The 115343-nt window shown below is 71.6% G+C and carries 106 protein-coding genes, 3 tRNA genes and 2 pseudogenes (2 of these 111 running past the window's edge); 33 read left to right on the top strand and 78 right to left on the bottom strand.

The features are described 5' to 3' along the window. From pyrH to VAB18032_RS07125, 4 genes are all read right to left on the bottom strand, one after another. Window positions 1-448, bottom strand: partial view of a UMP kinase gene (gene pyrH, locus VAB18032_RS07140; protein WP_013732118.1) — the 5' portion only. Its footprint begins 320 nt before the window's first position; only the first 448 of its 768 coding nucleotides appear in the window; its start codon is at window positions 446-448; its stop codon lies beyond the left edge, outside the window. A 150-nt stretch (window positions 449-598) separates the two neighbouring features. Then, entirely contained in the window at window positions 599-1426 is an 828-nt protein-coding gene (gene tsf / locus VAB18032_RS07135; protein WP_013732117.1) for a translation elongation factor Ts, read from the bottom strand. A 132-nt stretch (window positions 1427-1558) separates the two neighbouring features. After that, entirely contained in the window at window positions 1559-2428 is an 870-nt protein-coding gene (rpsB, locus tag VAB18032_RS07130) for a 30S ribosomal protein S2 (RefSeq protein WP_013732116.1), read from the bottom strand. A gap of 284 nt (window positions 2429-2712) precedes the next feature. Next, complete coding sequence (locus VAB18032_RS07125) at window positions 2713-3717, bottom strand: hypothetical protein (RefSeq protein ID WP_043719937.1); 1005 nt, start codon at window positions 3715-3717, stop codon at window positions 2713-2715. A 222-nt stretch (window positions 3718-3939) separates the two neighbouring features. On the opposite strand from VAB18032_RS07125, the gene VAB18032_RS07120 reads away from it, so the two are divergent. The 5 genes from VAB18032_RS07120 (at window position 3940) to VAB18032_RS07100 (ending at window position 9415) form a co-directional block, all read left to right on the top strand. Beyond that, window positions 3940-4299 (top strand): YraN family protein, encoded by a 360-nt coding sequence (locus tag VAB18032_RS07120; protein WP_013732114.1) that lies wholly within the window; start codon window positions 3940-3942, stop codon window positions 4297-4299. Beyond that, complete coding sequence (locus VAB18032_RS07115) at window positions 4299-5816, top strand: YifB family Mg chelatase-like AAA ATPase (RefSeq protein WP_013732113.1); 1518 nt, start codon at window positions 4299-4301, stop codon at window positions 5814-5816. The genes VAB18032_RS07120 and VAB18032_RS07115 overlap by 1 nt, the downstream gene beginning before the upstream one ends. After that, window positions 5813-6988: a DNA-processing protein DprA gene (locus VAB18032_RS07110; protein WP_013732112.1), complete on the top strand. Its 1176-nt coding sequence runs from the start codon at window positions 5813-5815 to the stop codon at window positions 6986-6988. Before VAB18032_RS07115 ends, VAB18032_RS07110 begins: the two co-directional genes overlap by 4 nt. Window positions 6989-7050: 62 nt before the next feature. Further along, window positions 7051-8181: a tyrosine recombinase XerC gene (locus VAB18032_RS07105; protein ID WP_013732111.1), complete on the top strand. Its 1131-nt coding sequence runs from the start codon at window positions 7051-7053 to the stop codon at window positions 8179-8181. 52 nt (window positions 8182-8233) lie between these two features. Further along, window positions 8234-9415 carry an aminotransferase class V-fold PLP-dependent enzyme gene (locus VAB18032_RS07100; protein ID WP_013732110.1) on the top strand — a complete coding sequence of 394 codons (1182 nt, stop codon included), beginning with the start codon at window positions 8234-8236 and terminating at the stop codon, window positions 9413-9415. Here the strand turns inward: VAB18032_RS07100 and VAB18032_RS07095 are convergent. The 20 genes and pseudogenes from VAB18032_RS07095 to ftsY form a co-directional block, all read right to left on the bottom strand. Beyond that, window positions 9303-10010: a M23 family metallopeptidase gene (locus tag VAB18032_RS07095; protein ID WP_043719933.1), complete on the bottom strand. Its 708-nt coding sequence runs from the start codon at window positions 10008-10010 to the stop codon at window positions 9303-9305. The genes VAB18032_RS07100 and VAB18032_RS07095 overlap by 113 nt on opposite strands. A gap of 236 nt (window positions 10011-10246) precedes the next feature. Then, the gene (locus tag VAB18032_RS07090) at window positions 10247-10570 is read right to left on the bottom strand and encodes a DUF2469 domain-containing protein (protein ID WP_007075222.1); all 324 of its coding nucleotides are present in this window, start codon (window positions 10568-10570) and stop codon (window positions 10247-10249) included. Then, the gene (locus VAB18032_RS07085) at window positions 10567-11379 is read right to left on the bottom strand and encodes a ribonuclease HII (protein WP_013732108.1); all 813 of its coding nucleotides are present in this window, start codon (window positions 11377-11379) and stop codon (window positions 10567-10569) included. Before VAB18032_RS07085 ends, VAB18032_RS07090 begins: the two co-directional genes overlap by 4 nt. Then, window positions 11373-11861, bottom strand: a complete 489-nt coding sequence (locus VAB18032_RS07080; RefSeq protein WP_043723325.1) for an NUDIX hydrolase — start codon at window positions 11859-11861, stop codon at window positions 11373-11375. The genes VAB18032_RS07085 and VAB18032_RS07080 overlap by 7 nt, the downstream gene beginning before the upstream one ends. A gap of 66 nt (window positions 11862-11927) precedes the next feature. Further along, window positions 11928-12563 carry a signal peptidase I gene (lepB, locus tag VAB18032_RS07075; protein WP_013732106.1) on the bottom strand — a complete coding sequence of 212 codons (636 nt, stop codon included), beginning with the start codon at window positions 12561-12563 and terminating at the stop codon, window positions 11928-11930. Window positions 12564-12572: 9 nt separating this feature from the next. Then, window positions 12573-13447, bottom strand: a pseudogene (gene lepB, locus VAB18032_RS07070) (signal peptidase I). Window positions 13448-13630: 183 nt separating this feature from the next. Further along, a complete protein-coding gene (rplS, locus tag VAB18032_RS07065) occupies window positions 13631-13987 on the bottom strand; it encodes a 50S ribosomal protein L19 (protein ID WP_013732104.1) in 357 nt (118 codons plus the stop codon). A gap of 144 nt (window positions 13988-14131) precedes the next feature. After that, window positions 14132-14905, bottom strand: a complete 774-nt coding sequence (trmD, locus tag VAB18032_RS07060; protein ID WP_013732103.1) for a tRNA (guanosine(37)-N1)-methyltransferase TrmD — start codon at window positions 14903-14905, stop codon at window positions 14132-14134. Window positions 14906-14923: 18 nt separating this feature from the next. Further along, entirely contained in the window at window positions 14924-15484 is a 561-nt protein-coding gene (gene rimM, locus VAB18032_RS07055; protein WP_193386311.1) for a ribosome maturation factor RimM, read from the bottom strand. Window positions 15485-15486: 2 nt separating this feature from the next. Next, window positions 15487-15747: an RNA-binding protein gene (locus VAB18032_RS07050; RefSeq protein ID WP_175440282.1), complete on the bottom strand. Its 261-nt coding sequence runs from the start codon at window positions 15745-15747 to the stop codon at window positions 15487-15489. Continuing rightward, a complete protein-coding gene (gene rpsP, locus VAB18032_RS07045; protein ID WP_013732100.1) occupies window positions 15722-16183 on the bottom strand; it encodes a 30S ribosomal protein S16 in 462 nt (153 codons plus the stop codon). Before rpsP ends, VAB18032_RS07050 begins: the two co-directional genes overlap by 26 nt. A gap of 271 nt (window positions 16184-16454) precedes the next feature. Further along, window positions 16455-17102 carry a ribonuclease FAU-1 family protein gene (locus VAB18032_RS07040; protein ID WP_043719924.1) on the bottom strand — a complete coding sequence of 216 codons (648 nt, stop codon included), beginning with the start codon at window positions 17100-17102 and terminating at the stop codon, window positions 16455-16457. A gap of 155 nt (window positions 17103-17257) precedes the next feature. Beyond that, complete coding sequence (proS, locus tag VAB18032_RS07035) at window positions 17258-18664, bottom strand: proline--tRNA ligase (RefSeq protein ID WP_013732098.1); 1407 nt, start codon at window positions 18662-18664, stop codon at window positions 17258-17260. A gap of 69 nt (window positions 18665-18733) precedes the next feature. Then, window positions 18734-19813: an amidohydrolase family protein gene (locus tag VAB18032_RS07030; protein ID WP_013732097.1), complete on the bottom strand. Its 1080-nt coding sequence runs from the start codon at window positions 19811-19813 to the stop codon at window positions 18734-18736. Between the two features lie 59 nt (window positions 19814-19872). Then, window positions 19873-21420 carry a signal recognition particle protein gene (gene ffh, locus VAB18032_RS07025; RefSeq protein ID WP_013732096.1) on the bottom strand — a complete coding sequence of 516 codons (1548 nt, stop codon included), beginning with the start codon at window positions 21418-21420 and terminating at the stop codon, window positions 19873-19875. A 300-nt stretch (window positions 21421-21720) separates the two neighbouring features. Further along, entirely contained in the window at window positions 21721-24051 is a 2331-nt protein-coding gene (locus VAB18032_RS07020; RefSeq protein WP_013732095.1) for a [protein-PII] uridylyltransferase, read from the bottom strand. 13 nt (window positions 24052-24064) lie between these two features. Then, entirely contained in the window at window positions 24065-24403 is a 339-nt protein-coding gene (locus VAB18032_RS07015) for a P-II family nitrogen regulator (protein ID WP_165521895.1), read from the bottom strand. A 25-nt stretch (window positions 24404-24428) separates the two neighbouring features. Beyond that, window positions 24429-25691 carry an ammonium transporter gene (locus tag VAB18032_RS07010; RefSeq protein ID WP_013732093.1) on the bottom strand — a complete coding sequence of 421 codons (1263 nt, stop codon included), beginning with the start codon at window positions 25689-25691 and terminating at the stop codon, window positions 24429-24431. A gap of 282 nt (window positions 25692-25973) precedes the next feature. Beyond that, entirely contained in the window at window positions 25974-26837 is an 864-nt protein-coding gene (locus tag VAB18032_RS07005) for an aminoglycoside phosphotransferase family protein (RefSeq protein WP_169804609.1), read from the bottom strand. Between the two features lie 6 nt (window positions 26838-26843). Next, complete coding sequence (ftsY, locus tag VAB18032_RS07000; RefSeq protein WP_013732091.1) at window positions 26844-28034, bottom strand: signal recognition particle-docking protein FtsY; 1191 nt, start codon at window positions 28032-28034, stop codon at window positions 26844-26846. Between the two features lie 150 nt (window positions 28035-28184). Here ftsY and VAB18032_RS06995 point away from each other — a divergent pair, with 150 nt between their 5' ends. The 5 genes from VAB18032_RS06995 (at window position 28185) to VAB18032_RS06975 (ending at window position 33495) form a co-directional block, all read left to right on the top strand. Beyond that, window positions 28185-29888 carry an alkaline phosphatase D family protein gene (locus VAB18032_RS06995; protein ID WP_013732090.1) on the top strand — a complete coding sequence of 568 codons (1704 nt, stop codon included), beginning with the start codon at window positions 28185-28187 and terminating at the stop codon, window positions 29886-29888. Window positions 29889-30034: 146 nt separating this feature from the next. Next, window positions 30035-30475, top strand: a complete 441-nt coding sequence (locus tag VAB18032_RS06990) for a MarR family winged helix-turn-helix transcriptional regulator (RefSeq protein WP_013732089.1) — start codon at window positions 30035-30037, stop codon at window positions 30473-30475. Between the two features lie 273 nt (window positions 30476-30748). Further along, complete coding sequence (locus VAB18032_RS06985) at window positions 30749-32365, top strand: MDR family MFS transporter (RefSeq protein WP_043719916.1); 1617 nt, start codon at window positions 30749-30751, stop codon at window positions 32363-32365. Window positions 32366-32371: 6 nt separating this feature from the next. After that, entirely contained in the window at window positions 32372-32860 is a 489-nt protein-coding gene (locus tag VAB18032_RS06980; protein WP_013732087.1) for a universal stress protein, read from the top strand. 107 nt (window positions 32861-32967) lie between these two features. Next, window positions 32968-33495, top strand: coding sequence for a DinB family protein (locus VAB18032_RS06975; protein ID WP_013732086.1), 528 nt, complete (start codon window positions 32968-32970; stop codon window positions 33493-33495). Between the two features lie 10 nt (window positions 33496-33505). Here VAB18032_RS06975 and VAB18032_RS06970 read toward each other — a convergent pair whose 3' ends face one another. The 3 genes from VAB18032_RS06970 to VAB18032_RS06960 form a co-directional block, all read right to left on the bottom strand. Beyond that, window positions 33506-34126, bottom strand: a complete 621-nt coding sequence (locus VAB18032_RS06970; protein WP_013732085.1) for an HAD family hydrolase — start codon at window positions 34124-34126, stop codon at window positions 33506-33508. Continuing rightward, entirely contained in the window at window positions 34126-37740 is a 3615-nt protein-coding gene (gene smc, locus VAB18032_RS06965) for a chromosome segregation protein SMC (RefSeq protein WP_013732084.1), read from the bottom strand. The genes VAB18032_RS06970 and smc overlap by 1 nt, the downstream gene beginning before the upstream one ends. Window positions 37741-38027: 287 nt before the next feature. Beyond that, window positions 38028-38222 carry a hypothetical protein gene (locus tag VAB18032_RS06960; protein ID WP_013732083.1) on the bottom strand — a complete coding sequence of 65 codons (195 nt, stop codon included), beginning with the start codon at window positions 38220-38222 and terminating at the stop codon, window positions 38028-38030. Window positions 38223-38593: 371 nt separating this feature from the next. Between VAB18032_RS06960 and VAB18032_RS06955 the strand changes: the two genes are divergently transcribed. Both VAB18032_RS06955 and VAB18032_RS06950 read left to right on the top strand, forming a co-directional pair. Further along, a complete protein-coding gene (locus VAB18032_RS06955) occupies window positions 38594-40051 on the top strand; it encodes a CAP domain-containing protein (protein ID WP_013732082.1) in 1458 nt (485 codons plus the stop codon). 89 nt (window positions 40052-40140) lie between these two features. Continuing rightward, a complete protein-coding gene (locus VAB18032_RS06950; RefSeq protein ID WP_232510698.1) occupies window positions 40141-41043 on the top strand; it encodes an endo alpha-1,4 polygalactosaminidase in 903 nt (300 codons plus the stop codon). Between the two features lie 6 nt (window positions 41044-41049). Here VAB18032_RS06950 and mutM read toward each other — a convergent pair whose 3' ends face one another. From mutM to rsmD, 8 genes are all read right to left on the bottom strand, one after another. Continuing rightward, window positions 41050-41907, bottom strand: a complete 858-nt coding sequence (gene mutM / locus VAB18032_RS06945) for a bifunctional DNA-formamidopyrimidine glycosylase/DNA-(apurinic or apyrimidinic site) lyase (RefSeq protein WP_013732080.1) — start codon at window positions 41905-41907, stop codon at window positions 41050-41052. Then, a complete protein-coding gene (gene rnc, locus VAB18032_RS06940; RefSeq protein ID WP_013732079.1) occupies window positions 41900-42763 on the bottom strand; it encodes a ribonuclease III in 864 nt (287 codons plus the stop codon). Before rnc ends, mutM begins: the two co-directional genes overlap by 8 nt. Then, window positions 42760-43713 (bottom strand): fatty acid synthesis plsX protein, encoded by a 954-nt coding sequence (locus VAB18032_RS06935; protein WP_043723305.1) that lies wholly within the window; start codon window positions 43711-43713, stop codon window positions 42760-42762. The genes rnc and VAB18032_RS06935 overlap by 4 nt, the downstream gene beginning before the upstream one ends. Window positions 43714-43842: 129 nt before the next feature. After that, window positions 43843-44016 carry a 50S ribosomal protein L32 gene (gene rpmF, locus VAB18032_RS06930; protein ID WP_013732077.1) on the bottom strand — a complete coding sequence of 58 codons (174 nt, stop codon included), beginning with the start codon at window positions 44014-44016 and terminating at the stop codon, window positions 43843-43845. A gap of 5 nt (window positions 44017-44021) precedes the next feature. Further along, a complete protein-coding gene (locus tag VAB18032_RS06925; protein WP_043719909.1) occupies window positions 44022-44585 on the bottom strand; it encodes a YceD family protein in 564 nt (187 codons plus the stop codon). Between the two features lie 243 nt (window positions 44586-44828). Beyond that, a complete protein-coding gene (locus tag VAB18032_RS06920; RefSeq protein ID WP_043723302.1) occupies window positions 44829-45326 on the bottom strand; it encodes an SPFH domain-containing protein in 498 nt (165 codons plus the stop codon). Between the two features lie 254 nt (window positions 45327-45580). Next, complete coding sequence (gene coaD, locus VAB18032_RS06915; protein WP_043719906.1) at window positions 45581-46069, bottom strand: pantetheine-phosphate adenylyltransferase; 489 nt, start codon at window positions 46067-46069, stop codon at window positions 45581-45583. Then, on the bottom strand, window positions 46066-46629 hold the full coding sequence (gene rsmD, locus VAB18032_RS06910; RefSeq protein ID WP_013732073.1) for a 16S rRNA (guanine(966)-N(2))-methyltransferase RsmD: 564 nt from the start codon (window positions 46627-46629) through the stop codon (window positions 46066-46068). Before rsmD ends, coaD begins: the two co-directional genes overlap by 4 nt. A gap of 391 nt (window positions 46630-47020) precedes the next feature. Between rsmD and VAB18032_RS06905 the strand changes: the two genes are divergently transcribed. Then, window positions 47021-48553 carry a hypothetical protein gene (locus VAB18032_RS06905; RefSeq protein ID WP_013732072.1) on the top strand — a complete coding sequence of 511 codons (1533 nt, stop codon included), beginning with the start codon at window positions 47021-47023 and terminating at the stop codon, window positions 48551-48553. Between the two features lie 216 nt (window positions 48554-48769). Here the strand turns inward: VAB18032_RS06905 and recG are convergent, their stop codons facing one another. Both recG and VAB18032_RS06895 read right to left on the bottom strand, forming a co-directional pair. After that, window positions 48770-50974, bottom strand: a complete 2205-nt coding sequence (recG, locus tag VAB18032_RS06900; protein ID WP_013732071.1) for an ATP-dependent DNA helicase RecG — start codon at window positions 50972-50974, stop codon at window positions 48770-48772. Continuing rightward, window positions 50971-52582: pseudogene (locus VAB18032_RS06895) on the bottom strand (DAK2 domain-containing protein). Before VAB18032_RS06895 ends, recG begins: the two are co-directional and overlap by 4 nt. A 236-nt stretch (window positions 52583-52818) precedes the next feature. On the opposite strand from VAB18032_RS06895, the gene rpmB reads away from it, so the two are divergent. Further along, window positions 52819-53010: a 50S ribosomal protein L28 gene (rpmB, locus tag VAB18032_RS06890; RefSeq protein ID WP_007075181.1), complete on the top strand. Its 192-nt coding sequence runs from the start codon at window positions 52819-52821 to the stop codon at window positions 53008-53010. A 152-nt stretch (window positions 53011-53162) separates the two neighbouring features. Here rpmB and VAB18032_RS06885 read toward each other — a convergent pair whose 3' ends face one another. Both VAB18032_RS06885 and VAB18032_RS06880 read right to left on the bottom strand, forming a co-directional pair. Then, window positions 53163-53630 carry a GNAT family N-acetyltransferase gene (locus tag VAB18032_RS06885; RefSeq protein WP_043723278.1) on the bottom strand — a complete coding sequence of 156 codons (468 nt, stop codon included), beginning with the start codon at window positions 53628-53630 and terminating at the stop codon, window positions 53163-53165. 92 nt (window positions 53631-53722) lie between these two features. Continuing rightward, window positions 53723-54688 (bottom strand): thiamine-phosphate kinase, encoded by a 966-nt coding sequence (locus VAB18032_RS06880; RefSeq protein ID WP_013732069.1) that lies wholly within the window; start codon window positions 54686-54688, stop codon window positions 53723-53725. 97 nt (window positions 54689-54785) lie between these two features. Here VAB18032_RS06880 and VAB18032_RS06875 point away from each other — a divergent pair, with 97 nt between their 5' ends. Together VAB18032_RS06875 and VAB18032_RS06870 are read left to right on the top strand one after the other, a co-directional pair. Beyond that, entirely contained in the window at window positions 54786-55019 is a 234-nt protein-coding gene (locus VAB18032_RS06875) for an Lrp/AsnC ligand binding domain-containing protein (RefSeq protein ID WP_013732068.1), read from the top strand. Window positions 55020-55028: 9 nt separating this feature from the next. Continuing rightward, the gene (locus VAB18032_RS06870; RefSeq protein ID WP_232510753.1) at window positions 55029-55643 is read left to right on the top strand and encodes a DUF3515 family protein; all 615 of its coding nucleotides are present in this window, start codon (window positions 55029-55031) and stop codon (window positions 55641-55643) included. A gap of 39 nt (window positions 55644-55682) precedes the next feature. Here VAB18032_RS06870 and VAB18032_RS06865 read toward each other — a convergent pair whose 3' ends face one another. Both VAB18032_RS06865 and VAB18032_RS06860 read right to left on the bottom strand, forming a co-directional pair. Then, entirely contained in the window at window positions 55683-56789 is a 1107-nt protein-coding gene (locus tag VAB18032_RS06865) for a D-alanine--D-alanine ligase family protein (RefSeq protein ID WP_013732066.1), read from the bottom strand. A 147-nt stretch (window positions 56790-56936) separates the two neighbouring features. Beyond that, complete coding sequence (locus tag VAB18032_RS06860) at window positions 56937-57173, bottom strand: hypothetical protein (protein ID WP_013732065.1); 237 nt, start codon at window positions 57171-57173, stop codon at window positions 56937-56939. 306 nt (window positions 57174-57479) lie between these two features. Between VAB18032_RS06860 and VAB18032_RS06855 the strand changes: the two genes are divergently transcribed. Together VAB18032_RS06855 and VAB18032_RS06850 are read left to right on the top strand one after the other, a co-directional pair. Beyond that, window positions 57480-58325, top strand: coding sequence for a helix-turn-helix domain-containing protein (locus tag VAB18032_RS06855; protein WP_013732064.1), 846 nt, complete (start codon window positions 57480-57482; stop codon window positions 58323-58325). A gap of 3 nt (window positions 58326-58328) precedes the next feature. Next, window positions 58329-58529 carry a DUF397 domain-containing protein gene (locus VAB18032_RS06850; RefSeq protein WP_013732063.1) on the top strand — a complete coding sequence of 67 codons (201 nt, stop codon included), beginning with the start codon at window positions 58329-58331 and terminating at the stop codon, window positions 58527-58529. A gap of 72 nt (window positions 58530-58601) precedes the next feature. Here VAB18032_RS06850 and VAB18032_RS06845 read toward each other — a convergent pair whose 3' ends face one another. Genes VAB18032_RS06845 through VAB18032_RS06825 form a run of 5 tightly spaced genes read right to left on the bottom strand, consistent with a single transcriptional unit; the run spans window position 58602 to window position 63383 of the window. Next, window positions 58602-59648 (bottom strand): ROK family protein, encoded by a 1047-nt coding sequence (locus VAB18032_RS06845; protein WP_043719897.1) that lies wholly within the window; start codon window positions 59646-59648, stop codon window positions 58602-58604. Window positions 59649-59687: 39 nt separating this feature from the next. Then, complete coding sequence (locus VAB18032_RS06840) at window positions 59688-60506, bottom strand: putative protein N(5)-glutamine methyltransferase (protein WP_013732061.1); 819 nt, start codon at window positions 60504-60506, stop codon at window positions 59688-59690. Continuing rightward, window positions 60507-61646: a cystathionine gamma-lyase gene (locus VAB18032_RS06835; RefSeq protein WP_013732060.1), complete on the bottom strand. Its 1140-nt coding sequence runs from the start codon at window positions 61644-61646 to the stop codon at window positions 60507-60509. A 4-nt stretch (window positions 61647-61650) separates the two neighbouring features. Continuing rightward, the gene (locus VAB18032_RS06830; protein WP_013732059.1) at window positions 61651-62649 is read right to left on the bottom strand and encodes an NAD(P)H-dependent glycerol-3-phosphate dehydrogenase; all 999 of its coding nucleotides are present in this window, start codon (window positions 62647-62649) and stop codon (window positions 61651-61653) included. Then, window positions 62646-63383 (bottom strand): lysophospholipid acyltransferase family protein, encoded by a 738-nt coding sequence (locus VAB18032_RS06825; protein WP_013732058.1) that lies wholly within the window; start codon window positions 63381-63383, stop codon window positions 62646-62648. Before VAB18032_RS06825 ends, VAB18032_RS06830 begins: the two co-directional genes overlap by 4 nt. Before the next feature lie 122 nt (window positions 63384-63505). Here VAB18032_RS06825 and cofC point away from each other — a divergent pair, with 122 nt between their 5' ends. The 4 genes from cofC to VAB18032_RS06805 all read left to right on the top strand — a co-directional run bounded on the left by cofC (window position 63506) and on the right by VAB18032_RS06805 (window position 67617). Further along, window positions 63506-64135, top strand: coding sequence for a 2-phospho-L-lactate guanylyltransferase (gene cofC / locus VAB18032_RS06820; RefSeq protein WP_043719893.1), 630 nt, complete (start codon window positions 63506-63508; stop codon window positions 64133-64135). Window positions 64136-64204: 69 nt separating this feature from the next. Further along, window positions 64205-64402 (top strand): cold-shock protein, encoded by a 198-nt coding sequence (locus tag VAB18032_RS06815; protein ID WP_043723268.1) that lies wholly within the window; start codon window positions 64205-64207, stop codon window positions 64400-64402. 53 nt (window positions 64403-64455) lie between these two features. Next, a complete protein-coding gene (locus VAB18032_RS06810) occupies window positions 64456-66660 on the top strand; it encodes an RNA degradosome polyphosphate kinase (protein ID WP_013732057.1) in 2205 nt (734 codons plus the stop codon). A 24-nt stretch (window positions 66661-66684) separates the two neighbouring features. Next, a complete protein-coding gene (locus VAB18032_RS06805; RefSeq protein WP_013732056.1) occupies window positions 66685-67617 on the top strand; it encodes an NUDIX hydrolase in 933 nt (310 codons plus the stop codon). Between the two features lie 111 nt (window positions 67618-67728). Here VAB18032_RS06805 and VAB18032_RS06800 read toward each other — a convergent pair whose 3' ends face one another. The 4 genes from VAB18032_RS06800 to leuC form a co-directional block, all read right to left on the bottom strand. Further along, complete coding sequence (locus VAB18032_RS06800) at window positions 67729-69690, bottom strand: endonuclease/exonuclease/phosphatase family protein (protein WP_232510697.1); 1962 nt, start codon at window positions 69688-69690, stop codon at window positions 67729-67731. Between the two features lie 126 nt (window positions 69691-69816). Then, a complete protein-coding gene (locus VAB18032_RS06795; protein ID WP_013732054.1) occupies window positions 69817-70476 on the bottom strand; it encodes an HU family DNA-binding protein in 660 nt (219 codons plus the stop codon). Window positions 70477-70648: 172 nt separating this feature from the next. Further along, window positions 70649-71236: a 3-isopropylmalate dehydratase small subunit gene (gene leuD / locus VAB18032_RS06790; protein ID WP_013732053.1), complete on the bottom strand. Its 588-nt coding sequence runs from the start codon at window positions 71234-71236 to the stop codon at window positions 70649-70651. Window positions 71237-71251: 15 nt separating this feature from the next. Next, entirely contained in the window at window positions 71252-72697 is a 1446-nt protein-coding gene (gene leuC / locus VAB18032_RS06785) for a 3-isopropylmalate dehydratase large subunit (RefSeq protein ID WP_043719887.1), read from the bottom strand. Window positions 72698-72746: 49 nt separating this feature from the next. Here leuC and VAB18032_RS06780 point away from each other — a divergent pair, with 49 nt between their 5' ends. Beyond that, on the top strand, window positions 72747-73433 hold the full coding sequence (locus tag VAB18032_RS06780; protein ID WP_013732051.1) for an IclR family transcriptional regulator: 687 nt from the start codon (window positions 72747-72749) through the stop codon (window positions 73431-73433). Between the two features lie 171 nt (window positions 73434-73604). Here VAB18032_RS06780 and VAB18032_RS06775 read toward each other — a convergent pair. From VAB18032_RS06775 to VAB18032_RS06760, 4 genes are all read right to left on the bottom strand, one after another. Then, window positions 73605-73680 (bottom strand) — tRNA-Glu (locus VAB18032_RS06775). Window positions 73681-73964: 284 nt separating this feature from the next. Continuing rightward, a tRNA-Glu gene (locus tag VAB18032_RS06770) sits at window positions 73965-74037 on the bottom strand. Between the two features lie 134 nt (window positions 74038-74171). Then, window positions 74172-74243: transfer RNA gene (locus tag VAB18032_RS06765), tRNA-Gln, on the bottom strand. A 98-nt stretch (window positions 74244-74341) separates the two neighbouring features. After that, window positions 74342-75145 (bottom strand): fumarylacetoacetate hydrolase family protein, encoded by an 804-nt coding sequence (locus tag VAB18032_RS06760; protein ID WP_081476045.1) that lies wholly within the window; start codon window positions 75143-75145, stop codon window positions 74342-74344. 134 nt (window positions 75146-75279) lie between these two features. Between VAB18032_RS06760 and VAB18032_RS06755 the strand changes: the two genes are divergently transcribed. Both VAB18032_RS06755 and VAB18032_RS06750 read left to right on the top strand, forming a co-directional pair. Then, window positions 75280-76572, top strand: coding sequence for a hypothetical protein (locus VAB18032_RS06755; RefSeq protein WP_043719882.1), 1293 nt, complete (start codon window positions 75280-75282; stop codon window positions 76570-76572). Between the two features lie 33 nt (window positions 76573-76605). Then, a complete protein-coding gene (locus VAB18032_RS06750; RefSeq protein WP_013732048.1) occupies window positions 76606-77520 on the top strand; it encodes a hypothetical protein in 915 nt (304 codons plus the stop codon). Window positions 77521-77609: 89 nt separating this feature from the next. On the opposite strand, the gene VAB18032_RS06745 is transcribed toward VAB18032_RS06750, so the two are convergent. The 8 genes from VAB18032_RS06745 to VAB18032_RS06710 form a co-directional block, all read right to left on the bottom strand. Continuing rightward, on the bottom strand, window positions 77610-78764 hold the full coding sequence (locus VAB18032_RS06745) for a cellulose binding domain-containing protein (protein WP_013732047.1): 1155 nt from the start codon (window positions 78762-78764) through the stop codon (window positions 77610-77612). A 115-nt stretch (window positions 78765-78879) separates the two neighbouring features. Continuing rightward, entirely contained in the window at window positions 78880-79305 is a 426-nt protein-coding gene (gene arfB / locus VAB18032_RS06740) for an alternative ribosome rescue aminoacyl-tRNA hydrolase ArfB (protein ID WP_013732046.1), read from the bottom strand. A 9-nt stretch (window positions 79306-79314) separates the two neighbouring features. Then, a complete protein-coding gene (locus VAB18032_RS06735) occupies window positions 79315-79611 on the bottom strand; it encodes a hypothetical protein (RefSeq protein WP_013732045.1) in 297 nt (98 codons plus the stop codon). Between the two features lie 110 nt (window positions 79612-79721). After that, complete coding sequence (locus VAB18032_RS06730) at window positions 79722-80567, bottom strand: S1C family serine protease (protein WP_013732044.1); 846 nt, start codon at window positions 80565-80567, stop codon at window positions 79722-79724. A gap of 78 nt (window positions 80568-80645) precedes the next feature. Beyond that, window positions 80646-81605, bottom strand: a complete 960-nt coding sequence (locus VAB18032_RS06725) for a VWA domain-containing protein (RefSeq protein WP_013732043.1) — start codon at window positions 81603-81605, stop codon at window positions 80646-80648. Beyond that, window positions 81602-82588 (bottom strand): DUF58 domain-containing protein, encoded by a 987-nt coding sequence (locus tag VAB18032_RS06720; RefSeq protein ID WP_193386310.1) that lies wholly within the window; start codon window positions 82586-82588, stop codon window positions 81602-81604. The genes VAB18032_RS06725 and VAB18032_RS06720 overlap by 4 nt, the downstream gene beginning before the upstream one ends. A gap of 26 nt (window positions 82589-82614) precedes the next feature. Continuing rightward, entirely contained in the window at window positions 82615-83664 is a 1050-nt protein-coding gene (locus VAB18032_RS06715) for an AAA family ATPase (RefSeq protein ID WP_013732041.1), read from the bottom strand. A gap of 211 nt (window positions 83665-83875) precedes the next feature. Continuing rightward, window positions 83876-84370 (bottom strand): hypothetical protein, encoded by a 495-nt coding sequence (locus VAB18032_RS06710; protein ID WP_013732040.1) that lies wholly within the window; start codon window positions 84368-84370, stop codon window positions 83876-83878. 377 nt (window positions 84371-84747) lie between these two features. On the opposite strand from VAB18032_RS06710, the gene VAB18032_RS06705 reads away from it, so the two are divergent. Continuing rightward, on the top strand, window positions 84748-85737 hold the full coding sequence (locus VAB18032_RS06705) for an endonuclease/exonuclease/phosphatase family protein (protein WP_013732039.1): 990 nt from the start codon (window positions 84748-84750) through the stop codon (window positions 85735-85737). On the opposite strand, the gene cimA is transcribed toward VAB18032_RS06705, so the two are convergent. Continuing rightward, window positions 85716-87293, bottom strand: coding sequence for a citramalate synthase (cimA, locus tag VAB18032_RS06700; RefSeq protein ID WP_013732038.1), 1578 nt, complete (start codon window positions 87291-87293; stop codon window positions 85716-85718). The two genes, VAB18032_RS06705 and cimA, sit on opposite strands and share 22 nt — an antisense overlap. A 303-nt stretch (window positions 87294-87596) precedes the next feature. Here cimA and VAB18032_RS06695 point away from each other — a divergent pair, with 303 nt between their 5' ends. Then, window positions 87597-88055 (top strand): PRC-barrel domain-containing protein, encoded by a 459-nt coding sequence (locus VAB18032_RS06695; protein ID WP_013732037.1) that lies wholly within the window; start codon window positions 87597-87599, stop codon window positions 88053-88055. 40 nt (window positions 88056-88095) lie between these two features. Next, window positions 88096-88866, top strand: coding sequence for a tyrosine-protein phosphatase (locus tag VAB18032_RS06690; RefSeq protein WP_013732036.1), 771 nt, complete (start codon window positions 88096-88098; stop codon window positions 88864-88866). A gap of 95 nt (window positions 88867-88961) precedes the next feature. On the opposite strand, the gene VAB18032_RS06685 is transcribed toward VAB18032_RS06690, so the two are convergent. Continuing rightward, the gene (locus tag VAB18032_RS06685) at window positions 88962-90059 is read right to left on the bottom strand and encodes a branched-chain amino acid aminotransferase (protein WP_013732035.1); all 1098 of its coding nucleotides are present in this window, start codon (window positions 90057-90059) and stop codon (window positions 88962-88964) included. Between the two features lie 189 nt (window positions 90060-90248). Next, on the bottom strand, window positions 90249-91280 hold the full coding sequence (locus tag VAB18032_RS06680) for a 3-isopropylmalate dehydrogenase (RefSeq protein WP_013732034.1): 1032 nt from the start codon (window positions 91278-91280) through the stop codon (window positions 90249-90251). 220 nt (window positions 91281-91500) lie between these two features. Here VAB18032_RS06680 and VAB18032_RS06675 point away from each other — a divergent pair, with 220 nt between their 5' ends. Continuing rightward, window positions 91501-92346: an FAD:protein FMN transferase gene (locus tag VAB18032_RS06675; RefSeq protein WP_013732033.1), complete on the top strand. Its 846-nt coding sequence runs from the start codon at window positions 91501-91503 to the stop codon at window positions 92344-92346. Between the two features lie 350 nt (window positions 92347-92696). Then, complete coding sequence (locus tag VAB18032_RS06670; protein ID WP_013732032.1) at window positions 92697-93056, top strand: hypothetical protein; 360 nt, start codon at window positions 92697-92699, stop codon at window positions 93054-93056. 83 nt (window positions 93057-93139) lie between these two features. Here VAB18032_RS06670 and serA read toward each other — a convergent pair whose 3' ends face one another. From serA to VAB18032_RS06645, 5 genes are all read right to left on the bottom strand, one after another. Next, window positions 93140-94738 carry a phosphoglycerate dehydrogenase gene (gene serA, locus VAB18032_RS06665; protein ID WP_013732031.1) on the bottom strand — a complete coding sequence of 533 codons (1599 nt, stop codon included), beginning with the start codon at window positions 94736-94738 and terminating at the stop codon, window positions 93140-93142. 299 nt (window positions 94739-95037) lie between these two features. Further along, entirely contained in the window at window positions 95038-96051 is a 1014-nt protein-coding gene (gene ilvC / locus VAB18032_RS06660) for a ketol-acid reductoisomerase (protein WP_013732030.1), read from the bottom strand. Window positions 96052-96129: 78 nt separating this feature from the next. Further along, complete coding sequence (ilvN, locus tag VAB18032_RS06655) at window positions 96130-96645, bottom strand: acetolactate synthase small subunit (protein ID WP_013732029.1); 516 nt, start codon at window positions 96643-96645, stop codon at window positions 96130-96132. Then, entirely contained in the window at window positions 96645-98507 is a 1863-nt protein-coding gene (locus VAB18032_RS06650) for an acetolactate synthase large subunit (protein WP_013732028.1), read from the bottom strand. Before VAB18032_RS06650 ends, ilvN begins: the two co-directional genes overlap by 1 nt. Before the next feature lie 226 nt (window positions 98508-98733). Further along, a complete protein-coding gene (locus VAB18032_RS06645; protein WP_081476044.1) occupies window positions 98734-101079 on the bottom strand; it encodes a putative bifunctional diguanylate cyclase/phosphodiesterase in 2346 nt (781 codons plus the stop codon). Window positions 101080-101189: 110 nt separating this feature from the next. Here VAB18032_RS06645 and ilvD point away from each other — a divergent pair, with 110 nt between their 5' ends. Together ilvD and VAB18032_RS06635 are read left to right on the top strand one after the other, a co-directional pair. Then, window positions 101190-103037 carry a dihydroxy-acid dehydratase gene (gene ilvD, locus VAB18032_RS06640; RefSeq protein WP_013732026.1) on the top strand — a complete coding sequence of 616 codons (1848 nt, stop codon included), beginning with the start codon at window positions 101190-101192 and terminating at the stop codon, window positions 103035-103037. 215 nt (window positions 103038-103252) lie between these two features. Then, window positions 103253-104494: an endonuclease/exonuclease/phosphatase family protein gene (locus tag VAB18032_RS06635; protein ID WP_013732025.1), complete on the top strand. Its 1242-nt coding sequence runs from the start codon at window positions 103253-103255 to the stop codon at window positions 104492-104494. 43 nt (window positions 104495-104537) lie between these two features. Here the strand turns inward: VAB18032_RS06635 and VAB18032_RS06630 are convergent, their stop codons facing one another. The 7 genes from VAB18032_RS06630 to VAB18032_RS06600 all read right to left on the bottom strand — a co-directional run bounded on the left by VAB18032_RS06630 (window position 104538) and on the right by VAB18032_RS06600 (window position 113357). Beyond that, window positions 104538-106238, bottom strand: coding sequence for a SulP family inorganic anion transporter (locus VAB18032_RS06630; protein ID WP_013732024.1), 1701 nt, complete (start codon window positions 106236-106238; stop codon window positions 104538-104540). Further along, window positions 106235-106573, bottom strand: a complete 339-nt coding sequence (locus tag VAB18032_RS06625; RefSeq protein WP_013732023.1) for an ArsR/SmtB family transcription factor — start codon at window positions 106571-106573, stop codon at window positions 106235-106237. Before VAB18032_RS06625 ends, VAB18032_RS06630 begins: the two co-directional genes overlap by 4 nt. Before the next feature lie 106 nt (window positions 106574-106679). Next, a complete protein-coding gene (locus tag VAB18032_RS06620) occupies window positions 106680-107411 on the bottom strand; it encodes a dienelactone hydrolase family protein (RefSeq protein ID WP_013732022.1) in 732 nt (243 codons plus the stop codon). Between the two features lie 252 nt (window positions 107412-107663). Beyond that, window positions 107664-110147, bottom strand: a complete 2484-nt coding sequence (locus VAB18032_RS06615) for a glycoside hydrolase family 2 protein (protein ID WP_050814706.1) — start codon at window positions 110145-110147, stop codon at window positions 107664-107666. Between the two features lie 62 nt (window positions 110148-110209). Further along, complete coding sequence (locus VAB18032_RS06610; RefSeq protein WP_013732020.1) at window positions 110210-111103, bottom strand: carbohydrate ABC transporter permease; 894 nt, start codon at window positions 111101-111103, stop codon at window positions 110210-110212. Further along, a complete protein-coding gene (locus VAB18032_RS06605; RefSeq protein WP_013732019.1) occupies window positions 111100-112083 on the bottom strand; it encodes a carbohydrate ABC transporter permease in 984 nt (327 codons plus the stop codon). The genes VAB18032_RS06610 and VAB18032_RS06605 overlap by 4 nt, the downstream gene beginning before the upstream one ends. Further along, window positions 112080-113357, bottom strand: a complete 1278-nt coding sequence (locus tag VAB18032_RS06600) for an ABC transporter substrate-binding protein (protein WP_013732018.1) — start codon at window positions 113355-113357, stop codon at window positions 112080-112082. The genes VAB18032_RS06605 and VAB18032_RS06600 overlap by 4 nt, the downstream gene beginning before the upstream one ends. A 324-nt stretch (window positions 113358-113681) precedes the next feature. On the opposite strand from VAB18032_RS06600, the gene VAB18032_RS06595 reads away from it, so the two are divergent. Further along, window positions 113682-114704: a LacI family DNA-binding transcriptional regulator gene (locus VAB18032_RS06595; protein WP_043719858.1), complete on the top strand. Its 1023-nt coding sequence runs from the start codon at window positions 113682-113684 to the stop codon at window positions 114702-114704. Between the two features lie 13 nt (window positions 114705-114717). Here VAB18032_RS06595 and VAB18032_RS06590 read toward each other — a convergent pair whose 3' ends face one another. After that, window positions 114718-115343, bottom strand: partial view of a bifunctional diguanylate cyclase/phosphodiesterase gene (locus VAB18032_RS06590; RefSeq protein ID WP_013732016.1) — the final stretch only. The gene runs 1660 nt beyond the window's last position; 626 of the gene's 2286 nt are visible here — the last part of the coding sequence; its start codon lies off the right edge, out of view; it ends in the stop codon at window positions 114718-114720.

Below are 115343 nucleotides of genomic sequence, written 5' to 3'. Positions count from 1 at the left end.
CGGCGCCGAAGATGACCACGCGGCCCTTCTCCAGGTGCCGGATCGCGCGCAGCGGGATGTACGGCTCGGCGACCTGGGCCATCGTGATGGCGCTCTGCACCCGGGTCTCGATGCCTTCCTTCTCCAGGAAGTCCTGCAACGCGAGGCAGTTCATCACGGTGCCGAGCATGCCCATGTAGTCCGCCCGGGCCCGGTCCATGCCCCGCTTCTGCAGTTCCGCGCCCCGGAAGAAGTTGCCACCGCCGACCACCACAGAGACCTGCACCCCGCGTCGTACCACGGTGGCGATCTGCCGGGCGATGGCCTGTACGACGTCCGGGTCGACGCCGATCGCACCGCCGCCGAACACCTCGCCGGAAAGCTTCAACACCACCCGCCGGGACCGGCCGGGCGGTGGCGCCGTCGGGTCGTCCGCCGCCAGCGTCCGGTCACTCACAACCTGCGTCATCCGCCCGTCCTTCCCCCACCGGTGCACCGGGTGCGTATCTGCCGCTGCCGACCTTATGGGACGAGGAGGCCGCGGTGCTTGTCGCGTACACCGGCGGCCTCCTCGTCGTGTCGTTGCTCAGCCCACGGGCGCGGCGCGCCCGACGGCGGCTCAGGCCTGGCCGACCTCGAACCGCACGAATCGGGTGACCTCGATGCCGGCCTCGGCCAGCACCTGCTTCACCGTCTTCTTGTTGTCGGTGACCGACGACTGCTCCAGCAGGACGAAATCCTTGAAGAAGGAGTTCACCCGGCCCTCGACGATCTTCGGCAGCGCCGCCTCGGGCTTGTTCTCCTCGCGGGCGGTCTGCTCGGCGATACGCCGCTCGGACTCGACGACCTCGGCCGGCACCTCGTCACGGGTGAGGTACTGCGGACGCATCGCGGCGATCTGCATGGCCGCACCACGGGCGTCGGCGTCGGCGGCCTCGTCGGCCTTGCCGGTGTACTGCACCATCACGCCGACCGCCGGGGGCAGGTCCTGGGCCTTGCGGTGCAGGTAGACCGCGACCGTGCCGTCGAGCTTGGCGAAGCGGTTCAGCACCAGCTTCTCGCCGATCTTGGCGGACTGCTCCTGGACCAGATCGGCGACCGGACGGCCGTCGATCTCGCTGGCCAGCAGCTCCTCGGCGTTGCTCACGCCGGAACGCTCACCGTGCTCGACCAGCTGCTGGGCCAGGGCGATGAAGGCGTCGTTCTTGGCGACGAAGTCGGTCTCGCAGTTGAGCTCGAGCATGGCCTGGCCGGCGTGGGCGATCAGCCCGTTGGCGGCGGTACGACCGGCCCGCTTGCCGACATCCTTGGCGCCCTTGACGCGCAGGATCTCGACGGCCTTGTCGAAGTCGCCCTCGGCCTCGGTCAGGGCCTTCTTGCTGTCCATCATGCCGGCGCCGGTCAGGTCGCGGAGCTTCTTGACGTCCGCGGCGGTGATCTGGGACATGGCTCTCTCTTCGGTGTTGAGATTGCGATGGGATGGTCTGAGGTGCCGGTTACCCGGATTCGGGAAGTTCGTGCCGACCTGGTCGCCGCCGGTCACCATCGGCGAACCGACGGTGACCGGACGGCGGCGGAATCACTGGCCGGAAACGGCCGCCGGCTGCTCGGCGGGAGCCTGCTCGGCCGGGGCCTGCTCGGCGGCGGGCTCCTCGTCGGCCTTCTTGGGCTCCTCGAGCAGCTCGCGCTCCCACTCGGCCAGCGGCTCGTCGGTGGCGACACCCGCCTCCGGCTTCTCGTCGCCACCACGGCGACGACCGGAACGGGCGATCAGGCCGTCGGCGACGGCGGCGGCCACGACCCTGGTCAGCAGCTCGGCCGAGCGGATCGCGTCGTCGTTACCCGGGATCGGGAAGTCGACCTCGTCCGGGTCGCAGTTGGTGTCGAGCACCGCGATCACCGGGATGCCCAGCTTGCGGGCCTCGTCGACGGCGATGTGCTCCTTCTTGGTGTCGACGATCCAGACCGCGGCCGGGAGCTTCTGCATGTCCCGCAGACCACCGAGGGTCTTGGTGAGCTTGATCTTCTCGCGGGAGAGCTGCAGGGTCTCCTTCTTGGTGTAGCCGGCGGCGGTGCCGCTGAGGTCACCGAGGGCCTCCAGCTCCTTCATCCGCTGCAGCCGCTTGTACACCGTCTGGAAGTTGGTAAGCATGCCGCCGAGCCAGCGGTGGTTGACGTACGGCTGGCCGACCCGGGTCGCCTGCTCGGCGATGGCCTCCTGGGCCTGCTTCTTGGTGCCGACGAACAGAATGCTGCCGCCCTCGGCCACCGTGTTGCGCACGAACTCGTACGCCTTCTCGATGTAGTCGAGGGTCTGGCGCAGGTCGATGATGTAGATGCCATTGCGCTCGGTGAAGATGAAGCGCTTCATCTTCGGGTTCCAGCGCCGGGTCTGGTGCCCGAAGTGAACACCACTTTCCAGCAGCTGACGCATGGTCACGACGGCCATGGTTCGTACTCCTTGGGGTCCCTGGTTCGTCCGCTCGGCCGGCGGCCGAGTGGCCTGGTGCCCGGTCGTCGGCCAGGATGGGCCCGACAGGGTCGGGACCAGGGAGGCCGCCGCCGCACGACGACTTCGTGAGGAGGGCACGCGAGGTCGACCGCGCGAGGCGGTCGCCAGTCGACCAGTGTACGCGCCCGCCCCGCCGCCCGACCCCCGGGTGCAAGGAAGGGGCCCTTGTTAACGCCTGCGGTAGAGGAAGGGCCCCTTGTTAACAACCGCCGAACGCGAGGTCAGCCGGCGGCGAGCGCCGCAGCGAGGAAGAGCGCCAGCCCGACCGTCAGGTAGGCCGTCGGCGGCCGCAGCCAGCCACGCGCCCCGTCGGCGAGCGAGAACCCGGTCGTCCGCAGCCCGTACAGGCCGACCGCGAAGATCGGCAGACCGGCCACCAGGAAGGTGCCCACGAGCACGTCGGCGGCGGAGACCGGGTCCGCGGTCGCCCCGTGCAGCAACACCCGCAACGCCGGCACCTCGAAGATCACCACCAGGACGGCGAAGAGTACGGCCAGCACCGGCCGGCGGGTCCGGTAGACGCCGTCGCCGCTGGGCGGCCCGGCCGGTACGCCCGGCACCTGGTAGCCGCCCTCCCCGGTCGTCGGCCGGAATCCGGTGTCCCCGGCGGCCTGCTGGTCGCCGGTGTTTCCCGCCGCCAGGTCGCCCCGGGGCGCCACCGGCGGCATCGGCCCGGTCGGCTGCTCCAGCGGATTCATCGCCTCCGTGCCCCGCTTCGCCTCCACGATCGGGTACCCGGTCAGCGGCACGGACCGGGCCGGGTCACCCACCACCGACGCCAGCGGGGCCGGCTCGTCCACCGCCGACGCGAACGGCGCCGGATCGCTCACCACCGGAGCGAACGGGGCCGGATCGTTCAGCAACGGGTCTGCGCCGACCGGCGCGGTGGTCTCCCGGGCGGCACGCCTACCCGGACGTTCGGTGGGCAACTCGCCCGAAACGTCCGGATCGGTCGACCCGGCTCGTCGGGCGCGTGAGGCCCGATAGCGCTCGGGCTCCGCCGGGATGTCGGCGAGCGGGTCCACCCCACCGAAACGTCGCGCGGCGGTGTCGTACCGGTCCTCGTCGTCGATCCGCTGCTCGGGGGGCACCGGCGTGTCGTCCCGGTACCGCGCCTGGGCGGTATCGCGCCAGTCCGGGTCGCCGTAACCGTGGTCGCGGTCACCGGGATACCAACCCGACTCGTGGTCATCGGCAAAGCTACGTCGTCCGTCCACGCCCGGCACCGTATGCGACCGGCCGACCGACCGCCATTCGACCCCGGCCCTGGCCAGCGGCGGGGAAGGGCAATTCGACCGGGTACGCAGAGTAAGAAGCTGATTCGTCACTCAGCTTCGCTTTAGCACACCGAGGGCATGATCGTTTGTCTGTCCACAGCACCTCCGGTCGTCCACAGGCCGCACCGGTGGGGGCACCTCGACCGGCCCGCTGCGGGCAGGGTGCCGGCCATGACCAAGCGGAACCAGGCGGTCGGCGGGTACGGGGAACGATGCGCCGTCCGACACCTGATCGAGGCAGGGCTGCGCCCGGTGGCCCGGAACTGGCGCTGCCCCTCCGGTGAGATCGACATCGTCGCCTGGGACGGGCCGGTGCTCGTCATCTGTGAGGTGAAGACCCGCCGCAACCACGACTTCGGCACCCCGGCCGAGGCGGTGGTCCGGCACAAGGCCCGCCGGCTGCGTCGGCTCGCCGCCGCGTGGCTGGCGGCCACCGGCACCACCGCCGACGAGATCCGCTTCGACGTCGTCTCGGTGCTGCTGCCGCGCGCCGGCCGGGCCCAGGTCGAGCATCTCAAGGGAGCGTTCTGATGAGCTACGCCCGGGTGCTCTGCGTCGGCCTGGTCGGCGTCACCGGTCACCTGGTGGAGGTGGAGGCGGATCTCGCGCCCGGCCTGCCCGCAGTGGTCATCTCCGGGCTGCCGGACACCGCGCTGCACGAGGCGCGCGACCGGGTGCGGGCCGCCGTGGTCAACTCGGGTCAGCGCTGGCCGAACCGCCGCATCACCCTCAACCTGCTACCGGCCACCCTGCCCAAGTTCGGCTCGGCCTTCGACCTCGCGATCGCGGTGGCACTGCTCGGTGGCTCCGGCGAGTTGCCCCTGGCACCGCTGGACGGCGTGGTGATCCTCGGCGAACTGGGCCTGGACGGGACCGTCCGGCCGGTACGGGGCGTCCTGCCGATGGCCGCCGCCGCGGCCCGGGCCGGCGTCGAGCGGGTGATCGTGCCGGCCGCCAACAGCGCCGAGGCCGCCGTGGTGCCCGGGCTGCGCGTCCGGGGCGTGGACACCCTGCACCGGCTGATCGCGTTCGTCCGCGACGGTGCGCCACTGATCGAGCCGCCGACCCACGTACCGGCACCCGCCACCTCCGGTCCCGACCTGGCCGAGGTGGCCGGGCAGGGGCTCGGCCGTCGAGCCCTGGAGGTGGCTGCCGCCGGCGGCCACCACCTGGCGCTGATCGGCCCACCGGGTGCCGGCAAGACGATGCTGGCCGAGCGTCTGCCGTCAATCCTTCCTGAGCTGGACGACGACGCCGCGCTGGAGGTCACCGCCCTGCACTCGATCGCCGGGCTGTTGCCGGCGGACGGTGGGCTGCTGCGCCGCCCGCCGTTCCAGGCCCCGCACCACACCGCGACCATCCCCGCCATCGTCGGCGGTGGGCCAGGACTGGCCCGGCCCGGCGCGATCTCACTGGCCCACCGAGGGGTCCTCTTCCTCGACGAGGCTCCGGAATTCAGTCGTGCCGCCCTGGAAGCGTTACGCCAACCGCTGGAGCACGGCCGGGTGCACCTGGCCCGCAGCCGGGGCGGCGCGGAATACCCCGCCCAGGCCCAGCTGGTGATCGCGGCGAATCCGTGCCCATGCGCCAACCCGGCCGGCGACGACCGTTGCGAGTGTCCCCCGCAGGCCCGCCGCCGCTACCTGGCCCGGCTCTCCGGTCCGCTGCTCGACCGGATCGACCTGCAGGTGCGGCTGCTGCCGATGCGCGCTGCCGAACTCATGGAGGCCGGCACGCAGGAGTCCTCCACGGCGGTGGCGGCCCGGGTGGTCGCCGCCCGTGCCGCGGCGGCGGATCGCTGGTCGGCGTTGGGCCGCCGACTCAACGCTGAGGTGCCCGGCACGCGGCTGCGCCGGCCGCCGTGGCAGCTGCCCGCCGCCGACACCGCCGAACTACGGGCCCGGCTGGATTCGGGGTCGCTCTCCGCCCGCGGCTTCGACCGGGTCATCCGCCTCGCCTGGACGATCGCCGACCTCGACGGGCGCGCCCGACCGGACCGGCACGACGTCGGCGAGGCCATCCACCTCAGGACGGGAGAGGCAATATGAGCAGGTACGACGAGACGACGCTGGCCCGGGTCGCGTTGACCTGGCTGGCCGAGCCGGGCACCCGCTCGGTGTACGCGCTGGTCACCGAACTCGGCCCGGTGGCCGCCCTGGAGTTGCTGCTCGACGGCGCCGCGCCGTACGAGGACCTGCGCGACAGCGTGGCGGCACGCAGCCGGGCCGGAGACGCCCGGGCCATCGCCGCCGAGGCCCTCGATCGCGGCGAACGACTCGGCGCCCGGGTCGTCGTGCCCGGCGACGACGAATGGCCCGGCACTGTCGAGGAACTCCGCAAGCTTCGGCTCTCCGACGCGCGCCGCCGGGTCGACCGGGAGACCGCCCCACCGCTCTGCTTCTGGGTACGCGGACCGTGGCCGCTGGCCGAGGCGCTGGACCGGTCCGTGGCCGTGGTGGGGGCGCGAGCCGCCACGCCGTACGGTCTGCACGTCGCCCGGCAGTTGGGCTACGGCCTGGCCGACCGGGACTGGACGGTCGTCTCCGGCGGCGCGTTCGGCATCGACGCCGCCGCGCACCGAGGTGCGTTGAGTGCGGGTGGCCGGACCGTCGCGGTGCTCGCCTGCGGCGTCGATCGCCCCTATCCGGTGGGCAACACGGCGTTGTTCGACCGAATCGCCGACTCGGGGCTGCTGGTGAGCGAGTGGCCACCGGCCGCCGAGCCGCTTCGTCCCCGTTTCCTCATCCGCAACCGGGTGATCGCGGCCGGCACGAAGGGCACCGTCCTGGTGGAGGCGGCGGCCCGCAGCGGCGCGACCCAGACCACCAGACGAGCCCTCGCCCTGAACCGGCCGGCGATGGTGGTGCCCGGCCCGGTCACCTCGGCGATGTCGGTCGGCACGCACGAGATCCTGCGCGAGGAGCCGGGGGCCCGCCTGGTGACCGGTCTCGCCCACGTGCTGGAGGAGGTGGGCCGGATCGGCGAGCTGGCCCCGGTGCCGCGCGGCCCGGACCGACCCACCGATGTGATCGACGACGATGCGCGGGCGATCGTGGAGGCGATGCCCCGCCGAGGCACGATCGGCGTGGACGACCTCGCGGCCCGAGCCGGCCTGGCCGTACGCACGGTGCTGCGCAAGATGTCCCTGTTGGAGGAGCTGGCCCTGGTGGTACGCCGCGACGACGGCTACGCCCTGGTCCCGCCGCGCCGCGCAGGCTGAGCGGCAGTATCGGTGCGCGGCAGGTTCGCGGGCGCCACCGGCCTCGTCCTAGGCTGGGCCGCGTGGGGGGTACCGAAGACCGCAACACCCGCGGCACCCGGGCCGTGCACGCGGCGCTGCCGGAGCCGCTGCGGGACGCGGTGGACGAGTTCGCCCGACACCTCGCCTCGGTCCGCAACCGCTCGGCCCACACCGTGCGGGCGTACGTCGCCGATCTGGTGTCCCTGTTGGATCATGCCCACCGGATGGGCTGCGCCGAGGTGGCTGAGCTGAGCCTTGACACGGTACGCAGTTGGCTGGCCAAACAGCGGACGATGGGAGCGGCCCGGGCGTCGCTGGCCCGGCGGGCAGCGGCGGCACGCACCTTCAGTGCCTGGGCGCACCGGGGCGGCCTGCTACCCACCGACGTGGCCGCCACGCTGGCCAGTCCCCGTCCGCAGCGCACCCTGCCCACCGTGCTCCGCACCGACCAGGCCGCGCTCCTCGTCGAGGCACCGACCCGCCACAGCACCAGCCCCACTCACCCCACCCCCGACGACCACCCCGTTGATGACCACCCCGTTGATGACCACGCCGACAGCCACCGCACCGCCGATGCCCACCCCACCGCTGACGGGCACGGCACCGCCGGCGGGCCGGTCGCCGCTGAGACCGGGGACGGTGCCGGGGCGGAAGAAGTGGTCGCCGAGGCGGTGCGGTTGCGGGACCGGGTGCTGCTGGAGTTGCTCTACGGCACCGGAGTGCGGGTGAGCGAGGCCTGCGGCATCGACGTCGCCGATATCGACCATGGCCGGCGGGTGGTTCGGGTCCGGGGTAAGGGCGGACGGGAACGGGTCGTGCCGTACGGCTCGCCGGCCCAGCGGGCCCTCGACGAGTGGCTGCGGCGGGGACGGCCGGTGCTTGTGGTTCCGGGCTCCCGCGACGCGTTGCTCCTCGGCGTCCGGGGTGGCCGGTTGAACCCGACGACGGCCCGCCAGATCGTCGGGGCGTACGCACAGGCCACCGGCCTGCCCCGGATCGGCCCGCACGCGCTGCGCCACTCGGCCGCCACCCACCTGCTCGAAGGCGGGGCGGACCTGCGCGCGGTGCAGGAGTTGCTGGGGCACTCGTCGCTGGCCAGCACGCAGGTCTACACCCACGTCTCGGTCGACCGGCTCCGCGCCGCATACCGCCAGGCCCATCCCCGCGCCTAGGGACTGCACAAGATCCATCACGACGGGCCGGGGACAGCGTTACGATCATCCGGTGAGCGTCCCGTTGCCTCCTGAGCCGATCCCGGGCGCTCGTCTGCTCTTCTCCCTCGACCCGGCGGTCAGCCACCTCAACCACGGCTCGTTCGGCGCGGTGCCGATCACCGTGCAGCGGGCCCAGCAGCGGTTGCGCGACGAGATGGAAGCCGATCCGCTGCGCTTCTTCACCCAGGGTCTGATCGACCGGATCACGCACGCCCGCCGGCACCTGGCCGGCTTCCTCGGCGCCGACCCGGACGGCACCGCCCTGACCGTCAACGCCACCACCGGCGTGGCCGTGGCGTTGCAGTCGGTCGGGCTGCGCCCGGACGACGAGGTGCTCACCACCGACCACGGCTACGGTGCGGTCGACTTCGCCGTCCGCCGGGAGTGTCACCGCACCGGGGCGACCCATCGGGTGCTGCGGGTGCCGCTGTCCGCCACCACCGAGGAGATCGTGCAGATCGTCCGGTCCGGGCTGCGTCCGGGGCGTACCCGACTGGTCGTGGTCGACCAGCTCACCTCGGCGACGGCGCGACTGTTCCCGGTGGCTGCCATCGTCGGCGTGGCACGGGAACACGGCGTGTCGGTGCTTGTCGACGCCGCCCACGCGCCCGGCATGCTGCCGGCGACCGTGCAGAGCATCGGCGCCGACTTCTGGGTCGGCAACCTGCACAAGTGGGGGTACGCGCCCCGGGGCACGGCCGTCCTCGTGGTCTCCCCGCCCTGGCGGGAGCGGGTCGAACCGCTGGTGGTCTCCTGGGAGCAGGAGGCGGGCTTCCCGGGCCGGGTGGAGTGGCAGGCGACCGCGGACTACACCGGCTGGCTGAGCGCCCCGGTGGGGCTCTACGTCCTGCGTACGCTCGGCGTGGACCGGGTGCGTGCGCACAACGCGGCGCTGGCCGCGTACGGGCAGCGGGTGGTGGGGGACGCTCTCGGCGTGCGACCGGCCGACCTGCCCGACCCCGGCGGACCTACGGTCGCCATGCGGATCGTCCCGTTGCCGGCGGGCCTCGCCACCACCATGGACGGCGCGCGGGCGCTGCGGGCCCGGATCGCCGAGCGGCTCGCCGCCCAGGTCGCGGTCAACACTTGGGACGGGCGGGGCTGGCTGAGACTGTGCGGCCAGGTGTACAACTCGCCCGACGAGTACGACCGGCTCGCCGTGCAACTGCCCACCCTGCTCGACCAGCGCTGAGCGGCGCGTCGGCAAGCGGCAGCAGCCGGGTCCGGCCGAGACCGAGCAGGGCCAGCGGGTCGAGGTAGTCGTCGCCCCGGCGCAACCCCCAGTGCAGGCAGGCGGCCTGCGGACAGCCCGCGTGGCCGGGCAGCAGAACCCCCAGCACGGTGCCCGCATGCACCGACGTGCCGACGGTGACCGCCGGTTCCACCGGCTCGTAGGTGGTGCGCAGCCCGTCGGCATGGGCCACCGAGATCACCGGACGGCCGGCGACCATGCCGGCGTACGAGATCGTGCCGTCACCGGCGGCCCGGATCGTCGCGCCGGCCGGCGCGAGCAGGTCCACCCCACGATGGCCGGCCAGCCAGGGACGAGGCGGCGGATCGAACCGGCGCACCGGCCGGGGCTGCCCGTCGACCGGCCACCGGTACCGCCCGACGCTGTCCGCCGCGACGACCCTGGACGGCGGCACCAGCGCGGACGCCGAGACGACCAGGCCCTGATGATCGGCGGCCAGCGACATCGCCGTCGGCAGCGACGACGAGGGCGGCGGCGGGTACGTGACAAGTGGCACGAGCAGGAGGGCGCAGAGCGCGCCGGATCGGGTCACCATGGCGGCGAGTGTGCGCGTCGTCGGCGCGGCTTCGCTGCCCGGCCGGCCTCGCCTGTGGACGACGCCACGCCCTGTGGACAGACCGCGCCGACGCAGTTGATCTGCTATGGCGTGACGCGGCGACCGAGGGCGATGGCTGCTGCGGAGGCGACGCGGAGAGCCGGACGGGGCCGGGCACGCCGATGTGGACCGATCACGGGCGGGTGGGGGCCGCCGTGACGACAACGGACCGAGGATCAGCCGCCGAAGCCGGAGTCGGCGGGCAGCGAGATGTCGGGCTTCTCCAACTCCTCGACGTTGACGTCCTTGAACGTCATCACCCGGACGTTCTTGACGAACCGGGCAGGACGGTACATGTCCCACACCCAGGCGTCATGCATCTCGACCTCGAAGTAGACCTCGCCGTCGGAGTTGCGCACGTGCAGGTCGACCTGGTTGGCCAGGTAGAACCGCCGCTCGGTCTCCACCACGTAGGAGAACTGACGGACGATGTCGCGGTACTCCCGGTAGAGCTGCAGCTCCATCTCGGTCTCGTACTTTTCGAGGTCTTCCGCGCTCATCGCACTCCGCCTTCCATGACCACATCTTCCCCCACCGGCGCTGGACGCTGACGCTGCTCGCCCAACGCCACGCCGACGGTACCCCCTGCGAAGCCTGAGCGCTCCATCGGCTCGTCCCAGCTTGCGCCCAGCGGTCGACGTGAGCGGGGCGGGCGGCCGTCCAGGCCGGAGACGGCAGCGACGTTGACATAGGAGAACCGGTGTTCCCGGCACGGACCGTGCTCGCGCAGCGCCGCCGTGTGGTCGGCGGTGATGTACCCCTTGTGCTCGGCGAAGCCGTAGCCGGGGTGCTCGGCGTCGAGGTCGACCATGATCCGGTCCCGGGTCACCTTGGCCAGCACGCTCGCCGCCGCCACGCAGGCCGCTACCCGATCACCCTTCCACACGGCGAGACCGGGCACGTCCAGACCGTCGACGCCGAACCCGTCGGTCAGCACGTACTCGGGTCGCACGGTCAGCGAGGCCAACGCCCGGCGCATCGCGGCCAGGTTGCACACGTGCAGCCCGCGGGCGTCGACCTCCTCGGCCGGGATGACCACCACGGCGTACGCCAGGGCACGCGCGACCACCTCGTCGTACACCCGCTCCCGGCTGGCCGGGGTGAGCAGCTTGGAGTCGGCCAGGCCGTCGATCTCGCCCCGCCGCCCCTCCGGCAGCACCGCAGCGGCGGCGACAAGCGGCCCGGCGCACGCGCCCCGGCCGGCCTCGTCGGCACCGGCGACGTACCGGAAGCCACGCCGCTGCAAGGCCCGTTCCAGCGCGTAGAGCCCGGCCTCCCGGCGCACCACCGTGCGCGGCGGGGTCAGCACGGCGCACCGCCGGCCGTGGCCGGGGCGCCGGTCAACGCCCGGGTCAGGATCGCTGACAGCTCCTGCGGGTAGCACCGCTCGGCGGTGCTGCGCAGCTCCTCGGCCGACCACCACCGGTAGCCGTCCACGCTGCCCCGCTCCGCCTCGCTGAACCCGGTGGTGTCCACCTCGTGGGTGGCCACCCGCACCAGGAAGAACCGCTGCTCCTGCCGGTACCACACCCCGTCGAAGGAGAACTCGGTGATGTCGGCGTGCACCGGTTCACCGAACTCGGCCACAGGCAACCGCAACCCGGTCTCCTCCGCCAGCTCACGCGCCGCGCCGTCGGCGTACGTCTCCCCCGGGTCCAGACCGCCGCCGGGGGTGAACCACCAGCGTCCGCCCTGCGGCTGGGCCGGATCGAAGCCGCGGAAGAGCAGCAGCCGATCGGCCCGGTCGACCAGGAGCACCCGGGCGGCGCGCCTCGGGGTGTATCGCGTCACCGCACCAGACTGCCAGACGTCACCGACAACGCCCACGTCGCCGTCCCAGCCGGCCCGCCGGCACCGTCAGGGTGCCGGAATCGCCTCGAACCCCTCGGGCACCGTGAGCAGGGTGGCCCGGTTGAACGGCCAGAAGACGGTGAAGGCCCGGCCCACGACGTCCTTCTCGGGAATGGTGGCCGCGGTGACGTTCTCGCCGGACTGCTGATAGTGCTCCAGCGAGTCGCCGGAGGCGGAGCGGTGGTCGCCCATCACCCAGAGCCGACCCTCCGGTACGACGACATCGAACTCCTGGTCCGCCGGCTTGTCCCGCTGACCGTCGAAGGAGAAGATGTACGGCTCGTCCAGCGGCACCCCGTTGATCACCAGACGGTCCTGCGCGTCGCAGCAGACCACCCGGTCACCGCCGACGCCGATGACCCGCTTGATGAAGTCCTCGCCCGCGGGGTTGCCGCTCCACTCGACGGGCGCCTTGAAGACGATCACCTCGCCGCGGTGCGGTGTCCGGAAGTTGTACACCAACTTGTTGACCAGCACCCGATCGTCGATCTTGAGAGTGTTCTCCATGGACGGCGACGGGATGAAGAAGGTCTGCAGTACGAAGGCCCGCACCAGTACCGCGACCAGGATCGCCACCCCGAGAAGGATGGGCAGTTCCTTCCAGAAGGAGTGGCGCGGCTTGTCGGTCTGCTCGTCAATCACGGGAGGAGCCTACGTTGCCCGGATCGGTGCCACCGCGTCGAACGCGCGAGAACGGAGAGTACGGCTGCGATCGGAAGTGCCAGGAAGGCACCGCCCTCGGCGGTGGGCCGCACCGCCGGCGCGGCACCGCCGGTGGCCGTGACCGGTGACGGCACGTCGGCGAACGTCTCCGGGATGGGCAGGGTGTGCCAGCGGTTGGAGGGCCAGACCACCGCGAAGGCTCGTCCCACCACGTTGTCGATCGGCACCGTGCCCTGGCAGCGGGCGTCCTGCGAGACGAGACGGTGGTCGCCGAGCACGAACATCTGCCCGGGCGGGACCACGATCTCCTCGAACCGCCGGGAGCGGCACTCCTGCGCGTTGGGGGGCAGGTCCAGTGGCGAGTCGCGCAACACGTACGCCGACTCGTCCAGCGGGGTGCCGTTCACCAGCAGCCGCCCCTGGTCGTCACAGCAGCTCACCCGGTCACCGGGAAGCCCGATGACGCGCTTGATGAAGTCCTTCTCCCCGGGGCGGCTCAGCCCGACCAGGTCACCGACGGTGCGGCCGAGGCGGTCGACGAAGCCGTCGGCCGGCTCCACCTCCACCTGCGGGACCCACTTGTCGGTGCCCCGGAAGACCACCACCTCGCCGCGCTGCGGATCCCGCACGTTGTAGACGACCTTGTTGACCAGGACGCGGTCACCGACGAGCAGGGTGTCCTCCATCGACCCGGAGGGGATGAAGAAGGCCTGGAGCAGGAACGTGCGGATCAGCACGGCGAGGCAGAAGGCGACGACGAGCAGCAGCGGCAGTTCCTGCCAGAGCGGCATCTGCGGCTTGTTGCGCCGGCTGCGCCGACGCCAAGGATCAACCGAGCCGCTGTCGTCAAGCGCCTGTACCACGCGCACTCCCCGGTCCACAGAAACGACTACCGCCCGGCAGTCTCGTCGAGACTCCCCGGGCGGTAGTGGAGGTCACCCGCCGTGCACGGCGGGTCGCCGCCGCGCTGCGCCCGTACGACCAGGGTAGTGCGACCCCGAGCGTACGACACACGCGCAGCTTAGGCGGCGTGGCGCAGAGCGAGGTCAGCTCGGCTGCTTCTCGCGCAGCTCCTTGATCTTGGCCTTCTTGCCCCGCAGCTCACGCAGGTAGTAGAGCTTGGCCCGACGGACGTCACCGCGGGTCACGACCTCGATCCGGTCGATCGCCGGGCTGTTGATCGGGTAGGTCCGCTCGACACCGACGCCGAAGCTGAGCTTGCGAACGGTGAAGGTCTCGCGCAGTCCGTCACCCTGGCGGCGGATGACGACGCCCTGGAAGATCTGGACCCGGGACCGGTTGCCCTCGACCACCCGGGCGTGCACCTTGACGGTGTCACCGGCACGGAAGTCGGGAAGGTCGGTGCGCTTCGACTGGGCGTCAAGGGCGTCCAGGATGTTCATCGCTGCGTCCTCGTGAGGCTCACGGCGCACCGTCAATCGGCGCGCGGATGGGTGATACTGATCCCCGGGTGGTGGTCGCTGACACCAGACCCCGGTCGGGGATCCTCGCAGCCGTCCACGGCGCAGACGACTGCGGCAACCCCTCTACTTTGCCACATCGGGTCCGGGCACCGGAAACCCGGCCCGGTCCAGCGCCGCCACGTCCCGTTTGTCCAGCTCCCCGGGGTCGAGCGCGGCGAGCATGTCGGGCCGACGTCGGGCGGTACGCGCCAACGCTGCGTCCCTGCGCCAGCGGGCGATCCGACCGTGGTCACCGGAGCGCAGCACCTCCGGCACGTCCAGCCCCCGCCAGGTCGCCGGCTTGGTGTACATCGGCGCCTCCAGCAGCCCGTGCGCATGCGACTCCTCGGCCAACGAGCCGGCGTTGCCAAGCACCCCGGGCAGCAGCCGGACGACCGCCTCCAGGATCACCAGCACCGCGACCTCGCCACCGAAGAGCACGTAGTCGCCGAGGCTGACCTCGGTGACCGGCATCCGGGTCGCCGCGTGGTCGAGCACCCGCTGGTCGATGCCCTCGTACCGGCCGCAGGCGAAGAGCAGGTGCGGCTCGGCGGCCAACTCGTACGCCAGCGCCTGGGTGAACGGCACGCCGGCCGGGGACGGCACCAGCAGCCGGGGCGCAGCCGACTCGGCGGGGGCCAGGGCGTCCAGCGCCGCACCCCACGGCTCGGGCCGCATCACCATGCCGGGCCCGCCACCGTACGGCGTGTCGTCGACGGTGCGGTGCACGTCGTGGGTCCAGCTCCGCAGATCGTGTACGGCCAGCCGCAGCGTGCCGTTGGCCCGCGCCTTGCCGATCAGCGACAGGTCCAGCGGAGCGAAGTACTCCGGGAAGATCGACACGATGTCGACGCGCATCAGGGGTGCTCCGCGGGATCAGAGGTCGAGCAGGCCACCGGGCGGGTCGACCACGACGCGACCACCGGCGAGATCGACCTCGGGGACGATCGCCTTGACGAACGGAATCAGCGCGGTACGCCCCTCGGGACGACGGAGCACCAGCAGATCCGAGGCGGGTGCGTGGTCGATCCGAGCCACCTCGCCGAGACGCTCGCCGGACGGGGTGACCACGGCCAGCCCCACCAACTGGTGATCGTGGAACTCCTCCGGATCCTCCGGCGGTGCCACGTCGGCGCTGTCCACGGTGAGCAGGGTGCCCCGCAACGCCTCCGCGACGTCACGGTCCAGTACCCCCTCGAAGGCGACCAGCAGCCGCCCCTGGTGCCAGCGGACAGCCTCCACGGTCAACGCGTCGGGCACCTCGTACCGCTCGCCCGGTTCGGCGGCCGGCTCCTGGCCGCCCCGGGGAACCACCCCCGGCATGGTGGCCAGCACCACACCGGGGGCGAACCGCGTATCGGGCTCGTCCGTACGGACCTCCACGGTGACCTCACCGCGGATGCCGTGCGGCTTACCGATCCTGCCGACGATGAGCAGCATCAGTACGAGTCGACGATGTCGACGCGCACGCCGCGCCCACCGATGGAGCCGATCACCTGGCGCAGTGCCTTGGCGGTCCGACCGGACCGCCCGATCACGGTGCCCAGGTCCTCGGGGTGCACGCGAACTTCGAGCCGCTTGCCCCGACGGGAGTCGACCATCCGGACGCGTACGTCATCGGGGTGGTCGACGATGCCCTTGACCAGGTGCTCCAACGCCGGCCGCAGTGCCATGTCAGGCCTGCTCGCCGGAGTCCGCAGCAGCCGGCGCCTCGGCCTTCGACTCCTCGGCCTTCGGCGCCTCAGCCTCGGCCTTGGCGGCCTTCTTGGCCGGCTTGGCCGGGGTGTCGGCCACACCGGCGGCGGCCTTCGCCTCGGCCTCGTAGGCGGCCTTGCGGTCGGCCCGCTCCGGCGCCACCTTCAGCGGCGGCGGGGCCGGCAGGCCCTTGTACTTCTGCCAGTCACCGGTCAACTCCAGCAGCCGCTGCACCGCCTCGCTGGGCTGGGCGCCGACGGACAGCCAGTACTGGACCCGCTCCGACTTGACCTCGATCACCGAAGGGTCTTCCTTCGGCTGGTAGATGCCGACGAACTCGATCGCCCGGCCGTCACGCTTGGTGCGCGAGTCGGCGACGACGATGCGGTACTGCGGGTTGCGGATCTTGCCCATCCGCAGGAGCCGGATCTTTACGGCCACGGTTGTTTCGCTCCTGTTGCGATCTCACCGGCCCAGGTGGGCGGTGTGCACGGGTGAGCGCCAACCGGCACAGTGGGGTTGGGCCGGAGACTGCTCGGGTGGACTGGCGACGCGCCCGGGTTAGAGGGCGCCGGACACGCGCCGGATACCAGCCAGCCATTCTGCCAGATCCACCCCGGATCCCTCACATCGGACCAGGGCGGGTCACCCGAACCGGCCCGTATGTGACCCAGAACACACCGAAACAGCCAGCTCGGCGCAGGTGGGCGACTCAGCGCACGGGTGGGCGGTCCCAGCCGGCGGGTAGCCACTGCGGGGTTTCCCACTCCGGGGGCGGCGTGAAATCGCACCAGGTGCCGTCGAACGGGAACTCACCGGCCTCGGCCAGGGCGATCACCCGCTTGCCCTCGGCTCGTACGGCCGCCTCGTCGGTCACCCAGTAGTGCTCCGGGAAGGCCAGCCGCTCGACGAACTCGCCCTCGTCCTTCCACTCCCAGCTGCGGTCGGGTCGGACCCACACGTCGAGATCCTGGTCGATGATGTCGATACCGGCCAGCCCGCCGTCGTCCCACCGGACGCCGGTCTCCTCCAGGTTGACGTACCACCCGGTGAACCGCCCCTGCGCGTCCCGGAACCACCAGACGGAATGCGCCGCCCCGGCAGGCAGGAACTTCAGCAACGGCGGCCCGTTCCACCGCCCCTGCTTGAGCTGAAACGTCGGAGTGAGCCACTGCGCGAACGGAACCGCCCGCATCCCCAGCCCGGCAGCGTTCACCTCCCCCGCCACCGCCGACCCCTCAGCCACCCACAACAGCAGCCCACGCTCATCGTCGCTGACCACCCGGGCGGGCCGCACCCACCCGATCCGCCCTCGCCGCACGTTGCGGTGCACCACCAACCGCCCCACCTCAAACCTCACGCCCCGACCCTACCGCCCCCCAACCCCCGCGATCTTGCACTTCTGGTCGCCGAAATACACCTTTTCCTCGGGTTTACCCCGACAGAAAGTGCAAGATCGACGGGCAGAGCGGGGGTGGGTGGGGACGGGGGCGGGGGCGGGGGCGGGGCAGGGGGTTAGTAGGCGCGGGCGAGGATGGCGGTGAGGTTGGGTTCGTCCTCGGTGTCGGGGACGGAGTTGTCGGCGCGGACCAGGCAGCGGACGGTGACGCCCTGGGCGTTGGCCTTGGCCTCGCCTTCGACACCTACGGCCGACCACGGGACGCGGGCCCAGCCGGTGGCGGCCGCCTCGATCGCCTCGTCGAGGGTGGCGACGTCGATGGTGCGGGACTGGCGGAAGGCCAGGGCCTGGTCGTGCAGGGCCTGCTGGTCGGCGTCCAGCGCGGCGAGCACCGCGCCGACCACGTCCGCGATGGGGGTGGGGGCCTTCGAGCCGTCCGTACGCCGGACCACGACCGCGTTGCCGGCGGCCAGGTCGCGGGGGCCGACCTCGACGCGTACCGGGTAGCCGCGCAGCTCGGCGTCGACGGCCCGGCGGCCGAAGGGGGTGTCGGTGCGGTCGTCGAGGGCGACCCGGACGCCGGCGTCACGCAGCGCGTCACGCAGCTTGGCCGCCGCCTCGCCGACACCGTCGCCGTCCTTGACCACCATGACGTACGCCTGCACCGGCGCCAGCTTCGGCGGCACCCGCAGCCCGTTGTCGTCGCCGTGGCACATGATCAGACCGCCGAGCATCCGGGTCGAGGTGCCCCAGGAGGTGGTCCAGGCGTGCTCCCGACCGCCCTCGGCCGAGGAGTAGCTGATGTCGAACGCCTTGGCGAAGTTCTGCCCGAGCTCGTGGCTGGTGCCGAGCTGGAGCGCCTTGCCGTCACCCATCATGCCTTCACAGGTGTAGGTGGCGGTCGCCCCGGCGAACCGCTCCCGGGCGGTCTTGAGCCCGACCACCACCGGGATGCCGAGCACGTTGACCATCAGGTCCTCGTACGCCTCGTGCAGGATCTTGCGGGCGTAGGCCCGGGCGTCCTCGCGCGTGGCGTGGGCGGTGTGGCCCTCCTGCCAGAGGAACTCGCTGGTGCGCAGGAAGATCCGCGGACGCAGCTCCCAGCGGACCACGTTGGCCCACTGGTTGAGCAGCAGCGGCAGGTCCCGGTACGAGTCGATCCACTTGGCCATGAACTCGCCGATGACCGTCTCGCTGGTGGGGCGCACCACGACCGGCTCGGCCAACTGCTTGCCGCCGCCGTGGGTGACCACCGCCAACTCCGGCGAGAAGCCCTCGACGTGCTCGGCCTCGCGCTTGAGGTAGCTCTCCGGGATGAACAGCGGGAAGTACGCGTTCTCCGCCCCGGCCGCCTTGATCCGGTCGTCCATCTCGGCCTGCATCCGCTCCCAGATGGCATAGCCGGCCGGTCGGATCACCATGGTCCCCCGCACCGGCCCGTTGTCGGCCAGCTTCGCCTTAGCGATGAGGTCCTGGTACCACCGGGGGAAGTCCTCAGCCCGGGGAGTAAGCACGCGCGCCATAACCGCACATCCTATGCAGGGGCGGACAGGGCAGCGCGATCGGGCGCGGCATCACCCCCATTCAGCGGGTCAGCGGATGACCCGGCCCCGCAGCACGATGCGGGCAGGCTCGCGAACCACCCGCAGGTCCCGGCGCGGGTCGTCGGAGTAGACGACGAGGTCGGCGAGGCCACCGTCGACCAGGCCAGGGAAGCCGAGCCACTCCCGGGCCCGCCAGGTGGCGGCGGCGAGCACGTCCTCGGTGCTCATGCCGGCCTGCTCGTGCAGCAACAGCATCTCCTCGGCGGCCAGGCCGTGGTCGATGCCACCGCCGGCGTCGGTACCGACGAAGATCGGCACCCCGGCCTCGTACGCCGAGCGGACCACCTCGGGGAAGCGGTCCCGCAGGGCGATCATGTGGTCGGCGTACCCGGGGAACTTGGGTCGGGCCTGGTCGGCGATGTGGCCGAAGGTCTGAATGTTGATCATTGTGGGGATCAACGCGGTGCCCTGCCGGGCCATCAGGTCGATCAGGTCCAGGCTCAACCCGGTGCCGTGCTCGACCGAGTCCACCCCGGCCCGCACCATGATCTCCACGGCCGACTCGCTGAAGGTGTGCACGGCGGCGCGTACCCCGGCGGCGTGCGCGGCGGCCACGGCGGCGGCCATGGTGTCCGCGTCCCAGGCCGGGGCCAGGTCACCGACCCCCCGGTCGATCCAGTCCCCGACCAGCTTGACCCAGCCGCTGCCGGCCGCCGCCTGCTCGGCCACGGTCGCCACCACCTGGGCCGCCTCGACCTCCACCCCGATGTCGCGCAGGTAGCGCCTCGGCGGCGCGATGTGCCGCCCGGCCCGGACCATCCGGGGCAGGTCGGGTTCATCCTCAAGCTCCGGGTACGGGAAGGGCGAACCCGCGTCCCGGATCGCCAGCACACCCGCGTCCCGATCGATCCGCGCCAACGCCCGCGCCTGATCCAGTGAGGTGATCGGGGTCGCGCCCCGGGCGATGCCGATGTGGCAGTGCGCGTCCACCAGCCCCGGCAGGACGAACCCGCCATCGACGATGGTCTCGGCGCCGGGCACCGGTTCGAAGGTGATCCGGTCGCCGACCAGCCACAGATCCCGGACCTCGTCGTCCGGCAGGAGCACACCGCGCACATGCAGAGCCATGCGCACAGTCCTACCGGATCACTCTCCGTCGCCGGCGAGGAGCCCCGCCCGCCGTACGGTCAGCGAGGCGGCTGACCGCCCTTGCCGAGCTTGTTGAAGTCGATCTTCGGGAGCTTGAAGCCCGGCGGGAGGCCCTGACCGGCCGCCAGGTCCTCCGGCTTCATGCCCGGCGGGAGCTGCGGCATGCCGCCCGGGAAGCCACCGGGCATGCCGGCACCGGTACGCGGCCGACCGCCGCCCTTCGTACCCTTGCGCTTGTTCTTCGGGCTCTTGGTGGCCTTGCGCCGGCCGCCCGGCAGGCCCATCATGCCGCCCATCTGCTTCATCATCTTCTGCGCGTCGGCGAAGCGGTTGAGCAGCTGGTTGACGTCCATCACGGTGACCCCGGAACCGTTGGCGATCCGGGCCCGACGGGAGCCGTTGATGATCTTCGGGTTGGTGCGCTCGGCCGGGGTCATCGACCGGATGATCGCGGTGATCTTGTCGAAGTGCTTGTCGTCCACCTCGGCGAGCTGGTCCTTGACCTGCCCCATGCCGGGCATCATGGCCAGCACGTTGGCGATCGGCCCCATCCGGCGCACCGCGATGAGCTGGTCGAGGAAGTCCTCCAGGGTGAACTGCTCGCCGCCCATCAGCTTGGCGGTCATCTTCTCCTTCTGATCGGTGTCGAAGGCCGCCTCGGCCTGCTCGATCAGAGTGAGAACGTCGCCCATGCCGAGGATCCGGCTGGCCATCCGGTCGGGGTGGAAGACGTCGAAGTCCTCCAGCTTCTCGCCGGTGGAGGCGAACAGGATCGGCTGCCCGGTCACCTCACGCACCGACAACGCGGCACCACCGCGGGCGTCGCCGTCGAGCTTGGAGAGCACCACACCGGTGATGCCGACGCCGTCGCGGAACGCCTCGGCGGTACGCACCGCGTCCTGACCGACCATCGCGTCGATGACGAAGATGACCTCGTCGGGGTCGACCGCGTCGCGGATGTCGGCGGCCTGCTGCATCATCTCGGCGTCGATGCCGAGCCGGCCGGCGGTGTCGACGATGACCACGTCGCGGGCGGCACGGCGGGCGTGTTCGAGGGACGCCTTCGCCACCTGCACCGGGTCACCGACGCCGTTGCCGGGCTCCGGGGCGTACACCTCGACGCCGGCCCGGCCACCGAGCACCTGGAGCTGCCCGACGGCGTTGGGACGCTGGAGGTCGGCGGCGACCAGCAGCGGCTGGTGGCCCTGGGCCTTGAGCCAGCGGGCCAGCTTGCCGGCGAGGGTGGTCTTACCGGAACCCTGGAGGCCGGCGAGCATGATCACGGTCGGCGGCTGCTTGGCGAACTGGAGCCGACGCCCCTCGCCGCCGAGGACGGTGACCAGTTCCTCGTTGACGATCTTGATGATCTGCTGGGCCGGGTTGAGCGCCTGGGAGACCTCCGCACCGCGCGCCCGTTCCTTGACGTTCGCGATGAAGCCCTTGACCACCGGCAGCGCGACGTCGGCCTCCAGCAGCGCGAGGCGGATCTCGCGCGCGGTGGCGTCGATGTCGGCGTCGGTGAGGCGTCCCTTGCCGCGGAGCTTGGTGAAGATCCCGGAGAGGCGGTCACTCAAGGTGTCAAACACGCGAACATCCCGATCGTCGTCTTCGGCGGGCACGGTGCGGACACGCGGGTGGCGTCCAGCCCACCGCTAGCCTAGCCCGACCCCGCTTCCCCGGCCCGGCCCAGCCGCCCCCTTTACCGCCGGCAACCCCTCCCACACCCCGCCCCCACGCCGCCCTGCGGGGTGTGCGGGCCGCACCCCGCAGGGCAACGACGCCGCTGCGCGCGCAACATCAGGGAAAATGCTGCCTCGTCGGCTGGTGAGGCAGCATTTTCCCCGAAGCTGCTGGCAGCACGTTCTCGGAGACGCCGCCAGGGCCGACTACACGGCGGCGAGGACGGCGGCTTCCAGGCGGGTGCGTTCGTCGTCGGAGGGCCAGCCGCCCACCAGGTAGAAGACGTCGACCACGTCCCCGCCGAGGGTGGCGATGCGGGCCGCGCGGACCTGGGCGCCGGCGGCGTCCAGCGCGCTTGTCACCCGGTACAGCAGGCCGGCGGCGTCCGCGGCCCGCAACTCCAGCAGTACCGCGTCGGTGGCGGCGTCCCGGTGCCAGACCACTCGTGGTTCGGCACCGGCCCCCCGTGCGGCCAGGGCCCGTCCACGCAGTCGCTGGGTGACCGACACGTCGCCACCGACCGCCCGACGCAGGTCGGAGCTGAGCGCCACCGGCTCGGGGGGCAGCCCGTACCGTGGCTGCACCCGGCACTCCACCAGGGCCCGCCCGTCCACCGTCGAGGCGTCCGCCGCGAGCACCTCCAGGCGGTGCAGGGCCAGGCAACCGGCCACCGTGGCGAGCAGGCCACGCCGGTCCGCCGCGGCCACCGCCACCCGGTCCCCGGTCAGGTGTACGACCGGCAGCGGCCCCGCCACCAGCGCCGGGTCCGGTGCGGGCGGCTCGGGTACGGCGCCGGTGTCGAGCGTGGTGCGGACCCGGGCCACCAGTTCGGCGATCAACCGGCCCTTCCAGTCCGACCAGGCGCCCGGCCCGGTGGCGGCAGCGTCCGCCCGGGCCAGCGCGTGCAGCAGGTCGAGGGTGGTGACGTCACCGACTGCCTCGGCCACCCCGGAAATGGTCACCGGATCGGCCAGGTCGCGGCGGGTGGCCACCTCGGGCAGCAGCAGGTGCAGCCGGACCAGGGTGCCGATCAGTGTCGCCTCGGCGGCGGGCAGGCCGATCCGGGCGGCCATCGCCTCGGCGATCGGCGCACCGACCGTGGAATGGTCACCCGGCAGACCCTTGCCGATGTCGTGCAGGAAGGCAGCGAGCAGCAGCAGGTCGGGGCGGTCCACGTCGCGGGTGTGCCGGCTGGCCTCGAAGGCGGTCTGCACCAGGTGCCGGTCGAGGGTGAACCGGTGCACCGGGTTGTGCTGGGGCAGGCTGCGCAGCCGGGTCCACTCCGGCAGCCAGCCGTCGATCAGCCCGTACCGGTCACAGGTCTCCCAGGCGGGCAGCAGCCCCGCACCGGCGCCCAGCAGGGTGGTCAGCGCGGCGCGCGCCTCCGCCGGCCACGGCGTGGGCAGCGGCGGACAGTAGGTGGCCAGCCACTCGCAGGTGGCGCGGGCGATCGGCAGCCCGGTGACCGCCGCCGCGGCGGCCACCCGTAGCGAGAGGTTGGGGTCGGGGCGGGCCCCGATGGCGGTACGGGCCAGCACCAGTTCCCCGTCGTGCTCGACCACGTCCCGGGCCACCGGCCGACGCAGCGGCCGTCCGTCGGCACCCCGGCGACGACCGGAACGCAGCCGGTCCGCGGCGCGGAAGGCGTCGTGCAGAGCATGACTGACGGTACGGGCGTCACCGGCCACCCGGCGCAGCAGCGCGTCCCCGTCCCCGGCCGATCCACCCGGGCCGGCGGTGTGAGCGGTGTCAGGGCCGCCGGGTGCTGCCTGGCGCAGGCCGAGCAGCGCGGCGACCCCCTCGCGTTCCTGGGCCAGCAGCCGGTCGACGCGCCGGCCGACCTGGTGATGCAGCGCGTCACGGGTGTCCAGCAGGCGCAGGTGGGCGGCGTGCACGGCGGGCCGCAGCGCGTCGGTGATCCCGGCGATCGCGATGGCCCGCAGGATGCCGACGTCCCGCAGGCCGCCGGCCGCCTCCTTGAGGTCGCCCTCAAGCAGGAAGGCCAACTCGCCGTGGGCCTGCCAGCGGGCGACCGTGGTTTCCCGCAGCGGGGCCAGTTGGCGTACGGCGGTGCGCCGCCAGTGGTCGGTGGCGCTGCGGATCAGTGTGTCGGCCAGGTCGGGGTCACCGGCGACGAGACGGGCGTCGAGCAGCCCGAGGGCCACCTTGACGTCGTCCTGGGCGACCGACAGCGCCTCGGCGACGGTGCGTACGGAGTGGTCCAGCCGCAGCCCGGCGTCCCAGATCGGGTACCACAGCTCGGCGGCCAGCTCGTCGATCCCGGCCACCCCGGAGTGCACCAGCACCAGGTCGAGGTCGCCGTAGGGGGCGCACTGCCGCCGGCCCAGCCCACCGACCGCGAGCAGGGCGACGCCCGGCCGCGGTGGCAGCAGCCGGGCCAGCCAGGCGTCGTACGCGTCCGAGCGGGCCCGACGCGCGGTGGCGCCGATCCCGGCCGGTACGCCGACGACCTCGTTGACCTTCGGTGCTGCCGTGGGGCTCGAAGCCGAGGCTTGCCGAGAGATCAACGAGGTCATCGACGGTGTCTCCTTACAGGGCGTCCAGGCCGCGCTCGCCGGTGCGTACCCGGACGACCTCCTCGACTCCGGTCACCCAGACCTTGCCGTCACCGATCTTGCCCGTCCGGGCGGCACCGACCACCGCGTCGACGATCTTCTCGACGTCGATCTCGTCGGTCAGCACCTCCACCCGAATCTTGGGCAGGAACTCGACGGTGTACTCGGCACCCCGGTAGACCTCGGTGTGCCCCTTCTGTCGCCCGTAACCCTGGACCTCGCTGACAGTCAACCCGGCCACGCCGAGGGCGTGCAGGGCCTCCTTGACGGCGTCCAACTGGTGCGGCTTGATGACCGCGGTCACCAGCTTCATGTCCAACCCCTCCATCTCACGAACGTTAGCCGGCGACCTTTTCGCTTACCGCTTCGGTGGGCTCACTCTTCGGCTTGGCCGAGGAAGCGATACCCGCGGCGGCGAAAGCCCCGCCACCACCACTCGTGGAGCTGAACTCGTACGCGCTCTCGGCGTGCTCGGCGTTGTCGATGCCCTCGACCTCGGCCTCGGCGCTGGCCCGGAAGCCGATGGTCTTCTCGATCGCGAACCCGATGATGTACGCGACCACGAAAGAGTAGACAAGCACCGCGATGACGCCGACCGCCTGCAGACCCAGCAGCTTGATGCCGCCGCCGTAGAGCAGACCGTCGTTGCCCTCACCGGCCAGCACCTCGATGGCCAGGAAACCGATGAGCAGCGAGCCGATGATGCCGCCGACCATGTGCACGGCGACCACGTCGAGCGAGTCGTCGTACTTGAGCTTGTACTTCATGCCGACGGCGAGCGCGCAGATCGCACCGGCGATCAGGCCGAGGGCGATGGCGCCCAGCGGCTCCAGGAACGCACAGGCGGGGGTGATGCCGACCAGACCGGCGACCGCGCCGGAGGCCGCACCCAGGGTGGTCGGCTTGCCGTCGCGCAGCCACTCGACCACGATCCAGCCGAGCACCGCGGCGGCGGTGGCGACCTGGGTGTTGATCAGCGAGATGGCGGCGGTGCCGTTGGCCGCGCCGGCGGAGCCGGCGTTGAAGCCGAACCAGCCGAACCACAGCAGACCCGCGCCGAGGAGCACCATCGGCAGGTTGTGCGGCTTGAACTTGTCCTTCGGCCAGCCAACCCGCTTGCCGAGTACGAGCGCCAGAGCGAGCGCGGCGGCACCGGCGTTGATGTGCACCGCCGTACCACCGGCGAAGTCGAGCACGCCGAGCTCCATGATCCAGCCGCCGCCCCAGACCCAGTGCGCGACCGGGAAGTAGACCAGGGTGGCCCACAGCCCGGCGAAGAGCAGCCACGGGCCGAACTTGGCCCGGTCGGCGATCGCACCGCTGATCAGAGCGACGGTGATCACGGCGAACATCAGCTGGAAACCGGCGAACAGCAGATCGGGAATGCCGCCCTCGGTGCCGCTCTCCAACATGCCACGCAGACCGGCGGCGGAGAGATCACCGGTGATCCCGCCGATGTCCTCGCCGAATGCGATGCTGTAGCCGTAGAACACCCACAACAGGCTGACCAGGCCGATCGCGCCGAAGCTCATCATCATCATGTTGAGCACGGACTTGGATCGCGTCATGCCGCCGTAGAACAGCGCCAGGCCGGGCGTCATGAGCAACACCAGCGCGGCAGAAGTCAAAATCCAGGCGGTGGCACCAGAATCTAGCTCCGGCACGCTGCCTCCTCTCGGGTCGTTTTCCCTCCCTCCCGGCATCGCGCAGCATCGCCCGTACGCCGGTTGGCCGGAACTCTCGTCGTCGGCTGTTTCGACGAGGGGCCCCGACTGGTTTCCGGTGCGTCACGGCTTGTTTCGGACGTGTGAAGAAAACCGCACAGCTCCACGCTTCGACGGGGGTGGATCAGCCATTTGGTGATGGTCTATCCCCCCGACGGGTTACTGCAGGGCGGATTCCAGGGCACGCCGCTCGTAATCGAGCAGTCGAAGATCGCGCATCGGCCGGCGCAGGTGGCCCTTGTGCACGATCCGCACGAAGGCCGGCTCCCCCGCCGCAGCCATCCGCCGGATGCCCTCGACGTGGTCGATGATCCGCTTGCGGATGGTCCCGATCAGCCGGTGGCGGTCGCGGGGGATCAACCCGTACGCGTCGGCGAACAGCCGCAACCGGCGCGGCCGGTCCGGACGCTTCCAGCCCAGGGTGATCGAATCCCGGTCGGAGAAGATCGGCACCCAGGTCCAGGCCGCGTACGCCACGTCGTAGATCCGCGCGCCGGGTGAGGCGAGGTCGAAGTCGATCAGCCCGAGGGTGCCGTCCGGACGCCAGATCACGTTGTGCGGCGCGGCGTCGTGGTGGCAGATGACCTCGGTGTCCGGTGGCGGCGGCCCGAACGAGCGCCACACCGCGTTCGCCGGCGGCGCGAAGCCGTACTGGGCGTCGTGGAACATCCGCAGCATGGTGGCGACGGTGACCAGCGCCTCGTCGGTGACCCAGTGCGGGGCCAGCGGGTATTCCCCGCACTCCCCCTCCAGGTACGACAGCACCTCCCGGTTGCGCTCGTCCATGCCGAGCGCGCGGGGGGCACCGGTGAAGCCCACGTACTCCAGGTGGCGCAGCAGGGCGTGCACCGACGGCGTCCACGGTCCGGCGTTGCGCCGGACCGTGTCGCCGACCCGCACCACGGTGCTCACGTTGCCGCCGTGCAGGGGGATCTCCTGCGAAGTCACGTACGGTCTCCCGAGGCGCTGCGACGGGTGGCTCGGGTCGCGCCAGCCCGCGTACGCGCGATTGTCTCTGGTCACCCGAGGTTACGCGGCCGGACCGGGGGCTTCGGTGCCCAGCAGCGCGTCGACGAACTGCGCGGGGTCGAACGGCGCCAGGTCGTCCGGGCCCTCGCCGAGCCCGACCAGCTTCACCGGGATGCCGAGCTTGCGCTGCACGGCGATCACGATGCCGCCCTTGGCGGTGCCGTCGAGCTTGGTCAGCACCACTCCGGTGACGTTCACCACCTCGGTGAAGACGCGGGCCTGCTCCAGACCGTTCTGCCCGGTGGTGGCGTCGAGGATGAGCAGGGTCTCGTCGATCGGGCCGTGCTTCTCCACCACCCGCTTGACCTTGCCCAGCTCGTCCATCAGGCCGACCTTGTTCTGCAGCCGGCCGGCGGTGTCCACGAGCACGGTGTCCACGCCGGTGTCGATACCCCGCCGGACCGCGTCGAACGCGACGCTGGCCGGGTCGGCGCCCTCCGGGCCCCGGACGGTCTCCGCGCCGACCCGTCCCGCCCAGGTCTCCAACTGGTCGGCGGCGGCGGCCCGGAAGGTGTCGGCCGCGCCGAGCAGCACGCTGCGACCGTCGGCGATGAGCACCCGGGCGATCTTGCCGCAGGTGGTGGTCTTGCCGGCGCCGTTGACCCCCACCACCAGCAGCACCGCCGGCACGCCCTCCTTGGGGGTGGTGCGCAGCGAGCGGTCCAGCTCCGGGTCGAGCGCGTTCACCAGTTCGGCGGCGAGCAGGGCACGCAGTTCGGCGGCCGAGCGGGTGCCCAGCACCCGGGTCCGCTCGCGCAGCCGGTCGACGATCTCGCGGGTGGCGTCGATGCCCACGTCCGCGGTGATCAGGCTGTCCTCGATCTCCTCCCAGACGTCCTCGTCGAGGCGGTCGCGGCTGAGCAGGCCGAGCAGGCCCTTGCCGAAGGCGTTCTGCGAGCGCGACAGCCGGGACCGCAGCCGGACCAGCCGGCCGGCGGTCGGCTCGGGCACCTCGACGGTCGGGGTCGGCGCCTCCACCACCGGCGGCGGCTCGACCAGGATGCCGGTGGACAACTCGGCCTCCGGGGCCTCCACCGGCGGCCCGGCGAGATCCTCCTGCGTCCGGGTGTCGACCTCCGTGCGCGGCAGCGGCGGTGCCGGCCGCCGGCGCAGCCTCGGCACGACCAACCCGATGCCGCCGAGGATCAGCACACCGAGCAGGGCGAGAACGATGAGGAGGTAGTCCTTCATGCCGAAATCCTGTCAGATGCCGCCGACCGCGTCTCAACCACCGCTGCCCCGCACCCGGCGCGGGGCGGCGGTAGTCTCGGCCACAGCCAGCAGTGGTGCGACGGCCGGCCGGGTAGTAGAGGTCGAAACACTCTCATCTGGAGGTCCCACATGCCCGCCGAGCTGCTCATCGGCCCCCTGCTCCGCCGGGTGGTCGGCACGCGGGCCACGGTCTGGGTGGAGACCACGGCCCCGGCGGTGGTCACCGTCCGCACGGCCGACGGCGCCACCGGCACGACGAACACCTTCACCGCGTACGACCACCACTACGCACTGGTGGTGGTCGACGGGCTCACCCCGGACAGCACCACGGCGTACCAGGTCTTCGTCGACGACCAGGAGGTCTGGCCGCTGCCCGACGGGCGTTTCCCGCCCAGCGTGATCCGCACCCGCGCCGCCGAGGACCGGGATCAGCCGGTCCGGCTGCTGTTCGGCTCCTGCCGGGAGACCACCCAGCACGCCACCACCCGCAAGCTGCCCCCGGACGCGCTCGACGCGTACGCCCGGCGGATCCTGGCCGACCCGGACCCGGCGGCCCTGCCGGACCTGCTGGTGCTCCTCGGCGACCAGGTCTACGCCGACGAGACCTCGCCGACGGTGAAGCGCCTGCTGCGCCGACGGCGACGCCGCCCGGCGGGCGCGCCAAGCGACCAGGTGGTCAGCTTCGACGAGTACACGAAGCTCTACCTGGAGTCCTGGGGCGACCCGGAGATCCGCTGGCTGTTCTCCACCGTGCCGAGCGTGATGATCTTCGACGATCACGAGATCATCGACGACTGGAACACCTCGGCGTCCTGGCGCGCGGACATGCGCGAGCAGCCCTGGTGGGCCGAGCGGATCACCAGTGGCCTGGCGTCCTACTGGGTGTACCAGCACCTGGGCAACCTCTCCCCCGACGAGATCGCCGCCGACCCGATCTTCGCGAAGGTGACCACGGCGGGGGACGCCACCGAGGTGCTTCGCGAATTCGGCCAGCGGGTGGACACCGAGGCAGACCTGGCACACGACATCGAACGGTGGCAGGCGGTGCAGTACCAGTGGAGCTACTCGCTCGACCTGGGTCGCACCCGCCTGGTCATGCTGGACACCCGGTGCAGCCGGGTGTTGCAGCCGGGCCACCGGGCGATGTTGCCGCCGGGCGAATGGTCCTGGTTCGTCGACCGGGTGCACGGCGACTACGACCACCTGGTCGTCGGTTCCTCGCTGCCCTGGCTGCTGCCGCCCGGCATCCACCACGTCGAGGCGTGGAACGAGAAGCTTGCCGACTCGTCCCGGCCGTGGCTCGCCGCCCTCTCCGAACGCCTTCGCCGCGGGCTGGACCTGGAGCACTGGGGCGCGTTCCGCCGTTCGTTCGACGCCATGGGTGCGCTGTTCGCCCGCGTCGGCGGCGGCACACCGGGTGAACCCGACGACCGCAAGGGTGCCGGCCCGGCGTACCCGCCCCCGGCGTCGATCAACGTGCTCTCCGGTGACGTGCACCACTCGTACGTGGCCCGGGTCCGGTTCGCCGACCCGACCGTACGCACCCCGGTGCATCAGCTGACCTGCTCGCCGATCCACAACCAGGTGCCCGCCGGGATGCGTCCGCTGATGCGGTTGGGCTGGTCCCGTGGGCCGGCCGGGGCGACCCGGGCGCTGGCCCGTACCGCCGGCGTACCCCGGCCGCAGGTCCGCTGGCGCAAGCTCGCCGGCCCGTACTTCGGCAACGCGGTGGCCACGCTGACCCACGCCAGCCGGACCGCCGACGTGGTCATCGAGGGCACCACAAACGACGGCCACCTCCGCCAGGTAGCCCACCACCGCCTGACCCCGTGAAAGGAAGGGCACCTTGTTAACGCCTGGCGTAGTAGAAGGGCCCCTTGTTAACACTGCGGGCGGGGTAACCAACCGGTACGGGGCGACTAACGCTGTGGTACGGGGCAGTCAGCGGACGGTCACCCCGGCTCCGTAGTCTCGTCGCCGTGGACGACGATCTGCCGGAGCGCCTGCGCGAGGTCGAGGACGAACTGACCGCCCTGTTGCGGCGCGGTCGGGCCCTCTCGTGGGAGATCGCCAGCGAGGTACACCCGAATCTGGAGCCGAACGCGTACGGGCTGCTGCTCTGGCTGCGCCGCTCCGGCGCGATCCGGCTCACCGACCTGGCCGCCCGGCTCGGGGTCGGCAAGGGCACGCTCAGCCGGCAGATCCACAGCCTGGAGACCCTCGGTCTGGTGAGACGGGATCCGGACCCGAGTGATCGGCGGGCCGCGCAACTCAGCCTCACCGAGGAGGGCCAGCGCCGGTTCGACGCCGCTCGGGCTCCCCGACTCGGACAGATCCGTCGGGCGCTGCAGAGTTGGCCGCAGCAGGACGTCGAGGAGTTGGCCCGGCTGCTCCGCCGCTTCAACGACGCCTGGGGCTGACGCCGTCCCACCTGACGCCGTCCCACCTGACGCCATCCCACCTGACGCCGATCCGGCGATCCGGCGATCCGGCGATCCGGCGATCCAGCGATCCGGCGATCCAGCGATAATCGAGTCGGATTTTGACCGCAATTCCGACGTAACGGCGCTTTCAGCGACACTCTCCGGCCAGACGGGCGGAATAGAGCCCTCGCCGAGCAAGTTGTTGCTTCAGGCAACCAAGTCGTACGGTTGCCTCCGGCAACAATTTCCACTCCGCTTGGAGGCTTCTCCATGACTCAGGCGAGCGCTCCCGCCCGAGCGATGCCCGTACAGATGAGTCACCGGCAGATCCTGGAGGCCCTCTCCGGTCTGCTGCTGGGCATGTTCGTCGCGATCCTGTCCGGCACGGTCGTCGCGAACGCGCTGCCGAGGATCATCACCGAGCTCAACGGCAGCCAGTCCGCGTACACCTGGGTGGTCACCTCGACGCTGCTGGCCACCACCGCGACCACCCCGCTGTGGGGCAAGCTCGCCGACCTGACCAGCAAGAAGGTGCTGGTCCAGCTCTCCCTCGCCATCTTCGTGCTCGGCTCGGTGCTGGCCGGGCTCTCGCAGTCCACCGGGCAGCTGATCGCCTGCCGGGTGGTCCAGGGCATCGGCGCCGGTGGTCTCACCGCGCTGGTTCAGGTGGTCATCGCGACGATGATCGCGCCACGGGAACGGGGCCGCTACAGCGGCTACCTCGGCGCGGTGATGGCCGTCGGCACCATCGGCGGTCCGCTGATCGGTGGCGTGATCGTGGACACCTCCTGGCTCGGCTGGCGCTGGTGCTTCTACGTCGGCGTGCCCTTCGCGCTGGCCGCCCTGGTCGTGCTCCAGCGGACCCTCGACCTGCCGGTCGTCCGCCGCAAGGTGAAGATCGACTGGTGGGGTGCCACCCTGATCACCGGTGCCGTGTCGCTGCTGCTGATCTGGGTCTCGCTCGCCGGCAACCAGTTCGACTGGGCCTCCTGGCAGACCGCGGTGATGGTGACCGGCGCGCTGCTGCTCGGTGCCGCCGCCGTACGGGTGGAGACCCGGACCAGTGAGCCGCTGATCCCGCCCCGGCTGTTCCGCAACCGCACCATCACCCTGTCGGTGGTGGCCAGCATCGCCGTCGGTGTGGGCATGTTCGGTGCCTCGGTCTTCCTCGGCCAGTACTTCCAGATCAGCCGTGGGGCCAGCCCCACCATGTCCGGCCTGATGACCCTGCCGATGATCCTCGGCCTGCTGGTCTCCTCCACCGTGGTCGGCCGCATCATCACCAACACCGGCCGCTGGAAGCGTTACCTGGTCGCCGGCTCGGCGCTGCTCACAGTCGGTTTCGCGTTGATGGGCACGCTGCGGGCAGACACCCCGTACTGGCAGGTCAGCATCTACATGGCGATCATCGGCGTCGGTGTGGGCATGTCCATGCAGAACCTGGTGCTCGCCGTGCAGAACACCGTCGAGCCCCACGAACTCGGCGCGGCCAGCTCGGTGGTGGCGTTCTTCCGCAGCCTCGGCGGCGCGGTCGGCGTCAGCGCCCTGGGCGCCCTGCTCGGTCACAATGTCACCCGCTACCTCAGCGAGGGGTTGGCCGCGCTCGGCGTACCGAGTTCGGGCGCCGGCGGTGGCACGTTGCCCGACGTACATGCGTTGCCCGCACCGATCCGGGCCGTGGTGGAGTCCGCGTACGGGCACGGGGCCGGAGACATCTTCCTGGCCGCCGCACCGTTCGGGCTGATCGCTCTGATCGCTGTGCTGTTCATCAAGGAGGTGCCGCTGCTGCGGCACACCGGTGGCCCGCTCACCGACGAGGTGGAGCAGGAGTCGACGGTGGCCACCGGTGGCGCGACGGCCGTGATCCGCACCGGCGTACGGGACTGACCCGACATGGACACCATGGATCGTCAGCAGTACGGCCCGCAGGCCCGCGCGGTGCCCTATGAGCGGGGCACCGACGGGCCGCGGGTGGTGCTGGTCGGTGTGGACGGCACCCGGACCTCGCTGCGCGCCGCGTCGTACGCCGCCGGTCTGGCTCGTCGACAGGGTGCCCGGCTGGTGGTGGTGTTCGTCAGCTCGCCGGCCGGCTTCGCCGCCATGATGTCCGGGGTGGTGGCGGAGGCGGTGCAGCAGACCCACGACGAGCTGGCCGAGGATCTGCGCCAGGAGTGCCGCCGCAGCGCCGAGGAGCTGGACGTGCCGGTGACCTTCCTCTGCCGACGGGGTGACGCGTACGCCGAGCTGTGCGCCGCGGCCGACGAGACCCGGGCGGACCTGGTCGTGGTGGGCTCGTCCGAGCAGGCCGGGCATCGCCTGGTCGGCTCGGTCGCCACCCGCCTGGTCCGCACCGGCCGCTGGCCCGTCGTCGTCGTACCGTGAAAGGAAGGGCCCCCTGTTAACGCCTGGCGTTGTACCGGGGCCCCTTCTTAACGCCGCAACCACAAACTCGCTCGCACTTGTCGTACCCGGGCCGCACGATGACCGGCATGACGTGGACCGCACCGGCGATCGACCGCCGCAACGAGCCCTACCGTGCCGACGAGCGCACCATGCTGGAGGGCTGGCTCAACTACCACCGGGACACATTGCTGCTCAAGTGCGCCGGGCTGACCGGCGAGCAGCTACGGACCGCGAGCGTGTCGTCGTCGACGCTCACCCTGCTCGGTCTGGTGCGGCACATGACAGTCGTCGAACGGTGGTGGTTCCGGCAGTGTTTCGCCGGTGAAAGCCTGCCCGAGCTGTACGACTTCGACGCCGACCCGGACGCCGAATTCAACACCGTGGACAGCGCCGACCCCGAGGCCGACCTCGCTGCCTTCCGCGCCGAGGTCACGGCCGCCGACGCGGCCACCGCCGGCCACGACCTGGACGAGGTCTGCACAGTCAAGCGCCGCACCGGCACCGAGGAGATCAGCCTGCGCTGGATCTACCTGCACATGATCGAGGAGTACGCCCGGCACAACGGGCACGCCGACCTGATCCGCGAGGCGATCGACGGGGTGACCGGCGAGTGACCGGCCGCCGTCAGCAGGCCAGCGCGGCCCGCAGGTAGCGCAGGTCCTCCGGCCCGTTCCAGCGGTACGCCGACAACCCGGCCACCCGGGCCCCGCTGATCGCCCGGTCCTCGTCGTCGACGAAGAGCACCCGGTCCGGCGGGGTCTCCAGGGCCACGCAGGCTGCCTGGAAGTACTCCTTGGCCGGCTTGTGGATGCCGATGGCCGAGGAGTTGACCACCACGTCGAGTTCGTCGGTGAGGTCGAGCGCGGTCAGGTCGGCGTCGAGCTGGTCGGTGGCGTTGGTGCCCAACCCGACCCGGATGCCGGCGGCCCGCACCTCGCGGATGAACGCCAACACCTGCGGGTCGACCTCACCGCGGTAGCGCTGCCACTGCTCCACGGCCGCGCGGGCCCGGTCCGGGTCGCCCACCGACGGGGTCAGCGCGTCGGCCACGCTCGACATCCAGTCGGTGTGGCTGACCCGGCCGGTGAGCACCGGCTGGAGCAGCCCCCAGGACGTGGCGATCTCCCCGAGCACGCCGGCGGAGAGGCCGTACTCCCGCTCCACCCCGGCGGCGACCGCCGGGTCCCAACGCCGCAGTACGCCGTCGAAGTCCACCAACAGCGCTGTCGCGCGTTCCCGAGCCACTAACCGTTCTCCTCGCCGCGGCTTCGCCGCTCGTCGTCCGTGTCGGCCCGGTTGAGCCGTTGACTGATCACCTGGGTCACCCCGCCCCGCATGGTCACGCCGTACAGGGCGTCGGCGATCTCCATGGTCCGTTTCTGGTGGGTGATGACGATGAGCTGACTCTTCTCCCGCAACTGCGCGAGCAGGGTGATCAGCCGACCCAGGTTCACGTCGTCGAGCGCCGCCTCGACCTCGTCCATGATGTAGAACGGGCTGGGCCGGGCGCGAAAGATGGCCACCAGCATCGCCACCGCGGTCAGCGACCGCTCGCCACCGGAGAGCAGCGACAGCCGCTTGATCTTCTTGCCGGGCGGGCGGGCCTCGACCTCGACGCCGGTGGTCAGCAGGTCGTCCGGGTCGGTGAGCACCAGCCGCCCCTCCCCACCGGGGAACAGCACGGTGAAGACCTGCTCGAACTCCCGGGCGGTGTCGGCGAAGGCGCTGGCGAAGACCTCCAGGATCCGCTCGTCGACGTCCTTGACCACGGTGAGCAGGTCCCGCCGGGTCGCCTTGAGGTCCTCCAACTGCTCGGAGAGGAACTTGTAACGCTCCTCCAGCGCGGCGAACTCCTCCAACGCCAGCGGGTTGACCTTGCCGAGCAGGGCCAGTTCGCGTTCGGCCTTGGCGGCCCGCTTCTCCTGCACCGGGCGCTCGTAGCGGACCGGTTCGGGCACCGGCAGGCCGTCGCGTTCCGCGGCGGCCACCTCGGCCTCGGTGGGCGGCACCGGCTGGTTCGGGCCGTACTCGGCGATCAGCGTCTCCACGGTCAACCCGAAGTCCTCGGCAGCCTTGGCCTCCAACTGCTCGATGCGCAGCCGCTGCTCGGCCCGGGCCACCTCGTCGCGGTGCACCTGGCTGGTCAGCCGCTCCAGTTCCGCGCCGAATCGTTTCGCGGCGGCCCGCACCTCCTGAAGTTCCGCCTCGCGGGTGGCCCGTGCCCGGGCCACCGCGTCACGCTGCTCCTCCGCCTGGGCGATGCTGGTGGCCAGCCGGGTCAGCGCCTCCCGAGCTCCACCGGCCACGGCCCGGGCGATGCCCGCGCCCCGCACCCGCGCCGCCCGCCGGGCCGCGGCCCGCTCCCGCGCGGCCCGTTCGGCGGCGGCCTGCCGGCGCAGCGAGTCGGCCCGCCCGGCGATGGAGGACACCCGCTCCTCGGCGGTACGCACCGCGAGCCGGACCTCCATCTCGTTCTGCCGGGCCTGCGGCACCATCGCGGCGAGCTGGTCACGTTCCTCGGTGGAGGGTTCCGCGTCGATCGGGGTCGCCTCCGCCAGGCGCAGCCGCTCCGCCAACTCGGCCAGGGCGGTCAGGTCCCGTTCCCGGGCCGCCTCGGCGCGGGCCCGCGACTCGCCCAGCCGGTCGGTCTCCGCCTTGGCGGACCGGGCGGCGGCACCCAACTCGGCGAGCCGGCGGGCGGCGGCGTTGCGGTGGCTCTCCGCCTCCCGCTTCGCTGCGGCGGCATGCTGCACCCGCTCCTTCGCCTCGGCCACCGCGGCCCGCGCCTCGACCAGTTGTTCGCGCAGCTCCGCGCTGGTGCGCTCGGCGGCGAGCCGGTTGGCCCGGGCCTCCTCGACGGCCGCCTGCACCTCGATGTAGCTGGGTGCCTTCGCCGATCCACCGGCCGCCGCGTACGCCCCGACGACGTCCCCTTCCCGGGTGACCGCCCGCAGCTCGGGGTTGCCGGCGACCACCTCCGCTGCGGCAGCGAGGTCGTCGACAAGTACCACGTCCCGCAGCGCCCGGTGCACCGCCGGTCGGATCCGCGCGTCGCACTCGACCAGGTCGGGTGCCCAGTGCGCGCGGTCGGGCAGCTTGGGACGCAGCGCGTCGGCGGAGCCGGACATGCCCGGCCCGGCCGGGCTGCCCACCAGCAGGCCGGCCCGCCCGGCGTCGGAGATCTTGAGCAGCCGCATCGCCTCGACCGCCTCGTCCACCCCGCTGACCGCGACCGCGTCGGCGAGCCCGCCGAGCGCGGCGGCGAGCGCCGCCTCGTGGCCGGGGGCGACGGTGAGCAGGCCGGCGAGGCTGCCCAGCAGCCCCGGCACCTGGTCGGCGCGGGCCAGCAACGCTCCGGCGCCGTCCTTGCGGCGCAGGCCGAGGGCGAGCGCTTCCTCGCGGGCCTTCCAGGTGGCGGCGTCCTTCTCCGCCGCCCGCTCGGCGTCGGAGAGCGAACGGACCGTCGCCTGCGCCTGCTCCTGGACGCTGACCGCCTCGGCGTGCCGGGCATCCAGGTCGGCGTTGTCGCGGTCGGCCTCGGTGGACTGCTCGGCGACGGCGTCCAGGTCGGCCTGGGCCCGCTCGGCCCGGGCCATCGCGTCGGCGTGCGCGGCGGCGAGCCGCTCGATCTCCTCACCGGCGCTGGTGGTCCGGGCGCGGGCCGAGTTCACCTGACCGGTCAGCCGGGCCAGCCCTTCGCGCCGGTCCGCGATCGCCTTCGCCGCAGCGACCAGTTCGCGTTCCGCCGCCGCAAGCTGCCGTTCCAGTTCCTGCCGGTGCTCCACCGCCTCGGCGAGGCGGATCTGGTCGTCGGTGAGCGCCGCCCGCAGCTCCTCCTCCTGCTCCCGGACCCGTTCGGCCTCGGCCTCCAACTGGTCCGGGTCGCGGCCCGGTCGCTCGTCGTCCGGGGTGGCGCTGAGGTGTCGCAGCCGTTCCATCGCGAGCTGCTCGATCGAGCGGAACCGCTCCTGCAACGCGGAGAGCTTGTACCAGGTGTCCTGGGCAGCGGCCAGCAGCGGCGCGTCGGCGGCCAGCGCCTCCTCCAGCTCACCGAGGCGGGCCTGCACCTCGGTGTGCTCGGCCTCCACCTCCTCGCGCCGCTGTCGCAGCGCGGTCTCGTCGGCGATCTCCCGGTCCAGGGTGGTCCGCAGGGTGGCGAGATCGTCGGCGAGCAGCCGCAGGCGGGCGTCACGCAGGCTGGCCTGGATCACCGCGGCGCGGCGGGCCACCTCGGCCTGTCGGCCGAGCGGCTTGAGTTGACGCCGCAGCTCGGCGGTGAGGTCGGTGAGCCGGTTCAGGTTGGTCTGCATCGCGTCGAGCTTGCGCAGCGCCTTTTCCTTGCGCTTGCGATGCTTGAGGACGCCGGCCGCCTCCTCGATGAACGCGCGCCGATCCTCCGGCTTGGCGTGCAGCATGCCGTCGAGCCGGCCCTGCCCGACGATGATGTGCATCTCCCGGCCGATGCCGGAGTCGGAGAGCAGTTCCTGGATGTCGAGCAGGCGGCAGGTGTCGCCGTTGATCTCGTACTCGCTCTCGCCGGAGCGGAACATCCGGCGGGTGATGGAGACCTCGGTGTACTCGATCGGCAGGGCGCCGTCGGTGTTGTCGATGGTCAGGGTCACCTCGGCACGACCGAGCGGGGCACGACCGGCGGTGCCGGCGAAGATGACGTCCTCCATCTTGCCGCCGCGCAGCGCCTTCGCGCCCTGCTCGCCGAGCACCCAGGCGATGGCGTCGACGACGTTGGACTTGCCGGAGCCGTTCGGGCCCACCACGCAGGTGATCCCCGGCTCCAGCTTCAGCGTCGTCGCGGAGGCGAAGGACTTGAAGCCCTTCACCGTCAGGCTCTTGAGATGCACCTTCTCGATCCTCGTCCGGTGGCCGCCGTACCGTCGCCCGGCTGCGCGGACCCTGGTAAACCCGCAGAGTAACCCGGCACCAGGTGGGCTGCGCGACGCGACCCACCCGCCGGCACGCCGCGAGCGTTCCTTTTCACAGGTGTCGGACGGTTTGGCTTCGGCGTCGGAGGGCCCAGTCGATCATCAGGCCACAAAGTCGATCAATGGTGCACAGAATTGCGCGCCGGCACTTGGTGTCGGCGCGCTTTTTGTGCGGTGGTGCTATTCGGTTGTGGCGGCCAGGTGGATCAGGTCAGCGCGGGCTCGGCAAGACGGAGCAGATCATCCGCCTCTGCCGCAGCCGCCGCGAGCCGATCGTTCTCGGCACGCAGCCGCGTGATCTCGAACTCCAGTGACTGAACCCTGGCACGCAGTCGGGTGACCTCGTCGAGCAGGCGCCGGTCGGGCGCTGCACCTACGTGGCCGAAGAGGGCCTTCGCCATGTTGACTCCTTGAATTGCGCTGCCGGAGAGGCCGGCCAACGCGCGCCCTTGTATACGCGACTACCATTCCCACGAATTCTGGGCACGGCCGGGCGCGACTGGCGACATCTCTATATTGAGCCGACAGCCCCTGTTTCGTCAAGTTCACGCAGGCCGTAGATCATTTCGACGTCTACCCGACCCGTCGCGGGAGGCTGCCACACGGCGCGGACACACTCTGTCCGGACACCCCAACTCTACGCACCGAATCGCCGGAATACCTCACCCGGATGTACAGGGTCCTCTTAACTCTTCCTTAGCCACATTGCTGCTGCTCAGACCGACCACGTAGCGTCACCCCGGCCCCTAACCGACCCGTGGAGGCGACAGGCGTGCACGGCTGGAACGACCCGCTCGACCCGGATGCCACCCGGCGGCCAGCGCCACCGACCGACGACCCGGCCTGGCTGACCGACCGCCCGGCACCGCGCTCGTCGTACCTGTTCGGTGACGAACCGGAGAGTTCGTCCGACCGGTGGTACCACGACCAGCCCACCGAGCAGTGGCACCGCCCACACCGACCCGCCGAGGCGGGCTATCCGGCACCGGCCCACCCCCGCTGGGCCGACCAGGACGGTGCCGGCCAGGACGGTGCCGGCCAGCACCATCGGGACACCGCCTGGTCGACCGAGGGCCACCACGGCGCGCCGAGCCACGGCCGGCACGACGGCGGTTGGCGCGCCGACGAGCCGACCACGCAGGTCAGCCGCTGGTCCGACCAGCACGACGGGCAGCAGCCCGCGCGGCACGCCGCCCCCGACCCGCACCACGACAACCAGGGGTACGACAACCAGGGGTACGCCGACACCCGGCCGCCCTACACCGGCCAGGCCCCCTACGGCGCCCAGCCCTACGGTGATCAGCCTTACGGCGCGCAACTGCCCTACGCCGGTCAGCAGCACTACGGGCGGGGTGACGAGGGCCAGTGGCACGGGGAGGGGTCCTACGGCGTACCGGAGGATCCCACCGCCCGGACCGAGGCGGTGGCCGACGCGTCCGGGACCGACGCCCGGCCGTCCCGTCGTCGCCTGTCGCGTCCCCTGGTGCTGGGCGGTGCCGCGGCGGCGGCCACCCTCGCGGTGAGCATCGGCGTCGCGGCCCTCGCGCTGCCCGGCAACGATGCGCCGACCAGCACCACCGCCGGTGAGCGTCCGGTGGCCACCGGACCCGCGCTGCTGGAGACCGACGAGTCGGTCGACGTCCTCGACCCGCTCGACTCCCCGAGCCCCAGCCCGAGCCCGAGCGTCTCGCCCAGCGCCGCCACGCCCTCGCCGTCGCCCAGTCAAGCGGTGAAGCCGAAGCCAACCCCCGCGCGCAGCAGCACCGCACCCTCCCGGCAGAGCGCCGAGCGTCGAGGCAGCCCGAGTCGCGGTGCCACGGTCACCGCCTCGCCGTCCAACCCGGCCGGTGCCTCGCAGGCCGCCCAGGTGGTCGACCTGGTCAACGCGGAACGGGCGAAGGCCGGCTGCGGCGCGCTGACCGTCGACGAGAAGCTGACGACCGCGGCCCAGCGGCACAGCCAGGACCAGGCCGACAACCGGAACATGTCGCACACCGGCAGCGACGGCAGCGACCCGGGAGAGCGGATCGACCGGGTCGGGTACGCCTGGCGCACGTACGGCGAGAACGTTGCCTGGAACCAGCAGTCGCCCGCCGCCGTGATGGATGCCTGGATGAACAGCCCCGGTCACCGGGCGAACATCCTGAACTGCGCCTTCACCGAGATCGGCGTCGGCGTGGCGAGCAGCAACGGACCGTACTGGACGCAGGTCTTCGCCGCGCCACGCTGAGTGCGGCGGGCGCGGCACCCGGAACTCGTCGCGTTCCGGTGCCGCGCCACGTCCAGCCGCGAATCCTTGTCGGGTCTGCGCTCGTTTGAGTGGGTGAGGTACGCCGACGGCGTACCGGCTCGGGCGGCGTCCCGCCGCCGGCGCAACCTGCGGAGCTGGCGATGCGGATCGGGCTGGGCGGGGCACAGGTACGACGGGCGATGCGCGCCGGCCTGGCCTGCACCGTGCTCGTGTCACTGGCCGCCTGCCGGCCGGATCTCACCCCGCCCGGCGCACCGACGAGTTGGCCGTCCGCCTCGGCCCGGCTGTGGCGTTGGCAGTGGCAACTCGACGGCGTGCTCGACGTGACGGTCGAGGCGGACGTGTTCGTCCTCGATCCGGTCAGCACCACCGCGGCGCAGACCGCCGACCTGCGGGCCCGTCACCGTCGCCTGGTCTGCCAGGTGCACGTCGGCACGGTGCATCCGGACGATCCGGACGCGACCCGGTTCCCGCCGCAGGTCCGCGGCGCGACAGCCACCCCCTCCGGCCGTACCTGGCTGGACGTACGCCGATGGGACGCCCTGCGGCCGGTGCTGGCCGACCGGTTCCGGCTCTGCCGGGGCAAGGGCTTCGGCGCGGTGCTGCTCGCCGACGCCGATGGCTACACCCACTCCCCCGGCTTCCGGCTGGATTTCGACGACCAGTTGCAGTTCAACCGTCGGGTCGCGGCGTTGGCCCGTTCGCTGGATCTGTCTCCCGGGCTGCGGGGCAACCTCGGGCAGGTCGCCGCGCTGGCGCCGGACTTCGACTTCGCGGTCGACGAGGAGTGCGTACGGCTCAAACGGTGCGACAAGCTGCTGCCGTTCGTCGACGCCGGCAAGCCGGTGTTCCACGTCGAGTACACCGGCGGGCTCACCGACTTCTGTGTCACAAGCGTCGGCTACGGGCTCGCCTCCATCCGCAAGCACCGCAACCTGGACGCCTGGCGGCTGCCCTGCCCCGTACCGTGATCGCCGTCAGCCGCGCAGCGTGGCGCGGGGACGGGGCTGGCAGCGCGGGCAACTGTACGACGACCGGTTCATGAAGGCCTCCCGACGGATCGGCGCGCCGCAGCGCCGACAGGGCTGCCCCTCGCGGCCGTAGACGTTCAGCGACCGGTCGAAGTAACCGCTCTGCCCGTTGACGTTGACGTACAGCGCGTCGAAGCTGGTGCCGCCCGCCGTGATCGCCTCGGTCAGCACGTCGCGTACGTGGCCGAGCAACCGCCGTACGGCCGGGCCGGTCAACGCGTCGGTCGGTCGGGTGCCGTGCAGTCCGGCCCGCCACAGCGCCTCGTCGGCGTAGATGTTGCCCACCCCGGAGATCAACGTCTGGTCGAGCAGCGCACGCTTGACCTCGGTACGGCGGCGGCGCATCGCGGTGACGAAGTCCGCGTCGGAGAACTGCGGATCCAGCGGATCCCGGGCGATGTGGGCGATCTCCGCGGGCAGCGTCGCGCCGCCCTCGCTGACCGAGAGCCCACCGAACGTACGCTGGTCGACGAAGCGCAGTTCGGGACCGTCGTCGGTGAACCGGAAGCGGACCCGCAGGTGCGGCTCCTCCGGGGCGGTGGCCGGTTGCAGCAACAGCTGCCCGGACATCCCGAGATGCCCGATCACCGCGTCACCGCTGTCCAGCGGCAACCAGAGATATTTGCCGCGCCGGCACACGTCGAGCACGGTCCGACCGGCCAGCACGTCGGCGAAGTGGGCGCCACCGGCCACGTGTCGACGCACCGCACGCGGGTGGCGTACCTCGACGGACTCGATCCGTCGGCCGGTGACCCAACGCGCCAGCCCCTGCCGGACGGTCTCCACCTCGGGCAGCTCAGGCACGGGGTGCCTGCACCTGCGGCTGACCGACGTCCACGACAGCCCGCCCGTCGTCGGCCGCGACCTCCGCCGGCTCGACGGTCACCGCGGCGACGGACGGCTCGTCGACCGTCGCCGGCTCGGCCCGGTCGGCTTCGGCATCGGCTTCGGCCTGCGCGTTCAGGGTCCGCCAGGCCGACTCCGCAGCCCGCTGCTCGGCCTCCTTCTTGCTGCGCCCGTCGGCACCGCCGTACCGGTTGCCGGCGACCACCACCCAGGCGGTGAAGGTCTTCAGATGGTCCGGTCCGGCACCCTCGATCCGGTACTCCGGCACACCGAGACCCAGCGCCGCGGTCAACTCCTGGAGGCTGGTCTTCCAGTCCAGGGCGGCACCCCGACCGGCCGACTCGGCCATCAACGGGTCGAACAGCCGGTGGATGACCTCGGCGGCGGTGTCCAGCCCGTACTGCAGGTAGATCGCGCCGAGCAGCGCCTCCAGGGTGTCGGCGAGGATACTCGCCTTGTCCCGACCGCCGGTGGTTTCCTCACCCTTGCCCAGCAGCAGGTAGGGGCCGAGCCCGTCCGGGCCCAGCCCGCGCGCCACGTCGGCCAGCGCGCGCATGTTGACCACGCTGGCCCGCAGCTTGGCCAGTTGCCCCTCGGGCAGGTCCGGGTGGTTGTGGAAGAGCGCGGTGGTGATCACCACGCCGAGCACCGAGTCGCCGAGGAACTCCAGCCGCTCGTTGGTCGGCAGGCCGCCGTTCTCGTACGCGTACGAGCGGTGGGTCAGGGCCCGCTCCAGCAACTCCGGGTCCATTGACACGCCGAAGGCTGCCTCGAGGTGGCCGATGGAGGGCCGCCGTCGCTTGTCGATGCTCATGATGTGCGTACCTCAGTGTCGGTCGTGCGATCGGTGCGGTCGGTGGCAAGCAGCGCGGCGACCCGGTCGGTGGCAGCTCGCCGCCAGAGGTGAGCAGCCAGCGCGATGCCGGAAGCGATGTCGGCCGGGCGAGCGGCGCCGTGACAGACCACCACGGTGCCCGCCACCCCGAGCAGCGCGGCTGCCCGCGGCGCGCCCCCGTCGGGCGGTGGTCCGCCCGCCATGGCGTACGCGCCCTCGATCGCCTTGAGCAGCACGTTACCGGTGAACCCGTCGGTGACCACCACATCGGCGCGCGTGCCGAGGCAGACGTCGTACCCCTCGACCAGGCCCACGTACCGAGCGTCACCGGGCAGTTCCGTAGCGCGCAACATCGGGTCGGCGAGGCGTCGGGGCCGGTCACCCTTGCCCGGTTCGGTGCCCACGGAGAGCAGCCCCACCCGGGGGGCGTCGAGACCGTGGGCGATGGCGGCGTACGCGGCGCCGAGCACGGCGTGCCGTGCCAGGGTCGCCGGACTCGGCTCCATGGAGCCGCCGACGTCGAGCAGGACGACCGGTCCGGAGACGCCGGGCAGGGTGGCGGCCAGGGCCGGCCGTCGGATCTGCGGCCAGCGGCCGAGGCCGAGGGCGGCAGCGGTCACGGTGGCGCCGGTGGACCCGGCGGAGACCAGCGCGTCGGCCTGGCCGGCGCGGATCGCGGCGACGGCCGCCCGGACCGTGTTCTCGGCGCGGGCCGCAGTGAGATCGTCGGCCGTTTCGACGGCGGTGCGCGCAGGTCGCAGCGTCAACCGGGCACGTTGGGCCGGGTCGAGGGCGTCGACAAGCGCACCGGCGGCCCTGGTCGGGCCGACGAGCAGGAGGTGCAGATCAGGGTCGGCGCGCACCGCCCGTAGAGCGCCGTCCACCACCACGTCGGGAGCGTCGTCCCCGCCGAGGAGGTCAACGGCGATCCGTGCGGTTCCCGGCTCCGTGACGACGCCGGCCGGGGAGAGCCGGCCGGCGTCGGCGGGAGCAGCAGGCGATCGCCGGGGTATGCGCGTCGCCCGACCTGTGGTCGGAGACGTCACGCGGCGTCCGGGTCAGACCTCGAGGACCTGGCGGCCGTTGTAGGTGCCGCAGACGGAGCAGGCGGCGTGCGGCAGCTTGGGGGACTTGCACTGCGGGCAGGCCACGGTCGCGACCGCCGCGGCCTTCCAGTTCGCCCGGCGGGACCGGGTGTTGCTGCGCGACATCTTGCGCTTGGGGACGGCCACGGTTCTTACTCCTCTGTACGGGTCAGTTGCGACAGGCCCGCCCAACGCGGGTCGACCTGCTGGTGGCTGTGGTCCGCCGGCAGATCGTCCCAGTGCACCCCACACTCGGAGCACAGTCCCGGGCAGTCCTGGCGGCAGAGCGGGTTGGTCGGCAGTGCGAGCACCACCGCATCCCGCAGCGCCGGTTCCAGGTCGATCAGGTCACCCTGCAATCGACCGACTTCGTCCTCTTCGGTGGTGGCGTCCGTGGTGCTGTTCTCGTACGCGTACAGCTCCTGGATCGTCACCGTCACCGAGTCGTCGATCTCGCGTAGGCAGCGACCGCACTCGCCCCGGATCGGACCGCTGACGGTCCCCGACACGAGCACGCCCTCGGACACCGACTCCATCCGCAGATCGAGGTCGAGGTCCGCGCCCTCCGGCACGCCGATCAACTCCACGCCGAGGTCCGACGGTGCCTGAACCACCCGTTCGACGGTACGCAACGCACCAGGTCGGCGCGGCAGCTCCCTCGTGTCGAGGACCAGCGGCGACCTGGGGTCGAGTGGAGAAGGCGAGTGTTTGGGCATAGTCAGACTCCGGCCGGTGAGAGGCCGACAAACGAGGTTACCTGGACGGGCACTCGAACGTCGAACCGGGGGCGGCCCCACCGCTGGCGGCGGGGCGGATGCGGGTGGCGGGCCGGCCGCCGGTTTCCGGACGGCCGTCGGGCTCCGGTCGACTGCCGGTTTCCCGGACGGTCGCCGGTTTCCGGACGGTCGCCGGCTCTGGTCGGTGGCTGGAGGATCGCGGCACCGATGCGGTCGCGCCGCTCAGAACGGTAGCGGCCGCTCCGTCTCCTCGCCACCGAAGGTGCCGATCTCCCGCAGCGCGTGCATCTTGTCCCGCCCGCGCTCGATGGAGGCCAGTGCCCTGGTGAGGAACTGCTCGAAGTTGGCCAGCGCGGTGTCGACGTAGTCGTCGACCTCCTCGCGGAGGCGCTGCGCCTCGGCGCGGGCCTCGGCGATGATCCGGGCGCCCTCGTGCTCGGCGGAGACGGTGATCTCGTTCACCGAGACCAGGCGGGCGTGCTCCGCCTCACCCTCACTGATGATCCGGTCGGCCTCCCGCTTGCCGGCCTCCATGATCTTGTCGCGCTCCTCGAGGAGTGCCGCGGCCCGGCGTAGGTCTGCCGGCAGTTCGGCGCGCAACTCGTCGAGAGCACCGATCATCTCGCCCCGATCGACCATGCAGTTGTTGCGCGACATCGGGACGGAGCGCGCCTGCTCCACCATGGCAATCAGTTCCTCGATGCGGTCGAGCGGGTCCACCGGCACCTCACTCCTGTCGTTGGTCAGACCGACCTACATCATGCGGGCTGAAGCCAGTCTCCCGCCTCACCCAATGATGTCGTCCCCCACCCCACCCAACCGCCACCCCTCCCCCCGGCGCGTCGCCCACCCCTTGCCCCCCGCGATCTTGCACTTCTCGTCCCCACAAAAGCCGCACACGGGGCATATCCCCGACCACAAGTGCAAGATCGACGGGAAGAGGAGGGTGAGGGAGAGAGGAAGGAAGGAAGGGGTTAGGCCGGGGGTGGGGGGGTCAGGCGGGTTTTGAGGGCTTCGCGGACTATGTCGGGGACGTGGGGGGTTACGTCGCCGCCCCATTTGGCCACGTCCTTGACGAGGCTGGAGGAGAGGAAGGAGTAGAGGGGGTTGGTGGGCATGAAGAGGGTTTCGACGCCGGCCAGGCCGATGTTCATCTGCGCCATCTGCAACTCGTAGTCGAAGTCGCTGACCGCTCGGATGCCCTTGATCAGCACACTTGCCTGCTGGGCTCGGCAGAAGTCCACCAGCAGCCCGCGGAAGGACTCCACCCGGACGTTGTCATAGGAGGCGGTCACCTCGCGGAGCATGGCTATCCGCTCCTCGACGGTGAACAGTCCGGTCTTCGACTGGTTGATCAGTACGCCGACGATCACCTCGTCGAACAGCCGGCTGGCCCGGCCGACGATGTCGAGGTGACCGTTGGTGACCGGATCGAACGAGCCGGGGCACACCGCACGTCTCATGATCGGCGACCGTACCAAAGCGTGGTCTCGCCGTAACGACGACTGCGCTGGCCAGTGATCCCTTCCACCCAGTCGACCGGCCCGCTGCGGGTGGATCGTTCCACCACCACCATGGCGTCCTGGGCCAACCAGTCACCGTCGACCAAGGCGGTGAGCATGGCACGCACCCCGTCGTCCGACAGCGAGTACGGCGGGTCGGCGAAGACGACGTCGTACGGCTCGCCGTCCGGGCCGGCCGCCAGCACGGTGCTGACCTTCCCGGTGACCAGCCGTGCGGCGGGTGCCGCCCGCAGGATGGCCATGTTCTCCCGGATCACCCGGGCCGCCCGGGCGTCGGATTCGACGAGCAGCACGTGCCCGGCCCCACGGGACAGCGCTTCGAGGCCGACCGCGCCCGAGCCCGCGTACAGGTCGGCGAAGCGTGCCCCGACCAGGTCGAGCTCCGCCTGCACGGAACTGAAAAGCGCTTCGCGTACGCGATCGGCGGTGGGTCGGGTGCCGGAACCCGGCGGTACGGCGATGCGCCGACCACCGAGGCTGCCCGCCACGATCCGGGTCATCGCCCCCTCCCGACCACGCCGTGGGGGCCGACCCCACACCCGCGCACACCGTCGAGCCTGCTTCTGCTCATGGCGCCGACGCTACGCGACCTCCGGGTGACACCCGCAACGAACCACACCGCCTGAAGTCGCCCAGATCGATCCCATCCGATGCAGGCCGCCTCAGGCGCATCACTCTACGTAGAGCAACTATTTCATGTTCATCACATCATCCTTAGTGCTCGCTGAGGGCTGTCTCGATATCGACGATCTCGCTAGGGTCTGCCCGATAACCGGCTCATCGATGCCGGATCACCGCACGGGAGGCACCCTCTCCGGCGCGGCACAGCTCCGCCGACGCCGTCCGTTCCTCCCGCGCCGCCCCTGACGCTTCTTCACCCCGGGAGTACGCGTGTTCCGACCCAAGCTGTCGCTACGGCGACCGCTGGCTGTCCTGGCAGCCGCCGTCATCGGCTCGACCGGCGCAGCGGTGGTGGCGGCCACTCCGGCCAGCGCCCACCACACCACGATCACCGGCACCGTCGACTGTGACCGGCTCACCGGCGAGCGGGTGATCACGTGGACGGTGGTCAACAGCGAGCGCGGCAAGACCGCCACCATCACGGGTGTCACGGCCGATCCGGCGACCCCGGTCCTGCTCGTGGCTGAGGGCACCGATGCCACCGCCGAGCTCAAGGGCACCCCGATTCCGAAGGCCGGCCAGGTCCAGGGGGTCCAGCGGGTTCCCGGCGACACCCAGCGCGCCACGCTGACTGTGGAGGCCGCCTGGTTCCAGAAGGGCGACTCGCAGCGCAAGAAGCCTCCGACGTCGAAGGACCACAAGACCATCGAGCTCGGCGCGGACGGCACGTGTGCGCCGGCACCGAAGTGCGTCGACGCCAGCGACGCCAAGTACAGCCACACCTTCGACGGCCCGAAGGGCACCGCGACCGTCAAGCTGGCGGGTGACCTGCCGCTGTGCGGCGAGGAGAAGCAGTACTTCACCCTGGTGTCGTACTTTGCGCCGCGCCCGCAGTTCGCCACCCCGCAGTACGTCTACGGCACGCCGGACAGCGACTTCCTCGGCGGCACCCAGACCGAGATCGAGCTGAAGGTCGACGTCCCGGACTGCCACACCCAGGTCGACCTGATCTGGGGCGGGGTCGACGAGGTCATCGACCCGCTTGTGGAGAACGGCCCCCGCTACGGCTCCAAGAAGCTCGGCGACCGGGGTGCGCCCGGCAACCGCTCGACCGGCCCGCAGGGCTGGTACAACGGCGGCAAGAAGAACTGCACCACCCCGGCGGCCACCTTCGCCTCCGCCTGCGACGGCACCGTCACCGTGTCGCTGAGCAACGACGGCTCGATCTCCAAGTACCCGGTCGAGTTCGAGGTCCGGGGCGAGAACGGCTTCTCTGAGAAGGTCACCGTCGAGCCGGGCAAGGCGAACAACGAGACCGTGGTGCCCGCCGAGCACGCCGGCGCGATCGAGGTGCTGGTCGACGGCGAGGTGATCGACAACGGCAGCTACGAGTGGGAGCGCCCGGAGGACTGCCCGCTGCCGACGATCACCGCCGACGCCACCTGCGAGACCTTCGCGCTGACCGCGTCGAACCCGGAAGGTGCCCAACCGGTCAAGGTGGACTTCACCTACGGCGACAAGACCGAGAGCCGTACGGTCAAGCCGGGCTCGTCGGAGTCCGTCACCTTCCCGGCCGGCGACGACGAGGCGGCGCTTGTCGCCCTGCCGGAGCTGGACCTGGAGCTCGAGGTCGTCTACGCCCCCGAGGGCTGCGGCGGAGGCGGAGGCGGCGAGGAGCCGCCCGGCCTGCCGGTGACCGGTGTCGCGGCCGGTGGCATCGCCGCAGGCGCCATCGTCCTGCTGGCGGTGGGCGCGGTGCTGTTCGTCATGGCCCGGCGGCGGCGGATCCACTTCACCGCCTGAGCCGCCCCTGAGGGTGCCCTCGCCGCACTGAGGACACCCCGCAACACCTGACCCGAAGGCGCGTCGACCACCCGTCGATGCGCCTTCGGCGTTCCCGCCCCGTGGCGGCAGTCGCTCGATCCGGGATTGAGTCCCCTCCGAGCGACGCCAAAGCCACTCGATCCCGAATCGAGCGCGATCATGGTGAACGCGGCGGTGACGAAGCGCGAGGTGGGGTCAGCCCTTTTCGAGGTATTCGGCGCGGTCGGCGTCGACCAGGGCCGCGACCGAGGCGGCCAGCGCCGGCTGGCGGGTCAGGTCCGGGTCCTCCTCGACCAGCGTGATCGCCTCCGCCCGCGCGTCGCGGATCAGGTCGGCGTCCCGCAGCAACGACAGCAGCCGCAGGTGGGAGCGCCGGCCGGACTGGGCGGCACCCAGCACGTCGCCTTCACGCCGCTGCTCCAGATCCAGTTCGGCGAGCTTGAAGCCGTCTGTGGTGGAGGCGACCGCGTCCAGCCGCTCCCGGGCGCTGGTGCCCTCGGTCGCCTCGGTGACCAGCAGGCAGAGCCCGGGGGCGCTGCCCCGGCCCACCCGTCCGCGCAGTTGGTGCAGCTGGGAGACGCCGAACCGGTCGGCGTCCAGCACCACCATCATTGTCGCGTTGGGTACGTCCACACCGACCTCGACCACCGTGGTGGCCACCAGGACGTCCAGCTCACCGTTGGCGAAGGAGCGCATCACCGCGTCCTTCTCGTCGGCGGGCAGCCGGCCGTGCAGCACGCCGATGCGCAGCCCGTGCAGGGGCCCGTCGGCCAGCAACGGCGCGACCTCGGTCACCGCCAGAGGTGGGCGTCGACCGGTGTCGTCCACCGCCGGTGGTTCCTCCTCGGCGCCGGTGGTGGAGTCACCGATGCGCGGGCAGACCACGTACGCCTGATGGCCGTTGGCGACCTCCTCGCGCAACCGACGCCAGGCCCGGTCCAGGAAGGCCGGTTTCTCGGCGGCCGGCACCACGTGCGAGGCGATCGGTGACCGGCCCCGGGGCAGCTGCGAGAGGGTGGAGATCTCCAGGTCGCCGTAGACCGTCATGGCGACCGTCCGGGGGATCGGCGTGGCGGTCATGACCAGCACGTGCGGGGGCTGTTCCGCCTTGGCCCGCAACGCGTCGCGCTGCTCCACCCCGAACCGGTGCTGCTCGTCGACCACCACCAGACCGAGGTCGGCGAAGTCGACTCCCTCGTACAGCAGGGCGTGGGTGCCCAGCACGATGCCGGCGGCACCGCTGGCGACCTCGGCCAGCGCCCGCCGTCGGGCTGCCGCGCCGAGTGAGCCGGTGACCAGCTCGACCCGGGTGGCGTGCTCGGCGGCGCCCAGCTCACCGGCCTGGGCGAGCGGGCCGAGCAGGTCGAGCATGCCTCGGTAGTGCTGGGCGGCGAGCACCTCGGTCGGGGCGAGCAGCGCGGCCTGCCCGCCCGCGTCGACCACCTGGAGCATGGCGCGCAGCGCCACCACGGTCTTGCCGGAGCCGACCTCGCCCTGCAACAGCCGGTGCATCGGATGGCGGCGGGCCAGGTCGGCGGCGATCTCCGCCCCCACGTCGCGCTGACCACCGGTCAGCTCGTACGGCAGCCGGGCGTCGAAGGCGTCGAGCAGGCCACCCGCGCGAGCCGGCCGGGCCCTCGCGGGTGAGGCGGCGGCCTGGTGCTTACGCCGGACCAGGGTCAGCTGCACGGCGAACGCCTCGTCCCACTTCAACCGTCGACGGGCCCGGTACAGCTCCTCGCGGCTGGACGGCCGGTGGATCTCCCGCAGCGCGCCACCCAGCCCGACCAGGTTCCGGCTGGCCCGTACGTCCGCGGGCAGCGGGTCCTCCGGCGGTGCCACGGTGTCCAGCACCACCCGGACGCAGCGGGCGATCACCCAGGTCGGTACGGCAGCGGCAGCCGGGTAGACCGGGATGAGTGCCCCGGCGAACTCCTCGATCTGTTCGGTGGCCGCCGCCTCGCCGTCGGTCCGGTCGCCGAGCAGGACGTACTCCGGCCCGTTGAGCTGCCGTTTGCCCCGGAAGTCGGTGACCTTGCCGGCGAACAGTCCCCACCGGCCGGGCCGCAGTTCCCGCTCGCGCCACGCCTGGTTGCCGAAGAAGGTGAGGGTGAGGGTGCCACCCGAGCCGTCACCGACGGTGACCTCCAGCAGGTTGCCCCGGCGCTGCCGCATCGGGCGTACGGCGGTGCGCTGCACCTGAGCCAGCACGGTGACCTGCTCGCCGACGTCGAGCGCCCGGATGTCGGTGTGCTCGCCCCGCTCGTCGTAGCGGCGCGGGAAGTGGTACATCAGGTCACCGGCGGTGTGCAGGTCGAGGTGGCCGGCGAGGGCCTTGGCGGTCTTCTCGCCGACCAGCTTTTTCAGCGGCGTGTCCAGGGTCGACGCCTCTGCGGTCATTCGACACCCACCAGCAACGGATAGCGTGGCTGCCCACCCGGATACGTCTGCACCTCGACGAACGGCCAGCGTCGCGTGATGTGCGTGCACACCGCGTCGGTCAGCCCGTCCGGCGCGTCCGCGCCGACGAGCAGGGTGACCATTTCACCGCCGCCACCCAGCATCCCGTCGACCAGGGCGACGCAGGTGTCGATCAGGTCGGTGCCGATCAGGTGCACCTCCCCCTCGACCAGGGCGAGCACGTCGCCGGTGCGGCAGGGGCCGGCGACCGTGAGCGCGTCCCGCCCGGCGTGACAGACCTCGGCGTACCGGCAGGCCCCGGCGGCCTCGGCCATCGCGATCACGTCGTCCTCGAAGTGGCGGCGTGGATCGCGTACGGCGAGGGCGGCCAACGCCTGCACCGGTGACCGGGTGGGCACCACGCTGACCTTGACGCCCGCCCGGTGCGCCTCCTCGGCGACCTGGTTCGCCACCGCCTGTGCGTCCGGGTCGTTGGGCAGCACCACCACCTGGGCCGCCCCGGTGCCGAGCACCGCCTCCAGCAGTTCCCCCGTGGAGGGGTTGCCGGGCACCACGACCGCGCCCTCCCCGGCGAGCAGCTCGGCGATCCCGGCACCGGCGGCGACCACCACGGCGGCCCGGCCGTCGGACACCGGTGCGGGGGCGGGCGGGCGCTGGTCGGCGAAGCGGGTCACCGAGATCTGGTACGGGCGGCCGGCCACCACGCCCGCCTCGATCGCCGCCCCGACGTCGTTGACGTGCACGTGCACCTGCCAGGTGTCCTCGTCGCCGACCACCACCAGGGAGTCACCGAGGGCGTCAAGCGTGTCGCGCATCCGGCTGACCGCCTCGGGCTCGGCGTCGAGCAGGAACTGCACCTCGTAGGCGTACTCCGGGGAACCGGTCTCCCGGGCGGCGGTGGCCGGCGGCGGCGCGTTGCGGGCGGCGGTGGGCGCCGGCGCGGGTCGCTCCGGACTCTCCCCCGGTGATCACCTCGACCAGGGCGTCCAGCAGCAGGCACAGCCCTCGCCCACCGGCGTCGACCACGCCGGCGCGGGCCAGCGCCGGCAACTGCTCGGGCGTACGGGCCAGCGCCTGCGCCGCGGCTCCGGCCGCCTGGCGAGCGACGACCGGCAACTGCTCGCTGTCGGCCTGCTCGGCCGCGCCGGCGGCGGCGGAGACCACGGTCAGCACGGTGCCCTCCACCGGGCGGGCCACCGCCGCGTAGGCCGCGCCGGTCGCGGCACGCAGCGCGGCGGCCAGCTCCGGGCCCCCGACCGTCGGGGTGGTGGCCAGCGCGTCGGCGAAGCCGCGCAGGATCTGCGACAGGATGACGCCGGAGTTGCCCCGGGCGCCGAGCAAGGCACCCCGGGCCATCAACCGCAGCGCGTGCCCGTGCGGGGTGGCGGCGCCGTCGGCGACGGTGTCGAGGTCCATCGCCAGCGCCTGCTGCGCCGAGGTGAGGGTCAGCACCAGGTTGGTGCCGGTGTCGCCGTCGGGCACCGGATAGACGTTGAGCTCGTCGATCTCCCCCTGGTGCCGCTGCAACGCGGCCAGCCCGCTGGCGCACCAGCGGCGCACGGCGGCGGCATCGAGGGTGTCCAGCACGCTGGGAAGCCTACTGGCGTACGCTGACAGTCGCTGCAAGGCCGGGCGTGTCCGGCAGGCGCCGGGCATCGTCCGTTTTCTCGCCCCTGCCCGGTGGCGGTGACCTCCGCGGCGGGGCGTGACCGCTGATGCCGAGCCCGGTTGGGCGGGGCCTTCCACCATCGGGTAACCTGGCCAGGTTGCCCGGGCTGCGCCTGGCGGCGACCTCATGAACGTTTCAATCCCAGGAGTATCCCGTGGCTAGCGTGTGCGACGTCTGTGGCAAGGGACCGGGCTTCGGCCACAACGTGTCCCACTCGCACCGGCGGACCAACCGCCGCTGGAACCCGAACATCCAGTCGGTGCGTACCCCGGCCGGTGGCGGCACGACCAAGAAGCTCAAGGTCTGCACGTCCTGCATCAAGGCGGGCAAGGTCACCCGCGCCTGACGCGGTAACACCCACGATCTGTGATGCCGGCGGGCCCTCGGTGGCCCGCCGGCATCGTCGTGTCCGCATGTCCGCCGCCGCCCGCCGGAGCGGCTGTTAACAAGGGGCCCTTCCTCTACCGCAGGCGTTAAGAAGGTGCCCTTCCTTTCACCTCAGAGGGTGCGGCCGAAGGAGAGGCAGCCGGGCTCGTCGGCGTAGTAGCCGAAGTTGGGGATGCGCTCGTAGCCGGCCGAGGTGTACATCGCGATCGCCTCGGGCTGCCGGTCGCCGCACTCCAGGATGAGCCGCTTGCGGCCCTGCTCGCGGGCGGAGCGTTCGACGGCCGCGAGCACCGTGCGGGCCACGCCGCGGCCACGGGCCTGCGGTGCGGTGTACATCCGCTTCAACTCGGCGGTCTCGCCGTCGGTGCCGTGGCTGCGCCAGCCACCGCAGCCGACCGGCTGCCCGTCGAGGTGGGCGACGAGGAAGGTGCCGTGCGGCGGGGTGAACTCACGCGCGTCGACAGGCGTCTCGTCGCCGTCACCGCCGTACCGGGCGCCGAGGTCGGCAAGCGCGGAGGTGATCAGCCGCTGTGCCACCGGAGAGTCGAACGGCACCACGTGGATCTCGATTTCGTGCACCAGTGAAGCGTACGACCGCAGCGACCCGTCACCGCCGCCGACCTGGGCCGACAGCCTGCGGCAGTGATCGACCACTCACTCAGCCCGCTCACTCAGCGGAAATGGTCCCAGCCGGTCGGGCCGTCGAACGGCGCGCCGTCCACCGTCACGCCCCGGCCCTCGGCGACCCGGCCGACCTCGCGCCACCCGTCAGGCAGCACCGTCTGAGACGGGAAGGTCGCGACCAGCGCATGGTCGTCGCCACCGGCCAGCAGCCAGGCGTACGGGTCGACGCCGAGCGCCTGCGCCGCGTCGCGCATCTGCGGTGGCACCTCGAAGGCGTCCCGCCGCAGGTCGATGGCGACCCCGCTGGCCTTCGCCACGTGCCCCAGGTCGGCGAGCAACCCGTCCGAGACATCGATCATGGCGGTGGCGCCGAGCCGGGCGGCCGCCGGACCGGCGGCGTAGGGCACCTCCGGCCGCCGGTACGCCTCGACCAGCAGCCGGGGCGTCCGGAAGCCGCGGGACAGCACGGTGAACCCGGCCGCCGCGTAACCGGTGCGCCCGGCCAGGGCCACCAGGTCGCCCGGTCGGGCACCGGCCCGGGTGACCGGCGACCGGCCGGCCAGGTCGCCCAGCGCGGTGACCGCGATGGTCAAGGTGGGGCTGGCCGACATGTCGCCGCCGACCACGCTGGCGCCCACGCTCGCCGCCTCGGCACCGAGCCCGTCGGCGAGCTGCTCGACCCAGCCGGTCTCCACGTCAGCCGGCACGCAGAGCGCCACCAGCAGGGCCGTCGGCTCGGCACCCATGGCCACCACGTCGGCGAGGTTCGCCGCCGCCGCCCGACGGCCGATGTCGTGCGCCCCGGCCCAGTCCCGGCGGAAGTGCCGCCCGTCCACCAGCACGTCGGTCGAGGCGACCACCCGGGCGTCCGGCGCGGTGACCACCGCCGCGTCGTCGCCGGGGCCGAGCAGCACCGTCGATCCGTACGACAACCGGGCGGTGACCCGGTCGATCAGGCCGAACTCCCCGACCTGTGCGACGCCCACACCGCCGCTGTCGCCCCGCTCGCTCACCGCTTCTCCTTGACCACCGATAGGGATCACACCTGGTCCGTAAGGTACTTTCTCCCTTCAGGCCGTCTGGCAGGCGGCGACGGAGGGAGGTCGAGTCGTGGTACAGGCGTACATCCTCATCCAGACAGAGGTCGGCCGGGCGCGTGACGTGGCCGGTCTCATCGCGGATCTCCCCGGCGTGGTCCGGGTCGACGCGGTGACCGGGCCGTACGACGTGGTCGTGCTCACCGAGGCGAACACCGTCGACGAGCTCGGCAAACTCATCGTCAGCAACGTGCAGATGGTGCCCGGCATCACCCGCACCCTCACATGTTCGGTGGTGCGGTTGTAAGTGTCCAGGATTTCCGAATCCCCCGGCGAGACCCGGCGTGCGAAGGACGCCGCACCGGCAGCCGACCGGACCAACCGCACCGCCGCGCTGGTCGCCACGGCCGTGGCGCTGCCGGTGGCTCTCCTGGTAGGCACCCTGGCCTTCGTCAACCTCGCCCCGGACAGCTCGACCGCCACCCCGGATCCCTCGCCGAGCGCGGCCCGACCGCAGTCCACCGCGCCGGTCGAGATGGCCGCCCCGGCACTGGCCGAGCGGCCGGCGACCGTCTGCCGCGCCCTGCTGTCGCAGCTGCCCGCCTCGATCCGCGACCTGCCGCAGCGGCCGGTGAGCGCCGGGCCGGAGCAGAACGCCGCGTACGGCGATCCGGCCCTGACGGTGGCCTGCGGCGGGACCGAGCCCGAGGTGGCGCCCACCGACCACATCTACCTGGTCAACGCAGTGTGCTGGCACGGGGTGGAGGAAGCGGACGCCACGGTGCTGACCACGCTCGACCGGGAAACCGCGGTGACCGTACGCGTGCCGCACTTCTACGGCGAGGCGTTGCAGTGGGCCGCCCCGATCGCCAGCACGGTCGTCGCCTCGGTCCCCTCGGCGGGCCCGGTCCCGTCCGGCTGCACCTCCTGACCCGGCCGCCCGCAGTCGGCGTCGGCCGGGCCAGGCCGGTCAGTAGTGGCCGGTGCCCCGGGTCAGGGCGGTACGGATGAGCCGGTCGACAAGCTTCGGGTACTCCAGCCCCGAGGCCGCCCACATCCGGGGGAACATCGACGTCGGGGTGAAGCCCGGCATCGTGTTGATCTCGTTGAGGTAGATGTCCAGTTCCGGGGTGACGAAGAAGTCGGCCCGGGCCAGTCCGGCGCAGTCCAGCGCGGTGAAGGCCCGTACGGCGTAGTCGCGCACCTGCCGGGCGACCCGCTCGGGCAGGTCGGCCGGGACGTCGTACTCGCAGGCCGACTCCGCGTCGATGTACTTGGCCTCGAAGTCGTAGAAGTCGTAGTCGCCGACCACCCGCACCTCGGCCAGCACGGACGCCTCGGGCGTGCCGCCGGCCTCGCCCTCCAGCACGCCGCACTCGATTTCCCGGCCGATGATCGCGCCCTCGACCAGCACCTTGCTGTCGATCTCCCGGGCGATGGCGATCGCGGCCTCCAGGTCGGCCCAGTCGCTGACCTTGCTGACGCCGAACGACGATCCGGCCCGCGAGGGCTTGACGAAGACCGGCAGGCCGAGGCGCTGCTTGTCCTCCTCGCTCAACGTCATGCCACTACGCAGCACGGCGTACGGGCCGATCGGGATGCCCTCGGCGGCGCAGATCTTCTTGGTGAATTCCTTGTCCATCGCGGCGGCCGAGGCGAACACCTTCGCCCCCACGTACGGGATGCCCGCCATCTCCAGCATGCCCTGGATGGTGCCGTCCTCGCCGTAGGCGCCGTGCAGCACCGGGAAGACCACGTCCACATTGGCCAGTGCCCGAGGCCCTTCGGTGGGGTCGAGCACCAGCAGGCCGCTGCCGGTCGGGTCGGCTCGCAGCACGATGTCGGCCCCCGACTCGGCGGTGATCTCCGGCAGCCGGCGCGAGTTGATCGCCAACTCGGTCGGGTCGCCGCTGGTCAGCACCCACTGACCCGCCCGGGTGATGCCGACCGGCACCACCTCGAACTCGTCGGGGTCGAGCGCGCCGAGCACGCTGCCGGCGCTCACACAGGAGATGCCATGTTCCGGGCTGCGGCCGCCGAAGACGATCGCCACGCGGGTCTTGCCTGGGGTGGTCACTGCGGTCACCTTTCCGGGACGCACTGCTGGCGCTCTCCCGGATGACCTTACTGTGCGTGGCGAGATCGGGAAGTCGATACCCCACGAGACCGCAAGGCAGGCGCAATCGGTCAAGGAGCCCTATACCGTACGTGACCAGACGGTGCGTCAGCCAGCCAGTTCCCGCTCGCCGAAGGCGTGCCGCCGGCCGATCGCGATCACCTTGACGCGCTGCCGACCGGCTCGCACCATGCCCAGGGCCATGAACGCGCCCGCGATCCGCTCGGCCGCCTCACGGCTGCTCGCGCCGACCACCTGGCGGCGACGTTCCGGGGCGAGGCGCTCGTTGCGAGCACCGCCCTCGCAGGGGCGCACGTCGGTCAGCACCACCAGGAATCGGGTCATCGCCGCGCGCCGCCCACCGCCGGTCGGGCCCGTCGTAGCGGCCGCGAGATTGCCGGACAGTATCTGCGCACGTCGCTCTCCCTCCGGTGCCGCCTCAAAGGCTCGTGGCGCGGCACGCGGCGGCCGGGTACGGGGGAATAACCCGACCGCCGCGCGCCCCATCCCCTCCGGTCGCTCACCGCCACCGTCGCCACGACAACCGGCGGTGAGGACGTGATGACAGCCTGACACCTTCACCGCCGTGAATGCAACTCCCACTTACGTTTTCTCATGTACACGATCCCGAATACATGCGACCATCGATGCATGGCACCGAAGACCGCCCGCGCCCGACGACTCGGCATCGCCCTGCGCCAGCACCGTGAGGCCGCCGGCCTCACCCTGGAGGCCGCAGCCGACGAGATCAACAGCACCCGCAGCACGCTGTCCCGCTACGAGAACGCGCAGACGCTCGTCAGCCCGGCGACCGTACGCGCGCTGCTCACCCTCTACGGGGTCGGGGCGGACGACGTCGCGGCGGCTGTCGCGTTGGCCAAGGACGCCCGCAAGCCCGGCTGGTGGGTGTCCTATTCGTACCTGCTCGACCGGCGCACCATCGACTTCATCGCGTTGGAGGCCGAGGCCACCGGCATCGCCAACTTCGAACCGTCGGTGGTGCCGGGGCTGTTGCAGACCGCCGACTACATCCGGGGCGTGATGCGGGGCGGCCCGCACACGCTCAGCGACAACGACGTCGAGGAGCGGGTCCACCTGCGACTGGACCGCCAGCAACGACTCACCGGTGACGATCCACCGATCTTCGACGCGATCCTCGACGAGGCCGCGCTCCTGCGCCCAGTCGGTGACGAGGCCGCGATGCAGGGCCAACTGCGGCACCTGCTCAAGATGAGCGAGCTGCCGAACATCACCGTGCAGCTGATCCCGTTGGCCGCCGGTTACCACCGGGGCACGCGGGGCTCGCTGCACATCCTCGAGTTCGCCGACCCGGAGGACCCGATCATCGCCTCGGTGGAGACGGTCGCCGGGCAGATGGTCCTCGACCGGCCCGGTGACCTGCGAACCTGCACCAAGATCATGGAACACCTGCGGACCGTCGCGCTCAGCCCGTCGGCCAGCCGCGACGCATTGATCAAGATCCTGAAGGGACGGTAGACGATGACACCGACGACCAACGCCACCCCGGCGGTGGCCGGATGGCGCAAGAGCAGCCACAGCGGCGACGAGGGCGCCTGCGTGGAGGTGGCGGTCGTACCCGGCACGGTGGCGGTACGCGATTCCAAGGACCCGGACGGCCCGCTGCTGCTCTTCGCGCCGTCGGCCTGGACCGCCTTCGCCGAGACACCGCCGCAGCGCTGATCCACGGGTGAACCCATAGCCGCTGACCGGGCCGGTAAGGGCACCGCCGGCCCGGTCAGCCCACCCGAGCGATCAGTGGCCGACCAGCGGCGGCGGCACCGGCAGTTCACGGGCCGCCGCCAGGGCGGCGAGGGCGGCCCCCCGAGCGCCGGCCATGTCCCGCTCCGGCACCAGCGCGAAGGTGGCCGACGCGGCCTGCTCGTCCCGCAGCACGGTGTGCTCGCGTACGGTCGCCAGGAACCAGTCACGGAACTCGGGGGCGGTTTCCACCACCCCACCGCCCACGAAGTAGGCGTGCGGATCGGTGAAGTTGGCCGCGATGGTGAACAACGCCCCGAGCGCCCTGGCCTGCTGGGCGAAGACCTCCCGGGCCATCTCGTCGCCCCGCTCGCCGTAACCGCGCACCAGCTTCGCCGCCAGGGCCGGCGGCTCACCGGCCAGCGGATGGTCCGGAAACCGGGTGAGCCAGTACGGCAGCAGGTTGCGCTCGATCGCGGTCAGCGAGGCGATGGACTCCACGTCCCCGGCGAAGCCGCAGGCGCAGACCGGCACCGGCTGACCCGGTGCGAGCACATCGGTCAGCGGGACGTGCACGTGCCCCAGCTCGCCGGCCATCCCCGCCGCGCCGGCGATCACCCGTCCGTACTCGACCAGACCACCGCCCAGCCCGGTGCCGACGATCGCCGACACCGACGACCGGTGCATCGCGTCGACTCCGAAGTGGACGTGGTGGGCGTAGAGCGCGGCGGCGTTGCCGTCGTTGTGATAGATCACCGGCAGCCCGAGCCGTCGTTCCAGGGCACCCCGGATGTCGTGGCCGCGCCAGGCCGGTTGGGAGAAGTTCGTCGACCCCTTCGACGAGATCACCCCGGTGGCGCTGGCCGGACCGGGCGTGTCCAGCCCGACGGCGCGCACCTGGTCGCGGGACAGCCCGGTCAGGGCCAGCACACCGTCGAAGGAGCGGGCCATCGCCTCGACGGCGGCCTGCGGGCCGGCGCGTACCTCGCTGGGGGTCTCCACGAGCTGATCGACCAGGAAGCGTCCATCGAGCGTGAGCACCGTGGCGTTGTTGCTCGTACCGCCGTTGTCGATGCCCACGACCACAGTTGTGTCAGCCACCGGTCAACCGCCTCCCACCCGATTCGATCTGACGTGAGGCTAGTTCTCGCTTCCCTGCCCCGCCATGCCGACCGGCCGTCGGGCCGTCATCGCGGTGGCCGCCAGGGACTCGTCGCGGAACGTCGACGGCAGCAGCCCCGCCTCCGCCAGCACCGTCGCGAGCAGGTCGACCTGCGACTGGCCGACCTCCACCACCAGGTGCCCGCCGGGAGCGAGCCACCTCGTCGCGTCGGCGGCGAGCCGGCGCAGCACCGCCAACCCGTCCGGGCCGCCGTCGAGCGCCACCAACGCCTCGTACCGGCGCGACTCGGCCGGCAGCAGGTCCAACGCCGCCGTCGGCACGTACGGCGCGTTCGCCACCACCAGGTCCAGGGTGCCGCGCCAGGTCGCCGGCAGCGCGTCGAACAGGTCACCGGCGTAGACCGGCACGGCCAACTCGGCGAGATTGCCTCGGGCACAGGCCACCGCTGCCGGGTCCACGTCCACCGCGGCCAGCAGCCGTGGGGCGTGGAGTCGACGCGCCAGCGCCCGGGTGAGTGCACCCGAGCCGCAACACAGCTCGACCACCCTAGCCGCCGGCCCGGTCACCGCCTCGGCCGCCGCGACGAGCGCCGCGGTCCGCGCCCTCGGCACGAAGACACCGGGTACGACGGTGATCCGCTCGCCGCAGAACTCCGCCCAGCCGAGCAGGTACTCCAGCGGCTCCCCGGCCACCCGCCGGTCGACCAGGACCGCGAGCGACCGCGGGTCGTCGGCCGCCTCCACGAGCAGCCGCGCCTCGTCCTCGGCCCAGACACAACCGGCCCGGCGTAACCGGTCGACCGTGGCGGCCCGTACCGCCGAGGAGACGGCGATCATCTAGGCGCTGGCATCCAACGCGGCCGACACGTCGGCGATCAGGTCCACCGTGTCCTCCACGCCGCAGGAGAGCCGCACGAAGCCCGCCGTGGTGTCGTCACCCCACTGGGCCCGCCGGTCGGCGGTGGTGTGCAGGCCGCCGAAGGAGGTGGCCGCCGAGACCAGCCGGGTCGCGTCGAGGAACCGGGCGACCCGTTCGGCGTCGCCCAGATCGAAGGAGAGCACCCCCGGCATCCGGCGCAGCTGACGCGAGGCGACCGGGTACGCCGGATCGTCCGGCAGGCCCGGCCAGCGCAGCCCGGTCACGTCGGCACGGTCGGCCAGCAGCCGGGCGAGGGCCTCGGCGTTGGCGCTCTGCCGGGCCAGGCGCAGGTCGAGGGTGGCCAGCGAGCGGTGCGCCAGCCAGGCGTCGAACGCCCCGGGCACCGCCCCGGTGTTCGTCCGCCAGGCGGTGAACCGCTCCACCAGCTCGGCAGACCGGGTGGCCAGGTAGCCCAGCAGCAGGTCGGAGTGCCCGGTCAGGGCCTTGGTGCCGGAGGCGACCACCAGATCCGCGCCGAGGTCCAACGGACGCTGCCCGAGCGGGGTCGCGGTGGTGTTGTCGACCGCCAGCAGGGCACCGGCGGCGTGCACCCGCTCGGCCAGCGCCGGCAGGTCCACCACGTCGAGGCCCGGGTTGGCCGGCGTCTCCACAAGCACCAGGCGTACCCCGTCGAAGGACGGGTACGGCCCGGCGGTCGGCGCGAGCAGCACCCGTACCCCGTTGCCGGTGAGCGTGTCGGTGGCGAACGCCCGGACCGGAAAGTACCCGTCGGCGGGCAGCACCACCGCGTCACCGGCGCGCAGCAGCCCCAGCAGCAGCCCGGTGATGGCCGCCTGGCCGCTGGCGAAGACCCGGCACTCGCCGCCCTCCAGCTCGCCGATCGCCGCCTCCAGCAGTCGCCGGGTGGGGTTGTCCGGGCGTCCGTACCCGTTCGGCGCCGCCTCCGGACCGTGTCGGGGATCGAGATGGTACGGCGCGGCGAAGACCGGCCCCGGCAGGAAGGGCTGTCCCGGTTGCGGTGCGGGCAGGCCGGCGCGCACGCACCGGGTGCCGTCACCGTCGGCCGGAAGTCGCTGGGGTACCTCGTTCTCGCTCATCGGCTCATTCCGGTTTCGTGGTACGGCTCATCAGGGCGCGTACCGCGACCCGCGGGTCGACGCCCTCGTGACAGACCAGCTCGACCTGCTCGGTGATCGGCATCTCCACGCCGTGCGCGCGGGCCAGGTCGCGGATGGCCAACGCGCTCTTGACCCCCTCGGCGGTCTGCCGGGTGGCCACCCGCGCCTCCTCCAGGGTGGCGCCCCGGCCCAGGTGCTCACCGAAGGTGCGGTTGCGCGCCGACGGCGACGAGCAGGAGGCCACCAGGTCACCCATGCCGGCCAGGCCGGCGAAGGTGAGCGGGTCCGCGCCGAGGGCCACCCCGAGCCGGGCGGTCTCGGCCAGCCCCCGGGTGACAAGCATCGCCCGGGTGTTGTGGCCGAAGCCCATCGCGGTGGCGATGCCGTACGCGAGGGCGATCACGTTCTTCACCGCGCCGCCCAGCTCACAGCCGATCACGTCATCGTTGGTGTACGGCCGGAAGTACGGCGTGGTGATGGAGCGCTGCACCAGGGTGGCCCGGTCGACGTCGGTGCAGGCGACCACCGTGGCGGCCGGCTGCTCGGCGGCGATCTCCGGCGCCAGGTTGGGGCCGGAGACGACCACCACCCGGTCCGCGGCCACCTGCGCCGTCTCGATGATCACCTCGCTCATCCGCTTGGTGGTGCCGAGCTCGATGCCCTTCATCAGTGAGACCAGCGTGGCGTCGGCGTGCAGGTGCGAGACCCACTCGGCGAGGTTGCCCCGCAGCGTCTGCGACGGCACCGCCAGCACCACCATCTCCGCGCCCTTGATCGCCTCGGCGGCGTCGCCGGTGCCGGTGACCCGATCCGGCAGCACCACGTCGGGCAGGTACTCCGGGTTGCGCCGTTCGGTGCGGATGACGTCGGCGATCGGCTGCCGCCGGGCCCAGATGGTGACGTCCCGCCCGGCGTCGGCCAGGATCTTCGCGAACGCCGTACCCCAGGAACCGGCGCCCAGCACCGCCACGTGCCCACTCACGCCGTCGCCTCCGGGCGCCGCTGCTCGATGTTGGTCCGACCGCCGCGCTGCCACAGCGGTGGTGGTGTGCCGCCCCGGATCTCGGCGAGCATGTCCCGCAGCCGCAGCATGATCACGTCGGTCATCTCCTCCAGCACCGCGCGGCTCGGGGCGGCACCGGCCCACTGGCTCAGGTCGATCGGTGGCCCGGCCACCACGGTCACCGGGATCCGGGGCCGCGGGTTGAGCCGGGAGCGGTGCGGGTCGAAGATGCGCTCCGGCCCCCACATCACCACCGGCACCACCGGGGCGCCGGTCGCCAACGCCAGTCGAGCCGCCCCGGTCTTGCCCTTCATCGGCCACAGGTCCGGTTCCCGGGTGATGGTGCCCTCCGGGTAGATGATCACGGCATCACCCTCGCCGAGCGCCTTGATCAGGGCGTCCAGCGACTTGGCCGCGTCGACCGTCCCCCGCTCGACCGGAATCTGCTTGCACCGGTGCAGGATCCAGCCGATCACCGGCACCTTGAACACGCTCGCCTTGCCCAGGAACTGCGGCCACCGGCCGGAGTCGTAGATGAAATGGGCGGCGACCAGCGGGTCGGCGTGCGACATGTGGTTCGCCACGATGATCATCGGGCCCTCGGTGCCGAGGTGCTCCATCCCCCGCCAGGTGCGCCGGGTCCAGATCGTCATCACCGGCTTGACCAGCACCACGGCCAACCATTGCCAGAACCCCAGCCTGCGCCGACCCACCGTGCCTCCTCGTGCCCGCCCCGTCCACCGGAGGAACCGGTGACACCCGCAGCCGAAATCATGCCTGCTCGCCCCTGGTACGGCCAGTGAGGGTACCGACGCGCGGCTGGCAGGATGACAGTGTGAGTCAGCCATGGACCGTGGTGGTACCGGTCAAGCGTCTGACCGCCGCGAAGACCCGGCTGCGCGGCGGGCTGCCCGGCGTACCGCACGAGGAGTTGGCGCTGGCGCTGGCCGCCGACACGTTGGCCGCGGTGGGTGCCTGTTCGCCGCTGGTGCAGATCCGGGTGGTCACCGACGATCCCCGGGTGAGCGCGCTGGCCCGGCTGGCCGGCGCCCAGGTGCTGCCGGACGCCCCGGACGCCGGCCTCAACGCCGCGTTCCGGCACGGTGCGACCGGTGCCGCCGGGTGGGTGGCCGGGCTCACCGCCGATCTGCCCGCGCTGCGCCCGGCCGAACTGGCCGCCGCGCTGGCCGAGGCCCGCAGGACCCCGGCAGGCGTACGGTCCTTCGTCAGCGACGCCCCCGGCAGCGGCACGGTGCTGCTGGCGGCACCTCCCGGCGTACCCCTGGATCCCCGGTTCGGGCCCGACTCGGCCACGGCACACGCGGCCAGCGGTGCCCGCGCGTTGGCCGGTGACTGGCCCAGCCTGCGTCGGGATGTCGACACCGCCGACGACCTGCTGGCCGCGGCCCGGATCGGGCTCGGCCCGCGCACCGCGGCGCTGGCCGCCGGCTGCCCCACCGGCTGAACCCCGGCTGGACCGCCCGCTCGGCCGGTGGAGACCCGGCCGAGCCGCGTCCCGTGTACGGTGCTGGGCATGCAGGGCACGGTGGCGACCTTCGACGCGGCGACCCGCAGCGGCCTGCTGCTGCTCGACGACGGCACCGAGTTGCCCTTCCCCGCCCGTGCCTTCGACGCCTCCGGGCTGCGGCTGCTCCGGCTGGGGCAGCGGGTCCGGGTGGAGACCGACACCGGCGGTGACGTCGTTCGGGTGACGTTGCCGACGATGCCCTGACATCCCAGCTCAAGTTCAATTTGTGTTAACCCGCATCGGGTGATTATGGGCGGGTGAGCACCCCTCGCGAACGCCCGGACCACTCCGTCGGCACCGACCCGGCCGCCTCCTCCGCCGGGCTGGAGGAGGTGCTGGACCCGGTCTCCGGGGCTGGCCTGCCGGAACCCGCCGACCGGGAGACCTCGTTCGATCGGCCGCTGCCGGAGGACCGGTTCCTCAACCGGGAGCTGTCCTGGCTCGACTTCAACGCCCGGGTCCTGGCGCTGGCCGAGGACCACCGCACGCCGCTGCTGGAGCGGGCCAAGTTCCTCGCCATCTTCGCCAGCAACCTCGACGAGTTCTACATGGTGCGGGTCGCCGGGCTGAAACGACGGCTCACCGCGGGCCTGCCGGTGCGCGGCGGCGACGGGCTGCCCCTGCGTACCCAACTCGAACTGGTCGCCGCGAAGGCGGCCGACCTGGTCGCGCGGCACGCCGCCTGCTTCATCGACGACGTGTCGCCGAAGCTGGCGGCGGAGGGCATCCGGGTGCTGCGCTGGTCCGACCTCGGCGACAGCGAACGGGACCGGCTGCGCAGCTACTTCCGCGAGCAGATCTTCCCGGTGCTCACCCCACTGGCGGTCGACCCGGCCCACCCCTTTCCGTACATCTCGGGCCGGTCGCTGAACCTGGCCGTGTCGGTGCGCGACCCGGACGGTGGGGCCGAACTGTTCGCCCGGGTCAAGGTGCCCAACAACGTGCCCCGGTTCGTCCGGGTCGACCGGGACCAGCCCGGCGTACGGATGCTGCCGGTGGAGGACCTCATCGCGGTCCACCTCGGTCAACTCTTCTCCGGCATGCAGGTGGTGGAGTGCCACCTGTTCCGGGTCACCCGCAACGCCGAGGTGGAGGTCGACGAGGACCGCGACGAGGACCTGCTCCAGGCCCTGGAACGGGAACTGGCCCGGCGACGGTTCGGTCCTCCGGTCCGGCTGGAGGTCGCCGCGTCGATCTCCGATCACATGCTGGAGTTGCTGGTCCGCGAACTGGACATGGACGCCCAGGACGTGCTGCGGGTCCGCGGACTGCTCGACCTGTCCGCGCTGTGGCAGCTCTACGGCGAGGCCGACCGGCCCGACCTGAAGGATCCGCCCTTCGTACCGGCCACCCATCCCCGACTCGCCGAGGGCGAGGTGCCGCGCAGCGTCTTCGCCACCCTGCGCGACGGGGACGTGCTGGTGCACCACCCGTACCACTCGTTCGCCACGAGCGTGCAACGCTTCATCGAGCAGGCCGCCGCCGACCCGCACGTGCTGGCCATCAAGCAGACGCTGTACCGCACCAGCGGCGACTCCCCGATCGTGGACGCGCTGGTCGAGGCCGCCGCGGCCGGTAAGCAGGTGGTGGTGCTCGTCGAGCTGAAGGCCCGTTTCGACGAGGTGGCCAACATCGGCTGGGCCCGCACGCTGGAACGCGCCGGGTGCCACGTGGTCTACGGGCTGGTCGGTCTCAAGACCCACTGCAAGACCGCCCTGGTGGTACGCCAGGAGGGCAACCAGATCCGGCGCTACTGCCACATCGGCACCGGCAACTACCACCCCAAGACCGCCCGACTCTACGAGGACTTCGGCGTGCTCACCGCAGACCCGGAGATCGGCGCCGATCTGACCGACCTGTTCAACGTGCTCACCGGTTACAGCCGGCAGACCGCGTACCGGCGACTGCTGGTGGCGCCGCAGGGCATCCGGGGCGGCCTGATCGAGCGGATCGAACGGGAGATCACCCAGGTCCGGCTCGGCATGCCCGGCCTGGTGCAGTTCAAGGTCAACTCGCTGGTCGACGAGGCCGTCACCGACGCCCTGTACCGGGCCTCCCAGGCGGGCGTACACGTCGACCTGATCATCCGGGGGATGTGCACGCTGCGTCCCGGCGTACCCGGGCTCTCGGACAACATCCGGGTCCGTTCCATCCTCGGCCGCTTCCTGGAACACTCCCGGATCTTCCGCTTCGGCAACAACGGCGACGCCGAGTTCTGGATCGGGTCGGCCGACATGATGCACCGCAACCTGGACCGACGGGTCGAGGCACTGGTCCAGGTCAGCGACCCGGTGGCCCGCGCCGAACTGGACCACGTGCTCCAGGCCGCAATGAGCCCGGACGTCGACGCGTTCGAGTTGAGCGCCGACGGCAGTTGGACCCGGCGCAGCGGCACGCCGACGACACCGCTGGTCCACCTGCAGGATCTGCTGCTGCGTCGGGTCGGCAGCACCGCCGGGTGAGCGGTGCGGGCATAGGCTGAGCAGATGGTCAACGAGGAGGACCTGGCGGTCGCCGGCCGCCGGCAGGACCCGCACACCGGATCCGGCGTGGCCGTGATCCGGGCGGCCGGCGGGGTGGTGTGGCGGCCGGCGCCGGACGGCAGCGTCCAGGTGTGCCTGGTGCACCGCCCCCGGTACGGGGACTGGACGTTGCCGAAGGGCAAACTGGAGCCGGGCGAGCATCCGCTGCTCGCCGCCGCCCGGGAGGTCGCCGAGGAGGCCGACGCCCAGGCCGTACCGCAGGTGCGCCTGCCCAGCGTGCAGTACCGCAGCGAGGGCCTGCTCAAGACGGTCGACTACTGGTCGATGCGGGCGGTGGGCACCGGCGGTTTCCAGCCCGGCACCGAGGTCGACGACATGCGCTGGCTGGATGTGGACGATGCGGTGGCGCTGGTCAGCTACCCGCATGACGCCCAGGTGCTGGCCGCGTTCGCCGCGCTGCCCCAGGCCACCGCGGCGATCCTGTTGGTCCGGCACGGCCACGCCGGTGAGCGACTGGGCTGGTCCGGCCCGGACACCGGCCGCCCGTTGGACGCCCGAGGCTGGTCCCAGGCACACGCGTTGGCCCCACTGATCGCGCTGATCCGCCCGACCCGCCTGATCTCCGCCTCGCCCCGCCGGTGCGTACAGACCCTCGACCCGGCCGCCGCGTTGCTCGACCTGCCGATCGAGATCAGAGGTGACCTGGACGAGCCACGCGCCGGACAGCAGACCGACGAGTGCGCGCTGGCCGCCGCGGCAGCCCTCACCGCGCTGGCGGCACAGGGCGCGCCGGTGGCCGCCTGCAGCCAGGGCAAGGTCATCCCCGGTGCGCTGGAACGGCTCGTCGGCCAGCCCGGCGACTACGCCACCGGAAAGGGCGGCGGCTGGCTGCTCGCCTTCACCGGCGACCGACTACTCGCCGCCGACCGCCTCTGAGCAACCCCGCACCCCCGCCAGCGCCGCGCAGCCTCACTCCCCGCGCTGACTCTGAGCGCCCCCGCACCGAAGACGGAGATGTGTCCGGGGTCGTGCGACGACCGCCTGCCGTCACTGCGGTGTGCCAGGTGGCAGCTTGAGGGTCACCGCGACCGGCAGGTGGTCGCTGGCGGTGCTGGCGATCGCGACCGGATCGGTGGTCGGCAGGTCCGGGGAGACGAAGATGTGGTCGATCTGCGTGCGCGGATCGTCGGCCGGGCTGGTGGGCAGTGGGCGTACGGCCGCGAAGGCGTCGACCAGCCCGGCGTCGGTGAGCGCCGTGAACGCCGGATCGCCCGGCTCGGTGTTGAAGTCACCGGCCACCACCAGCGGCCTGCCGTCGGCGTACTCGGTGGCGAACTCGGCGACCGCTCGGGCCTGCACCACCGGATCCGTACCGGGTGGGGGTTGCAGGTGGGTGCTCACCACCGCCAGCCGCACACCGTCGCTGAAGTCGACGGTGACGCCGAGAGCCTGTGCACCGGTGGGTGCGCCCACCGCGGGTAGCGCGCGGGTCTGCGCCTGCCGGACCGGCCAGCGGCTCAGCACCGCATCGCCCCAGAGCGCCCCGGCGGCCGGCGCGAAGACGTACGGCATCTCCAGGCGGGTTGCCAGCAGGTGCAGGGTGTCGTGGCCGCCGTTGAGCAACCAGCCGCGGTCGACCTCGCTGAGCAGCACCACGTCGGCCCGCCCGATCGCCCGGTCGAGAGCGGCCAGGTCGAGGCGCCCGTCCAGACCGAAGCCCATCCGGATGTTGTACGCCACCAGCCGTATCTGCGTCGGCGGTCCGGGCCGGTTCGTCGCCGTCAACCACGGCCCGTGCATCACCGCGGCGATAAGGGCGACCAGAGCTGTCAGCAGGGCCGCCAGCCATGCCTGTACCGGCTGGGCAGCGGTCACCGGGCGCGTCGGCTCGGTGGTGGCGTCGACCGGGGACGGCGCCGCACCGGACGCCCACGGCCGCCCACCGTGCGCGACGGCACCCACCACCACCGCCACCACGACGGGCAGCCATCCGTTGGGGTAGCCGATGTCGTAGGCGGCGTAGAAGAGCACCGTCGCGACGGCGAAGACCAGCATGCCGCCGGTCGCCGCGTACCCGCGCCGGGCGACGGTCGACGGACCCCGCTGGGCGGTCGTGAGGGCCAGGCAGCCACCGAGACCGGCTGCGGCGAGCAGCATCGCGACGCCGAGGGCCGAGGGTGGCCCGTACCCGAACAGCAGCGTTCCGGCCAGCAGCAGCACCGGGAACAGCGGACGCAGGCGGCCCTGCGGCGGCGGGTACAGCGCGCAGAACACGAACAGCGCCACCGCGCCGGTCAGCGGTGCCAGGGCGAACAGGGGCGGTTCGGCGGTGCCGGCGTGGCCGAACCAGAACGAATTCGCGGTGCCGGCGACCGCCGGTGACAGCGCGAGCATGCCGCCCAGCAGCAACGACGGCCCGGCGAGCAGCCAGCTTCGGGCCGGTGGCAGCGTCGTGGCGTCGGCGTCCCGCTCGTCGACGTCTGGTCGCCGAGCGGACGCGACCGCCGCGACCAGCAGCAGCGCCACCACGGCGACACTGGGCAGCCACGCCTGCCACCGCCCCCACCACACCGGGTCGTGGGTGGCGAACATCGCGTGGCCGAGCGCCCCGGCGGTCAGCCCGTAGACCAGTCCGGGCACCGGATGCGTGACCTGACTCGCGGCCGCTGCCAGCCACACCAGCCCGGCCAGCAGGCCGGCGGTGGCCAGCCAGAGCTGCGTACGGCCGCCAGGAACCGCGGTGAGGGCCAGTCGGGCGGCGCCCAGTACGACCAGGGCCACCAGACCGACAGGACGGGCACCGACCCGCACGACGAGGGCCGGTGCGGCGAGGGCGAGCACGAACCAGCCGAGCGCGAACGCGCCGAGCAGCTCGGCGGGGGTCGACGCGGCCTGCCCGAAGATGGTGATGACCGACGGCAGGAAGACGCGGAGCACGTCGGTGAGGACGACGAGGCCCAGCGCCAGGGTGACGGTGGCGAGGTGACGGTGGCGCAGCACGGTTCTCATTTCGCCGAGGGTGTGCGGCGATTCTGGTGCCGTACGGCGCGTCGGTCAACGCCTGCAAGGCGATCGGACCCGGACACGACGAAGGGCGCCCACCGGTGTGGTGGGCGCCCTCGTCGTACGACCGGCTCAGCGTCGGGTTGCCGCCTTCTTGGCCGGTGCCTTCTTCGCCGGAGCCTTCTTGGCGGCCGTGGTCTTGCTGGCCGCCGTGGTGCTCTTGGTCGCGGTCTTCTTCGCCGGAGTGGCCTTCTTGGTGGTGGTCTTCTTGGCCGCGGTGGTCTTCTTGGCCGCCGTGGTCTTGGCCGCGGTCGTCTTCTTGGCCGCTGCGGTCGTCTTCGTCGCGGTGGTCTTCTTGGCCGCCGTGGTCTTGGTGGCGGTGGCGGTCTTCTTCGCCCCGGTCGCCTTCGCCCCGGTCGCCTTCGCCCCGGCGGCCTTTGCGCCGGCCGCCTTCGCGCCGGTGGTCTTGGCGGTGGCTGCGGCTACCTTCTTCGCCGCCGCCGTGGCCTTCGGCACCTTGCCGCTGGCCACCATCTCCTTGAACCCAGCGCCGGGGCGGAAGGTCGGCACGGAGGTCTTCTTGACCTTCACCGCCTCGCCGGTACGCGGGTTGCGCGCTGTTCGAGCGCCCCGAACGCGCTTCTCGAACGCTCCGAATCCGGTGATCGCCACCTTCTCGCCCTTGGTGACCGCCGCCTGGACCTCAGCGAGGACCGCGTCTAGCGCGGCCGTCGCCGTTTTCCGGTCCCCCAGGCGAACGGCGAGCGCCTCGATGAGCTCGGCCTTGTTCACGACTTCCTCCTGATTGTGCAACTGACTCGACGCGAGCCATTCTGCGCGCACGGTATGCCCTGTGCTGCCGGGACACAAACATTCGGTGGAAAAAAGCCCTTGTGTCGTAACGGATTCGCCCCCACCGGTGGCACCGGTGGGGGCGAAATCGGCGATGGAACGCGGCGAACGGCTATGCGACCCGGGGCAGGAAGGACGGCCGGGTGGCCTCGAAGGTACTGATCTGCGCCTCGTGCCGGAGGGTGAGTCCAATGTCGTCCAAGCCCTCCATCAGCCGCCAGCGGCTGAAATCGTCGAGCGGGAACGACCACGTGGCGGCACCGGCCTGGACCTGGCGGGTGGCCAGATCCACGGTGATCGCGGTGGCGGGGTCGGACTCGACCAGACCCCAGATCTCCTCGACAGCTTTCAATTCCAGCTCTACCGGAAGCAACCCTTCCTTGAGCGCGTTGCCGCGGAAGATGTCACCGAAGCCGGGTGCGATCACGACCCGGAACCCGTAGTCGCGCAGCGCCCAGACGGCGTGCTCGCGCGAGGATCCGGTGCCGAACTCCGGGCCGGCGACGAGAATCGATGCTCCGGAATAAGATTGATCGTTGAGTACGAATCCCGGGTCCTCGCGCCACGCGCTGAACAACCCGTCCGCGAAACCGGTACGGGTCACCCGCTTCAGGTAGACGGCCGGGATGATCTGATCCGTGTCCACGTCGGAACGGCGCAGCGGCACCGCGGTGCCGGTGTGCACGGTGAACTTCTCCATCTGTCGCAAGCCCTTCTACAGATCGGCGGGAGCAGCCAGTCGGCCGGCCACTGCGGTCGCGGCGGCGACCGGCGGACTCACCAGGTGGGTACGCCCACCCCGACCCTGGCGACCCTCGAAGTTCCGGTTGGACGTCGAGGCGGAGCGCTGCCCCGGGGAGAGCGTGTCCGGGTTCATGCCCAGGCACATCGAGCAGCCGGCGAAACGCCACTCGGCACCGGCGTCGGTGAAGACCTTGTCCAGCCCTTCGGCCTCGGCAGCCTCCCGCACGGCGGCGGAGCCGGGCACCACCAGCATGCGTACGCCCTCGGCGACCCGCTGACCGCGCAGCACGTCCGCGGCGGCCCGCAGGTCCTCCAGCCGGCCGTTGGTGCAGGAGCCGACGAAGACCACGTCGACGGCGAGGTCCCGCAGCGGCGTGCCGGGCCGCAGGTCCATGTACTCCAGCGCCCGACGGGCGGCGGCCCGCTCCGCGTCGGTGCCGAACTCCTCCGGGTCCGGCACGACCGCGCCCAGCGGGGCACCCTGCCCGGGGTTGGTGCCCCAGGTCACGAACGGGGTGATCTCGGCGGCGTCCAGGACCACCTCGGCGTCGAAGGTTGCGCCCTCGTCGGTGGGCAGCGTCCGCCAGTAGGCCAGCGCCGCGTCCCAGTCGGCGCCGGTAGGCGCGTTGGGCCGCCCCTTGAGGTACGCGAAGGTGGTCTCGTCCGGCGCGATCATGCCGGCCTTGGCACCCCACTCGATCGACATGTTGGCGATGGTCATCCGGCCTTCCATGGACAGCGCCCGGATGGCCTCGCCCCGGTACTCGACGATGTGCCCGCGCCCGCCACCGGTGCCGACCTTCGCGATCAGCGCGAGGACCAGGTCCTTCGCGGTGACGCCGGGGCCGAGCTGACCGTTGACGGTGACCGCCATGGTCTTCGGCCGGGCCTGCGGCAGCGTCTGGGTGGCCAGCACGTGCTCGACCTCACTGGTGCCGATGCCGAAGGCCAGTGCCCCGAAGGCGCCGTGGGTGGCGGTGTGCGAGTCGCCACAGACGATGGTCATGCCGGGCTGGGTGAGCCCGAGCTGCGGGCCGATGACGTGCACGATGCCCTGGTTCTCGTCGCCCAGCGGGTGCAGCTTGACGCCGAACTCGGCGCAGTTGCGGCGCAGCGTCTCGATCTGCGTGCGCGAGGTGGGGTCGGCGATGGTGAGCAGGTCACCACGGCGCTGCTGGAACGAGGGATCGGCGTACCCGGTCGGGGTGTTGTGGTCCTCGGTCGCGAGGGTGAGGTCGGTACGGCGCACCGGGCGCCCGGCGAGCCGCAGCCCGTCGAACGCCTGCGGGCTGGTCACCTCGTGCAGCAGGTGCAGGTCGATGAAGAGCAGATCGGGCTCTCCCGCGACAGACCGGACGACATGCGCGTCCCAGACCTTCTCGGCCAAGGTTCTCGGCTGAGTCGTGGCTCCCACCATCTGGACATCCTAAATTCTGGGAGGTAAATTTCGGCTTGTGGGACACAGTATGAGCGGTGTCGGCGTTCTCGACAAGGCGGTGGTCATCCTGGCCGCCTGTGTCGACGGCGCCAGCCTGGCCGAACTCGTTGAACGCACCAAGCTGCCCCGAGCCACCGCACATCGGCTGGCCCAGGCGCTGGAGATCCATCGGATGCTCGTCCGGGACACCCAGGGGCGGTGGCGCCCTGGCCCCCGCCTGGGTGAGCTGGCCAACGCCGCGCCGGACGTCCTGCTGACCGCGGCCGAGCCACTGCTGGCCGCATTGCGGGACGCCACCGGCGAAAGCGCCCAGCTCTACCTTCGCAGAGCGGACGAACGGATCTGCGTGGCCGCCGCCGAGCGAGCCAGCGGCCTACGGGACACCGTCCCGGTCGGCTCGGTGCTGCCGATGACCGCCGGATCGGCGGCCCAGATCCTGCTCGCCTGGGAGCCGCCCGAGGCGGTGATGCCGCTGCTGCCCCGGTCCAAGTTCACCGGCCGCACCCTGGCCGAGGTACGCCGCCGCGGCTGGGCGCAGAGCGTCGCCGAACGCGAGCCGGGTGTGGCCAGTGTCTCAGCCCCGATCCGCGACCGTACCGGCCGGGTGATCGCCGCCATCAGCATCTCCGGCCCCATCGAACGCCTCGGCCGCCGCCCCGGCGAACGCCACGCCATGGCCGTGGTCCGAGCCGGCCAACGCCTCTCCGGCCTCTAACCCCGGCCTCCCCCTCCCACCCTCGCCCCGTTGATCAAGAGGTTTGCGGCTACGAACAGCCGGTTCGAGACGCAAACCTCTTGATCAACTCAGACAGGGAGGGGTGCCCGCGAGCGGGAGGGGTGGGGGTATGGAAAAGCCCGCCTCGCCGGAGGCGAGACGGGCTTGATGTGGTAGCCCCGACCGGATTCGAACCGGCGCTACCGCCTTGAGAGGGCGGCGTCCTGGGCCGCTAGACGACGGGGCCAGAACTTTCCTGGTTCACCGCCGTCTCCGGCGGTGCGGCAGTAGTCTAGCGGCGTTTCCGCCCGCTGTATCAGCGGGGTGGGGTGGGATCGGCGTGCCGGCCGCGCGCTGGACCGGAGGGCAGGCGTGAGCTGGTCTTCTACCTCCGTGCGGGGTCGGGACCGACTCGGGGGCGAGCACAGCGGGGCACGGTCCGACGCTGGCGGGACCTGGGCAGGGAGCATTGGAGAGGCGGAAAGCGAAACGGCTCGTCCCTAGGTGGGACGAGCCGTGACCTTCTACCTGTAGCCCCGACCGGATTCGAACCGGCGCTACCGCCTTGAGAGGGCGGCGTCCTGGGCCGCTAGACGACGGGGCCAGAACATAATGCGACACCACCCTAGCGGTGGTGCCGCCGAACTCTACCAGACCTACCGGCCGAATCCCTTGCGGATCTTCGGCCGGATTCCTACCAGAATCCAGCGTCCTCGGTTCTTACGAACCTCGGCTGCGCTGGGGTACCAGGACTCGAACCTAGACTAACTGAACCAGAATCAGTCGGGCTGCCAATTACCCCATACCCCATCGGCCCCTTGCGGTGCCGGGATCAAACTTTACCCTCCCGGCACCGGCAGGCCAAATCGACTTCCCCAAACCGCACCTGACCTGCTGAAACGCCTCGGTCAGGTCGCGGATACCACCGGATTGGTCAGGTCGCCGATCCCCTCGATCCGGACGGTCACCGTATCCCCGTCCACGAGCGGGCTAACCCCCGCCGGGGTGCCGGTCAGCACGACGTCGCCCGGCAGCAGGGTCATCACGTGCGAGATGTACGACACCAGGGCGGGCACGTCGAAGACCATGTCCCGGGTACGGCCCAGCTGACGGACCTCCATCTCCTCCGGTTCGTGCCCCACCTCACACCGGATCTCCAGGTCGCGCACGTCGAGGCCGGTGGTGATCCAGGGCCCGATCGGACAGAACGAGTCGAATCCCTTGGCGCGGGTCCACTGGCTGTCGGTGCGTTGCAGATCCCGGGCGGTGACGTCATTGGCGCAGGTGTAGCCGAAGATGGCCCGCTCGGCGGCGGCCCGATCGGCGCGGCGGGCACCGGGTGCGCCGATCACCACCGCCAGTTCCGCCTCGTGCTCGACCTGCTTGCTGAACTCGGGCAGCCGGATGGCGTCGCGGGGACCGATGACGGAGGTGGACGGTTTGAGGAACAGCAGCGGCTCACTCGGCACCTCGCTGCCGTGCTCGGCGGCGTGCTCGGCGTAGTTGCGGCCGACGCAGACCACCTTGCTGGGCAGGATCGGTGAGAGCAGGCGGACGTCGGACAGCGCCCACCGGGGGCCGCTGAACGTTATCTGGCCGAACGGGTGCCCGGAGATCTCGGCGATGGTGAGCCCTTCCGGACCCGCCCCCGGCTCCCCCTCGACGACCCCGAACGACATTCCCTTGGCATGAGCGAAACGAGCGATACGCACCCCGCCAATCTAGCCCCGCCCCCGGACCAGCTGCGGCAGCTTACCCCCGACGATCACCCTCGGTGCCGGATTCACCGCTTCGTACCCGCCCGACGACACCGCCCACCTAGCGTCGGCGGCGGAGGTTCGTTCGTATGCCTGCATCGACACGACACCACAGGGCCCTCGCGGCGATCGTGCACTGCGTGGGGTTTCTCACCGCCGCCGTACCGGCGTTGCCGGCGCTCACCACCGCGGACGCCGCGGCGGCGGGGCGTCCGCACCCGGCAGCGGCGACGGCGGAACCCACGATGCCCTCGGCGCCGCCGGCCGTACCCACTCCGACAAGGGTCGCCTCGCCAGTTCCGAAGCCGAAGGTCAGCGTGATGGTCGCACCGGCGAGCACCCCGCAACCCGGCTACCGGATCGAGGTGCGCAACGCCGGCAACGCCCCGGTGGACACCACCGTGCGCCAGGAATTACCCCAGGGGGTGTCGGCAACCGCGATCAGCGACGGCGGTCGGCAGGTACGCCCCGGCGGGTCGACGGCGACCGAGGTGACCTGGCGGGTGAAGTTGCCGCCGCGCAGCACCACCACGCTGGACACCACGCTGACCAGTACGGCGGCCCAACAACCGGTGACCGCCCCGGCGTGCGCCTTCGCCGTCGACGGTCGTCAGCCGTACGACTGCGCGACCGCCACCTGGACGGCACCCGGCGCTACCGCGGCGGCCCCCTCGACGCAGACCTCGGGGTGGCGCGGTCAGGTCCCCGCGCTGCTGGCCGGCGCGGCCGTGCTGCTGGCCCTCGCCGTGGTGGGGTTCGTCACCTGGCGGCGTCGGCGGCCCCCGGTCGCGGCCGCGCTGGCCTCGGACGGGCCGGGGCGGATCTATCCGCGACCGGCCGCGCCCCGACCCACCACACGTCGGCGTACCCCACCGGTCTGGTTGATCGTGCCGGTGGCCGCGACGGTGCTGGCGGCCACGCTCGGCACCGCCGCGTGGACCGCCACCCGTCGGGTCGCCGCGATCGACACCGACAGCCAACCGACCAACGGGGCGTGGAAGGGCAGCGGGGTCAGCGGTGGACTGGGCGTACCGCTGCGCGAGGACGCGTTCGAGTTCACCGTCTACCGGATGACCTGCGATCCGGGTCAGGGCGCCCGGCAGTGCCAGGCCACGGTCGGGGTCCGGAACCTGGCCCCGGAGCACCACAGCTGGCACGGCAAGCTGCAACGGGCGTACCTGGCGAACGGCAACTGGGTCACCACCGACGAGCAGGCCACCCGGCGGGCCAACCAGGGGCGGGACGTCTTCGCCGAGCCGATGGCGGCGGGCAGCCGGCTGGTGCTGCCGCTGGTCTTCACCGTCAACGGCGACGAGGCGCCACAGCGACTGGAGCTGCGCAGCGGGGTCTTCTCCGCCGGAGTGCGGGTGGACGTGCCCTGATCAGCGGTCCGGCGGCGGTCGTACCCTGGGACGGTGACCGCCGCCTGCGCCCCCGCCGGCTCCGACCGCCTGCCGGCCGCCGTCTGGCTGCCTCGCGCATGGGCGCACGAGGAGCGTGCCGACGCCCTCACCGCCGGGCACCGCCGGCGTCGGGCCGCGCGGCAACGCCACGCGATCGACGACTTCCTGTACGAGTACTACGGCACCAGGCCATCGGTGCTGCGGCGCTGGCATCCCGGGGTGGGTATACGGCTGGAGCCGGGACCGGACGGCCCGGCACCGAACGGGCAGTGGCGGTGGTACGTCACCGACTCCGACGGCCTGGTGGGTTTCGACGCGGCGGCGTTCCTCGCCGACCGCGCCGAATCGGTACGCTTCATCAGCCGCCTGCTCTCCGCGATCGCCACCCGCCCGGCCTTCACCGGCTGCTTCGGGTTGCACGAGTGGGCGATGGTCTACCGCCAACGCGAGCACCGGCACCCGCTCCCGCTGCGACTCGGCCAGGACGGCACCGACGCGGTGGTCGAGGCGCACCAGATCAGGTGCTCACACTTCGACGCGTTCCGGTTCTTCACCCCCGAGGCCGTCGGCCTCAACCGGCTGCGGCCCACCCGCGCCAGCCAGGTCGACCTCGACCAGCCGGGTTGCCTGCACGCCGCGATGGACTGTCACAAGTGGGCGACCAAGCTCGGCCCCGCCGTCCCCGGCGAGCTGGCGTTGGACTGCTTCGAGCTGGCTCGGGACATCCGGCTGCTGGACATGCAGGCGTCGCCGTACGACCTGTCGTCCTACGGGGAACCGGCGGTGGCCATCGAGACACCGGAGGGCAAGGCCGAGTACGTGGCGCGGCAACGCGAGTTCGCGGAGCGCGCCGGTCGACTCCGGGCTCGGCTGATCGAGGTCTGCGCGACGCTGTTGGAGACAGTCGAGCAACCGGCACCGGCCTGACGCCCACGCCGAGCCGGACCGGGGATGGGGGCCAAGCCGAGCCGGACCGGGGCTGCGGGGCTACCTGGTCGGTGGCCCCGCAGCGGTGGTCATGACCGGGAGCAGTGTGCCGTCGGCGTGGTGTTGGTGCTGCCGGCGGAGGCCAGGAAGCCGAAGGTGGTCTGCGCACCGGGCGACAGGGTGCCGTTCCAGGCGGCGTTGCGCGCGGTGACCACTGCGCCGGCCTGGGTCACCTCGGCGCTCCACGCCTGGTTGACCCGCTGACCGTCGGTGTAGTCGAGCCGTACCACCCAACCGGTGAGCGGGGTCGCACCGTTGTTGCTGACCGTCACCTCCGCCTGGAATCCGCCCTGCCACTGGCCGACGAGACGGTAACTCGCCACGCAACCGGCCGGCGGCGGGGTCGCCGGCCCCGTCGGCGTCGGCGTGACCGTGGGAGTGGGCGTGACCGTCGGCGTCGGCGTGGGAGTCGGCGTCGGTGTCGGGATGCCGGTCAGGGCCGACACCAGGGCCGGATACCAGCGGTCGGACATCTTCTGGTCGCCGGCGGCATTGGGATGCACCCCGTCGTAGGTGTCGGCGGCCGTGTTGAAACCGGTCCACTGGTCCACCACGACGATCGGCGACTGCGTGGTGGTCTTGCCCGCCGCCCAGCCGTCGATGGCGTTGTTGAGGGCCACCGCCCGCTGGCCGCACTCGGGGCAGCTGCTCGGCGCCATCGGGATGATCTTCGCGACCAGGATGCGCATGGTGGGGTTGCTGGCGCGCATCTGATCCACCAGCCTGCTGTAGGCGGCGAGGATCGTGGTCGGGGCGATGTTGCTCCACACGTCGTTGGTGCCGAAGTGCATGAGCACGATGTCCGGGCGGGTGGCCGACAGCCAACCCGGCAGCAGGTTCTGGTTGGCCACGGTGGTGGCCAGGTAACCGCCGTGGCCCTCGTTGTCCCCGTCGTACGGCTGACCGCAGCCCTGCGGGCCGAGGGTGCCGACGAAGTCGATGGCGGTGTGCCCGGTGGACTGGAGGCGGTTCCAGAGCAGTGCACGCCAGCAGCCTGGTGAGCCGGTGATGGAGTCGCCGAACGGCATGATCCGTACCGGATCGGCGAGCGCTGCCGTCGCGGCGACCGGCGAGGCGTACTGGCTGGGGAGGGTGGTCGAGGAGGGTGGCGCGGACCAGGCGGTGACGGTGAGGACGACGGCCGCGAAGCCGGCGGCGGCGTTGCGCAGAGACCTACGGAGCATGGTGGTGGAACTCCTGTCACGTGTCGTTGGTGGTGTGACAGCCCGGTCGCTCCCGCGCGCATTCAATCAACAAAAACGAAAATCATCAATGTTTGCGCTGCCATGTCCCGCGTGACTAGTCGCCGTCCACCCGGCGGTCGCGCTTGCGCTGGGAACGGCGCTTCTTGTCGGCCAGCCGCCGCTCCTTGGCCCCCCGCGACGGCCTGGTCGGCCGACGCGGCGGTGGTGGTGGGGCGACCGCCTCACGCAGCAGCGCCACCAACCGCTCCCGGGCCGCCTCTCGGTTGGCCAACTGGGCCCGGTGCTCGCTGGCGGCGATGGTCAGCACGCCGTTGACCAACCGCCCGGCGAGCCGGTCCAGCGCCCGGGCCCGCAGCGACTCCGGCAGGCTGGGCGAGCCGGCCAGGTCGAAGCTCAACTCCACCCGGGAGTCGGCGGTGTTGACGCCCTGCCCGCCCGGCCCGGATGACCGGGAGAAGCGCTCCCGCAACTCGGCGGCGGGCACGACCCACCGATCGGTCACCCGCAGTCCGTCGTCCACGCCCTGAGGCTAGCGCCCCGGCCGCTCGTCGGGAGTACTGCTCGGGTTCGGTGGCGCAGGCTCCGACCCGTCCTCGCCACCGGCCGCGGCATAGGCGACCGCCCCGATCAACAGCAACAGGATCACCCCGATCTTCGTGGTGACCACTTTGATCAGCAACCAGGCGGCACGGCGAGCGCCGGGCACGGTCTTCTTGGCGGTCTGGTAGTCGTTCCACCCCCGCCGGGCGCGGGCGTACGACGAACCCACGCCAGTTCCGATGATGAGGCCCACCAGCAGGAGGACCGCGATGAGAGGACGCTCCACCCACGCCAGTATCCATACTCAGCGTAATATTTCCATTCTCCGATCATCGATCGCCGGAATCCGACAGTTCGCCCGATCACCCCGTAATCGGACAGTCACTCTCCGTGATTTCAGCCGCCCTTGCCGATGATCGTGTCGGCGGTCTGCTGCACCTGTTCGATGGGGATGGCGAAGCCGATGCCGATCGAACCGTTGCCGTCGATGGTGGCGATGGCGGTGTTCACCCCGACCACCTCGCCTCGGGCGTTGACCAGCGGGCCACCGGAGTTTCCCGGGTTGATCGACGCATCGGTCTGCACCGCCCGGTGCCGGTTGTCCCCGAGGCGCACCTGACGGTCGAGCGCGCTGACGATCCCGGCGGTGACCGTGCCGGACAGCCCGAGCGGCGACCCGACGGCCAGCACCGGCTCGCCGACCCGGGTCGAGCCCGGCTTGGCCAGCGGCAGCGACGCCAGCCCGGCGGACGCCGGCACCTTCAACACCGCGAGATCGCTGCCCGGCTCCCGGCCGACCACCTCGGCGCCGAACCGGCGGCCGTCCGGCAACTCCACCGTCACCGGACCACCGCGCCCCTTGGCCAGGATGTGGTCGTTGGTGATGATGTGCTGCTCGGAGTCGACAGCGAAGCCGGAACCGGTGGCCCCACCCACCAGCACCGACACCACCCCGGGCACGGTCTTCTCGGCGGCGGTGACCAGTTCGGCCGGCACCGGCGCGGCCGACGCCGCAGCCGGTTCGGGAATTCCCCGACTGGCCACCCAACCGCCGGCCACCGCCCCCGAGCCGGTCGACAGGGCCAGCACCGCCAGCCCGGCCATCAGCCGACGACGCCAACCCCACGCCGCCCCGTCGCGCGTCCCGGCGGCCTGCCCCGTCCCGTCCCCGCCGTACGGGTCGAATTCCGGCGAGACGAACCACGGCCCCCGGGGCTCGCCCAGTCCGGTCTGCACTGCCATACCTACGCTCCTCACGTCTGCGGCCGCTGCCGCCCCGGGCCGACACCGGTCCCGCCGACCGATGCCGGTCGAGCCGGGTCAGGGCAGGCGGGAAAACCAGCGCATCGAGCCGAACGCCGCGCCCATCGCGAACACCAACCCGAGCCCGATGAAGCGGGCCGAGATGTCCTGCCGTTCCTTGCGCCAACCCACCGAACTGCCGATGTCGTCGTAGACGGCATGCAACTCGTCGCTCGTGTCGGCCTGGTGGAAGGCGCCCCCGGTCTGCTCGGCCACGGCCTGCAACGTCTCCCCGTCCACCGGCACCTGGATCGGCCGCCCGCCCCGGTCCACGAAGCCACCCGGCGTACCGAACGAGATGGTGTGCACCGGCACCTCGAAGGCGACCGCCTCGGCGGCGGCCTCCATCGGATCCATGCCGGAGGTGTTCGCGCCGTCGGAGAGCACGATGATCCGGGCCGGCGGTGGTTGCGTGGTGGCCTGCTCGTCCAGCGCCTTGACCGCGCCCAGCGAGGTGCTGATCGCCTCCCCGATCGCCGTGCCCTGCACCCCGGTGATGCCTTCGGCGAGGCGTCGGATCCCGTCGTGCAGCGCCTCCCGGTCGGTGCTCGGCGGGACCAGCACGGCGGCGCTGCCGGCGAAGGCCACCAGCCCGACGTTGAACTCCCTGGGCAGCCCGTCGACGAAGTCCCGGGCGGCGCTCTTGGCCGCGCTGAGCCGATCCGGGTCGACGTCGGTGGCGAGCATCGAGGTGGAGACGTCCACGGCGACCATCACGGTGGCGCGTTCCCGGGGCACCCGTACCTCGGCCGTCGGCCGGGCGAAGCCGACCACGAGCAACGCCAGCATGGCCAGGAAGAGGCCGGCCGGCAGGTGACGACGCCAGGTCGGGCGCTGGGGCGCCACCCGGTCGAGCAGGCGCAGGTTGGTGAAGCGGACGGCGTACCGGCTGCGGCGGCGCTGCGCCACCAGGTACGCCACGGCCAGGGCGGCCACCCCGAGCAGCAGCCAGAGCCGGATGGGCGACTCCCAGATCATGCCGCGCCTCCCCGCCTCGGAGCGGCCGGTGCCAGGGCCAGCCGGCGCTGGGTGTGCACGTGCCGCACGATGTCCGCCGCCCAGTCCCGGTCGGTACGCAACGCGAGGTGGGTCGCCCCGGCCCGGCGCAGTGCCTGCCGGAGTTGGTCCCGCTGCGCGGCGGCGGCCGCCGCGTACCGTTCGCGCAGCCCCGGGTCGCCGGTCCAGACCTCGCGTCGCCGGCCGGTCTCGGGGTCGGCGAGCGTGATCAGCCCGACGTCCGGCAGCTCCAGTTCGCGGGGATCGACGACCTCCACCGCGAGCACCTGATGCCGGACGGACAACCGACGCAGCGGACGTTCCCAGCTGGCCGGTGAGCGTGGATCGTCGGGCAGCCCGTCCAGGAAGTCCGAGATCACCACCACCAGACCGCGCCGGTGGGCCGTCCGGTGCACCGCCGCCAACGCCGCGGACAGGTCGATCTCGTCGGCCGTCCGGTGGCCGTCCGGCTCGCCGGTCTGCCGGGGCGCGGCCAGCAGCCCGCGCAGCAGCCCGATCAGGTGGCTGCGCCCGCCCCGGGCCGGCACCCGGTGCAGCCCGTACGGGGTGAGCACCTGTGCGCCGAGCCGGTTTCCCGCCCCGGCGGTCAGGAAGCCGATGGCGGCGACCGCTGCCACGGCCAGTTCCCGCTTGTCCAGTTCGGCGGTGCCGTACTCCATGCTGGGGCTGGCGTCGACCAGCAGCCAGGTGGTCAGCTCCCGGTCGGCGTCGACCTCCCGCACGTGCGGGACGGTGGTCCGGGCGGTCACCGACCAGTCCATCCGGCGTACCTCGTCCTCACCGGGCCGGTACTCGCGGCTGCCGGCGGGTTCACTGCCCGGTCCGGGCAGCAGCCCGCGACGCTCGCCGTGCAGCAGGCCGTCGAGGCGGCGGGTGACGGTGAGTTCGAGCCGACGCAGCCGCTGGTTCGGGGTGAGGTCGGTGAGCGTCGGGTCCGCCGCCACGGGCACCGGGAAGCGCCCGCGTCTCATCACGCGGCCGCCAGATCGGCGACGTACTCCGGCTGGCCGTTGGCCACCCTCGGCAGCGGCACCACGTCGACCAGTCGGTGCACCACCGACTCGGCGCTGATCCCGTCGGCGACCGCGTCGAAGGAGAGCACCAGCCGGTGGGCCAGCACGTCCACGGCCAGGTCCCGGACGTCGTCCGGCAGCACGTACTCCCGACCGCGGAGCAGGGCCTGAGCCCGCGCGGCGGCAACCAGGCCGAGGGTGGCGCGCGGGCTGGCACCGTACGCGAGCAGGGGGGCGATCTCCGGCATGCCGTACCGGGCCGGGTCGCGGGTGGCCAGGATGAGCCGGACGATGTACTCGGCGATGGCGTGGTGCACGAAGACCTGCCGGGCGCGCAGCTGGAGTTCCCGCAACCGGTCCGGCCGCAGCACCTGGTGCGGCCGGGGACGGTCGGCGCTCATCCGGTAGAGGATGGCCAACTCGTCGGCGCCGTCCGGATAGTCGACGACGATCTTCATGAGGAAGCGGTCCCGCTGCGCCTCGGGCAGCTGGTAGACCCCCTCCGACTCGATCGGGTTCTGGGTGGCCAGCACGAGGAAGGGCTCCGGCACCGGGTAGCTGCGCCCGCCGATCGAGACCTGACGTTCGGCCATCGCCTCCAGCAGCGCCGACTGCACCTTCGCCGGAGCTCGGTTGATCTCGTCGGCCAGCACCAGGTTGGCCATGATCGGTCCGAGCTCGACGTCGAAGCTCTCCTTCGAGGCCCGGTAGATGCGGGTGCCGACGATGTCCGAGGGCACCAGGTCGGGGGTGAACTGGATCCGGGAGAAGGTGCCGCCGACGACCGTCGCGAGGGTCTGCGCGGCAAGTGTCTTGGCCACCCCGGGAACGCCTTCCAGCAGGCAGTGCCCGTCGGCGAGCAGGGCGATGAGCAGGCGTTCGACGAGCTGATCCTGCCCGACGATCACCCGTCTGACCTCGTTGAGCGTCTGCTCCAGGTCGGCCGCGGTCGCGTCCGGATCGGCCGGGCTGGGCAGGCTGGCCATGGTGTCCGAGATGTCCGTCACGGTGCTTGCTTCCCGAGCCGACCGTCGGACAAACGTCGGAATTTCCGGCCTTCGCCCACCCAGACCGCGCGGCAACGCCGTTACGACCTGGACCGGTCGGGAGCACGCAGACCCGGCCGGGCGGCACCGTCGAGGAGCTAACCGGGCACGGCACGCACCGTCGCCGGCCCCCACGAGAGGGACCGGCGACGGTACGGGTACGACCTGCGGATCAGCGGTGCACGAGGAGGTGGAACGGCAGGTCGGCGGGGCTGCCGGTGGAGTTGCGGGTCTGGATGAAGACGCCGTTGGGGGTTTGCAGGCGAGCGGCCACCACGGCCTCCCCACCCGCCGGGATGCAGCACGCGTCCGGTCGGCCGATCGTGGCGACGTAGACGCCGCGGGTGACATTGGAGCCGAACTGCACCTCGTACTGCCCGACACCGTACTTGATGACCACGCCGTCACCGCGCGCCTTGGTGCCGTTGCCGTTGACCACCGTGGCGTAGAAGCCGACCGCCTGGGTGCCGATCGAGTCGCCCTTGGCCAACGTGGCCTTGGCGCTCTTCAGCGACGCTGCGGTGACCGCCGGCTGCTGGCCACCACGAGCGGCCGTCTCGACTGCACCGGTCGTGGGCTTCGCCGCAGCGATCCCGCCACCGGCCAGGGCCAGCGCCAGGGCTGCGATCGCCACCGCAGCCGCCTTACGTCGGAAAAAACCGGTCATGACAAATCTCCTTGTGACCGTGGGGATGCGGCCGACCCGCCAGGTGGGGATCGGATATTGCCTGACTCCAGGCGGGCGACAATGAGCGGAAACCCCGGCGGGATCACGCCTTCAGAGGACCGACCAAATAGTGGCTAACATGGGGCCTGACCTGGGGTTTCCACCCTCGGCATACCGCCCGACCAGCAGAAACGTAACACCGGAAAACACCAATGGTCAACGTTCGATCATGGACAGAATCAACCGGAAGCAATCCCCGCGGCAATAGTGAAAAGCGAAGCATCGCTCATTCATGAAATTGCTTTGATCGTGTACGACCGCCTGCTGCCGTTCTTTCGTCGGTGCCATGCGCGGCACCGACCCAGTAGCCTCTCGCTGTGAAGATCACCGACGCGGGACGCCGACGGATCGGCACCGCGATCTGCTGGTTCGCCGTGGCGCCGGGCGCCGGCTGGGCCCTCGCCCGAGTGGCGGGCCTGGACCGCGGACCACTTGTGCAGTTGCTGGCGTTCACGCCGTACGCGCTGCTCGGGACTCTGGTGCCGCTGTTGCTCGCGCTCGCCCTGCGGCGCCGCTGGCCGGCGGTGGTCGCGGCGGTGGTCACCACGACGCTTGTCGCGGTGGTGGCGCCCCGGGCGCTGCCGTCGACGCAGCCGGCGGTCACCGGTCCGACGGTACGGCTGCTCACCGCCAACCTGCTGGCCGGCGCCGCCGACCCGGCCACGGTGGTCGACCTGGTCCGCACCGAGCGGGTCGACGTGCTGGTCGTGCAGGAGTTCACCCCATCGGCGCAGGCCGAACTGGACCGGCTCGGCCTCGACCGGCTGCTGCCGTACCGGCACCTCAACCCGGTGGTGGGCACGCCCGGATCGGGTCTGTACGCCCGGCACCCGATCAGCGGCGGCGGCATCCGCACGCTGCGCGGTGGCTGGGGTTTCACCCAGGCGTACGCGACGGTCGCCGTCCCGGGCGCACCCGAGGTACGCGTCGAGTCGGCGCACCCGGCGGCACCGTACGCGCTGGACCAGACCGGTCACTGGCGCACCGACCTGGCCGCCCAACCACCGGCCACCCCGCAGGGGGCGCTGAGCGTCCTCGCCGGAGACTTCAACGCCACCCTCGACCACGGGCCGCTACGTGCGCTGCTGCGTACCGGCTACGTCGACGCCGCCGCGGCGGTCGGAGCGGGGCTCGTCGGGACCTGGGGGCCGTACGACGGCGACCGCATCCCGCCCGTCACGATCGACCACGTGCTTGTCGACCGGCGCATCGCGGTACGCGACGTGAGCGTCCGCCCGCTGCCCGGCAGCGACCACCGCATGATCCTGGCCGAACTGGCCCTTCCTCACGCCCTGCCGAGGCCGTAGGTGAGGGCGTCGACAAGCGCGTGCCAGCTCGCCTCGACCACGTTGGGGTGCACGCCTACCGTGGTCCAGCCGCCGCCACGGCCGTTCGCCGTCTCGACAAGCACCCGGGTCACCGCGCCGGTGCCGTGGCTGCCCTCCAGGATGCGCACCTTGTAGTCGGCCAGCTCGAAGTCCCGCAACTCCGGGTAGTGGCGGCCCAGGCCGACCCGCAGCGCCTCGTCGAGGGCGTTGACCGGGCCGTTGCCCTCCGCCGTGGCGATCACCCGCTCACCGCGTACCCGGATCTTCACCGTCGCCTCGGAGACCACCGCGCCGTCCTCGCGGTGCTCGACCAGCACCCGGTACGACTCCAGCGCGAACGGCCGTACCGGCGCGGCGTCCGGCAGTTCGGAGCGGACCAGCAGCTCGAACGAGGCGTCCGCCGCCTCGAACGACCAGCCGCCGGCCTCCAGCTCCTTGACCCGGTTGGTGACCCGGGACAGCGCCTCCGGATGGCCGGCCAGATCCAGCCCGAGCTCGCGACTCTTGAGCTCGATGCTGGCCCGGCCGGCCATCTCGGTGACCAGGATCCGCATGTCGTTGCCCACCACCTCGGGTTCGACGTGGTTGTAGAGCAGCGGATCCACCTTGATCGCACTCGCGTGCAGTCCCGCCTTGTGAGCGAAGGCTGCGGCCCCGGCGTACGCCTGGTGGGTGTCGGGGGCGATGTTGGCGATCTCAGCGATGGCGTGGGAGACCCGCACCATCTGCTCCAGGCAGCCCTCCGGTAGGACCGGCAGCCCGAGCTTGAGTTGAAGGTTCGCGACGACCGCGAAGATGTCGGCGTTGCCCGGCCGCTCGCCGTACCCGTTGGCGGTGCCCTGCACGTGGCGTACGCCCGCCTCGACGGCGGCGATGGTGTTGGCCACCGCGCACGCGGTGTCGTTCTGGGCGTGCATGCCGAGCAGTTCGGGGGCCACCCCGATGCGGTCGGTCAGGTCGGTGATGGCCGCCGTGACCTGCGAGGGCAGCATTCCGCCGTTGGTGTCGCAGAGCACGAACCGCTCGGCGCCCGCGGCAAGGGCGGTCTCCACCACCGACGCCGTGTACGCCGGGTCGTGGCGGTAGCCGTCGTAGAAGTGCTCCCCGTCGACGAAGACCCGACGGCCCTCGGCGACCAGGTGGGTGACCGTGTCGTGGATCATCGCCAGGTTCTCCTTGGCGGTGGTCCGCAGCGCCCGCTCGACGTGTCGCAGGTCGGCCTTGGCGACCAGCGCGATCGCCGGGGTCTGCGCGTCCAGCAGGCCACGCACCTGGGGATCGTCGGCGGCGACCGTGTTGGCCCGGCGGGTCGCACCGAAGGCGACAAGCACCGCGTGCCGCAGCTCCAGCTCGGTGCGCGCCCGGCGGAAGAACTCGGTGTCCTTGGGCACCGCGCCCGGCCAACCACCCTCGATGAACCCGACGCCGAACTCGTCGAGCAGTCGCGCCACGGCGAGCTTGTCGACCACCGAGTAGCTGACCCCCTCGCGCTGGGCACCGTCGCGCAGGGTCGTGTCGTAGACCTGGAACGTCATGGGGATCCCTTCATCTGGCACCGGCCGGCGCAACAAAAAGACCCCCCGCGGGTGCGGGAGGTCTGCGCGCTCGGCGGAGGGAAGGCCGGCGCGCTAGTTGCCAATAATGCGGGCGGTGCTGTTCACGCTCTGCACTCTGCCACCCGGAAGCGGATCTGGGAGGCAGAATCCACATCTCGGGACGATGAGTTGGGTCTCATTCTGGGTCACGGGTGTAGGCCGAGTCGTACGGGGTAGGAGTTTTCGGGACAACGGAACACGTACCTCCGAGACGACTGATCAAGTCGAGGCAGGAGAGATCCCATGGACAGGCTCGACCCGAACACCACGAACGCCACGCCGGACCCCGCTCTGCGCGCCGTTGACCGGGACGTGGTCACCACCGGCGGCGCCACCAACGCCTTCGACCCGTGGAGCTACCGCGACGAGGCCGGGGTCGCCGGCACCAACCTGATCGGCTACAAGGTCGAGGCCACGGACGGCTCGATCGGCAAGATCGACAGCGACAGCAGCGAGGTCAACGCCAGCTACCTGGTGGTCGACACCGGGCCGTGGATCTTCGGCAAGAAGGTCATGCTGCCGGCCGGGACGGTCAACCACGTCGACCACGACGAGCAGAAGGTCTACGTCGACCGCAGCAAGGACCAGATCAAGGCCGCGCCGGAGTACGACGACACGATCAACGACCCGTCGTACCGGGACAAGCTCGGCGGGTACTACAACGACACCTACGCCGCGACCCCGCCCGGCGGGCTTCGCTGAGCCACCCTGACGCACTGAATCGGTGTAACGGCCGGTGGGAATGGTTCTCACCGGCCGTTACCGTGTCCGGATGGACGCGATCGAAGACAGACGCAGAATCCCCTTCACCGCGATGTTCAACTTCCGCGACGTGGGCGGCCATCGCGGCCTGGACGGGCGCACGGTGCCCTTCGGCCGGCTGTACCGCTCCGACTCGCTGCACCGGATGGACGGTGCGGACCGGGACGCGTTCAGCGCCCTCGGCGTACGCACGGTCGTCGACCTGCGTCGCCCGCAGGAGGTCGAACGCGACGGGCGGGTCCCCGACCTCGACGGTCTGACCTACCGCCACATCCACCCCGAGCACGCGGACTGGTCCACGCAGCCGTACCAGCCGGAGCAGGACCTCGCCCGCTACCTCGCCGACCGGTACGCCGACCTGGCCCGTACCGGCACCGCCGGGCTCGCCCAGGCGATCGGCCTGATCGCCGACAGCGCCAACGCGCCGGTGGTGGTGCACTGCGTCGCGGGCAAGGACCGCACCGGCATCGTCTGCGGTCTCACCCTCTCGGCGCTCGGTGTCGACGACGCCGAGATCGCTGCGGACTACGCGCTGAGCAGCGAGGCGTCGCAGCGCTTCGCCGCCTGGATCGCCACCGCCTACCCCAACCTGTCCCGGCTGCCCGCCGCCTACCTGGCCTCACCGGCCGAGACGATGCTGCTGTTCCTGGCCGAGATCCGCCAAGGGTACGGGTCGGTCGACGACTACCTGCGCCACGCCGGGGTCACCGACGAGCAACTCGCCGCGCTCCGCACCCACCTGCTCAGTTGAGCCGACGCTCGGCGTCCACGCCAGGTCCTGTTAAGAAGGGGCCCCTGCACTACCTCAGGCGTTAACAAGGGGCCCTTCCTTACCGCTCAGACCGGCTAGAAGACGCGGTGCACCCAGTTGTGGGGGTCGGCGGCCTTGCCCCGCTGGAGGTCGACCAGTTGCTGACGCAGCGCCATGGTGACCGTGCCGGGCTCGCCACCGCCCATGGTGAACTCCCCGTCCGGGAAACGGACCCGACCGATGGGCGTGATGACCGCGGCAGTGCCGCAGGCGAAGACCTCGCGCAGCCGACCGCTTGCCGCGTCCGCCTGCCAGTCGGCGAAGCTCACCGGCCGCTCCTGCACGGTGTGTCCGGCCGCCGAGGCCAGGGTGAGCACCGACTCCCGGGTGATGCCGGGCAGGATCGTGCCGGTCAGCGGTGGCGTCACCACCGAGCCGTCGTCGTAGACGAAGAAGACGTTCATGCCACCCAGCTCGTCGACGTACCGGCGCTCCACCGCGTCGAGGAAGACCACCTGCTCACAGCCGTGCTCGGCGGCCTCGGCCTGGGCGGCCAGCGAGGCCGCGTAGTTGCCGCCGCACTTCGCCGCGCCGGTGCCGCCGGGGGCGGCGCGGGTGTAGTCGGGCGACACCCAGACCGTCACCGGCTTGACCCCGCCGGAGAAGTACGCGCCCACCGGCGAGGCGATCACCGCGTAGAGGTACTCGTTGGCCGGGCGGACGCCGAGGAAGACCTCGCTGGCGAACATGAACGGCCGCAGGTAGAGGCTGCCGTCCTCGCCCTCCGGAATCCACTCGCGGTCGATCTCGATCAGCCGGTGCAGCGAGTCGACGAAGGTCTGCTCGGGCAGCGTCGGCATGGCCATCCGGGTGGCCGAGGTGTTGAACCGGGCCGCGTTGGCGTACGGCCGGAACATCGTCACCCCGCCGTCGGCCGTGCGGTACGCCTTCATCCCCTCGAAGATCTCCTGCGCGTAGTGCAGCACCGCGCTGGCGGGATCCATCGGGATCGGCCCTCGCGCCTCGACCCGGGCGTCGTACCAGCCCTTGCCGTCGGCGTAGCGGATGGTGACCATGTGGTCGGTGAAGACCCGGCCGAACCCGGGGTTGGCCAGCAGCGCGTCCCGGTCGGCGGCGGATACCGGCGCGGGATTCGGACGGATCTCGAAGTCGAGCTTGTCACCACCGCTCATCGCGCTGACCTCCCTGGGGGATGACGGCATGCGCCGACCGCACGCCGCAAAGATATGTGCCAGAAACTTACCCCGAACGGTCGTTCAGCGGGTAGGCGCACCGGTCGGTGGCACCGTCGGGTTCCCGCTTCGAGGCGACCGTTCGACAGGTCGCGATCCACTACCGCCGGTTACGACGGTCGGTCGGAGTCAGGCCGCTACCTGGGCGGCGATCCGATCGCCCACCTCGGCGGTGCGTACCGCCTCGCCCGGGGTACGGGCGGCCAGTTCCGCGCCGACCGCGGCGGTGATCCGGGCCGCGGCGTCGGCGTGCCCGAGCTGGTCGAGCAGCAACGCGGCGGAGAGTACGGCGGCGACCGGGTCGGCCAGCCCACGCCCGGCGATGTCCGGCGCGGAGCCGTGCACCGGCTCGAACATCGACGGGTAGCTGCCGTCGGGGTTGATACTGCCGCTGGCGGCCAGGCCGATCCCGCCGGTGACCGCGGCGGCGATGTCGGTGAGGATGTCACCGAAGAGGTTGTCGGTGACCACCACGTCGTAGCGCTGGGGCTGGGTCACCAGGAACATCGCGGCGGCGTCGACGTGCTGGTACTCGGTGCTCACGTCCGGGTACTCGGCGGCGACCGCCTCGAAGGCACGAGCCCACAGCGAGCCGGCGTGGGTGAGCACGTTGGTCTTGTGCACCAGGGTCACCTTGCGCCGTTCGCGGCGGCTGGCCCGGGCGAAGGCGTCGCGGACCACCCGCTCCACCCCGTGTCGGGTGTTCAGGCTCTCCTCGGTGGCCACCTCGGCCGGGGTGTCGCGGTGCAGCGTGCCACCGGCACCGGCGTACAGCCCCTCGGTGCCCTCGCGGACGACCACCAGGTCGACCTCGCCGGGCTTGACCGTGGCCAGCGGGCTGGTCACGCCGGGCCAGAGCCGCGACGGCCGGAGGTTTACGTACTGGTCGAAGGAGAAGCGCAGCTTGAGCAGCAGGCCCCGCTCCAGCACGCCGGGCGGGACGGTGGGGTCGCCGACCGCGCCGAGCAGGATGGCGTCGTGCCCGGCCAGCTCGGTCAACACCGAGTCCGGCAGCACCTCGCCGGTGCGGTGGTAACGTGCCGCACCGAGGTCGTACTCGGTTGCCTCGACCCCGGGCAGGGCCGCATCGATGACCTTGCGGGCCTCCGCGACCACCTCGGGTCCGATCCCGTCCCCGGCCACCACCGCGATGCGTGCCACGTCCGTCAGCTCCTTCGCTCGTATCGGCTAGACGGTACGCCGCCGTCCCGCCCCCCGGTACGAGTGTTCCACTTTTCGGGATACGAGACACACACAGCAGCTTCTCAGCGTTCGCTCACGCTGCCGTCATCTGCGGTCCCTAACGTGAGCCCGACGGGCTGGGCAGGCCCGGACGACCACCACGAGGGGGTGGCCGGTCGTCGAGGAAGGGGCGGACGCGATGTGGACCGACGAGCAGCCACGTACCCGCTGGGTCGACCCGGCGGCGTTTCGGTACCGCCGGCCCGACCTGCGCCTGGGCGCCCGCGAACCGCGTCCTGACCGCGCCGGCCCGGCCGTCGACGACCGACTCACCGTGCGTCACACGGTTCGCACCTCGACCGCCGACTACACCCTGCTGCTCAACGCACCGGCCTGGCTCGGTCGCCGCGGCGTCGGCGACGCGCTCCGCGACGCGGTGGCCGAACTACGGGCGATCGACCTCACCTACGGTCCGAACCGTCCGGAGAGTCTGGTGTCCCGACTGCGCCGGGGCGAGATCAGCCCCGAGTCCTACCCGCCGTTGGCGGACCTGGTGGACCGGTGCAGCGCCATGCGGGCCGCCACCGACGGCTGGTTCGACGCCTGGGCGGTGCCCGGCGGGTTCGACCCCGGTGGCCTGCTCGGCGGGTGGGCGGTCGAGCGGGCCGCGGCCCGGCTCCGCGCCGCCGGCGTCCAGGACTACGCCGTGCTGACCGGTGCCGACCTGGTGGTACGCGGTCACGCCGGGCACGGCGGCCCGTGGCGGGTGGCCGTGCACCATCCGACCGACCGCCGCCGGCCGCCACTGATGCTGGAGATGACGGCGGGCGCGATCGGCACATCCGGGGTCACCGGCCGGCGCGGGCACGTGGTGGACCCGCACACCGGCGAACCGGCCGACCAGATGGTGGCCGCCACCGTGGTCGGCCCGAATCTCGCGGTCGCCGATGCCTACGCCACCGCGCTGTACGCCGCCGGCCCGAGCGGGTTGAACTGGTTCCGCTCCGGATCGGACTACCGCGCCCTGATCGCCAACCACCACTGAGCTCTTACCGGTGCCGCCGGTCCCCCCGGCGTCGTCGCTGGGGCGTCCATCGTGGAGAGCAGCGATCGGCCTCCACGGCCGCGGCAACGGCTGTGGAGGCCGGTCGACGACGAATGCGCATGGCTCACGCAATCGAGGGGTGCGGGCTGGCCGGCCGGGACATCGACCTCGCCACCCGAAGACGGGCCGCGTCGCGAGCTGCCAGAAACCGCATCGGTACGCTAGCGAATCCGCGCGTTTCCCGGCAAGGGTTCCACAGGGGACCATCCACCCAGTCCGGTCGACTCGCCGGACGCCTTGTGGTAGGGGCGTTTTCGACAAGGTGAATCGCGGATGGCACGCTGTCGGCCGTGAGTTTCGATCTGAGCGTGTGGGCCCTGGCCGACGGGGCGACGCCTGAGGACGTGCGAGCGGCGGTGCAGCGGTGCCGGGAGGGCCAGCACGGCCAGCGCCAACCGGATCCACGGGTGGTCGCCTTCTACCGGGCGATCACCGCCAGCTATCCGGACCGGCCGGCGGTGCCGGGTAGCCCCTGGGCGGTGGCACCACTGCACGCGGCAGCCGACCATGTCGAGTTGAATCTCGACCCGGCCTGCGCGGACCAGGTGCTGCTCGACATCGAACGGCTGGCCGGAGAGCACCGGCTGATGCTGTTCGACGCCCAGGACGGCTCGGTCTATCCGCCGCCGGCCGCCCGGCTGCCCGGCTGACCAGCCCGCCCCGCACAACTGAGACGGATACGACCAGGGGCCCGGCCGAAACCGGGCCCCTGGTCGCCATGTGCGTGAAACGGCTACTCGTCGCGCAGGTCCGCCGCGCTGGCCGAGGCCGCACCGATCGAGTCGGCCGCCGAGGTGAGCAGGTCGGCGCCGAGCGCCTGGTCGACGGTGAGGGTCATCAGCGTCTCGCCGCCGGCCTCCCGACGGGCCACCTGCATCGCCGCGATGTTGATGCCGGCCTCGCCGAGCAGCGTGCCGACGGTGCCGACCACGCCCGGACGGTCGGCGTAGCGGAGGAAGAGCAGGATGCCCTCCGCCCCGATCTCCACGTCGAAGCCGTCCACCTCGGTCAGCTTGATGATGTCCCGGGTGCCGGCGTGGGTCACCGTGCCGGAGACGCTGACCGTACGACCGTCGGGCAGGGCGCCGCGCACGGTGACCAGGACCGGGTGCTCCACGGTCTCGGCCTGGGTGGTCAGCGCCACCTCCACGCCACGCTGGGCGGCCAGGTGCGGCGCGTTGACGTAGGTCACCTGCTCCTCCACCACGGAGCTGAACAGGCCCTTGGTGGCGGCGAGCTTGAGCACCGACACGTCGTGGTTGACGATCTCGCCGCGTACCTCGACGGTGACGCTGGCGGCGACGCCGCCGGCGACCGCGGTGAAGGCCCGGCCGAGCTTCTCGGCCAGCGGCAGCAGCGGACGTACGTCCTCGGCGACCACGCCACCGGCCTGCACGTTCACCGCGTCCGGCACGAACTCGCCCTGCAACGCCAGCTTCACGCTCTTGGCCACGGCCAGACCGGCCTTGTCCTGCGCCTCGGCGGTGGAGGCGCCCAGGTGCGGGGTGGCCACCACGTTGTCGAAGGCGAACAGCGGCGACGAGGTGCACGGCTCCTTGGCGTAGACGTCCACCCCGGCACCGGCGACCCGGCCCTCGGCCAGCGCGTCGGCGAGCGCCTGCTCGTCGACCAGCCCACCGCGGGCGGCGTTGATGATCCGTACGCCCGGCTTGACGATCGACAGCTCCTTCTCACCGATCAGGCCCACGGTCTCCGGGGTCTTCGGCAGGTGGATGGAGATGAAGTCGCTCTCCCGCAGCAACTCCTCCAGGCCGACCAGGCGTACGCCGAGCTGCGCGGCCCGGGCGGGCTGGATGTACGGGTCGTACGCGATCAGCCGGGTGCCGAACGCGGCGATGCGGGACGCGAAGAGCACGCCGATGCGGCCCAGGCCGACGACGCCCACGGTCTTGCCCTGCAACTCCACGCCTGTGTACTTCGACCGCTTCCACTCCCCCGCCTTGAGGGCGGCGCTGGCGGAGGCGGTGTTGCGGGCGACCGCGAGCAGCAGCGCGACGGCCTGCTCGGCCGCGGAGACGATGTTGGAGGTGGGGGCGTTGACGACCATGACGCCCCGCGCGGTGGCGGCCGGCACCTCGACGTTGTCCAGACCCACGCCGGCCCGGGCCACGACCTTCAGCCGGGGTGCGGCGGCGATCGCCTCGGCGTCAATCTGGGTGGCGCTGCGGACGATGACGGCGTCGGCCTCGGCGAGTGCGGAGAGCAGAGCCGGACGGTCGGTGCCGTCGACGTGCCGGACGTCGAAGTCGTGGGCGAGCACCTCGATTGCGGCAGGAGCGAGTTCTTCGGCGATCAGTACGACAGGAGTCATTGGTCCTCGTAGATGTCGTCAGAGCGGTCGGCCAGCGCTGGACGCTGCGCTGCGCCCGGCGTGGGCTGGGCCATGGCCGTCAGGTGCAGCGGCCTGGAACACCTACCCGCGATCGTAGGGGCCCGGCCGCCCCACATACCCCGCAGTACGGGGTGAGTGCCCTCACAAACCGGACGTGACGTGCGTGTTAACGACCGTTGTCCGGCCGCTCACAGCACGGCACCCGCACCCGGCGTCGGGGAGAACGCCGGGTACGGGTGCCGTTGGGGTGAGACTGCTCTCAGTGCGCCGACGAGACCTCAGGCGGTCTCGGTGATCGGACGGTCCACCCAGCTCATCATGCCGCGCAGCTTGGCGCCGGTCTCCTCGATCGGGTGAGCCGCGCCCTCGGCCTGCCACTTGCTGAAGTTCGGTCGGCCGGCCTCGTCCTCGGCCACCCACTCGCGAGCGAACTCGCCGTTCTGGATCTCACCGAGGATCTTGCGCATCTCGTCCTTGACCCGGCTGTCGATGACCCGCGGGCCCCGGGACAGGTCGCCGTACTCGGCGGTGTCGGAGACGCTGTACCGCATCCGGGCGATGCCGCCCTCGTACATCAGGTCCACGATCAGCTTCAGCTCGTGCAGGCACTCGAAGTAGGCCACCTCGGGGGCGTAGCCGGCCTCGGTGAGCACCTCGAAGCCGGTCTGCACCAGCGCCGCCGCACCACCGCAGAGCACCGCCTGCTCGCCGAAGAGGTCGGTCTCGGTCTCCTCGGTGAAGGTGGTCTTGATGGCGCCCGCCCGGGTGCCGCCGATGCCCTTGGCGTACGACAGGGCCAGCGCGAGGGCGGTGCCGCTGGCGTCCTGCTCGACGGCGACCAGGCAGGGCACGCCCTTGCCGTCGACGTACTGCCGGCGGACCAGGTGGCCGGGGCCCTTCGGGGCGACCATCGCCACGTCCACGTCGGCCGGCGGCTTGATCAGGCCGTAGCGGATGTTGAACCCGTGCCCGAAGAACAGCGCCTTGCCCGCGCTGAGGTTCGGCGCGATCGACTCGGCGTAGATGTGGCGCTGCGCGGTGTCCGGGGCGAGGATCATGATCACGTCGGCCTCGGCCGCCGCGTCGGCCGGGGTGAGCACCCGCAGGCCCTGCTCCTCGGCCTTCGGCCGGCTCTTCGAACCCTCGGGCAGACCGATCACCACGTCGACACCCGAGTCGCGCAGCGACAGCGCGTGGGCGTGGCCCTGGCTGCCGTACCCGATCACGGCGACCTTCTTCGCCTGGATCAGGCCCAGGTCGGCGTCGTCGTCGTAGTACACCTCAACGCTCATGACTTCCCTTTCGTACGGCGGCCGATGCGGCCCGTCGTGGCTGTGGTTACGCCCGGCCCGCAGGCCGACCGGTGGTGATCAGGCGGCCCGCAGGGCCGGGCCGGCGGTGATCGCACGCGGACCGCGCCCGATCGCGACCAGGCCCGACTGGACCATTTCCTTGATGCCGAACGGCTCAAGGTCGCGCAGCAGCGCGTCGAGTTTGTCGGGGGTGCCGGTCGCCTCGATGGTGAGCGTGTCCGCGGCCACGTCGACCACCCGGGCACGGAACAGGCTTACCGTCTCCAGGACCTGCCCCCGGGCGTTACGGTCGGCACGCACCTTCACCAGCAGCAACTCACGGGCAACCGAGGTCGACGGGTCCAGCTCGACGATCTTGAGTACGTTGACCAGCTTGTTGAGCTGCTTGGTGACCTGCTCCAGCGGCGAGGAGTCGGCGTTGACCACGATGGTGATCCGCGAGACGTCCGGGTTCTCGGTCTCGCCGACCGCGAGACTGTCGATGTTGAAGCCGCGCCGGGAGAACAGCCCGGAGACCCGGGCCAGCACACCCGGCTTGTTCTCCACCAACACAGAGAGCGTGTGCATCGTCATTAGATATCGTCCTCGTCGAAGGTCGGGCGGACGCCGCGGGCGAACATGATCTCGTCGTTGCTGGTACCGGCGGCGACCATCGGCCAGACCATCGCGTCCTTGCCGACCACGAAGTCGATGACCACCGGTGCGTCGTTGATGGACATCGCCGCCTCGATCGTCTTGTCGACGTCCTCGGCGGTCTCGCACCGCAGTCCGACGCAGCCGAGCGCCTCGGCCAGCTTGACGAAGTCCGGAATGCGGTGCTTGTGGGTGCCCAGGTCGGTGTTGGAGTAGCGCTCACCGTAGAACAGGGTCTGCCACTGGCGGACCATGCCGAGGTTGCCGTTGTTGATCACGGCGATCTTGACCGGGATGCCCTCCAGCGCGCAGGTGGCCAGCTCCTGGTTGGTCATCTGGAAGCAGCCGTCACCGTCGATGCCCCAGACCACCGTGTCGGGCCTGCCGACCTTGGCGCCCATCGCCGCCGGCACCGCGTACCCCATGGTGCCGAGGCCGCCGGAGTTCAGCCAGGTCTGCGGCTTCTCGTACGAGATGAACTGGGAGGCCCACATCTGGTGCTGGCCGACCCCGGCGACGTAGATCGCGTCCGGGCCGGCGATCTCGCCCAGCCGCTTGATCACGTACTGCGGGGAGAGGGTGCCGTCGGAGGGCTCCTCGTAGCCCAGCGGGTAACGCGCGCGCAGGTCGTCCAGCTGCGTCCACCAGTCGCCGAGCTCGGCGACCCGTCCGGCCGCCCGCTCGGCGGTGACCGCCGCGAGCAGCTCGTCGATGACGTACCGGGCGTCACCGACGATCGGCACGTCGGCGTGCCGGTTCTTGCCGATCTCGGCCGGGTCGATGTCGGCGTGGACCACCGTGGCGTCCGGCGCGAACGAGTCCAGCTTGCCGGTGACCCGGTCGTCGAACCGGGCGCCGAGCGCCACGATCAGGTCGGCCTTCTGCAGTCCGTAGACCGCGGCGACCGTGCCGTGCATGCCGGGCATGCCCAGGTGCTGCCGGTGGGAGTCGGGGAACGCGCCGAGCGCCATCAGGGTGGTCACCACCGGGATGCCGGTCAGCTCGGCCAGCCGGCGCAGCCCCTCGGTGGCACCGGCCTTGAGCACGCCACCGCCGACGTAGAGCACCGGGCGGCGGGCGGTGGTCATCAGCCGGGCCGCCTCGCGGATCTGCTTGCCGTGCGGGTGCATGGTCGGCCGGTAGCCGGGCAGATCCAGGGTGGGCGGCCAGGCGAAGGTGGTCTCCGCCTGCAGGACGTCCTTGGGGATGTCCACCAGGACCGGGCCGGGTCGACCGGTCGAGGCCAGGTGGAACGCCTCGGCCAGGATGCGGGGGATCTCACTGGCGTTCTGCACCAGGAAGTTGTGCTTGGTGATCGGCAGCGTGATGCCCTGGATGTCCGCCTCCTGGAAGGCGTCCGTGCCGATGGCGGGCCGGGCCACCTGGCCGGTGATCGCCACCAGCGGCACCGAGTCCATGTACGCGTCGGCGATCGGGGTGACCAGGTTGGTCGCGCCCGGGCCGGAGGTCGCGATGCAGACACCGACCCGGCCGGTGGCCTGCGCGTAGCCGGTCGCCGCGTGGCCGGCGCCCTGCTCGTGCCGGACCAGGATGTGCCGGACGGTCGAGTCGTACAGCGGGTCGTACGCCGGCAGGATCGCGCCGCCGGGGATACCGAAGACGACGTCGACGCCGAGCGCCTCCAGGGAGCGCACCAGCGAGCCGGCTCCGGAGACCTGAGCGGGGCGTACCGCCGGGGCCGTGGCGGCGGCGCGGGTGTGGTCGTTGTCACCCGTGGTCTCGGCGGAGCCACGGGCGCGCCGGACGGAGTGGGCGAGCGTCTCTGGTGTGGGTCTCGTCATGGCGATTGCCTTCGGCTGGAGTTGGTTGGGCTGCTCACACTGTGCTCGCGGGCGGGCCGCGGGCGATGGGTCGACGGCAACAAAAAAGCCCTCGTGCCAGATGCACGGGGCCAGCGCACTCTCAGACAGGGAGAGTGCGCTCAGATAAGTACTCGCAGCGACCGGTACGACATGGCTCAAGACTGACGCATCTCATGCGATGAGTCAACTGATCCCACATTTTGGTTCACGGACTTGGCGTGCCACCCCCCGACAGGCCCCCTGCACCCGGCTTGACGTGCTCTGATGTGCCGTTTCCGACCCTCGGTGCCGGCGTCGGCCCGGATGCCGGATTCCCCGGCCGTGCCGGTCGGGCCCCCGGCGAGGTGGCCGCCTCCAGCATCGCCTCCAGGTGCTCGGCCGGTACGCCCCAACCGAACAACGCGCCCTGCCCGAAGCGGCAGCCGGCGGCCACCACGGCGGCCAGCTCGGTGGGCGTGGTGACCCCCTCGGCGATGACCTCCAGGCCGAACTGGTGACCCAGCCGCATGACGATGTCGACCATGGGCGCGAAGGCCGGGCCGTCGCGCCCGACCGGCCGGACCGGCTCGTGCTCGGCCACCAACCCGTGGTCGATCTTGAGAATGTCGATCGGGAGTCGGCGCAGCTGCCCCAGCGAGGAGTAGCCGGCACCGAAGTCGTCCAGGGCGATCCGCACACCGGTGCGCCGCAGCGCCGTCAGCCGACGGATCAGCTCGTCCAGATCGGTGGCGACCGCGTGCTCGGTGACCTCCAGCACCAGCCGCTGCGGCGGGACGTGGTGGGTACGCAGCGCCTCGGTCACCTGGGCCACGTAGGCGGGGGCGTGCAGTTCGCGCGGTGAGACGTTCACCGACACCCAGACGTCGTGTCCCTCGGCGAGCCACCGGGACAGTTGACGACAGGCCTCGTGCAGCACCCAGGCACCGAGTTCGGCGATGATCCCGGACTCCTCGGCCAGCGGGATGAACTCGTCCGGCCGGACGTTGCCGAGTTCCGGGTGGTGCCAACGCAGCAGCGCCTCCGCGCCGACCGGGCGCACCGACGGCAGGGAGGCCACCGGCTGGAAGACCAGCCGCAGCTCGTTGCGGCCGATCGCGCCGCGCAACTCGTGCTCCAGCGTGGTCCGCCGGCGCAGCAGCCGGTCGTACGCGCCGTCGTAGCGCTCGATCCGGTTCTTGCCCCGCTGCTTGGCGTAGCGCAGCGCCAGATCGGCGTGCCGCAGCAGCAGTTCGACGTCCGGCGTGTCCGCCCAGGTCGCCAGACCGATGCTGACCGAGCAGAAGACCGGCCCCTCGGGCTGCGGGTAGGCCCCGCCGAGCACCTTCAGCAGCCGCTCGGCGACCGCCCCCGCCTCGGCCGGCCCACCGTGCATCAGCACCGCGAACTCGTCCCCGCCGAGGCGGGCGGCGAGGTCGCCGGGGCGCAGGTTTGCCCGCAGCCGCTGGCCGACCTCGACCAGCACCGCGTCACCGACGTCGTGGCCGCGCATGTCGTTGACGTTCTTGAAGCCGTCCAGGTCCAGGCTGAGCAGCATGCAGGGGGTGTCCGCCGCCGCGCACCCGTGCAGCGCCCGCAGCAGCCCGCGCCGGTTGGCCAACCCGGTCAACGCATCGGTGTGCGCGAGCTGCCGGAAGTGCGCCTCCCGCTCGGCGAGCCGCCGGGCGTACGCCCGGACCTGGTGCAGCGTGAGGTGTTGCCGGGCGACCAGGGCGAAACCCTCCACGCTGCCGGCGACGATGCCCAGTGCGTCGAACCGGCCGTCCTGGAGGAGGTGGTACATCGCCGAGCCGGCCATCGCGGCCATCGGGACGAAGGCGTACTCGCCGTCGTGGCGGATCACGTCGGTGGTGAGCTGCCCGGCCGGGTCGATGCGGCTCATCGCCACCGCGGCGGTCAGCAGGCCCACAGCGAGCACCACCAGGCTCATCGAGGTCATCGCGGGACCGACCTGACAGAGCCCGGTCGCCACGCCGAGGCCACCGCTGGTCGCCACGGAGATGCCGGCGCCCAGCACGGCGAGGCCACGGCGCGGCGGTCGGGCCCGCAGCACCAGGATGATGGCGAGGCCACTGCACAGCGCCGCGCTGATCGAGGCGAGCAGGATCGCCGGGCAGGCCATCGGGGTGGCGTCGCCGAGGACTCTGGTCGGCTCGGAGAGCAGCACCCAGCCGACGAACCACAGCGCGGCGCCCACCACGACGCTGTCCAGCGCGAGTCGGGCGGCCGCGCCGACCGAACCGGCCACCCCGGGCATCCGGAGCAGGCCGGCACAGAACAGCAGGCCGCTCACCGCGGTGCCCACGGCGACCGCACTCGCCCAACTGGTGCGTTGCGGCTGCTCGTGCGCCCAGTGTTCACTCGCGCTCAGCGCACCCGCGGTGGCCAGCAGCAGGGTGACCAGGGACACCGCCGCCGCGCCGGTGAACAGCACGTACGCCTGCCGATGGGGGCCACTACGACGCCGGGCGGCGGCGGCCAGCAACACACCGGCCACGATGGCGACCAACGCACTCAGCACCGCGGCGCCGATCATGCCCGGGGGTGTGTGCACGGTCTCAACTTTGCCGGATCACCGCCGTCCGTGGGGATCTGGTGTGCATCTGTTGGGACACAGTGCGCTCGCCTGTCCGTTGCCGGTTCGCCGGTGTCAGACTGGTACACATGCCTGAGCTGCGGTCGAAGACCTCCACGCACGGTCGGACGATGGCCGGTGCCCGGGCCCTGTGGCGGGCCACCGGGATGACCGACGACGATTTCGGCAAGCCGATCGTCGCCATCGCGAACAGTTTCACCCAGTTCGTCCCGGGTCACGTACACCTCAAGGACATGGGCGGCCTGGTGGCCGACGCGGTGGCCGAGGCCGGCGGGGTGGGCCGGGAGTTCAACACGATCGCGGTCGACGACGGCATCGCCATGGGCCACGGCGGCATGCTCTACTCCCTGCCCAGCCGGGAGTTGATCGCCGACGCGGTGGAGTACATGGTCAACGCGCACTGCGCCGACGCCCTGGTCTGCATCTCCAACTGCGACAAGATCACCCCGGGCATGCTGCTGGCCGCGCTGCGGCTCAACATCCCGACCGTCTTCGTCTCCGGCGGCCCGATGGAGGCCGGCAAGACGGTGGCCATCGAGGGCATCGTCCACTCCAAGATCGACCTGATCGACGCGATGATCGCCTCCTCCAACGAGGCGGTCACCGACGACCAGCTCGGCGAGATCGAGCGTTCCGCCTGCCCGACCTGCGGCTCCTGCTCGGGCATGTTCACCGCGAACTCGATGAACTGCCTCACCGAGGCGATCGGGCTGGCGCTGCCCGGCAACGGCTCGACGCTTGCCACCCACGCCGCGCGGCGGTCGCTGTTCGTCGAGGCCGGCCGCACCGTCGTGGACATCGCCAAGCGGTGGTACGACCACGACGACGACTCGGTGCTGCCCCGGGTGGTGGCCTCCCGGGCCGCGTTCGAGAACGCCGTCGCCCTGGACGTGGCGATGGGCGGCTCGACAAACACGATCCTGCACCTGCTGGCCGCCGCCCGCGAGGCCGAACTGGACTTCACCGTCGCCGACATCGACGCGATCTCCCGCCGGGTGCCCTGCCTGGCCAAGGTCGCCCCGAACTCCCCGCAGTACCACATGGAGGACGTGCACCGGGCCGGTGGCATCCCGGCCATCCTCGGCGAACTGGACCGCGCCGGCCTGCTGCGCCGGGACGTGCACGCGGTGCACTCCCCCACTCTGGAGCGCTGGCTGGCCGACTGGGACGTGCGCGGCGGCTCGGCCACCCCCGAGGCGACCGAGTTGTTCCACGCCGCGCCGGGCGGGGTGCGCACCACCGAGCCGTTCTCCACCACCAACCGCTGGTCCACCCTGGACACCGACGCCGCCGAGGGCTGCATCCGGGACCGGGAGCACGCGTACAGCGCCGACGGCGGGTTGGCCATCCTCTACGGCAACCTGGCACCGGACGGCTGCGTGGTGAAGACCGCCGGGGTGCCCGAGGAGTGCCTGACCTTCCGCGGCCCGGCGAAGGTGTACGAGTCGCAGGACGACGCGGTGACCGCCATCCTGGCCAAGGAGATCGTCGCCGGGGACGTGGTGGTGATCCGCTACGAGGGCCCCAAGGGCGGCCCCGGCATGCAGGAGATGCTCTACCCCACCTCGTTCCTCAAGGGCCGAGGGCTGGGCCGGGCCTGCGCGCTGCTCACCGACGGCCGGTTCTCCGGTGGCACCTCGGGCCTGTCCATCGGCCACGCCTCCCCCGAGGCCGCCGCAGGTGGGCTGATCGCGCTCGTGGAGCCGGGCGACGAGATCGTCATCGACATCCCGAACCGGTCGATCGAGCTGAACGTGCCGGCCGACGTGCTGGACGCCCGACGGGTCGCCCAGGAGAAGCGGGATCGCCCGTACACCCCGGTCGACAGGCAACGCCCGGTCTCCGCGGCGCTGCGCGCGTACGCCTCGATGGCCACCTCGGCCAGCGACGGCGCGTACCGGCGCGTCCCCGAGTGAGCTGGACACCAGGGATGGGCGCACCGACGTTCATCCCTGGTCTGTCTCTCACGGCCGACACCCACCACGACTGAGGACCCGCGCGGTCACCGACGCGCTGTACGGACCACGCGCACGCTGAGCCCGGCAGCACGATCGTCGATCACGGTTCACCCTGCCGCCATGCCGTTTTCGGTAGCGTGGCGATCGTGAATCGTGAATGGGGAGGTACCTCGATGGGTGCGAGGCGGAGGGTCGGTGCCGGTGTCACGGCGACGCTTATCGCGGTGACGGCGACGCTCACGGTGCCGGCACCGGCGGGTGCCGGTGGACGGCACCCCGCACCGGTACGGGTGGCCACGTTCAACGCCTCGCTGAACCGGGACACCGCCGGTGGGCTGGTCGCCGACCTGTCCCGCCGGGACAACGCCCAGGCCGCCAACGTCGCCGAGGTGATCCAGCGGGTACGCCCCGACGTACTGCTGATCAACGAGTTCGACCACGACCCGGCCGGCCGGGCGTTGGCGCTCTTCCAGGACAACTACCTCTCCGTGCCCCGCAACGGCAGCCGGGCCATCCGCTACCCGTATCGGTACGCCGCCCCGTCGAACACCGGCGTCCCCTCCGGCCACGACCTCAACAACGACGGCACCGTCGGCGGGCCCGACGACGCGTACGGCTTCGGTCTCTTCCCCGGCCAGTACGGCATGGCGGTCTACTCGGCGTACCCGATCGACGTGGCGAAGGTCCGTACGTTCCAGACGTTCCGCTGGCGGGACATGCCCGGCGCCCTGCTGCCCGACGACCCGTCCACCCCCGAGCCGGCCGACTGGTACTCCCCGGCGGAACTGGCCGACCTGCGGCTGTCCTCGAAGAGCCACTGGGACCTGCCGATCCGGTTGCCGGGCCGTACCCTGCACGTGCTGGCCAGCCACCCGACGCCGCCGGTCTTCGACGGGCCGGAGGACCGCAACGGCCGCCGCAACCACGACGAGATCCGCTTCTGGGCCGACTACGTCTCCCCCGGTCGGGGCGGCTACATCTACGACGACGCCGGGCGGCGCGGCGGGCTGCGGCCCGGCGCGGCCTTCGTGATCGCCGGGGACCTCAACGCCGACCCGTACGACGGGGACAGCGTGCCCGGCGCGGCGCAGCAACTGCTCGACCACCCGCGCGTCGACGATCGGGTCGTGCCGGCCAGCGCGGGTGGCCCGGCCGCCGCCCAGCGGCAGGGTGGCGCGAACCTCGACCACCGCGGCGACCCGCGCTTCGACACCGGCGACTTCGCCGACACCAGCCCCGGCAACCTGCGGGTCGACTACCTGCTGCCGAGCCGGGGTCTGCCGGTCCGTGCCGCCGGGGTCTTCTGGCCGGTGCCGGGTGACCCGCTGTTCCGGCTGGTCGGCGACTACTCCCCCGCCCTGCCGGGCGGCTTCCCCACCTCCGACCACCGGCTGGTCTGGCTCGACCTGCGCTGAGGTGAGGCTGCCCGCGGAACGGCGTCCGGTCCTCGTTCGCTGGTCAGGCGGGGGCGGGCAGGGCGAGGACGCGGGCGTACGCGATGGCCGCCGGGGTGTCGGGGAAGATCAGGTTGTCGCGACGGAGTTGGTCGGCCACGCCGAGGGTGTCCAACACCTGGTCGTGACCGGGATCGATGCCGGAGAGCAGCACGGTGATGCCGCGCCCCTGAAGCCGGCGGATGGCGTCGCCGAGCACCTGGGCACCTGTGGCGTCGATGGTGGTGACCCGGGCCATCCGGAGGATGACCACCCGGACGTCGGCCACGTCGGAGAGTTGGAGCAGGAAGTTGTGTGCGGCGGCGAAGAAGAGCGGCCCGTCGAGCCGGTAGGCCACGATGTGCTCGGCGAGCAGGGCCTGCTCCTCGGCGGTGTGGTCGTCGGCGTCCAGGGGGACCTGTTCCATCTTGGCGCTGCGGGCCACGGCACGCAGCGCCACCACGATGGCGACGGCGACGCCGACCGCCACGGCGGTGACCAGGTCCCAGATGACGGTGACGGCGAAGGTGAGCACGAGCACCAGCGCGTCGCCCCGGGTGGCGCGGGCCAGCGCCCACAGCGAGGCGGCTTCCACCATCCGTACCGTGGTGGCCAGCAGGACCCCGGCGAGCGCCGCGAGGGGGATCCGACCGACAAGCGGCGCGGCGGCCAGCACGATGCCGGCCAGGGCGACGGCGTGGGTGAGCGCGGCGAGCCTGGACACCGCGCCGGCCCGGACGTTCACCGCGGTACGCGCGATCGCCGCGGTGGCCGGGATGCCGCCGAACAGCGGAGACGCCAGGTTGGCCAGCCCCTGCCCGAACAGTTCCCGATCCGGGTCGTGCCGCTGGTCGACAGTCATGCCGTCGGCGACGGTGGCCGAGAGCAGGCTCTCCAACGCGGCAAGCGCCGCCACCGCGAATGCGGCGGGCAGCAGGACCCCCACCGCGCCGAGGTCGAGGAAGTCCAGCGACGGCGCGGGCAACGTCTGCGGCAGGGCGCCGATGCGGATCAGGTCGACCGGTACGAGTTCCGCGATGATCGTGGCGGCAGCCACGGCCAGCAGTGAGAACGGCACGCCGGGCCGCCACCGGGCACCGACAAGCATCACCGCCGCGACACCGAGGGCCACCGCGATCGCGGCCGGGTGCGGGTGTACGACGAAACGGGCGACCGCGTCGGCGGCCACCGCCCAGACCCGCTCGCCCTGCGCATCGGTGACGCCGAGCGCGGCCGGCACCTGCTGCAGGGCGATGACCACGGCGATGCCGGCGGTGAAGCCCTCGATCACCGGAACGGGAAGATACCTGACAAATCGCCCGAAGCGCGCGAAGGCCAGGACCAACAGGATCACCCCGGCCATCGCGCCGACCAGCAGCACGCCGTTCGCGCCGAACTGCGCCACGATCGGCACCAGCACCACAGTCATCGCGCCGGTGGGCCCGGAGACCTGGAGGTTGGAGCCGCCGAAGACGGCGGCCACGGCACCGGCGACCACGGCGGTGATCAGCCCGGCCTCCGCGCCCAGCCCGGAGGTGACCCCGAAGGCGAGGGCCAGGGGCAGCGCGACGATGGCGACGGTGAGCCCGGCGAGCAGGTCGCGGCGGGGCGCTCGGCGTACCGCCTGAAGGTCGGCCCGGCCGGGCAGCAGGGCACGGACCCGCCCCCACGCGGCGGCCAGGGCAGGACGCGGCGTGGCGGGAGTCGCCGCGTCGGTGCCGTTCACTGGCTCGCCCCGCCGGCCCGCAACTCGTCGAGCAGGCCGTCCCGGTCGGCGAGCACCGCGCCGAGGATCCGCCGGCCGGCGGCCAGCAGGTCGGCCACGTCGGGGGTGCTCAACGCGTACATCACCAGGGCGCCGTCCCGGTAGGTGGTGACCATGCCGGCGCGGCGCAGCACGGCGAGCTGCTGGGAGAGGTTCGACGCCTCGACGTCGATGGCGGCGAGCAGGTCACGCACCGGCTTGGGGCCGTCCTGCAGCAACTCCAGCACCCGGATGCGGACGGGATGCCCGAGGGTGCGGAACAACTCCGCCTTCGCCTGGTACAGCGGCACCGACACGCCTCAGCCTCCTTCGCCGCGCCCGAACGGGCATACTGAAGACTTTAGCACTTGCAGGATTCTTCAAGTCAGTAGGTCGTCCGCTACCGGGCCGGGCGGTCCGGCCTCACCTCAGGTGCCGGACGAAGAAGCGGTTCGCGTCGTCTCCCTCGAACTGCGGGACGCCGGTGTGCCCGCCCATGTTGGCGTGCAGTGTCTTCTCCGTTGAGCCGAAGGCGTCGAACAGCTCCAGGGCCTGCTGCCGGTCGTTTCCTTCGTCGTCCCACTGCAGCAGAACCTGTAGCGGAATGGTGACCTTCCGGGCCTCCTCGAACATGGCGCGGGGCACGAAACTACCGGCGAACAGCAGGGCGGCCACGATGCGCGGCTCGACCACCGCCAGCCGGACGCCAATGGCGATGATCCCGCCCGAGTACCCGACCGGGCCGCCGATCTCGGGCAGCGAGAGCAGGGCGTCCAGGGCGGCCCGCCATTCCGGGACCGCCTGGTCGACAAGTGGCAGAACAAGCCGGTCGACGACCTCGTCGCCGACTGGCTCGCCGGCCTGCAGTGCCCGGCGCAGCTCGGTGCGGGCCTCCTCGACGGCGACGAGACGGGGCCGGTTACCGCCACCGGGAAGCTCGATGGTGGCCGCGGCGAAGCCCTCCGCTGCGCAATGCTGGGCCCGGGCCGCCAATCGCGGATACATCGTCGGCAGTCCGCCGGGGTGACCGATCAGGATCACCGGCGCCCGAGCGGATACGGATGCGGGCCTCCACAGAATGCCGGGAATCTCGCCGAGGGTGAATTCGCGCTCGAGGACGCCGTCGTTGAGGCGCTGTTCGGAAGTGAACTCCATGGTCGTGCCTTTCGGGAGTGCTCATGAACGGCGCTCCCGGACGACCTATCGCCCGACCGTGACAACTGAGTGGAGCACCCATGTCGACCCATTCACGGATACCACCTCCTCGCTCTCCCCACGGACTCCGCGAAACCTAACAGCGCCCCCCACCCCCCGCCACCGCATTACTACGCGCCCACCTCTCCCAGTAAACGTTGATCAAGAGGTTTGCGTCAGATCCGGCCGGATTCCAGACGCAAAACTCCTTGATCAACCAGTGCCAGTGCCAGTGCCGTGCGGTTGGAAGTCGTTGACGCAGCGGAGGGTGGGGTGGGTGGTGAGGGCGGTGGGGTCGAGCGGTGGGGTCGAGTGGACGGTGAAGGTCGTCGACTCGCCGGGAAGCAGGGTGATCAGGGCGTCGTCGACCTGGGCGGACGGGTCGAGTCGGTCGGGGAAGAGGGTGAGGTCGCGCAGGATGGTGCGGGCGGTTACCCGGACCAGTTGGCCGCTGTCGGTCGGCTCGACCGTGGCGTCGTACTCGGCCGGCGGGTAGTCGATCTCGCGGTCCTCGGCGAAGAACCAGAGCGCACGGCCAACGGGATCACCCGCATCGGCGATCAGCAGTTCGCGCCGGGCCTCGTCGGGCCGGGTCAGCTCCGCCGGCAGCGCCAGGTTGACCGTGTCGTACGCGGGGACGTCGAGTTCCAACGTGGTCTTCGCCTGTGGGTCCCCGGCGACGGTCAGCCGGCTGATCGTCACCGACGCCCGCCAGGGTCGGCCACCGTCGTTGACCGCGACCAGCACCAGCCCACCGGCGTGGGCTCGGAAGCCGTCGCCGGACCGGCCATCGGTGCCGGACTGACCGCCGTCGCGGGGCTGCACGGTGAGCAGCCGGTCGGCGTACGCCCGGCGCAGCGCGTACCACAGGGGTTTGCGTCGGCCGTCGCCGTCGATGGCCGACCAGGAGGTGACCGGCCAGCAGTCGTTGAGCTGCCAGACGATGGTGCCCATGCACCGCCCCCGGTGGGAGCGGAAGTGCTCCACCCCGAGTTGGATGGCACGGGCCTGGTTGAGCTGGGTGAAGTAGTGCCAGTCGTCGAAGTCGCGCGGCGCGGGCAGGTGGGCGTCCAGCCCTCGGCGCAGTTTCGCGTCGCCGTCGGTGGCCTTCTGGTGGTGCGCCATGCCGGGCGAGTCCGGGGCGAGCGGCTCGTCGGAAAGCGCCCGGCGCAGCGTCGCGTACGCCGGCGGGCCCTGGTAGCCGAACTCCGCGACGAACCGGGGCAGATAGTCGCGGTACTTCACGTAGTCGTCGGTGTTCCACACGTCCCAGATGTGCGTGGTGCCGTACGCCGGGTCGTTGGGGTGAGTCTGCTCGCTGCCCGACCAGGGACTGCCGGGCCAGTACGGGCGCGTCGGGTCCAGCTCGGCGACGATGCGGGGCAGCAGGTCCAGGTAGTAGCCGCGCCCCCAGGTGCGCCCGGCCAACTGCTCCTGCCACCCCCAGTCGTGCCAGCCCCAGATGTTCTCGTTGTTGCCGGTCCACAGCACCAGCGACGGGTACGCCGCCAGCCGGGTCACCTGCTCGGCGGCCTCGGCGGCAACCTCACCGGCGTACGGCTCCTCCTCGGGGTAGGCCGCGCAGGCGAAGAGGAAGTCCTGCTGCACCAGCAGGCCACGTTCGTCGGCCAGGTCGTAGAAGTCGTCCGACTCGTACCGGCCGCCGCCCCAGACCCGCAGCAGGTTGATGTTGGCGTCGACGGCCTGGTCGAAGCGGTGGGCCAGCCGCTCGCGGGTGACCCGGGTCGGGAAGACGTCGTCGGGGATCCAGTTCACCCCCCGGACGAAGACCGGCACCCCGTTGACGTGCAGGGTGAACGGCGCGCCGTGGGCGTCGGGGGTGGTGTCGAGGCGTACCGAGCGGAAGCCGATCCGCCGGTGCCAGGCGTCGAGGGTGGCGCCGTCCGGCCCGTGCAGGGTGACGTCCAGGTCGTGACGGGGCTGGTCGCCGTGACCGCGCGGCCACCACAGGGCGGGCCGCGGCACGTCGAGGGTCAGCGTGGCGCTGCGCTGTCCCGCCGCGACCGTCGTCTCGGCGGTCACCCCGGCCACCTGGGCCCGCACGGTGAGCGGCAGGTCGGCCAGCCGGTCCACCTCGACCTGCACCGCCACCCGCCCGTCGACGCCGTCGAGGGTGACCAGCGGGCGTACGGTGGCCAGCCGGGCGACCGACCAGCCGTGCAGGCCGACCTCCTGCCAGATGCCGGCGGTGACCAGGGTCGGCCCCCAGTCCCAGCCGAAGTTGCAGGCCATCTTGCGGATGAACTGGAACGGCTCCGGGTAGGCGTTGGGCCGGTCACCGAGGCGGTCGCGGTGCGCGTGGGCGTACCGGTAGGCGGAGTCGAAGCGTACGGCCAGGGTGTTGTTCCTGGGTTGCAGCAGCGAGGTGACGTCGAAGCGGTAGCCGCGATGCATGTTCTCGGTGCGGCCGACCTCGACGCCGTTGACGGCGACCGTGGCGACCGTGTCGAGCCCGGCACAGACCAGGTCGAGCCGCTGGTGGCTACCGCTCGGGCGGTCGAAGGTCGTCTCGTACGCCCAGTCGGTGTGCCCGATCCAGGCCAGCGCTGTCTCGTTGTCGTCGAGGTACGGGTCGGGGATCAACCCGGCGGCGAGCAGATCGGTGTGCACGCAGCCGGGCACGGTGGCCGGCACCGTCACGCCGTCGACCTCGGGTGGCACCTGCGGGCCGGACATCGCCCGCAGGGTCCAGCCGTCGTGCAGCGCCTGCCGTAGCGGACCGGTCCCCCGCGCGTCGCTCACGATTTCACCGCGCCTTCCATGATTCCCCGGACGATCTGCCGACCGCCGATGACGAGCATGATCAACAGTGGCACCGTTGCCACGAACGCACCGGCCAGCACCCGCCGGTAGATGACGTAGTTGCCGCTGGCCAGGTCGGAGACGGCCACCATCGAGGTGGGGTAGTCGCTGCCGTTGAGGGTGATCAGCGGCCATTGGAAATCGTTCCAGGTGGCGACGAAGGTGAGCAGACCGAGCACCGCGAGGGCGGGACGCACCGCGGGCAGCGCGACGGTCCACCAGATCCGCATGGTGCTGGCGCCGTCGATCCGAGCCGCCTCGATCAGCTCGTCGGGCACCGCGTTGACGATGAACTGTCGCATGTAGAACACCCCGAACGCGGTGACCATGCCGGGCACGATCACCGCCAGCAGGGTGCCGTTCCACCCCAGCTTGCCCATCACGATGTAGAGCGCGACGATGCCGAGTTGGTTGGGCACGGTCAGGGTCAGGATCACGAAGAGCATCAGCGCCCGACTGCCCTTGAAGCGCAGCTTGGCGAAGGCGAAACCGGCAAGCGAACAGAAGAAGAGCACCGAGGCGGTCACCGCGGTGGCGACGATGACGCTGTTCACCAGGGAGGCGGCGAAGTAGACGTCCTGGAGCGAGAAGACCTCGTCCAGGTTCGCCAGGAACCGGTCACCGGGGATCACCACCGGCGGCAGCTGCGAGGTGGCCTCGTCGGTGCTGGTGGCGATGACGAACATCCAGTACAACGGGAACGCCGCGAACAGCGCGGTCACCGCCAGGAACAGGTAGGTGCCGATGCCGGCCGGGGTGTCCTGCGGGGCTCGGCCTCGGGTGGCGGGCCGTTTACGCGGTGCCTGCCGGGGTCGCTCAAGAAGGCTCATCCACGTCCCCCCGAGATGCGACTGGTAAGCGCGGTGTTCAGCGCGGCGACCACCAGGATGACGAGGAAGAGCGTCCAGGACATCGCGGCGGCGTAGCCGAGGTTGAGGTCCTTCCAGCCCACCTTGTAGATCAGCTGGGCGACGGTCTGCCACTCCCCGCCCGCGCCACCCCGGGCGGCCTGGGCGTTGAGGTCGAACAGCATCGGCTCGGTGAACAGTTGCAGGCCGCCGATGGTGGAGAGCACCACCGTGAAGATGACCACCGGTCGGATCATCGGCACGGTGATCCGCCAGAGCTGCCGCCACGGCCCGGCGCCGTCGAGCGCCGAGGCCTCGTAGACGTCCCGGGGGATGGACTGCATCGCGGCCAGGTAGAGCAGGGCGTTGTAGCCGACCCACTTCCAGTTGACCATCGTGGCGATGGCGATCCAGGAGTGCAGCTTGTCGGCCCGCCAGTCGATCGGATTCTCGGTGCCGATGCCGACCAGCCCGAGCGCCCAGTTCGCCATCCCGAGGTCACGGGCGAAGAAGACGTTGAACACCAGCGTGGAGGCGGTGATCGGGGTGATGTACGGCAGCAGCACGCTGACCCGCCACCAGGTCTGCGCCCGCAGCCGGCGGTTCAGCATCGACGCGATGACCAGCGCCAGCAGCAGTTGCGGAACGGTGGAGAGCAGGAAGATGCCGAAGGTGTTGTAGAGGGCGTTGCCGAAGTCGCCGTCGGTGAACAGTCGACGGAAGTTCTCCGTACCGGCCCAGCCGGTGCGGTCCGGCTCGTCGAGACGCCAGTGGCGCAGCGCCACCACCGCGTTGAAGACCATCGGAAAGAGCCCGAAGACCACGAAGAGCAGGAAGAACGGCGCGATCAACAGGTACGGCACGTACCGCACGTCGAAGCGGTGCAGCCGATCCCGCCAGGTCGTCGACCGGCCGGTGGGCGGTCGACGGGTGGCCGGTTCGGGAGCCGTGGCTCGGCTCACCTGCCGGCCTTCTCGGCTTCCTTGATCGCCTCGGCCCAGGCCGCGTCCGATGCGAGCGTGCCGTTCTGCACCCGGTTGATCACGTTCTCCACCGCCACCCGGGTCGGCCCGTTCTTCCGGCCCAGGTACTGCGGCGTCAGGCCCTCGGCCATCTTCGGGAAGATCTGGCCGACCGGGGCCGAGTTGAAGAACTCGTTCTTGAAGTCGGCGATCGCCGGATCGCGGTAGAGGCCGGGCTGCGAGGGCAGGTTGCCGACCGTCTTGAAGACCTCGATCTGCTGCTCCGGCTGGACCAGCCACTCCAGGAACTTGTACGCCTCGTCGACGTTCCTCCCCTGCTTGGGGATGGTCAGGAAGGAGCCGCCCCAGTTGCCACCGCCACCCGGCACCGCGGCGATGTCCCACTTGCCCGAGGTGGCGGGCGCGGTGTTCTGGATGTGGCCGAGCATCCACGCCGGGCAGGCCAGCACGGCGAACGAGCCGTTGGTGAAGCCCTTGTCCCAGTCGGCCTGGAAGCTGGTCAGGTTGGCCGACAGGCCGGCCTCGACGGCCTTGACCGCGTAGTCGAAGGCGACCTTCGGGCCGCCCTGCATCTGCAGCTGCTCGCTCGGGTCGTAGAAGCCGACCGGCTGCTGGCCGAGGATCGGGTTGAACAGGTTGGTGGCGTTGTCGAGGAACTTCTTGTCCGTCTCGGCGACGTAGCGCTGGCCGACGGAGATGAAGTCGTCCCAGGTCGGCCAGAGCGCGGAGACCTGGTCGCGTTCGGTGGGCAGGCCGGCGGCGGCGAACAGGTCGGTGCGGTAGCACATCGCCAGGCCGCCCACGTCGGTGCCGAGGGCGATCTGGGTCTTGCCGTCGGCCGACAGCGACTGCTTCCACTTCCACGGCAGGTAGTTGCTCTCGTACCGGCCCGCGCCCTTGTCGAGCAGGTTGACGAACTGGTCGGCCTGGCTGCGGAACTGGACCATGAAGCCCTCGTCGATGGCGGCGATGTCGGGCGCACCGGAACCGGCGATCAGTTTCTTCTGCAGGTCCTCGTGCTGGGCGTTGTACTCACCCGAGTTGAGGGCGATCTTGACGTTGGTGTGCTCCGCCTCGTACCTGGTCTTGAGCTCCTGGAGGCCGAAGTCGCCCCAGAAATTGATGGTCAAGGTGACCTGACCGGCACCGCTGCCACCACCGGTGGTGCTGCGTCCACTGCAGGCGACGACGAGTGAACCGACCGCCAGTGCCACGGCTGCGACGCGCAGCCAACGAGGCGAAGACCGTTTCATGACCCATCCTCCAAAGACGAGTGGGGACCGCCCCCATAGATCGAGACACGTCGACTGAACCGGATAAGTGACGCCACCGTACGGGGGCACTTCCCGAGTGTCAACGACGAGTTAACGCCGGGTCAGAACGTGATCTCCGGAGCGCAAAGCCCTGCACTGATCACCACTTCAGGCCGAACACCTTCTCGTCGAGCAGCCCGAGGCGGACGCCGTTTCTCGGACTGAACCGAACAAGTAGCGCCGTTCAGGCCCACACCTGGTCGATGGCGGTCGACGGGTAGCCTGTCCAGCGGACAACGGACTGGCTCAGGGGGGCGTACGCCGGTGAAGCGGCCCACGATCGCGGATGTCGCCCGCCGGGCGGGGGTTTCCAAGGGCGCGGTGTCGTACGCGCTCAACGGCCAGCCCGGCGTCTCCGAGGCGACCCGACAACGCATCCTCGCCATCGCCGCCGAAATCGGCTTCAGTCCGAGCAGCGCGGCCCGGGCCTTGTCCGGCGCGACCGCCCGGGCGATCGGCCTGATCCTCGCTCGACCCGCCCAGACGCTCGGCATCGAACCGTTCTTCATGGAGTTGATCAGCGGCGTCGAGGCGGAACTGTCCGCCCGGTCGTACGCGCTGACCCTGCAGGTGGTCGCCGACGCCGACGCCGAGATCGCGGTCTACCGCCGGTGGTGGGGTGAACGTCGGGTCGACGGGGTGCTCGTCTGCGACCTGCGCACCGACGACCAGCGGGTGCCGGTGCTGGAGGAGTTGCGGCTGCCCGCCGTGGTGATCGGCGGGCCGACCGGCACCGGCCGGCTGGCCAGCGTCTGGTCGAACGACGCGGCGGCCCTGGTGGAGACCGTGGAATACCTGTACGCCCTGGGGCACCGCCGGGTGGCCCGCGTCGCCGGCCTGCCCGACCTGCTGCACACCACCATCCGCACGCAGGCCTTCACCGAGGTGTGCCAGCGCCTCGGTCTCGCCGAGGCGGTCGTCGCCTCCACGGATTACACCGGCGAGGAGGGCGCGCGGGCGACCCGGCGGCTGCTCAGCTCCCGGATCCGCCCCACCGCTGTCATCTACGACAACGACGTGATGGCCATCGCCGGCCTGTCGGTGGCCCAGGAGATGGGGCTTGCCGTCCCCACCGATCTGTCCATCGTGGCCTGGGACGACTCGCCGCTGTGTCGGCTGGTGCATCCGCCACTGACCGCGGTGGGACGCGACATCCCCGCCTACGGCGCACATGCGGCCCGGCAGCTCCTGCAGCTGATCGAGGGCGCCCCGGCGACGGACCTGGAGGACGAGCAGGCACACCTGACGCCTCGCGGCAGCACCGGCCCGCCCGGCGTGGGGGCGTGAACCGGTTAAGCATTCACCGCGAGGTGGACGGAAACTCCTCGAAGTACGCCTCGACCCGCTCGGCCGTGGCGGGGCGCGCCAACTCGTACCCCTGGCCGTAGCGGCACCCCGCGCGACAGGCCGCCTCCACCTGATGGGCGGACTCCAGCCCCTCGGCCACCAGTTCCGCGCCCAACCGGTCGGCAATGGTGACCACCACGTCCAGCAGCGGGCGGTCCCGGCTCGCCTCGGTCACCTCGGGACTCACCTTGAGCAGGTCGATCGGCAGTCGCCGGAGCTGGGCGAGGGAGGCCTGCTCGGCCCGGAAGTCGTCAAGCGCGGTGCGGATGCCCATCGACCGCAGCCCGGCCAGCCGCGCCACGACGGTCGGCAGCTCGGTGCAGACCCGCGGCTCGGCCACCTCGATCACCAACTGGTCCGGTGTTACCCCGTGTGCGGCAAGCACCGCCGCCGTCCGGGGTACGAAGTCCGGTGAGATCAGTTCGCGGGTGGTGACGTTGACCGCCATCCACAGCCGCCGCCCGCCCACGGACCACTCCGCCACCTGCCGGCAGGCCCGGTCCAGCACCCAGACGCCCAGTTCACCGACGATGTCGAGATCCTCCGCCACCGGCAGCAGTTCGGCCGGAAACACCGTGC

It is taken from the genome of Micromonospora maris AB-18-032, assembly GCF_000204155.1.
GTDB lineage: Bacteria > Actinomycetota > Actinomycetes > Mycobacteriales > Micromonosporaceae > Micromonospora > Micromonospora gifhornensis.
Note: the sequence above shows the minus strand (reverse complement) of the source record. Positions and strands in the feature narration are given on the sequence as shown.

What these genes read in the sequence shown, in the direction of transcription:
- trmD (WP_013732103.1), bottom strand. Translation starts at nt 14,905, where the DNA reads ATGCGCGTCGACATCGTGTCGATCTTCCCGGAGTACTTCGCTCCGCTG.
- VAB18032_RS06710 (WP_013732040.1), bottom strand. Translation starts at nt 84,370, where the DNA reads ATGACCGGTTTTTTCCGACGTAAGGCGGCTGCGGTGGCGATCGCAGCC.
- VAB18032_RS06635 (WP_013732025.1), top strand. Translation starts at nt 103,253, where the DNA reads ATGGGTGCGAGGCGGAGGGTCGGTGCCGGTGTCACGGCGACGCTTATC.
- ilvN (WP_013732029.1), bottom strand. Translation starts at nt 96,645, where the DNA reads ATGACGATGCACACGCTCTCTGTGTTGGTGGAGAACAAGCCGGGTGTG.
- proS (WP_013732098.1), bottom strand. Translation starts at nt 18,664, where the DNA reads ATGGCGCGCGTGCTTACTCCCCGGGCTGAGGACTTCCCCCGGTGGTAC.
- VAB18032_RS06615 (WP_050814706.1), bottom strand. Translation starts at nt 110,147, where the DNA reads ATGTCCGGCCCGCAGGTGCCACCCGAGGTCGACGGCGTGACGGTGCCG.
- leuD (WP_013732053.1), bottom strand. Translation starts at nt 71,236, where the DNA reads ATGGAGAAGTTCACCGTGCACACCGGCACCGCGGTGCCGCTGCGCCGT.
- VAB18032_RS06800 (WP_232510697.1), bottom strand. Translation starts at nt 69,690, where the DNA reads ATGAGAACCGTGCTGCGCCACCGTCACCTCGCCACCGTCACCCTGGCG.
- VAB18032_RS06745 (WP_013732047.1), bottom strand. Translation starts at nt 78,764, where the DNA reads ATGCTCCGTAGGTCTCTGCGCAACGCCGCCGCCGGCTTCGCGGCCGTC.
- cimA (WP_013732038.1), bottom strand. Translation starts at nt 87,293, where the DNA reads ATGACGTTCCAGGTCTACGACACGACCCTGCGCGACGGTGCCCAGCGC.
- ftsY (WP_013732091.1), bottom strand. Translation starts at nt 28,034, where the DNA reads ATGAAGGACTACCTCCTCATCGTTCTCGCCCTGCTCGGTGTGCTGATC.
- VAB18032_RS06985 (WP_043719916.1), top strand. Translation starts at nt 30,749, where the DNA reads ATGACTCAGGCGAGCGCTCCCGCCCGAGCGATGCCCGTACAGATGAGT.
- VAB18032_RS07115 (WP_013732113.1), top strand. Translation starts at nt 4,299, where the DNA reads ATGAGCTACGCCCGGGTGCTCTGCGTCGGCCTGGTCGGCGTCACCGGT.
- ilvC (WP_013732030.1), bottom strand. Translation starts at nt 96,051, where the DNA reads ATGAGCGTTGAGGTGTACTACGACGACGACGCCGACCTGGGCCTGATC.
- VAB18032_RS06690 (WP_013732036.1), top strand. Translation starts at nt 88,096, where the DNA reads ATGGTTCTCACCGGCCGTTACCGTGTCCGGATGGACGCGATCGAAGAC.
- rplS (WP_013732104.1), bottom strand. Translation starts at nt 13,987, where the DNA reads ATGAACATCCTGGACGCCCTTGACGCCCAGTCGAAGCGCACCGACCTT.
- coaD (WP_043719906.1), bottom strand. Translation starts at nt 46,069, where the DNA reads ATGAGACGTGCGGTGTGCCCCGGCTCGTTCGATCCGGTCACCAACGGT.
- VAB18032_RS06815 (WP_043723268.1), top strand. Translation starts at nt 64,205, where the DNA reads ATGCAGGGCACGGTGGCGACCTTCGACGCGGCGACCCGCAGCGGCCTG.
- VAB18032_RS06850 (WP_013732063.1), top strand. Translation starts at nt 58,329, where the DNA reads ATGACACCGACGACCAACGCCACCCCGGCGGTGGCCGGATGGCGCAAG.
- VAB18032_RS06755 (WP_043719882.1), top strand. Translation starts at nt 75,280, where the DNA reads ATGCCTGCATCGACACGACACCACAGGGCCCTCGCGGCGATCGTGCAC.
- VAB18032_RS06695 (WP_013732037.1), top strand. Translation starts at nt 87,597, where the DNA reads ATGGACAGGCTCGACCCGAACACCACGAACGCCACGCCGGACCCCGCT.
- VAB18032_RS06925 (WP_043719909.1), bottom strand. Translation starts at nt 44,585, where the DNA reads ATGCCCAAACACTCGCCTTCTCCACTCGACCCCAGGTCGCCGCTGGTC.
- tsf (WP_013732117.1), bottom strand. Translation starts at nt 1,426, where the DNA reads ATGTCCCAGATCACCGCCGCGGACGTCAAGAAGCTCCGCGACCTGACC.
- ilvD (WP_013732026.1), top strand. Translation starts at nt 101,190, where the DNA reads ATGCCTGAGCTGCGGTCGAAGACCTCCACGCACGGTCGGACGATGGCC.
- VAB18032_RS06995 (WP_013732090.1), top strand. Translation starts at nt 28,185, where the DNA reads ATGCCCGCCGAGCTGCTCATCGGCCCCCTGCTCCGCCGGGTGGTCGGC.
- VAB18032_RS06780 (WP_013732051.1), top strand. Translation starts at nt 72,747, where the DNA reads ATGAGCGGTGTCGGCGTTCTCGACAAGGCGGTGGTCATCCTGGCCGCC.
- VAB18032_RS06855 (WP_013732064.1), top strand. Translation starts at nt 57,480, where the DNA reads ATGGCACCGAAGACCGCCCGCGCCCGACGACTCGGCATCGCCCTGCGC.
- recG (WP_013732071.1), bottom strand. Translation starts at nt 50,974, where the DNA reads ATGACCGCAGAGGCGTCGACCCTGGACACGCCGCTGAAAAAGCTGGTC.
- VAB18032_RS06975 (WP_013732086.1), top strand. Translation starts at nt 32,968, where the DNA reads ATGACGTGGACCGCACCGGCGATCGACCGCCGCAACGAGCCCTACCGT.
- VAB18032_RS06600 (WP_013732018.1), bottom strand. Translation starts at nt 113,357, where the DNA reads ATGAAACGGTCTTCGCCTCGTTGGCTGCGCGTCGCAGCCGTGGCACTG.
- rpsB (WP_013732116.1), bottom strand. Translation starts at nt 2,428, where the DNA reads ATGGCCGTCGTGACCATGCGTCAGCTGCTGGAAAGTGGTGTTCACTTC.
- VAB18032_RS06835 (WP_013732060.1), bottom strand. Translation starts at nt 61,646, where the DNA reads ATGAGCGAGAACGAGGTACCCCAGCGACTTCCGGCCGACGGTGACGGC.
- VAB18032_RS07090 (WP_007075222.1), bottom strand. Translation starts at nt 10,570, where the DNA reads ATGAGCGCGGAAGACCTCGAAAAGTACGAGACCGAGATGGAGCTGCAG.
- rnc (WP_013732079.1), bottom strand. Translation starts at nt 42,763, where the DNA reads ATGAGCATCGACAAGCGACGGCGGCCCTCCATCGGCCACCTCGAGGCA.
- VAB18032_RS07030 (WP_013732097.1), bottom strand. Translation starts at nt 19,813, where the DNA reads ATGGCTCTGCATGTGCGCGGTGTGCTCCTGCCGGACGACGAGGTCCGG.
- VAB18032_RS06620 (WP_013732022.1), bottom strand. Translation starts at nt 107,411, where the DNA reads ATGGAGTTCACTTCCGAACAGCGCCTCAACGACGGCGTCCTCGAGCGC.
- VAB18032_RS06725 (WP_013732043.1), bottom strand. Translation starts at nt 81,605, where the DNA reads ATGATCTGGGAGTCGCCCATCCGGCTCTGGCTGCTGCTCGGGGTGGCC.
- VAB18032_RS07010 (WP_013732093.1), bottom strand. Translation starts at nt 25,691, where the DNA reads ATGACGCCCGGCCTGGCGCTGTTCTACGGCGGCATGACGCGATCCAAG.
- VAB18032_RS07020 (WP_013732095.1), bottom strand. Translation starts at nt 24,051, where the DNA reads ATGACCTCGTTGATCTCTCGGCAAGCCTCGGCTTCGAGCCCCACGGCA.
- VAB18032_RS07120 (WP_013732114.1), top strand. Translation starts at nt 3,940, where the DNA reads ATGACCAAGCGGAACCAGGCGGTCGGCGGGTACGGGGAACGATGCGCC.
- VAB18032_RS06980 (WP_013732087.1), top strand. Translation starts at nt 32,372, where the DNA reads ATGGACACCATGGATCGTCAGCAGTACGGCCCGCAGGCCCGCGCGGTG.
- VAB18032_RS06840 (WP_013732061.1), bottom strand. Translation starts at nt 60,506, where the DNA reads ATGATCGCCGTCTCCTCGGCGGTACGGGCCGCCACGGTCGACCGGTTA.
- VAB18032_RS07110 (WP_013732112.1), top strand. Translation starts at nt 5,813, where the DNA reads ATGAGCAGGTACGACGAGACGACGCTGGCCCGGGTCGCGTTGACCTGG.
- VAB18032_RS06675 (WP_013732033.1), top strand. Translation starts at nt 91,501, where the DNA reads ATGTGGACCGACGAGCAGCCACGTACCCGCTGGGTCGACCCGGCGGCG.
- VAB18032_RS06685 (WP_013732035.1), bottom strand. Translation starts at nt 90,059, where the DNA reads ATGAGCGGTGGTGACAAGCTCGACTTCGAGATCCGTCCGAATCCCGCG.
- VAB18032_RS06960 (WP_013732083.1), bottom strand. Translation starts at nt 38,222, where the DNA reads ATGGCGAAGGCCCTCTTCGGCCACGTAGGTGCAGCGCCCGACCGGCGC.
- leuC (WP_043719887.1), bottom strand. Translation starts at nt 72,697, where the DNA reads ATGGTGGGAGCCACGACTCAGCCGAGAACCTTGGCCGAGAAGGTCTGG.
- VAB18032_RS07015 (WP_165521895.1), bottom strand. Translation starts at nt 24,403, where the DNA reads ATGAAGCTGGTGACCGCGGTCATCAAGCCGCACCAGTTGGACGCCGTC.
- rsmD (WP_013732073.1), bottom strand. Translation starts at nt 46,629, where the DNA reads ATGACCCGGATCGTGGCGGGCAGCCTCGGTGGTCGGCGCATCGCCGTA.
- VAB18032_RS06730 (WP_013732044.1), bottom strand. Translation starts at nt 80,567, where the DNA reads ATGGCAGTGCAGACCGGACTGGGCGAGCCCCGGGGGCCGTGGTTCGTC.
- VAB18032_RS06860 (WP_013732065.1), bottom strand. Translation starts at nt 57,173, where the DNA reads ATGACCCGATTCCTGGTGGTGCTGACCGACGTGCGCCCCTGCGAGGGC.
- VAB18032_RS06610 (WP_013732020.1), bottom strand. Translation starts at nt 111,103, where the DNA reads ATGAGCCTTCTTGAGCGACCCCGGCAGGCACCGCGTAAACGGCCCGCC.
- VAB18032_RS06650 (WP_013732028.1), bottom strand. Translation starts at nt 98,507, where the DNA reads ATGACGAGACCCACACCAGAGACGCTCGCCCACTCCGTCCGGCGCGCC.
- VAB18032_RS06805 (WP_013732056.1), top strand. Translation starts at nt 66,685, where the DNA reads ATGGTCAACGAGGAGGACCTGGCGGTCGCCGGCCGCCGGCAGGACCCG.
- serA (WP_013732031.1), bottom strand. Translation starts at nt 94,738, where the DNA reads ATGACTCCTGTCGTACTGATCGCCGAAGAACTCGCTCCTGCCGCAATC.
- VAB18032_RS07095 (WP_043719933.1), bottom strand. Translation starts at nt 10,010, where the DNA reads ATGGTGACCCGATCCGGCGCGCTCTGCGCCCTCCTGCTCGTGCCACTT.